This window comes from Stutzerimonas kunmingensis, assembly GCF_014764705.1.
Taxonomy (GTDB): Bacteria; Pseudomonadota; Gammaproteobacteria; order Pseudomonadales; family Pseudomonadaceae; genus Stutzerimonas.
In genome coordinates, this window is sequence record NZ_JACXXG010000018.1 from 1 (window position 1) to 86,036 (window position 86,036).

Here is an 86,036-nt window from a genome sequence, read left to right on the forward strand (position 1 = left end):
CAGGCTGAACCCTTGGGCACGGCTGATTTGAATGGTGGCGCGTTCTTCAACGCTGAGTTCGGAATAAGACATAGGGGCAGCACCGTACCGGAAAGGTCAGGTGTTGCACTCAGTTTTTGCCGCCGCCAGGTTTAAGCAATTACGTGGCAGGCGGCAGATTCGAGCAGTAGTTCAAAAAAACCAGGTTATCTGCGGCATTGACACTACGTTTGCGGCAAGGCGCTACACGGATTTCCGCAAGTATGCGCTTTCAGGTACGCACAGAGCCAGAAATCGAGCAAAGAAAAACCCGCCGAAGCGGGCTTTCCTCTCGTTACTTGGCGAACATTAACGGGCAACTTTGGCTTCGTTGCTCTGTTCGGCGCGGCCGTAAACGTCATCAAAGCGCTCGATGTCGTCTTCACCCAGATAGCTGCCGGACTGGACTTCGATGATCTCCAGCGGAATTTTCCCGGGGTTGGCCAGGCGATGCACTGACGTGATCGGGATATAAGTCGACTGATTTTCGGTGAGCAGGAAAGTCTTGTCGTTGCAGGTGACCTGAGCGGTACCGGAAACAACGATCCAATGCTCGGCGCGATGGTGGTGCATCTGCAGGGAGAGGCTGGCCCCTGGGTTCACGCAGATACGCTTGACCTGGAAGCGGCCACCCATGTCCACCGAGTCATACCAGCCCCAAGGGCGGTACACGGCGCAGTGGTTCTTGGTTTCGCTGCGGTCCTGAGCGTCGAGCTTGCTGACCAGCTTCTTGACGTCCTGCACCTTGTCCTTGTGGGCAACCATCATGGCGTCCTTGGTCTCCACCACCACGATGTTTTCCAGGCCGAGCACGGTGACCAGTTTGCCGTTGCCGTGTACCAGGCAGTTGCGAGAGTCTTCGGCGATCACGTCGCCCTTGAGGACGTTGCCGTTCTCGTCCTTCTCGTGCACATCCCAGATCGAAGACCAGGAGCCGACATCGCTCCAGCCAGCCGACATGGGCACTACGCAAGCCAGTTGAGTCTTTTCCATCACTGCATAGTCGATGGAATTGTCCGGGCAGCAGGCGAAGGTGGCGGGGTCGATCAGCACTTCTTCGCCGTTCTTCACGCTGCGCTCCAGAGCGAGCGAGCAGGTATCGTAGATGTCCGGATCGTGCTTCTTCAGTTCTTCCAAGAACACGCTGGCGCGGAACAGGAACATGCCGCTGTTCCAGAAATAGTCACCTGACTCCAGATAGCTCTGGGCGCGAGCCTCGTCCGGCTTCTCGACGAACTGCGCCACGCGCTTGATGCCATCGGGCAAGCCATGATTGGCGTCCTGGCTGGCCTTGATATAACCGAAACCGGTTTCAGGACGGGTTGGGGGGACACCGAAAAGGACCATCTCGCCGTTTTCCGCGGCATTGGTCGCCAGTGCCAGGGAGCGCTGGAAGGCCTTCTGGTCTTCGATGACGTGGTCGGCCGGCAGGACCAGCAGCAGCTCGTCGCGTCCCTCTTCAACCAGCTTCATCGCCGCGATCCCAATGGCCGGTGCGGTGTTACGACCGAAAGGCTCGAGCAGAAGGCCTTGAACGCCGAGTTTGCGCGCGGCCAGCTGCTCCTTGACGATGAAACGGTGGTCCTTGTTGCAGACCAGCAGCGGTTGCTGCATGCCATCGAATGCCAGGCGTTCGACGGTCTGCTGGAACAACGTCTGCTCGCCGGTCAGGGCAAGAAACTGCTTGGGGAACGACTTGCGGGAAAGGGGCCACAGTCGGGAGCCGCTACCGCCTGAAAGAATAACCGGGATCATATTGCTTCTCCTGAATCGTTTCGAAGGTCGTTCTACTTGTCCGGTGACGCCGGCCTCTTGGCCGCGCCTGGGTTGTTGCTGTTCTTTGTCGGGGGAATCGCCAGTTGGCTGGACGAAATCCGCTGTCCCGAGGCATGCCTCGAGATTGAAATCTGCTGTCTGGTTAATCGCCTGGATGGCGCACCGTGGCCGTTCAGGCCGCATGTGTCTCGGGCGAGATGTCGATCATGGTCATCTGCACCGGGCGCTCGTGGTCGGCGTTTGGCGCACCACTGAGGAGCGCCATCGTCGCGCGCGGTGCGTGGCACCTGCCGGTCGAACGGGAGTGATGCGCTTGCATGGCCGTAACCCTCTGTTCGTGCCTTGCTCGGCGTTTGCCGTGTCAGATGCCGCGTAGGCTCTGCTCGACGCCGCGGCTGTCGGCTGGATAATCAGCCGTATCGCCGTCTGAAGTTGCGTTACCGCCAAGATCGACTGACGATCTCGAACGGAGCGATCTGCGAAATCGATGACCCAATGCACGTTCATGTGCGACTTCCCTTTCCACCTGGAATTGTCGGTACGCGCTTATGATTGCTAGCCACGCTGGATAGTTCCCGCCTCGGCAACCGTTGATCGGCGAGTTTTTGCGAACGGATTCAAGGTGCGCTCACCGGCCCGGCGGAATGCGGAGGGTTGATCGGGCGGTGTTGGTAGAGGCTGTGGGGCGTGCTGGGCGGACCCGCTAATGGGGTCGGTGAGGGCGGCGGCAGCGCCCTTGCAGGGCCCTCCGCCGGCATTGAGTTGTTACTGGTCGGCGGCGTCGCGCAGGAATACCAAGCGGTCGCTGGTCGAATCATCCCGACTGTAGCGGTAGCCCTGGTAGTCGAATTCCGGCAGCTGATCAGGGTTGCCGATACGCTCCTTGATCACCCAGCGTGCCATGAGGCCCCGAGCCTTCTTGGCGTAGAACGAGATGATCTTGTACTGGCCGTTCTTCATGTCCTTGAAGTCGACGTTGATGACCCGTGCGTTCAACGCCTTGGGTTTGACCGCGCTGAAGTACTCGTTGGAGGCCAGATTCAGCAGGACATCGTCACCCTGCTCGACAAGCGCCTCGTTCAGCCAGCCAGTGATGCGCTCGCCCCAGAATGCGTACAGATCCTTGCCTCGCGGATTGGCCAGTTTGGTGCCCATTTCCAGCCGATACGGCTGCATCAGGTCCAGCGGGCGCAACAGGCCGTAGAGCCCCGACAGCATGCGCAGATGCTCCTGTGCGAACAGCAGGTCGCTCTCGGTGAAATCCTCGACGCTCAGACCGGTGTAGACATCGCCCTTGAAGGCGAGCAGTGCCTGCTTGGCATTCTCCGGCGTGAAGTCAGCCGACCAACTGCCGTAGCGCGCGACGTTCAGGGCGGCCAGCTTGTCGGAAAGGTGCATGAGTTCGCTGATCTGCGCTGGCGAGTAATCGCGCAACAGGTCGATCAGCAGTTGCGAGTGCTCCAGGTACTGAGGCTGAGTGAAGCGTTCGGTTATCGGGGGTGTTTCATAGTCGAGCGTCTTGGCGGGGGAAATCACCATCAGCATGTACGGGTCTCCTGTCTGATGGCGCGATTGTAGGGGTACGAGCGGAGCGGCTCCAGCTATGGCGGCCATAGGCAACGGTTGACCTTCCCCGCGTGGCAAGGCACAAGCTGGAAGGCGTCAATCAAGGAGTTCGTATGTCTGGCTGCAATCATGCGCAATGGCAACCACCTCACGACTACCGTCCGCTGGAGCGCAACTCCGAGCGTCAGACCTGGGCGGTGGTCATTCTGACCGGCTTGACCATGTTGGTGGAGATCATCGCCGGTTACTGGTTCAACTCCATGGCGTTGCTGGCGGACGGCTGGCATATGGCCTCGCACATGGTCGCCATCGGCCTGGCGGCGTTGGCGTATCTGCTGGCTCGGCGCTACGCGGCGGACCAGCGTTTCGCGTTCGGAACCTGGAAGATCGAGGTGCTGGCCGGTTTCACCAGCGCCTTGCTGCTGGTCGTCGTGGCGCTGTTCATGATCGGCGAATCGCTGTCGCGGCTCTGGTCGCCGGTCGCGATTGGTTTCGATGCAGCGTTGATGGTCGCCGTGATCGGCTTGCTGGTGAATCTGCTGTCCGCCTGGTTGCTGCGGGATCAGCATGACCACGGTCACGGTCACGGTCACGACGAGCATGCGCATGCGCATGCTCATGAGCATGAACACGCTTCGGGTGGCAAGGACCTGAATCGGCACGCCGCCTTCATCCATGTGCTGACCGATGCGCTGACGTCGGTGGCTGCGATCATCGCGCTGCTGGGCGGCAAGTTCTTCGGCTGGAGCTGGCTGGACCCGGTGATGGGTATCGTCGGCGCGATGGTGATCCTTGTATGGGCGCGCGGCCTGTTGCGCGATACCGCCAAGGCGCTGCTCGATCGGGAGATGGATGATCCGCTGGTGCACAGGGTTCGGGAAGCGCTGCAGGAGGTGCCGGATACCGAGGTCGCCGATCTGCATCTGTGGCGGGTAGGGCGGTCGCAATACAGCTGCATCCTGAGCCTGGTGACGCATCAGGCGCACACCGCCGACCACTACAAGGCTGCGTTGCAGGGCTTCCCACAGCTGGTGCACATCACCGTGGAAGTGAATCGCTGCGACGAAATCGCGCACCTTGATCATCGACAATAGCGCGCCTGAAATACGCGCGCCAAGGCCGTTTGGTCGATTCGTGAAAAAAAGTCGGAGTTCAACGGAAAAGTCTTTTGTCTGTCATAACTTTTACGGTATTACCGAATTCAGACCGCCGAACCCTGCGCCACAGGTGGCGGCTCCTGGGCAGCCCCGAATCCACCGGCTACCCTCGTCCGCTCACCTGAATCGCATGGCGGTTACTGTGCAGCGAAGCGCTTTTGGCTCTTCGTTTCTGGCCCCAGAAGAAGGTGATCGGTATGGATGACTACGGCAGACCTCGCGCGACCCAGCCCACGCTCTACGTCCTCGACACGAATGTACTGATCCACGATCCCAACGCTTTGCTGAACTTCCAGGAACATCAGGTCGCCATCCCGATGACCGTGCTGGAGGAACTCGACCAACTCAAGGCCGGCAAGCACAGCGTCGCAGCCGAGTGTCGTCAGGCAATCCGCTTGATCGACAAGCTGCTCGGTGACGCCACGCCGGAAGAGGTCGAGCTCGGCGTGCCGATCCAGCGCGGCAAGAGCGGGCCTTCCGGCAGTCTTTCGATCCTCATGAGCAAGCGTGGCGAGTCCAACGCGTTGCCGGAGGATCTGAACGACAACAAGATCATCAATCAGGTAGTCGAGCTGAGCCGGCAGCGTCCCGGCTTGCCTGTGGTGCTGGTGACCAAGGACATCAACATGCGCCTGAAGGCGCGTGCCTGTGGCGTAGCGGCGGAGGATTACCATACCGATCAGCTGGTCGATGACGTCGGCCAGCTTTCCCCCGGCTATCACAGCGTCAGCGGCTCGTTCTGGGATCGCGTGAGCAAGGTCGAGACCCATCAGGGGCATGGGCGCACCTGGCACCGCGTACAGCTGACCGACAACCTCCCCGCGGTACACATCAACGAGTTCATCATCGACGAACAGGGCTTTGTCGGCTGGATCAAGGGCATCAAGGCCGATGAGCTGCTGCTCCTCGACCTGCATCAGGAGCCGCTGCTGCATCAGGAGGCCTGGGGCCTGCGCCCGCGGGACATCCATCAGGCATTGGCGCTGTTCGCCTTGCTCGACCCGGATATCCATCTGGTCAACCTGTCCGGCGCCGCCGGTTCGGGCAAGACCATTCTCGCGCTGGCTGCGGCCATCGAGCAGACCGTGGTCAGCAAGCGCTACCGGCGCATCATTGCCACCCGCAGCGTGCAGGGGCTGGACGAGGACATCGGCTTTCTGCCCGGCACCGAGGCCGAGAAGATGGAGCCGTGGCTGGGTGCAATCACCGATAACCTCGAAGCGCTGCACATGGAGGACGAGAACACCCACGGCAGCATCGACTACATCCTGCAAAAGGTGCCGCTGCAGTTCAAATCGCTGAACTACATCCGCGGTCGCAGCTTCCAGCAGAGCCTGATCCTGATCGACGAATGCCAGAACCTCACGCCGCACCAGATGAAGACCATCATCACCCGTGCGGGCAACGGTTCGAAGGTGGTCTGTCTGGGCAATCTGGCACAGATCGACACTCCGTATCTGTCGGCGACCAGTTCGGGGCTTACTTACCTGACCGAGCGCTTCAAGGATTTCTCCCACGGCGTGCACATCACCTTGCAGGGTGTACCGCGTTCGGTGCTGGCCGAATACGCCGAAGCGCACATGTAGCGGAGGCGCGTGCGGCGATGCCCGGTAGTACCTCTTATGGGGGCGGGTTCATCGCCGGCGGCTGCGGTAGACTCGTGATTTTCCGATCAGGAGCGCCGAATGCTCACCCATCTCGATTCCCAAGGCCGGGCCAGCATGGTCGACGTCACCGACAAGGCCGTGACCGCGCGTGAAGCCGTGGCCGAGGCCCGCGTGCGCATGCTGCCGCAGACCCTGCAGATGATCCAGCAGGGCGGTCATCCCAAGGGCGATGTCTTCGCCGTGGCGCGCATCGCCGGCATCCAGGCGGCAAAGAAGACCTACGAACTGATTCCGCTGTGTCATCCGCTGCTGCTCACCAGCATCAAGGTCGAGCTGCAGGCGGATGGTGAAGACTGCGTACTGATTCGTGCTGCCTGCAAGCTGGCCGGGCAGACTGGTGTCGAGATGGAAGCGTTGACCGCTGCCAGCGTCGCTGCGCTGACCATCTACGACATGTGCAAGGCCGTGGATCGCGGCATGGTCATCGAAGGCGTGCGCCTGCTGGAAAAACTCGGCGGCAAGAGCGGTCACTGGCAGGTGCCGGCATGATTACCGTCCAGTTCTTTGCCCGTTATCGCGAAACCCTCGGCACTGATGGCGAGCGCCTGCAGTGGGATGCTTCGCTCGCCAACGTGGATGACGTGCGCCAGCAGCTGCTTGCGCGGGGCGGTGTCTGGGAGGTGCTTGCCGAGCAGAACCTGATGTGTGCCCGAAATCAGGAACTCTGTGGTCTCGATGAGCCGATCACCGATGGCGATGAAGTCGCTTTCTTTCCTACCGTGACCGGAGGCTGAGCATGGCGGTTCGTGTACAGACGGCAGCGTTCGATCCGGGGGCCGAACTCAATGCGCTGCATGCGGCCAACCTGGGGATTGGCGCGGTCGCCGGGTTCGTCGGTTACGTAAGGGATTTCAATGATGGGCAGGATGTCGCCGGAATGTTCCTCGAACATGCGCCGGGGATGACCGAAAAGGCGCTGGAGAAAATCATTATCGAGGCGGAGCAGCGCTGGCCATTATTGCGGCTCGACGTGCTGCATCGCGTCGGGCCCCTGGAGCCAGGTGAGCCCATCGTCTTCGTCGGCGCGGCGAGCGCCCATCGCGACGCTGCCTTCGATGCCTGTCGCTTCGTGATGGATTATCTGAAGACGCGGGCGCCGTTCTGGAAGAAGGAAACCACGCCGTCCGGGCCACGCTGGGTTGAGGGCCGCGCGAGTGATCAGGTCGCGGCTGGGCGTTGGCGCGAGAACGGCTGAGCCGTCAATAGAAGGTGATGTACATCTTGAAGGCCAGCGTCGAGAACATGGTGAGCACGCCCAGGCCAAGAAGGCCCACGCCCCAGTCCCGGTCCCGGTAGTTGAAACCTACGCAGAGCAGGATGAAGCCGATGATGATTAGCGACAGTAGCCAGTGCATGCTGTCCATCGATGTCTCCTCGAGTTCCGATCTAGCTATCACTCTAGCCGCTTGACCTCTGTTGAGGCCTGATTCAGGTCATTGATGGAGGAGGTGATTGACGGTCGCAGGGGCGCGGCGAATACCGCGCCCAATAGGCTCAGCGCGAGTGAGGGACCGGGGCGAGCAGTTCCGCCGGCGGCATTTCGCACTGAATCTTGCGGCCAATCAGCGCTTCGATCGGCGGCAGGGCGAAGGAGTCGTCCTCGCCCGCGAAGCTGATCGACGTGCCGCTGGTGCCGGCACGGCCGGTGCGGCCGATGCGGTGCACGTAGTCATCCGGATCTTCCGGCAGCGTAAAGTTGATCACGTGGCTGATGCCGTCGACATGGATGCCTCGACCGGCGACATCGGTCGCCACCAGTACCCGAATCTTGCCCTCGCGGAAACCTTCCAGCGTGCGGATGCGCTTGTGCTGCGGCACGTCGCCGGACATCTGCGCGGCGCTGATGCCGTCCCGGGTCAGGCGTTCCTCGATGCGCCGCACTTCATCCTTGCGGTTGGCGAAGACCATCACCCGAGTCCAGTCATTCTGGGTGATCAGGTTGTACAGTAGCTTGTACTTGTCGCTGCCAGCCACGGCGAATACGTGTTGCTCGACGGTGTCGCTGGCGACGTTTTCCGGCTCGATCTCGACCACGGCGGGGTTGGTCGTCCACTGCTGCGCCAGGTTCATCACGTCATCGGTGAACGTGGCTGAGAACAGTAGGGTCTGGCGTTCGCTCTTGGGCGGCGTCTGCCGGATGATCTGGCGGACCTGCGGAATGAAGCCCATGTCGAGCATGCGATCGGCTTCATCCAGCACCATCACCTCGACCATGTCCAGATGCACCTCGCCGCGCTGGTTGAAATCCAGCAAGCGCCCGGGCGTGGCAACCAGGATGTCGCAGAATTTCGATTCCAGCAGCTTGAGCTGCTTGTCGAAGTCCATGCCGCCGACGAAGCTCATCACGTTCAGGTTGGTGTACTTGGTCAGGTCCAGCGCGTCATTGGCGATCTGCACCACGAGTTCACGGGTCGGTGCGATGATCAGTGCGCGCGGTTCGCCCATATAGCGGTCCCGCGGCGGTGGAGTGTCGAGCAGCTGTGTGATGGTGGAGATGAGAAACGCAGCCGTCTTGCCGGTGCCGGTCTGGGCGCGGCCAATGGCGTCTCTGCCGGCGAGGGTATAGCCGAGTACCTGGGCCTGGATCGGCGTGCAGTAGGGAAAACCCAGGTCATGAATTGCGTGCATCAGCTCGGGTGCGAGCTTGAAGTCGTGGAAGCGGGTCTTGCCTTCGGCCGCTTCGACCTCGAAGTCCTCCAGCTTCCAGGCCGGAGCGGCGGGTTTTGGCGGCTTGCTGCTGCGTTGACGGCGCGGCTTTTCGGCGGCGCGCTCAGCGGGCTGCGGCTTGGGTTGAGTCTCAGGCGTCGTTGCTTGCTGCGGGGCGCTGTGTTGACCCTCGTGGTCGGCGGCGCGCACGTCATCGGCTGCGCTGGCCCGTACATCCGGGGCATTGCCAAAGATTTTCTTGAGTGCTTTGAGCACGGTCTTCTCGTCATTTATTAGGAAAGTGTCGCGCGCCAGTGTAATGCAAGACGCATGCATGGCGAAGCCTCGCGCACGGGAAGGCTTGACTTCCAGCGGGCGCACTCGCGCCTGGAGTATTGTTGTGCGATACCGCGCGGGCCCGGTCAGGGCCTTGGGGCATGGCCGTGCCTGATGCCAGGTTCAAGCGTGGCAGGATGCTGGCCGCGCTTGAGCCTGCCAGGTGGCGGACGGTCAAGCGCGCCGCCCATCCTTCCTTTGATGAACAGGCAACCGGAGCTGGTGCTCAGGAGGCGGCATCTTCGCCAAGCAAAGGTGCGAGCCAGTTGCCGATGTCGCGGATTTCCTCCGGGAGCACCTCGTGGCTCATCGGGTACTCGCGCCAAGTGACATTGACGCCGGCGTCGTGCAGGCACTGAAAGGCGGCACGGCCCATCGCAGGCGGCACTACATCATCGCGGCTGCCATGCAGGCATAGCGCCGGATAGCGCCGGACATCATCGGAAAGCTCGAGGCGCTCGGCAAATGTCGGGGCATAGGTGGACAGTGCGATGACGCCGCCCAGCGGGCCCTGCCAGCGCAGAAATGCCGTATGCAGCACCACCGCGCCGCCTTGGGAGAAGCCGGCGAGAAAGATGCGTGCCGGATCGATGCCCGCGTCACGCTGTGCTTCGATCAGACCGATGACCTGTTGCGCTGATGCCTCGAGTTGCTCGCGATCGATCGCGCGGGCTGGGCTCATGGCCAGGATGTTGTACCAGCTGGGCATGCTCCAGCCACCGTTGATGGTTACCGGACGCGTCGGTGCCTGCGGCAGAACGAAGCGAGTGCTATGAAGCTTCTGCTGCAGCGCTTCGGCCACAGGTAGGAAGTCATAGCGATCAGCGCCCAGGCCATGCAGCCAGATGATGCACGCATCGGCAATGCCATTGGGTTCGAGGATCAATGGTTCGCTCATAGATCGGCTCCAGTTGGGGGCAAGTTGCCTCGTCTTGGGGCATTACGTGCCACCGGCGAGGGAGTGGCGCGAGGTTACCCGCTCGCGCACTTCGATAGAACCCGCAACCTGGCGTATCCAGCTCATTGCCGGATGAGCTGGTACGCGCCTTGCTAAGTTCAGTTCGACTCAGAAGGGAACGGCTCGCATGAGCGAGTCGAGGTAATGGCACAAAGAACATTGCCGATCATCCACGGACGACTAGACTCAGGTCAGGCTGCGCCGCTTCGCTGCTGCCGGTTATGCATCGAGGGGCAACAGGCCCGAACCCGAGAATAAGAAAGCAAACTGGAGGTTTCGATGATTAGGGTGAAATCCACACTGGCTGCGCTGGGTGCAGCGTCACTGCTGGGAATCAGCGGGCTGGCGCAAGCGGGGGCGACCCTCGATGCAGTGCAGAAGAAAGGATTCGTGCAGTGCGGCATCAGTGATGGCCTTCCGGGCTTTTCCTACGCCGATGCAAAGGGGCAATACCTGGGGATCGACGTGGATGTCTGTCGCGCGGTGGCCGCGGCCGTGTTCGGTGACGCCAGTAAGGTCAAGTACAGTCCGTTGACCGCCAAGGAGCGCTTCACCGCGCTGCAATCCGGTGAAGTGGACATGCTGTCGCGCAACACCACCTGGACCAGCTCGCGTGATGCGGCGATGGGCCTGAATTTCACCGGCGTGACCTATTACGACGGTCAAGGCTTTCTGGTGAACAAGGAGCTGGGTGTCAAGAGTGCCAAGGAGCTGGATGGCGCGACTGTCTGCATTCAGGCAGGCACCACTACCGAACTCAATCTCTCCGACTATTTCCGCGCCAACAACCTGAAGTACACCCCCATCACCTACGACACCTCGGACGAAAGCGCCAAGTCACTGGAGTCGGGCCGTTGCGACGTGCTCACTTCCGACCAGTCGCAGCTCTACGCCCAGCGCATCAAGCTGGCAAAGCCTGATGACTACGTAGTGCTACCCGAAGTGATATCCAAGGAGCCCCTCGGCCCGGCGGTCCGCCAAGGCGATGAGGAATGGTTCGATATCGTGCGTTGGACCTTGTTCGCCATGCTCAACGCCGAGGAATTGGGCATCACTTCGGCAAACGTCGAAGAAAAGGCCAAGAGCACCAAGAACCCTGACGTCGCCCGGCTTTTGGGTGTCGAAGGGGAGTATGGCAAGGACCTGAAGCTGCCGAAGGACTGGGCGGTGCAGATCGTCAAGCAGGTCGGTAACTATGGCGAGATCTTCGATCGAAACGTCGGCGCCGGCAGCGAGCTGAAGATCGAACGTGGCCTCAATGCCCTGTGGAACAACGGCGGCGTGCAGTACGCCCCGCCGGTACGTTGACCAAGCGGGGCCGGCTACACCGGCCCCGTTTTCCAAAGGGAGAAGTGCCGCCGGCGCGCACAACGCGCCGGCGGTGCGGTATGAGGACATTCGATGCGAACCATCGACAATCCTAGGCCGGCTGGCGGGTCGCTATTGACCGACCCACGGGCACGCGCCTGGCTGTTTCAGATTCTGGCTGTAATCACCGTCGTAGCATTCGGCTGGTACCTTTTTCACAATACCCAGACCAACCTTGCCCATCGCGGCATTACCTCCGGCTTCGGTTTCCTTGAGAACGCCGCCGGCTTCGGCATATCCCAACACCTGATCGATTACAGCGAGAGCGACACCTACGGTCGCGTCTTCTGGGTCGGGCTGCTCAATACGCTGTTGGTCAGCGTCATCGGGATATTTCTCGCAACGGTGATGGGGTTCATCCTCGGCGTGGGACGCCTCTCGAGCAACTGGCTGATCCGTCAATTGGCGACGCTCTACATCGAGATATTCCGCAATATCCCGCCGTTGTTGCTGATCTTCTTCGTCTACTTCGCTGTGATCAGCCCGTTGCCTGGGCCGCGCAACAGCCTGAGCCTATGGGATGCGGTGTTCGTCAACAACCGTGGCGTGCAGATGCCGGCACCCAGCGCCGCCGATGGCTTCTGGTCATTCTGGCTGGCGTTGCTCGTGGCGCTGGTCGCGGTAGTCCTGCTCAACCGCTGGGCTCGGGCGCGGCGGCATGCCACCGGGCAGATGTTTCCGGTGTTCTGGACCAGTCTAGGGTTGTTTCTTGCCATCCCCTGGCTGATGACCTTCATTGCAGGCGTACCTTTCACCTGGGAAGTGCCGGAGTTGCAGCGCTTCAACATTCGCGGTGGTTGGGTGGTGATCCCGGAGCTGGTTTCGATCGTGGTGGCGTTGTCGGTGTATACCGCGGCGTTCATCGGCGAAACCGTGCGTTCAGGCATTCAGTCAGTCAGCCATGGCCAGACCGAGGCCGCCGCTTCGCTTGGGTTGCGCCCAGGCCAGGTATTGCGGCTGGTGATCGTGCCGCAAGCGTTGCGGGTGATCGTGCCGCCGCTGACCAGCCAATACCTGAACCTGGCAAAGAACTCGTCGCTCGCTGCTGCTATCGGTTATCCGGACATGGTGTCGCTATTCGCCGGCACGGTGCTCAATCAGACCGGGCAGGCCATCGAAACCATGGCCATCACCATGAGTGTCTATTTGGCCATCAGCATCAGCATCTCGCTGCTGATGAACTGGTACAACAAGCGCATTGCGCTGATCGAGCGGTGAGCGCATGACCATCCATACCTTCAAGCCCGACCTGCCGCCACCGACGATCAGCATCGGTGCGCTCGGCTGGCTACGGGCCAATCTGTTTTCCAGCTGGATCAATACCCTGCTGACGCTGGTAGGGCTATACCTGCTCTGGCTGATTGTGCCGCCGGTACTCGAATGGGCCATCTTCAAGGCCGACTGGACCGGTGAAACCCGCGCCGACTGCAGCCGCGAAGGCGCCTGCTGGGTGTTCATTCAGACCCGGTTCGGCCAGTTCATGTACGGCTTCTATCCGACGGAGCTGCGCTGGCGAGTCGATGCGGCAGCCTGGCTGGCGATCATCGGTGCGGCGCCGCTGTTCCTGCGGCAGATGCCACACAAGTTGCGCTACGGACTGGGCTATCTGCTGGTTTACCCGCTGCTAGCCTACTGGCTGCTGCATGGTGGCTTTCTCGGCCTGCAGACGGTGCCTACCAGTCAGTGGGGCGGGCTCATGCTGACCGTAGTGATCGCTGCCGTGGGCATTGCCGGTGCTTTGCCGCTGGGCATTCTGCTGGCATTGGGACGGCGCTCGGACATGCCGGCTATTCGCGTGCTCTGCGTGACCTTCATCGAGTTCTGGCGCGGCGTGCCGTTGATCACCGTGCTGTTCATGTCCTCGGTGATGCTGCCGCTGTTCCTGCCCGAAGGCATGAGCCTCGACAAGCTGCTGCGGGCAATGCTGATGGTGGTGTTCTTCGAGGCCGCCTACATCGCCGAGGTGGTACGTGGCGGTCTGCAGGCGATCCCCAAGGGGCAGTACGAGGCTGCGGCGGCCATGGGCCTGGGCTACTGGCGCAGCACGCTGCTGGTGATCCTGCCGCAGGCGCTGAAGCTGGTAATCCCAGGCATCGTCAACACCTTCATTGCCCTGTTCAAGGACACCAGCCTGGTGATCATCATCGGCCTGTTCGACTTCCTCAACAGCATCAAGCGCGCCACCGCGGACCCGGCCTGGCTAGGCATGTCCACCGAGGGTTACGTGTTCGCCGCGCTGGTGTACTGGATGTTCTGTTTCGGCATGTCCCGCTATTCGATGCGCCTGGAGCGCAAGCTGGACACCGGCCACAAGCATTAGGAGTGATATATGAGTGATTCAAACGCGCAGGCCGAGCAGAGCAGCGAGCCGGTCATCCGCATGCAGGGCGTGCACAAATGGTTCGGCCAGTTCCATGTACTCAAGGACATCAACCTCTCCGTGCGCCAGGGCGAGCGCATCGTGCTGTGCGGGCCTTCCGGCTCCGGCAAGTCCACCACCATTCGCTGCCTCAATCGCCTGGAGGAACACCAGCAGGGGCGCATCGTCATCAACGGCGTGGAGCTGACCAGCGACCTCAAGCAGATCGAGGCGATCCGCAGCGAAGTCGGCATGGTGTTCCAGCACTTCAACCTGTTCCCGCACCTGACCGTGTTGCAGAACTGCACCCTGGCGCCGATGTGGGTGCGCAAGCTGCCGCGACGGCAGGCCGAGGAAATCGCCATGCATTATCTGGAGCGCGTGCGCATCCCGGAGCAGGCCAACAAGTTTCCCGGCCAGCTCTCCGGCGGTCAGCAGCAGCGCGTGGCGATCGCCCGTGCGCTGTGCATGAAGCCGAAGATCATGCTGTTCGATGAGCCGACTTCGGCCCTCGACCCGGAAATGGTGAAGGAGGTGCTCGACACCATGGTCAGCCTCGCCGAAAGCGGCATGACCATGCTCTGCGTGACCCATGAGATGGGCTTCGCCCGCACCGTGGCGGATCGGGTGATCTTCATGGACAAGGGCGAGATCGTCGAACAGGCCGAGCCAGAGGTGTTCTTCACAAACCCGGTCAACGACAGGACCAAGCTGTTCCTCAGCCAGATCCTGCACTGATCCAAGCCGGGCCTGGCGTGCCGTCGGGAACACGCGGCGCCTGGCTGTGTTCAGCCTTAGCCTCGGCCGCCGTCATGGGCTAGAATACGCGCCCCGACTGCTCCCCCCTCCGAGGCTGTTCCGACGATGTTGATCCTGCGCGGCGCTCCCGCTCTTTCCGCCTTCCGTCATGGCAAGCTCCTGGCACAACTGACCGATAAGGTCCCCGCCGTCAGCGGGCTGTATGCCGAGTTCGCCCATTTCGCCGAAGTTTCCGGCACGCTCGGCGCGGATGAGCAGAACGTACTGACCCGCCTGCTGAAGTACGGCCCCAGTGTGCCGGTGCAGGAACCTGCCGGGCGGCTGTTCCTCGTGGTGCCTCGCTTCGGCACCATTTCGCCGTGGTCGAGCAAGGCCAGCGATATCGCCCACAACTGCGGGCTGGAGAAGGTCCAGCGGCTGGAGCGGGGTATCGCCTATTACGTGCAGGGCGAGTTTTCCGATAGCGATGCACAGCTGATTGCCGCAGCGCTTCACGACCGCATGACGCAAATGGTGCTCGATCGTTTCGAAGCAGCCGCCAACCTGTTCAGCCATGCCGAGCCCAAGTCGCTGACTGCCGTGGACATCCTCGGTGGCGGTCGCGCCGCGCTGGAAAAGGCCAACACCGACCTGGGCCTGGCCCTGGCCGAAGACGAGATCGATTATCTGGTCAGTGCCTTCCAGGGCCTCAAGCGAAACCCGCACGACATCGAACTGATGATGTTCGCGCAGGCCAACTCCGAGCACTGCCGCCACAAGATCTTCAACGCCAGCTGGGACATCGACGGCGAGAGCCAGGACAAGTCGCTGTTCGGCATGATCAAGAACACCTACCAGATGCACAGCGAGAACGTGCTGTCCGCTTACAAAGACAATGCGTCGGTCATCGTCGGCCACACGGCAGGGCGTTTCTTCCCCAATCCTGAAACCCGCCAATACGGCGCGGTGCAGGAGCCGGTGCACATCCTGATGAAGGTGGAAACCCACAACCACCCGACCGCGATCTCGCCGTTCTCGGGTGCTTCCACCGGTTCCGGTGGCGAGATTCGCGACGAGGGCGCCACCGGCCGCGGCGCCAAGCCAAAGGCCGGTCTGACCGGTTTCACCGTCTCCAACCTGAACATCCCCGGCTTCGAGCAGCCGTGGGAACAGGCCTACGGCAAGCCGGAACGCATCGTCACGCCGCTGGACATCATGATTGAAGGCCCTCTGGGCGGCGCCGCGTTCAACAACGAGTTCGGCCGCCCGGCGCTGACCGGTTACTTCCGTACCTTCGAGCAGTCGATCAACACGCCGCGCGGCGACGAGGTGCGTGGTTATCACAAGCCGATCATGCTCGCTGGCGGCATGGGCAATATCCGTGAAGATCACGTGCAGAAGGCCGAGATCACCGTTGGCGCCAAGCTGATCGTGCTCGGCGGGCCGGCCATGCTGATCGGCCTGGGCGGCGGCGCCGCCTCCTCGGTCGCGACCGGTGCCAGCTCGGCCGATCTTGATTTCGCCTCAGTACAGCGCGAGAACCCGGAAATGGAACGCCGCTGCCAGGAGGTCATCGACCGCTGCTGGCAGCTGGGCGACCAGAACCCCATCGCCTTCATCCATGACGTCGGTGCCGGTGGCATTTCCAATGCCTTCCCGGAGCTGGTCAACGACGGTGGCCGCGGTGGCCGCTTCGAACTTCGCAACGTGCCTAACGACGAGCCGGGCATGGCCCCGCACGAGATCTGGAGCAACGAGTCCCAGGAGCGTTACGTGCTGGCCGTCAGTGCCGCCGATTTCGAGCGTTTCCAGGCTATCTGCGAACGTGAACGCTGCCCGTTCGCGGTTGTCGGCGAGGCGATCGAAGAGCCACAACTGACCGTCACCGACAGCCATTTCGGCAACACCCCGGTGGACATGCCGCTCGAAGTGCTACTCGGTAAGCCGCCGCGCATGCACCGCAGCGCCAGCCGCGAAGCGGAGCTGGGCGATGACTTCGATGCGGCTACTGTCGATCTGAATGAGGCGGTCACCCGGGTGCTGCGCCACCCAGCGGTCGCCAGCAAGAGCTTCCTGATCACCATCGGCGACCGCAGCATCACCGGCCAGGTAGCGCGAGATCAGATGGTCGGCCCTTGGCAGGTGCCGGTCGCCGACTGCGCCGTCACGGCTACCAGCTACGACGTTTACACCGGCGAGGCCATGGCGATGGGCGAGCGTACGCCGCTGGCACTGCTGGATGCCCCGGCGTCGGGCCGCATGGCCATCGGCGAAACGCTGACCAACCTGGCAGCGGCACGCATCGAGAAGATCTCCGACATCAAGTTGTCCGCCAACTGGATGGCCGCCGCCGGCCACCCCGGCGAAGACGCGCGGCTGTACGACACCGTGCGAGCCGTCGGCATGGAGCTGTGCCCGCAGCTGGGCCTGACCATTCCGGTGGGCAAGGACTCGATGTCAATGAAGACCCGTTGGTCGGAGGAGGGCGCCGAGAAAAGCGTGACCTCGCCGATGTCGCTGATCGTTTCCGGCTTCGCCCCGGTCACTGATATCCGCCAGACCCTGACCCCGCAGTTGCGCTTGGACAAGGGCGCAACGGACCTGATCCTGATCGATCTGGGATGCGGCCAGAACCGCATGGGTGCTTCGATTCTTGCGCAGGTGTACGGTCAGCTTGGTCGCCAGGCACCCGACGTCGATGATGCCGAAGACCTGCAGGCGTTCTTCGCCGTGGTCCAGGGGCTGAACGCCGACGGTCTGCTACTGGCCTACCACGACCGTTCCGACGGTGGTCTGCTGACCACTGTGCTGGAAATGGCGTTTGCCGGTCACTGTGGCCTGAGTCTGAATCTCGATGGCCTGCTGGAGAGTGCCGCAGATGTCGCACCGATGCTCTTCAACGAGGAGCTTGGTGCGGTGATTCAGGTGCGTCAGGACGACACCGAGATCGTGCTGGCACAGTTCAGCGCAGCCGGTCTGGGTGACTGTGTCGCGGTCATCGGTCAGCCGGTCAACAATGGCCATGTGTCGATCAAGCACGGCGAAAACGAAGTCTTCGCCGGTGAGCGCCGCCTGCTGCAGCGCCAGTGGGCAGAAACCAGCTATCAGATCCAGCGTCTGCGCGATAACGCCGAGTGCGCCGATCAGGAGTTCGACGCGCTGCTCGAAGAGGACAACCTGGGTCTCAGTGCCAAGCTCAGCTTCGACGTGAACGAGGACATCGCTGCGCCCTACATCAAGCGTGGCATTCGTCCGCAGATTGCGGTGCTGCGCGAGCAGGGCGTCAACGGCCAAGTAGAGATGGCGGCGGCGTTCGACCGTGCCGGTTTTGCCGCGGTCGACGTGCACATGAGCGATATCCTTTCCGGTCGTGTCAGCCTTGAGGAGTTCAAGGGCCTGGTCGCCTGCGGTGGCTTCTCCTACGGCGACGTGCTCGGCGCCGGTGAAGGCTGGGCCAAGTCGATCCTGTTCAATGCGCGTGCACGGGATGGCTTCCAGGCCTTCTTCGAGCGCAAGGACAGCTTCGCTCTCGGCGTGTGCAATGGTTGCCAGATGATGAGCAACCTGCACGAGCTGATCCCGGGCACCGAGAACTGGCCTCACTTCGTGCGTAACCGCTCGGAGCAGTTTGAAGCGCGGGTGGCGATGGTTCAGATTCAGGATTCGCCATCGATCTTCCTGCAGGGCATGGCCGGCTCCCGCCTGCCGATCGCCATCGCCCACGGCGAAGGCCATGCGGAGTTCGAGAGCGAAGAGGCCATGCTGCAGGCAGATCTTTCCGGCACCGTGGCGCTGCGCTTCGTGGATAACCACGGCAAGGTCACCGAGCGTTACCCGGCCAACCCGAACGGCTCGCCGCGCGGTATCACCGGTCTCAGCAGTCGCGATGGCCGCGTGACCATCATGATGCCGCACCCGGAGCGGGTGTTCCGCGCTGTGACCAACTCCTGGCGCCCTGACGAGTGGCAGGAAGACGGCGGCTGGATGCGCATGTTCCGCAATGCGCGGGTCTGGGTCGACTGACCGACCGGGTCAATCTGGCCATTCCCGAGGAGCCCGTCGATAGCATATCGGCGGGCTTTTTCATTTGTGACAAAGGTCTATGAACCGGCAGCGCAAAGCGTCGTCTGAGCTATGACGCGCCGCACTATTCGGCGCGCACACGGATGGCATAATGCCAGTTCGCTCGGCCGGTGGAGGTCGGGCTCATCTGCACGGAGAGGTCGATGTACAAGCTGTGTTTCTATGTTCCAGACAGTCATCTGGAAGCGGTCAAGAAAGCAGTGTTCGCCGCCGGCGCTGGCCGCATAGGCGCATATGACAGTTGCTGCTGGCAGGTGCTGGGGCAGGGGCAGTACCGCCCGTTGGAGGGAAGCCAGCCTTTTATCGGGCAAACCGGGCAGGTGCAGCACATTCCCGAGTGGAAGGTCGAATTGGTTGTGGCGGACGAGCTGATTCACGACAGCGTGAAGGCAATGAAGAAGGCCCATCCGTATGAAACGCCTGCGTTCGACGTCTGGCGTTTGTCCGACATGCAGTTCTAGCCTAACGGGTCGGGGCAGTCCTGGCGATTGCGGCGCCCCGGCATTGATTCCTGGCGTTACGGGCGAATCTCGATCAGCGTGCCATCCTTCACCAGCGCCCAGATCTCGCGCATGTCGCTGTTGCTCAGCGCGATGCAGCCCTCGGTCCAGTCCAGGGTGTGGAAGAACCACTCCGGATACTCCTCATCCAGTGGCGTGCCGTGCAGCATGATCATGCTTCCAGGCGCTACGCCTTCCTGCTGTGCGCGGGCCAGGTCACGCGCGTTGGGGTAGGAGATGTGCATCGACAGGTTGTATTTGTCGCTGGTCTTGCGCCAGTCGATCCAGTAGAAGCCTTCCGGCGTGCGCTTGTCGCCTTCGCGCAGCTTTGCACCGTCGGGTTGTTTGCCCAGCGAAACGCGATAGCTCTTGAGTGTCTGGCCAGCGCTGACCAGATGGAGTTTGCGTTCCGACTTGATTACCAGCACTTTGTCGATGGGTGAACCGCCCAGGCTGGGCGTCGCATTGGCGTGGGAGAACGCGGTAAAGGTGAGGCAGAGCAGGGCGAGCAGCCAGCGCATCGAGGCTTTCCTTCGAACTTCATCAGACCTGTATGTGCCAGCCGGTCCGGCAGACACTTCAGTCTGCGCGGGCGTGGCCCTGCTGGCGGTTGCGATAGCTTGTCACGGCCTCGTTGCGCACCGGGAAGGTCTGCTGCACCCGGTCGGCGAAGAAGCATTCTAGGGTACGGCCGATGGTCGGAAAAGCCAGCTCGGACCAAGGGATGTCTTGCTGATGAAAGAGCTTCACTTCCAGGCTTTCGTCTCCGGCACAGAAGTCCAGATCGACGAGCTCAGCGCGGAAGAACATGTAGACCTGATTGATATGTGGCAGGTCGAACAGGGTATACAGCTGCAGGTCACGCACTCTGGCGCAGGCCTCTTCGAGTGTTTCGCGCTCTGCGGCCTGCTGCATGGTTTCGCCGTTCTCCATGAAGCCGGCCGGCAGGGTCCAATAGCCCCGGCGCGGTTCGATCGCACGCCGACAGAGCAGCACGCGATCATCCCAGACGGGTACGCAGCCGGCGACTATTCTCGGGTTCTGATAGTGCACCGTTTGGCAGCTGACGCAGACGAAGCGCGGCCGGTTGTCGCCGTCCGGTACGCGGACCAGCACCGGATCGCCGCACTGGTTGCAGTATTTCATTGGGGCCTTCCTGATTGCTCCGGGAAATATTGGGCTGTTCACACGGATTCGGCAAGGCAGCCTCTGCGCCGTTCGGGGTGGCTCTGACCCGCCTGGTTCGCAGTTGTAACATCGATATCGCTTCGAGGCGTTGGAGCTTCTCGTTTGGCGCTCTCCGGGCCTTGGGCGGCTCCGCCTTTCATGCCATGATGCCGATCAAAGACGAAACGAGAAAATACATGCTGGACACAATACTCCACCGGGTGCGCGCTCATTCCCCGCATCTTCTGGAGCCGGAAGGCCGCCTGCCCGAGGCGGCCGTGTTGATGCCAATCACCCGCAGCGAGTCGCCGGAGCTGGTGCTGACGCTTCGCGCCGCCGGTCTTTCCACCCATGGTGGAGAAGTGGCGTTCCCCGGCGGTCGACGCGATCCGGAAGACCGCGATCTACTGCACACCGCGCTGCGTGAGGCCGAGGAAGAGGTTGGCCTGGCGCCAGGCATGGTCGAGGTCGTCGGCCCGCTCAGCAGCCTGGTGTCGGTGCATGGCATCCACGTCACGCCTTATGTCGGTCTGGTTCCGGACTATGTCGAGTACCGCGCCAACGATGCCGAAATCGCCTCCGTGTTCTCTGTGCCGCTGGAATTCTTCTGCGAAGATCCGCGCGAGGTCACGCACCGCATCGATTACCAGGGACAGAGCTGGTACATCCCGTCCTACCGCTATGGCGAATACCAGATTTGGGGCCTGACCGCGATCATGATCGTCGAGCTGGTCAATGTCATATACGACGCCGGCATCGAAATGCGCCGCGCGCCTGCCGCATTCATCGATCTGTCCGGGCGGCGCGAGCCCTGAGCTGCACCGTCGCAGGGTCGAGCGGCATTCCTGTGGCCTGAGTACAACTGACAAGAAGAGGTGTGTCGTGAAATACCGTCTGGGAGAGTCGCGGGTCGAAGCGCATCCGCAAAGCTGGGTAGCCCCCAATGCCACGCTGGTCGGCAAGATCAGGCTGGATGCGGGTGCAAGCGTCTGGTTTGGCGCCGTTCTGCGTGGTGACAACGAGTTGATCCACATCGGTGAGAACAGCAACGTGCAAGACGGCAGCGTGATGCACACCGATATGGGGCATCCGTTGACCCTGGGTACCGGCGTCACGGTTGGCCACAACGCCATGTTGCACGGTTGCACGGTCGGTGATTACAGCCTGATCGGCATCAATGCGGTGGTGCTCAACGGCGCGAAGATCGGCAAGCACTGCATCATTGGCGCCAACACCCTGATTGCCGAGGGCAAGGAAATTCCCGATGGCTCACTGGTGGTCGGCTCGCCAGGCAAAGTGGTGCGTGAGCTGAGCGATGAGCAGAAGAAGATGCTCGAAGCCAGCGCCGCTCACTACGTGCATAACGCTCAGCGGTACGCGCGTGAGCTGGAGCGCGATGAGTGAACACGCAGGAAAAGCCGGTCGCCTCGCCCTGCGTCAGTCTCTGCGCTCTGGATGAGGATGACCTGTGCGTCGGTTGCCAGCGAAGCGCGGATGAGATCCGGCGCTGGGGGTTGATGAGCAACGAGGAGCGGCGCGAGGTGCTTCAACGCTGCAGCGAGCGACTTCGCCTCAGTGGCCAGCTGATGTAGGCGCGTGCCGGGTTCGTTTGTATTTCCAGAGTCGCGAGGATTCCATGCCAAGAATAGGTACACCATTGTCTTCCAGCGCTACGCGCGTCCTGCTCTGTGGCTGCGGCGAGCTTGGCAAGGAGCTGGTTATTGAGCTGCAGCGGCTTGGCGTGGAAGTCATAGCGGTCGACCGCTACGCCAATGCACCAGCCATGCAGGTTGCGCACCGCAGCCACGTGGTCGACATGCTCGACGGTGCTGCGCTGCGAGCGTTGATCGAGCAGGAGCGACCGCATTACATCGTGCCGGAGATCGAGGCCATCGCCACCGCTACCCTGGTCGAGCTGGAGGGCGAAGGCTACACCGTGATACCCACGGCCCGGGCCGCGCAGCTGACGATGAATCGCGAAGGCATTCGCCGACTGGCCGCAGAGGAGCTGGGCTTGCCGACTTCACCCTATCGCTTCGCGGATTCGCTGGAGGAGTGTCGCTCGGCGGCGATGACGCTGGGCTTTCCCTGTCTGGTCAAGCCGGTGATGAGCTCGTCCGGCAAGGGGCAGTCGGTGCTGCGCAGCGAAGCCGATATCAATGCCGCCTGGGGTTATGCGCAGGCCGGCGGTCGTGCAGGTCGCGGCCGGGTCATCGTCGAGGGCTTCATCGACTTTGATTATGAAATCACCTTGCTGACGGTGCGCCATGCGGGTGGCACGAGCTTCTGTGAGCCGGTCGGCCACCGCCAGGAGAAGGGCGACTATCAAGAGTCATGGCAGCCGCAGCCGATGGCGCCGGCGGCGATGGCCGAGGCGAAGCGCATTGCACTGGCGGTCACCGAGGCGTTGGGTGGGCGGGGCATCTTTGGCGTCGAGTTGTTCGTCAAAGGCGATCAGGTCTGGTTCTGCGAAATCTCCCCGCGTCCTCACGATACCGGCCTTGTGACACTGGTTTCGCAGGACCTTTCCGAGTTCGCGCTGCATGCGCGGGCCATTCTCGGCCTGCCGATTCCGAGCATCCGCCAGATGGGCTCGGCGGCTTCAGCGGTGATTCTGGTAGAAGGTGAATCCACCGAAGTGAGCTTCGGCAATCTCGCTGCTGCGCTTGCAGAACCGGATACCGCGCTGCGTCTGTTCGGCAAGCCCGGTGTAAGCGGCCAACGGCGCATGGGGGTCGCGCTGGCGCGGGACGTATCCATCGATGCGGCGAGAGAAAAGGCGTTGCGTGCAGCTGCCGCGGTGAAAGTGGAGCTGTGAGGCTGGCGGGCCGGCTTGCTGCCGCCCCGATTACTCGGGTTGCTGCTCGTCCGAGGATGTGTCGTCGATGGTCCAGGCGCGTACGCTTTTCACGCGGTTATCGGCCGCTTGCAGGATTTCCAGCCGGTAGTTGCCGATCTGCAAGCAGATGCCGCTATCCGGCATGTGCTCAAGGGCCTCGGTGATGAGGCCGTTGAGCGTCTTGGGGCCGTCGCAAGGCAACTTCCACCCGAGGGCCCGGTTTACCTCGCGAATGTAGGCGGCGCCATCGATCACCAGCGTGCCGTCGTCCTGCGGGTGAATATCCGGGCTGCGCAGTACGTCCTGATTGCTGAACTCGCCGACGATCTCTTCGAGGATGTCCTCAAGCGTGACGATGCCGCGGACGTCGCCGTATTCGTCGACCACGATGCCGATCCGTCGCTTCTGCTTCTGGAAGTTCAGCAGCTGGGTGGAAAGCGGAGTATTTTCCGGTACGAAATAGGGTTCGTTACAGGCTTCGAGCAGGCTTTCCTTGGTTAGCTGGTCATGACTGAGCAGGCGGGCAATCTGTCGCATATGGACGATGCCTTCGATCTGGTTGATGTCGTTGCGAAACACCGGCAGGCGAGTATGTGGCGTGGTGCGCAGCTGACCGATGATCGATTCCAGATCGTCATCGAGATCGATCCCGGTAACCTCGTTGCGCGGGATCATGATGTCGTCGACAGTGACCCGCTCCAGGTCGAGAATGCCGAGCAACATGCTCTGGCGATTCAGCGGCAGGTCGGTGCCGGATTCGCGTACGACGCTGCGTAGCTCCTCGGTGGACAGGCTGTCGTTGCCCTTGTTGGACAGGTCGACGCCAAGCAGCTTGAGCAGCCCGTTGCTTACCCAGCCGAGCATGGCAACCAGGGGATAAAGCACCTTCTGCAACAGCTTCAGCGGCAGGCTGACCGGGTAGGCGACAATCTCCGGGCGTAGTGCGGCCAGGGTTTTCGGCGTGATTTCGCCGAAGATCAGCAAGATGATGGTCAGGCCGATGGTGGCAATCGCGATCCCTGCTTCGCCCCATAGCTGCATCGCGAGCACGGTGGCGATGGATGAGGCCAGGATGTTGACGAAGTTGTTGCCAACCAGAATGGTGCCCAGCAGGCGGTCAGGATGGGCCAGCAGTTCGCTGGCGCGCTGCGCGCCTCGATGCCCTTCCTTGGCCTGATGCCTGAGGCGGTAGCGGTTGAGGCTGAGCATGCCGGTTTCGGAGCTGGAGAAGAATGCCGAGCACAGCAGCAGAAAGACCAGCAGTCCGACCAGAAAGCCGGGGTGTAGATTTTCCACGGGTTAGCCTGTTTGCGTCAGATGTGCAGGATGAATTCGCGGACGAGCTTGCTGCCGAAATACGCCAGCATCAGCAGGCAGAAACCGACCAGTGTCCAGCGGATGGCCTTGTAGCCGCGCCAGCCAAGCTGGTGGCGCCCCCACAGCAGCAGGCCGAAGACGATCCAGGCAACCACCGAAAGGAGTGTCTTGTGGACCAGGTGCTGCGCAAAAAGGTCATCAAGAAACAGCCAGCCGGAAAGCAGTGAGGCGGACAGAAGCAGCCAACCTGCCCAGAGAAAGCCGAACAACAGGCTTTCCATCGTCTGCAGAGGCGGGAAGTTGCGGATCAGGCCCGAGGGATGCTTGTGCTTGAGGTGGTGATCCTGCAGCAGCAGCAACAAGGCCTGGAAGACCGCAATGGTCAGCATGCCGTAGGCCAGGATCGACAGCAGGATATGCGCGAGTATGCCCGGCTCCTCAGCAATCGCAGGTGCAGTGCCGGATGGGGCGAACTGGGCGAAGAGTACCGTCAGGCAGCCCAGTGGAAAGAGCAGCAGCAGCAGGTTTTCCACTGGCATCCGATGCAGCGCCAGTAGTATCAGCAGGATGACAGCAGCGGCAATCAGGCTTGAGGCGGTGAAGAAGTCCAAGTGCAGGCCGCTTGGTGATATCAGCTGGATGAAAAGGCTGATCCCATGGGCAAGCAGAGCGAGCAGTCCGACTGTCAGCAGCAGACGTCTGTCCGGCACGGCGCGTTGTGCCAGACGCAAACTTTGATAACCCGTGGCGCCGGCATACAGAGCCGCGGCGGCAAGGCTGGGTAGCAGAGGGTGCATAAGTTCCGGTAACGGGCTCGAAAGGTCGTGAGTGTGGCACAAAGACCCGAGGCGCAAAAGCGGTGGCCGGGTTACGGATCGTCACGGCGTGCGATGCGCCGCATGCTGCGCCATCCATCCCTGGCTTTGGGTCGCGCGGCGGCTGGCGCGGCCAGGTAAATACGAAAAGCCGTGCAGTCGGGGTACCGGCCGGACGCCCGCACCTTCTATAATCTCGCCCTTCAGCACCACAGCGTGGAATGGCTCATGTTCGAAAACCTAACCGACCGCCTCTCACAAACGCTTCGCCACGTCACCGGCAAGGCGAAGCTGACCGAGGACAACATCAAGGACACGCTGCGTGAAGTGCGGATGGCGCTGCTCGAGGCCGACGTCGCACTGCCGGTGGTCAAGGAGTTCGTCAATCGGGTCAAGGAGCGCGCTGTTGGCACCGAGGTCTCGAAGAGCCTGACTCCGGGTCAGGCGTTCGTGAAGATCGTTCGCGCAGAGCTGGAAGAGTTGATGGGCGCGGCCAACGAGGACCTGGCGCTTCAGGTCACTCCGCCGGCCGTGGTGCTGATGGCCGGCCTGCAGGGGGCGGGCAAGACCACCACCGTGGGGAAGCTGGCGCGCTTCCTCAAGGAGCGCAAGAAGAAGAGCGTGCTGGTGGTTTCGGCTGACGTCTATCGTCCGGCTGCGATCAAGCAGCTCGAAACCCTGGCCGGCGAAGTGGGTGTGACCTTCTTCCCTTCCGATATCAGCCAGAAGCCGGTGGAGATCGCCCAGGCGGCCATCCGTGAAGCCAAGCTCAAGTTCATTGACGTGGTGCTGGTGGATACTGCCGGTCGTCTGGCCGTTGATGCCGAGATGATGGCCGAGATCCAGGCTGTACACGCCGCGATCAATCCTGCCGAAACGCTGTTCGTGGTCGATGCCATGACGGGCCAGGACGCGGCAAACACCGCCAAGGCGTTCGGCGAAGCACTGCCGCTGACCGGTGTGGTGTTGACCAAGGTGGATGGCGATGCGCGTGGTGGTGCCGCGCTTTCGGTGCGGCACGTGACCGGGAAGCCGATCAAGTTCCTCGGCATGGGCGAGAAGAGTGACGCCCTTGAACCTTTCCATCCGGATCGTATCGCCTCTCGCATCCTCGGCATGGGCGATGTGCTCAGCCTTATCGAGCAGGCCGAGCAGACCCTTGATCGCGAGAAGGCCGAGAAGCTCACCAAGAAGCTCAAGAAGGGCAAAGGGTTCGATCTCGAGGACTTCCGCGATCAGCTACAGCAGATGAAGAACATGGGCGGCCTCGGTGGCTTGATGGACAAGCTGCCATCGATCGGTGGCGTCAACCTGTCGCAGATGGGGCATGCTCAGGGCGCAGCGGAGAAGCAGTTCATGCAGATGGAGGCGATCATCAACTCGATGACGCCTGCCGAGCGACGCAATCCTGACATCATCAGTGGATCGCGCAAGCGCCGTATCGCCATGGGGTCAGGTACCCAGGTGCAGGATATCGGCCGGCTGATCAAGCAGCACAAGCAGATGCAGAAGATGATGAAAAAGGTCACCGGCAAGGGTGGCATGACCAAGATGATGCGCGGCATGGGCGGCATGTTCCCAGGCGGCGGCATGCCGAAGTTCTAGAGAGTGTCTTGTCGCGGCGCTGAGCCGCGACGTAATGCGGTCTGCAGCCTGATGCCGGGTATCACCTAGCTCCGGCTGAGACCTTTAGTAAAAGAGTTTGCAAAATCCCCGGCATTCCTTAAAATGTGCGGCCTTTCGGGCCTAGGCCCATTTTAAGTGTGTGCCTTAAGTAAGTTAGCACCGACTACAGGAACGATGTTCACATGGTAACTATTCGTCTCGCCCGTGGCGGCTCCAAGAAGCGCCCTTTCTACCACCTGACCGTGACCAACAGCCGCAACCCGCGTGATGGTCGCTTCGTCGAGCGCATCGGTTTCTTCAACCCGATCGCCACTGGTGCGGAAGTGAAGCTTTCTGTAAACCAGGAGCGCGCTACTTACTGGCTGAGCCAGGGCGCACAGCCGTCTGAGCGCGTTGCTCAGCTGCTGAAGGAAGCTGCTAAGGCCGCTGCCTGAATCTCATGAACGCAACGTCTGCTCCGGTCGATGACCTGGTTGTCATCGGCAAGATCGTTTCGGTGCATGGCGTACGCGGTGACGTAAAGGTCTATTCCTTTACTGATCCGATCGACAACCTGCTGGGCTATCGACGCTGGACGCTGAGGCGAGGCGACGAGGTGAAGCAGGTCGAGTTGGTCAAGGGGCGCCTCCAGGGGAAGATCCTGGTGGCAACGCTGAGTGGGTTGGATGATCGCGAAGTTGCGCGTACCTACGCCGATTTCGAGATATGCATCCCGCGTAGCGAACTGCCCGCCTTGGACGACGGTGAGTACTACTGGTATCAGCTTCAGGGCTTGAAGGTCATCAATCAGGCTGGGCAGTTGCTTGGTCAGATCGATCACCTGCTTGAAACCGGAGCCAACGACGTGATGGTCGTGAAGCCTTGTGCTGAAAGCCTGGACGATCGCGAGCGTCTGCTGCCTTACACCGATCAATGCGTGTTGAAGATCGATCTGGTAGCGGGCGAGATGCAGGTCGATTGGGACGCGGATTTCTGAACGGCATGTCCGCTTTGCGCGTCGAGGTCATCAGCCTTTTCCCGGATATGTTCGCAGCGATATGTGACTACGGGATTACCAGTCGTGCCGTGAAGCAGGGGTTGTTGCAGTTGAGCTGCTGGAACCCCAGAAGCTACACCGAAGACCGCCACCAAACAGTGGACGACCGCCCATTCGGCGGTGGCCCCGGCATGGTGATGAAGATCAAGCCGCTCGAGCTTGCCTTGGCTGACGCCAAACAGGCTGCGGGTGAGACGGCGAAGGTGATCTACCTCTCGCCGCAGGGGCGCCAGCTGAAACAGGCTGATGTCCGCGAGATGGCAAAAGAGGATGCGCTTATCCTGATTGCCGGTCGCTACGAAGGTATTGATGAGCGCTTCATCGAAGCGCATGTCGATGAGGAATGGTCGATTGGTGATTACGTGTTGTCCGGTGGCGAGTTGCCGGCAATGGTGCTGATCGACGCCGTGACGAGGCTGCTTCCGGGCGCCCTGGGTCATGCTGGTTCCGCCGAGGAGGATTCGTTCACCGACGGCCTGCTCGACTGTCCGCACTACACGCGTCCTGAGGTGTATGCGGGTAAATGTGTTCCTGATGTGCTGCTCAGCGGCAACCACGAACACATCCGACGCTGGCGCTTGCAGCAGTCCCTTGGAAGGACCTGGGAGCGACGCGCCGATCTTCTGGATAGCCGCTCGCTTTCTGGAGAAGAACAGAAGCTGCTGGCGGAATACATCCGCCAGCGGGACGATAGTTAACGTATCGATGGCAACCCACAGGGTTGACCTTAGGAGCACAGCATGACCAACAAGATCATTCAGCAGCTCGAAGCCGAGCAGATGAACAAAGAAATCCCGCCGTTCGCACCGGGCGACACCGTTATCGTTCAGGTGAAGGTGAAGGAAGGCGAGCGTCAGCGTCTGCAGGCCTTCGAAGGCGTCGTGATTGGCAAGCGCAACCGCGGTCTGAACAGTGCTTTCACCGTTCGCAAGATCTCCAACGGTGTAGGCGTCGAGCGTACTTTCCAGAGCTACAGCCCGATGGTCGACAGCATCAGCGTCAAGCGTCGCGGTGACGTGCGCAAGGCCAAGCTGTACTACCTCCGCGCGCTGTCCGGCAAGGCCGCCCGCATCAAGGAAAAGCTGGTCTAAGACCGCGGTTCCGCAAAAAAAGCAGCCCTCGGGCTGCTTTTTTCGTTTCTAGGGCCTGCTGATTCCGGCGGAGCGAGACTTGTGCCTGCGATTGGGGCAGCGATCGGATGAAGAGATTCCGATTCGTTTGCGCTCTGGCCGCATCGGGACGCCTGTGGAAAACTGTTGCCCCCCTTCTGATTGAAGCTGTCATGCCTGCACTCGACGACCCCGTCATCGACCGTTACCTCGATGCGCTCTGGCTGGAAAAAGGGCTGGCGGACAATAGCCGCGAGGCCTACCGCAGCGACCTCGCATTGTTCAACGGCTGGCTGGAGGAGCGAGGCGTTCGACTTGCCACCGCCGGGCGCGAGATCATTCTCGATTACCTCGCATGGCGTCTGAACAATGGTTACAAGGCGCGCTCCACGGCGCGCTTTCTGTCAGGCTTACGGGGCTTTTATCGCTACCTGTTACGCGAGGGCGAGATCGCCGTCGATCCGACCTTGCGCGTGGATCTGCCACGGCTTGGACGTCCCTTGCCGAAAGCGCTGTCCGAAGCCGATGTAGAGGCATTGCTGACGGCGCCAGATATTGGAGAGCCGTTAGGTCTGCGTGATCGCGCCATGCTCGAGGTGCTTTATGCCTGCGGGTTGCGGGTTACCGAGTTGATCAGCCTGACGCTCGAGCAGGTAAGCATGCGCCAGGGCGTCGTGCGAACGTTCGGTAAAGGTAATAAAGAGCGTCTTGTGCCGCTTGGCGATGAAGCTTTGCACTGGCTGGAGCGTTATCAGCGCGATGGTCGTGAACTCTTGCTCTCGGGCAAGGCCAGTGATGTGCTGTTTCCCAGTCAGCGCGGTGGCCAGATGACACGCCAGACCTTCTGGCACCGGATCAAGCTGCACGCGAAGGTCGCCGGTGTCGCCGCATCGATTTCACCGCATACCTTGCGCCACGCTTTCGCCACGCACTTGCTCAACCATGGCGCGGATCTGCGCACCGTGCAGATGTTGCTTGGTCACAGCGACCTGTCGACCACTCAGATCTACACCCACATTGCGCGAGCGCGGTTGCAGGAGTTGCATGCGGCGCACCATCCACGCGGCTAGGGCAGAGCGCCGGCGCTGGTAGGCCGTGGTCTCGGCGGCGGCCCAGAGAAGCAGCTAGCAGTTTGTACGGCATGGCTATGATAGGCTTTGCGCCTTTCCCCGATTGTCGCTGCCAGGAGTTTCCATGGGCGTGATTCGTATGTTCGCTGCCGCCGTTGCAGGTCTGGCCAGCGTTGTTGTAATGGCCGCCGATCCGGATCAGGCGATTCGCCAGTCTTTGCAGAAGATCCAGCCGGACATGCCCATCGAGGCTATTGCCGAGAGCCCGATGCCCGGGGTTTATCAGGTTCAGCTGGAGGGCGGGCGGCAGCTGTATGCCAGCGCTGATGGGCAGTTCGTCATCCAGGGCTATCTCTACCAGTTCAAGGATGGTCAGGCCGTCAACCTGACCGAGCAAGCTCAAAGCAAGTCGGTGGCCAAGCAGATCAACTCGATCCCGGCCAGCGAGATGGTGGTGTTCGCGCCCAAGGAACCCAAGACCCATATCACCGTATTTACCGATACTGACTGTGGCTACTGCCAGAAGCTGCACAGCGAGGTTTCGCAGTTGAACCGCCTCGGCGTTGAGGTTCGCTATGTCGCGTTTCCGCGGCAGGGGATGGGTAGCCATGGGGCCAATACCCTGACCAGCGTGTGGTGCGCCAAGGATCGCCAGGACGCCATGAACAAGGCCAAGGCGCGTGAAGATCTGCCCACAGCCAGCTGCGAGACGCCTATCGAAAAGCAGTATCAGCTTGGCCAGATGATCGGCGTACAGGGCACGCCTGCCATCATTCTCGCCAACGGTCAGATGATTCCCGGCTATCAGCCGGCGGCCCAATTAGCAGAAGTTGCGCTCGCTGCCGAGTAATGCGTTGAGGCCATTGGTCCGATTCATTCGGGCTGATTGCCGATAGTGGAACTGGCTGGCCTGATGCGTTCAAAACCCTAAGGGTCTGAATGAGGAGGGCGTGATGAAGCTCGAAGGTTCCTGTCACTGTCAGGCTGTGCGGTTCAGCCTAGAATCCGCGCAGCCGTATCCTTTCATGCGCTGCTACTGCTCGATCTGTCGCAAGACAGCGGGTGGCGGCGGCTACGCGATCAATCTTGGTGGTGACTATCGAAGCCTGCAGGTCGAGGGGCGGGAGCATCTTGGCGTCTACCAGGCGCATATCACCGATGCCGAGACTGGCGAGGTAAAGATCAGTGATGGTCGCCGCCACTTCTGTCGACACTGCGCCAGTGCGTTGTGGTTGTGGGATCCGAGCTGGCCCGAGCTGGTGCATCCCTTTGCATCGGCGATCGACACCGATCTGCCCATCCCGCTGGAGCACACGCATCTGATGCTCGACTCCAAGGCCAGTTGGGTAGAGCCGCAGGTACAGGGACATGATCGCTGTTTTGCCGAATACCCGGATGAGTCGCTCGCGCAATGGCATCAGCGGTTGAAACTTGACGATCGGGCGTGCCCGCAGCAAGGCGAGGCTGATTGACTAAAAGCTGCTCCCTTCGTAATGTGCGACTCTTTTGTCGACCGGCAGGTCCGGTCGTCTCGCTGTGAATGGGGAGTTCAGCTTGAAACCGGTGAAAGTTGGCATCTGTGGGCTGGGAACCGTCGGTGGCGGTACCTTCAATGTGCTCAAACGCAACGCCGAGGAGATTGCCCGCCGTGCCGGGCGCGGAATCGAGGTTGCGCAGATTGCCACCCGGCACCCGAATCCCAAGTGCGATACCGGTACGACAGCCATCACGGCGGACATCTTCGATGTCGTGAACAACCCCGAAATCGACATCGTTGTCGAGCTGATCGGCGGCTATACCCTGGCCAAGGAGCTCGTCCTCAAGGCCATCGAGAATGGCAAGCATGTGGTCACCGCCAACAAGGCGCTGATCGCCGTGCATGGCAACGAAATCTTCGCCAAGGCGTGCGAGAAGGGCGTAATCGTCGCCTTCGAAGCCTCGGTCGCGGGTGGTATTCCGGTCATCAAGGCGATTCGTGAAGGGTTGGCCGGTAACCGCATCAACTGGCTGGCGGGAATCATCAACGGCACCGGCAACTTCATCCTCACCGAGATGCGTGAAAAGGGGCGCACCTTCGAGGACGTTCTCAAGGAAGCCCAGGAGCTCGGCTACGCCGAGGCCGACCCGACCTTCGACGTCGAGGGCATTGATGCCGCGCACAAGCTTACGATCCTGGCGTCCATCGCTTTCGGGATCCCGCTGCAGTTCGACAAGGCTTACACCGAGGGCATCGCGCGCCTGACCACGGCTGATGTGAATTACGCCGAAGCGCTGGGCTATCGCATCAAGCACCTGGGCGTCGCCCGCCGCACCGATGCTGGCATCGAACTGCGCGTTCATCCGACACTGATTCCGGCCGACCGCCTGATCGCCAACGTCAATGGCGTGATGAATGCGGTCATGGTCAATGGCGACGCCGTCGGCAGCACGCTCTACTACGGCGCCGGTGCAGGCATGGAGCCGACCGCTTCGGCAGTCGTGGCCGACCTCGTGGATGTGACCCGGGCCCTGACCACCGATCCGAACAATCGCGTGCCGCATCTGGCGTTCCAGCCCGACTCGCTGTCCGATCATCCAATTCTGCCGATCAGTGCCTGCGAGAGCGCCTACTACCTGCGCATCCAGGCCAAGGACCATCCGGGCGTGCTGGCTCAGGTGGCAACCATTCTCTCCGAGCGTGGCATCAACATCGAGTCGATCATGCAGAAGGAGGCCGAAGTCCAGGACGGTCTGGTTCCTGTGATTCTGGTGACCCATCGAGTGGTCGAGCAGCGTATCGACGATGCTATCGCTGCGTTGGAAGCCCTCGATGATGTGGCGGACAAGGTCGTGCGCATTCGCGTCGAACAGCTCAACTAACCAAGCCGCAGGCCGCAGCTGCAGGCACGGAACAGCCTGATACCTGCAGCGCCAGCCTGCCGCTCGAACCGAAGGTTTGAACAAATGCGCTACATCAGCACTCGCGGCCAGGCGCCGGCCCTGAACTTCGAAGACGTCCTGCTGGCCGGCCTGGCCAGCGATGGCGGCCTGTACGTGCCGGAGAACCTGCCGCGGTTCACCGTGGAAGAAATTGCCTCTTGGGCCGGCCTGCCGTATCACGAGCTGGCCTTTCGGGTCATGCGCCCGTTCGTTGCCGGCAGCATTCCGGACGCCGACTTCAAGCGAATCCTCGAAGAAACCTATGGCGTCTTCGCCCATAGCGCCATCGCCCCGCTGCGTCAGCTGAACGGCAACGAGTGGGTGCTGGAGCTGTTTCACGGCCCAACCCTGGCGTTCAAGGATTTCGCCTTGCAGCTGCTCGGTCGTCTGCTCGATCACGTGCTGGCCAAGCGTGGCGAGCGCGTGGTGATCATGGGCGCCACCTCCGGTGATACCGGTTCGGCGGCCATCGAAGGCTGCAAGGCCTGCGACAACGTCGACATCTTCATCATGCACCCGCACAACCGCGTATCCGAGGTGCAGCGCCGGCAGATGACCACCATCCTCGGCGACAACATTCACAACATCGCCATCGAAGGCAACTTCGACGACTGCCAGGAGATGGTCAAGGCCAGCTTTGCCGACCAGGGTTTCCTCAAGGGCACCCGTCTGGTGGCAGTCAACTCGATCAACTGGGCGCGGATCATGGCCCAGATCGTCTACTACTTCCACGCTGCACTGCAGCTCGGCGGTCCGGCGCGCTCCGTGGCGTTCTCGGTGCCGACCGGCAATTTCGGCGACATCTTTGCCGGCTATCTGGCGCGTAACATGGGCCTGCCGATCAACCAGCTGATCGTTGCTACCAACCGCAACGACATCCTGCATCGCTTCATGTCCGGCAACCGCTACGACAAGGACACGCTGCACGCGTCGCTGTCGCCGTCGATGGACATCATGGTGTCGTCGAACTTCGAGCGTCTGCTGTTCGACCTGCATGGTCGCAATGGCAAGGCCGTGGCCGAATTGCTGGATGGTTTCCGTGCCAGCGGCAAGCTGTCGGTGGAAGAGGAACGCTGGGCCGAAGCGCGCAAGCTGTTCGATTCGCTGGCCGTGGATGACGAGCAGACCTGCGCCACCATCGCTCAGGTCTTCAAGGAAACCGGCGAGGTGCTCGATCCGCATACGGCTATCGGCGTGCATGCCGCACGCGAATGCCGTCGCAGCCTGAGCATCCCGATGGTGACACTGGGCACCGCGCACCCGGTGAAATTCCCGGATGCGGTGGAGAAGGCGGGTATTGGCCAGGCACTTGCCCTGCCGGCGCACCTGGCTGATCTGTTCGAACGCAGCGAGCGTTGCACGGTGCTGCCGAACGACCTGAAGGCCGTTCAGGCCTTCGTTGGCCAGCACGGCAACCGGGGCAAGCAGCTGTAAACGCTGCGGTAATACAAAAAAGGCCAGTCGCATGACTGGCCTTTTTTCGTTTACAGCCTCGATCTCGACTGCTGGCATTGCAAAGCGGGCCTTCGCCCCGATGCGCCGTATCCCGGACGTTACTCGTCGAACTCTTCCCAGCCGCCCATTTCCCGCCAACGATTGACGATGCCGCAGAACAGCTCGGCAGTCTTCTCGGTGTCGTACCGGGCCGAGTGCGCCTCGCGGCCGTCGAAGTCGATCCCGGCGGCCTGGCAGGCCTTGGCCAGCACGGTCTGACCGTAGGCAAGGCCAGCGAGGGTGGCGGTGTCGAAGCTGGAGAAGGGGTGGAACGGGTTGCCCTTGATCTCGCAACGAGCGATCGCTGCGTTGAGAAATCCCAGGTCGAAGCTGCTGTTATGACCGACCAGAATCGCGCGCTTGCAGCCGGCGGATTTCACCGCCTTGCGCACGCTGCGAAAGATATCGGTCAGGGCCTGCGATTCGGGCACGGCCATGCGCAGCGGATGGTCGAGCTTGATGCCGGTGAACTCCAGCGCGGCTGCCTCGATGTTGGCGCCAGCGAAAGGCTCCACGCGGTAGAACAAGGTGTCCTGCGGGTACAGCAGGCCTTGCTCGTCCATGCCGATGGTCACGGCCGCAATTTCCAGCAGCGCATCCGTTGCGCTGTTGAAGCCGCCGCACTCGACATCGATCACCACTGGCAGGAAACCACGGAAACGCCGCGCCATCGGCGAGCGGGGTTTGCCCGGCAGGTGCTCTTCGAGCTCGTCTTCGAAGTGTTCTTCGCTCATGCGTTCGTCTCCAGACGCCAGTGCAGTCGTTCCCCGGCACGCAGCGGCACGACGACCTGCTCACCGAATGGCAGATTGGCCGGCACGTTCCACTCCTCGCGCACCAGGGTGATCTGCGTGGTGTTGCGCGGCAGACCGTAGAAATCCGGACCGAAGTGACTGGCAAAGGGTTCCAGTTTGTCCAGCGCCTGCCGCTGCTCGAAGGCTTCGGCGTACAGCTCGATGGCCGCATGCGCGGTATAGCACCCAGCACAACCGCAGGCAGCTTCCTTGCCGTGCTGTGCGTGGGGGGCCGAGTCGGTGCCGAGGAAGAACTTCGGGTTGCCGCTGGTGGCGGCACCCAGCAGGGCTTCCTGGTGAACGTTGCGCTTGAGCACCGGCAGGCAGAAAAGGTGCGGACGAATGCCGCCGACCAGCATGTGGTTGCGGTTGTACAGCAGGTGGTGCGCGGTGATGGTGGCGCCGACGTTGGTGCCTGCCGCCTGGACGAACTGCACGGCGTCACGGGTGGTGATGTGCTCGAACACCACTTTCAGGGTTGGGAAGCGCGCGGTGACGCGACTCAACTGCTCGTCGATGAAGTGCTTCTCGCGATCGAAGATATCGATCTCGCTGCGCGTGACCTCGCCGTGGACCAGCAAAGGCAGGCCGACCTCGGCCATGGTTTCCAGCACACCGAAGATGTTGTCGATCGCGGTCACGCCGGAAGCGGAGTTGGTGGTCGCGCCTGCCGGATATAGCTTGGCGGCATGCACGAAGCCGCTGGCCTTGGCCTGGCGGATATCGTCAGAACTGGTGCTGTCGGTGAGATAGAGCACCATCAATGGCGTGAAATCACTGCCGGCCGGCCGAGCCGCCAGGATGCGCTGGCGATAGGCTTCGGCCTCGTCGGCATTGCGTACCGGTGGCACCAGGTTCGGCATGATGATGGCGCGGGCGAACTGGCGAGCAGCATCCGCGACGGTGTGAGGCAGGGCGGCGCCGTCGCGCAGGTGGATGTGCCAGTCGTCGGGGCGCAACAGGGTGAGTCGGTCGGACATGCAGGGGTTTCCAGGCGGGTGAAACGTGCGCGAATGCTACCGGAAAAGCCCGGAGACGGCATCTTGCCTTCGTCTGCCAGGCTTGGGCACTGACCGTGACACGCTCAAGTTTGCCGGTCGGGCACCGATACCTAGAAGGAATACGCATCCTCTCGGAGTTCATCGTGCGCCTGCGCCCCCTCGTACTGTTGTGCCTGCTCGCTTCACCGGCCAACGCCCTGACATTCCAGACGCGGCTGGAACGGGTGCAATGGCAGGTGGAGGGCGATCAGTTCGAGTGCCGACTGACCCAGCCCATCGCCGGTTTCGGCAGCGGCGAGTTCGTCAGGCGTGCCGGCGAACAGGCGGTCTTTCGTCTGCACTCGCCGGAGCGCTGGCTTCGCGCCGGCTCGGCGACACTGCTCGCCGCAGCGGCGCCTTGGCAACCGTCGCGCAGTGATATCAATCTCGGCGTGGTCACCGTGAGTGGTGGCGATATTCCGTTCAACAGCACCCAGCTACAGGCCGGGCGCCTGCTCAGCGGCCTGCTCGAAGGGCGTAGCCCGGTGGTTCGGCATCGCACCATGCACGGCGGCGATACCCTGGAGATTCGCCTGTTGCCGGCGCGCTTCGGCAAGGCTTATGAGGACTACCGCGCCTGTACGGCCAAGCTGCTGCCAGTCAATTTCGATCAGGTGCGCCAGTCGCAGATCGGTTTCCCGAGCAGCGATGTGGTGCTGGACGCTCAGGGGCGCGCCAGGCTCGATGTCGTTCTGCAGTACATGCGCGCCGATCCCAGTGTGAATCGCATCGAACTGGATGGCCACTCGGACAACAGCGGCAATCGCCTGCTCAATCGGGATCTGTCGCGCCGTCGCGCACTGGCGGTTCAGGAGTACCTGGTCGCCAGCGGCATAGCGCTGGAGCAGATCACCCTGCGCTTCCATGGCGAGCGCTATCCGCTGGTGGCCAACAGCAGCGAGGCCAATCGCGCGAAGAATCGGCGTGTCACCTTGCGCCTGGCGCGAGAAGCGGCGCCTCCTGCGCCCTCGGCTCCCGCCACCCCGTCGTCTTGATTGCCGCCGCAGCGGCGCGCCCCTGTAAAAGCCAGCCCATGACCGGTAGAATCGCAGGCTTTCCGTACAACCCGTGGAGCTGATGGCATGGCGGACGTTAAGAAGGTAGTTCTGGCCTATTCCGGTGGCCTGGACACCTCGGTGATTCTGAAGTGGCTGCAAGACACCTATAACTGTGAAGTGGTGACCTTCACCGCCGACCTCGGCCAGGGCGAAGAAGTCGAGCCAGCGCGCACCAAGGCGCAGGCTCTGGGCGTCAAGGAAATCTACATCGACGACCTGCGCGAAGAGTTCGTGCGCGACTTCGTCTTCCCCATGTTCCGTGCCAATACCGTTTACGAAGGCGAGTACCTGCTGGGTACCTCCATCGCCCGTCCGCTGATCGCCAAGCGCCTGATCGAGATCGCCAACGAGACTGGTGCCGATGCCATCTCCCACGGTGCCACCGGCAAGGGTAACGACCAGGTGCGCTTCGAGCTGGGCGCCTATGCGCTGAAGCCGGGCGTCAAGGTGATCGCTCCCTGGCGCGAGTGGGATCTGCTGTCGCGCGAGAAGCTGATGGACTACGCCGAGAAGCATGCCATCCCGATCGAGCGCCACGGCAAGAAGAAGTCGCCTTACTCCATGGATGCCAACCTGCTGCACATCTCCTACGAGGGCGGTGTGCTGGAAGACACCTGGACCGAGCACGAAGAAGACATGTGGCGCTGGACCAAGTCGCCGGAAGCGGCGCCGGACACCCCCACCTACATCGAACTGACCTACCGCAAGGGCGACATCGTCGCCATCGATGGCAAGGACATGACTCCAGCTCAGGTCCTGGCCGAGCTGAACCGCATCGGCGGCGAAAACGGCATCGGCCGCCTCGACATCGTCGAGAACCGCTATGTCGGCATGAAGTCCCGCGGCTGCTATGAGACGCCCGGCGGCACCATCATGCTCAAGGCCCACCGCGCCATCGAGTCGATCACCCTCGACCGCGAGGTCGCGCACCTGAAAGACGAGCTGATGCCCAAGTACGCCAGCCTGATCTACAACGGCTACTGGTGGAGTCCCGAGCGCAGCATGCTGCAGCAGATGATCGACGCTTCCCAGGTCAACGTGAACGGCGTCGTGCGCCTGAAGCTGTACAAGGGCAACGTCATCGTCGTCGGCCGCAAGTCCGACGATTCGCTGTTCGACGCCAACATTGCGACCTTCGAAGAGGATGGCGGCGCCTACAACCAGGCGGACGCCGGCGGCTTCATCAAGCTCAACGCCCTGCGCATGCGCATCGCTGCCGGCAAGGGCCGCACCCAGTTCTGATAAGCTGGCGCGCCTGAGCAAACCGACCCCGGCCATGTGCCGGGGTTGTACTTTCTGCACTGCCACAAGCGCTGCCGAACGAGGAGACCTGAATCATGAGACTGCTGCATACCATGCTGCGTGTCGGCGATATGGAAAAGTCCATCGCCTTCTATACCGAAGTGCTGGGCATGACCCTGCTGCGCCGCAAAGACTATCCGGACGGCAAATTCACGCTCGCCTTCGTCGGTTACGGCGACGAGGCGCACAACAGCGTCATCGAGCTGACCCACAACTGGGGTGTCGAGACCTACGAGCTGGGTAATGGCTACGGCCACATCGCCCTGGAAGTGGAAGATGTCTACAAGGCCTGCGAGGACATCCGTGCCCGTGGCGGCAAGATCACCCGGGAGCCGGGGCCGATGATGCACGGTTCGAGCATTCTGGCCTTCGTTGAAGACCCGGATGGCTACAAGATCGAACTCTTGTCGCCGAAGCGCGCTGACTGATCGGTAGATATGAAAAAGCCCCTTTCGGGGCTTTTTCTTTTTTTTATAGATCGAAGTCGAAGTCGTTCAACTGTTTCTGCAGGCGGCGTTCCTCCAGCAGGTTGTCGATGATTCGGCGCTTGGTCAGATTGGTCTTGGCGACCTCGACGGGAGCTTCGCTGCTCTCATCGTCATCTTCGGCGATGAAATCGTCTTCGATCTGAATGTCTTCTTTCTCGGCCACTTGTTCACTCCAAGGCTACGGGGCGCTCTTGGCGCACCTTATAGCCGCAAATCGGGAGCCGGTAAAAAAGTTTTTTTCAATCGCGATGCAAGCTTTTCGCTAGCGCACTCAATCGTCCGAAGTCTTGTGCCTGTATTCGCAGAGATCCTCGATCCGACAGCTGCCGCATAATGGTTTGCGCGCCTTGCAGACATAGCGGCCGTGCAGGATCAGCCAGTGGTGTGCATCGAGCAGATAATCCTTCGGTACGAAACGAATCAGCTTGCGTTCGACCTCCAGAACGTTGTTGCCTGGGGCGATGCCGGTGCGGTTGCTGACCCGGAAGATGTGCGTGTCCACCGCCATGGTGAATTGGCGGAATGCCGTGTTCAGTACCACGTTGGCGGTCTTGCGGCCCACCCCGGGGAGGGCTTCCAGATCCTCGCGATTGTCCGGCACCTGGCCGCCATGCTTCTCGATCAGGATGCGACAGGTCTCGATGACGTTCTTCGCCTTGCTCGGATACAACCCGATGGTGCGGATGTACTCGCACAGGCCGTCGTAGCCGAGGGCGTAAATCGCCTCCGGGGTGTTGGCCACGGGGTAGAGCCTGGCAGTGGCCTTGTTCACGCCGACATCGGTGGCCTGGGCCGAGAGGATCACGGCGATCAGCAGCTCGAAGGGCGTGCTGTAGGCCAGCTCGGTCTTCGGCTCGGGGTTGTCTTCATGCAAGCGCCGGAAGATCTCCCGACGTTTTTCGGCATTCATCGGAACGGGCTCACTCGATCACACCGGTTACGCGTACGCGGCGGCTGGTGGCCGGCGCAGCGGGCTGGGTGGCGCGGGCACGTTCGGCAAGCTGCTGGTCGATCCGGTTCTTCAGCGCAATCAGCAGGCCGAGCACGATGAAGGCGCCAGGCGGCAGAATCGCCAACAGGAAGCCCTTGTAGTCGCTGAACAGAGTGATCTGCCAGTCAGCGGCGATCGGGCCGAACAGCAGGTGCATGTTGGCGAACAGCGCACCGGTGCCGAACAGTTCGCGCAGGCCGCCGAGCACCACCAGAACCAGACAGAAGCCGATGCCCATGACCAGACCGTCGAAGCCTGCGATCAGTGGATTGTGTTTGGCGGCGAACCCGTCGGCGCGTCCAAGGATGACGCAGTTGGTGGTGATCAGCGGGATGAAGATGCCGAGGATCTGGTACAGCTCGTAGGTGAAGGCCTGCATCAGTAGCTCAATGCAGGTGGTCAGCGCGGCGATGATCATCACGAATGCCGGCAGACGCACCGCGGTGTTGACCACGCCGCGCACCAGCGATACGCCGATGTTCGAACAGGTCAGCACCAGCATCGTCGCCAGGCCGAGTCCGAGTGCGTTGACCGCCGAGTTGCTGACGCCGAGCAGCGGGCAGAGCCCGAGCAGCTGGACCAGCGCCGGGTTGTTCTTCCACAGTCCGTTGACGGTCAGTTCGCGATAGCTGGGTGCGCTCATGGCTGATCCCCTTGCGGCTCGGCTTCAGGCTCGTTGGTTTGCAGCTCGTCGCGGGTGGCGGCACTTCCGGCGCGTGAGTGGACGGTGGCTCCGGCGGGCTCGATGCGGCTTTCCAAGGCGTCGCCGACGGCCCCGGTCGTCTCGCCGCCGGTTGCCAGCAGCTCGGCCTTGTGCGCATCGAAGTACTGCAAGGCGCGGTGCACGGCGCCGACCACGGCGCGGGGGGTGATGGTGGCGCCGGCGAACTGGTCGAACTCGCCGCGATCCTTCTTCACCGCCCAGCCGTCGGCCTCGGGGCTGCTCAGCGACTTGCCTTCGAAGCTGCGAATCCAACGACTTTTCGCCAGTTCGATCTTGTCGCCCAGTCCTGGCGTTTCACGATGGCCGATGACGCGGACACCGGCGACCCGGCCGTCGGCGTGGATGCCCACCAGCAGGTGAATCGCGCCGCTGTAGCCATCCGGCGCGATGGCCTGGAGGATCACGGCGCTTGGCCGGCCATCCTTGATTGCGACATAAGCGGGCAGAGGGCTCTTGTTGCCGAGCAAGCGGTCCTGGATCGGCACGCTGTCGTCGAGCAGGTGATTGTCATAACTGCCTGCGGGCAAAATTTCACCCAGTGCGCGAACCTGTGCGGCGCGTTCGGCGGCCTGAATGCGTTCGGCGGTTCCCTGCTGAAGCAGCGTCACCGCGCCTACGGTGACAATTGCGAACAGGCCCAGCACCGCGGCGTTCTTCAGCATGGAACGGCTGATTTCCGGAAGCATCATGTCATTCGCCCAGCTTGAAGCCGCGCTCGGCCTTGCGGTGGCCGTAGGTGCGCGGGCGGGTGTAGTAATCGATAGTGGGTGCCGCCAGGTTCATCAGCAGCACGCCGAAGGCCACGCCATCCGGATAGCCGCCCCAGGCGCGGATGACGTAGACCAGAATGCCGACGCCAACACCGAAGATGAGACGCCCGAGCGGGCTGGTGGCGCTGCTGACCGGATCGGTGACGATGAAGAACGCGCCTAGCATGGTGGCGCCGCTGAGCAGATGGAACAGCGGCGAGCCGTTGCTATCAGAGCCCGAGCCATTCCAGAACACCAGGCTCATCACCACCAGCGCGGCGAGCATGCCCACTGGCGCATGCCAGCTGAACAGCCTTTTGTGCAGTAGGAACAGGCCGCCGGCCAGGAAAGCCAGGTTCACCACCTCCGAACCGATGCCGCCAAAGTGGCCGAACGCCGGATTGCTCCACAGCTCGTCGATGGTCAGGCTTTTGTTCACCTTCAGTACGTCGAGGGCCGTGGCCTGGGTCCAGCCATCGGGCAGCGAGGCGATGCCGAGGATGTGCTGCAGGCCGGCACCTAGCCCGACGCTGTGCGGCACAGGCCAGGTTGTCATTTCGACCGGGAAGGAAATCAGCACCACCACGTAGCCGATCATCGCCGGGTTGAAGGGGTTCTGGCCAAGACCGCCATACAGCTGTTTGCCGAAGACCACCGCGCAACCAGTGGCAATCAGTGTCAGCCACCAGGGTGAGTAGGGCGGCAGCGCGAGGGCCAGCAACACAGCGGTAACCAGCACGCTGCCATCGCGGAGAAAGAAGCCTACCGGACGCTGGCGCAGCTTCAGAATCGCTGCTTCGAAACCAAGAGCGGCCGCGCAGGCCCAGGCCATGTTGATCAACGTACCGGCGCCGTAAAGCCAGGTCAGCACGATCACGCCGGGCAGAGTAGCCGCGAGCACCAGCAGCATGACGCGCTGGGTACGGCTGGGGCCCTTGGCATGGGGCGAAGTGATGCGGGGCAGGGCCATTGGCTCTCCGGTTCTAGCGCGTTGACTGGGTGCAGGCCGGGGAGCCTACGCCTTGTGTCCGTTCTATGTGTTGGTGTTTCACCCAGGCGACGAAGGTTGCTGTTGTCTCGAGCCGTGGGTTCATGAGTCCTGATATTCCGCCATCTGGCGTTCCGCCTCGCTCAACCGTGCGCGGGCAGCGTCTATTGCAGCGGACTCTGCGTTCTCGTCGCGCTCAAGCTTGCGCAGATCGGCTCGGGCAAAGGCGAGCTCGGTCTTGAGCTCCCGCTGGCGATCATCGACTCCCGGCTTGCTGGTCCGCACCAGCTCGGGCGCGGGTTTTTGCGAAGCATCCTCGGCAGCGTGCAGCGCTTGCTCCGCTGCGCTCAGCGCATCACGCAGACGGCTGAGCTCCGGTTCTTCGACGCCGGCTTTCTCGGCTTTCTTGAGTTCGGCGCGCTTCATCGCCAGTTCGATCTTGGCTTTCTTCAGTGCATCGTCAGCAGCTGGCTTCGCATCCGGTGTTGGCGCCGAATTCTGCGCGGCACTGAGGTCCTGCTCTGCTTCATGCAGCTGCTGGCGCAGGCGGGCGAGTTCGGCTTGTTGGTCGTCGTCCGGTGTTTCGATCTTCTCCAGCTTGCGGATCTGCGCCTTGAGCATGGCAGCTTCGATCTTGGCTTTTTTCAGTGCTTCGTCATCGGCCGGCTTGGCGGCGGGAGCGGGCGCTGCACTCTGCGCGGCGGTCAGCGCCTGTTCGGCGTCGTGCAGCTGCTGGCGCAGGCGGGCGAGTTCGGCTTGTTGGTCGTCGTCCGGTGCTTCGACCTTCTCCAGCTTGCGGATCTGCGCCTTGAGCATGGCAGCTTCGATCTTGGCTTTTTTCAGTGCTTCGTCATCGGACGGCTTGGCGGCGGGAGCGGGCGCTGCACTCTGCGCGGCGGTCAGCGCCTGTTCGGCGCCGTTCAGCTGCTGACGTAGACGGGCGAGCTCGGTCTGCTGATCGTCGTCCGGTGCTTCGATCTTCTCCAGCTTGCGAATCTGCGCCTTGAGCATGGCGGCTTCGATCTTCGCCTTCTTCAGTGCTTCGTCATCGGCCGACTTGGCGGCGGGAGCGGGTGCTGCGCCCTGCGCGGTACTAAGGGCCTGCTCTGCTTCGTGCAGTTGCTGGCGCAGGCGGGCGAGTTCGGCTTGCTGATCGTCATCCGGTGCTTCGATCTTCTCCAGCTTGCGAATCTGTGCCTTGAGCATGGCGGCTTCGATCTTGGCTTTTTTCGCAACGGCATCGTCTGGCCCTGGCGCAGTGGCGGGCGGAGCGGAGTCCGCCTGCATGGCGGCATCCAACGCACGCTGCGCGGCCTCGGCGGCGTTGCGCAGATCGGCAACCTGGGCTTCCAGCTCGGCAGTGGCATGGGTGGCCAGCTGCTTCTCGGCTTTCTTCAGGGCGACCTGGGCCATGCTGGCCTCGATCTTAAGTTTCTTCTGCGTTTCGGAAAGGCTGGTCTTCTGTGCCGGGGCCGCCGTCTCGGCTGTGGTCGCGGTCGGGCCGCTCTCGCTTTGCGCCGCCTTGGCGCGTGCCGCACGTCCGGCACGGGCCTTGCGTTCGGCTTCCTTCTGTTCTTCGGCGCGCCGTAGACGTTCCTGGCGAAGCTCGAAGCGCTGTTTGGAGTGCTCGGCCTTCTGCTGCTTCTGCTCCAGCTCGCGGATCTCACCCTTGGCAGCGCGGTAATACTGCACCAGGGGGATGTTGGAGGGGCAGACGTAGGCGCAGGCGCCGCACTCGATGCAGTCGAACAGGTTATGGGCCTTGAGCTGCTCATGCTCCTGGCCGAGGGCAAAGAAGTGCAGCTGCTGCGGCAGCAGGCTGACCGGGCAGGCCTCGGCGCAATCTCCGCAGCGGATGCAGGGCAGTGCGGGCGGCGGTGGCGGCAGTTCTTCGAGCGTGCTCGCCAGCAGGCAGTTGGTGGTCTTGACCACCGGCACTTCGAGGGACGGCAGGCTGAAGCCCATCATCGGACCGCCCATGATCAGCCGATTGAGCCTGTTCGGTTCCAGTCCGGCAAAGGCCAGCAGTTCATCCACCGGGGTGCCGATCAGCACCTCGACGTTCATCGGCTTTGCCAGCGCCTCGCCGGTCAGGGTGGTGATGCGCGAGATCAGAGGTTTGCCGAGGAGCACGGCGTCGTGGATGGCGACGCAGGTTCCGACGTTCTGGCAGAGCATGCCGATATCCGCCGGCAGGCCACCACTGGGCACCTCTTCGCCGGTGAGAATCTGGATCAGCTGCTTTTCACCGCCGGACGGATACTTGGTCGGGAAGACCTTCAAGGTGAAGGGGCGCTCACCGATGGCAGCGCGCACCGCGGCGATCGCTTCGGGCTTGTTGTCCTCGATGCCGATCAGTATTTCCTGAGGTTGGATCAGGTGCGCGAGGATCTCGATTCCCGCGATCAGCTCGGCCGCCTTTTCACGCATCAGCAGGTCGTCGGCGGTGATGTAGGGCTCGCACTCGGTGCCATTGATGATCAGCGTGCGGATCGTCTGGGTCGGCGGGGGGCTGAGCTTCACTGCGGTGGGAAAGCCGGCGCCGCCGAGGCCGCTGATGCCCGCCTGGCGAATCAGTTCGAGCAGGGCGGGGCGCTCGAGTTGACGGTAATCCGGCCGCGGCTGCAGCTCGATCCATTTGTCCTCGCCATCGCTGTCTATGACGATTGCGTTGGCGAGCATGCCTGATACATGGGGGTAGGGCTGCGGACCGATGAAGCTGACCACCCCGGAGGTGGGCGCATGCAGCGGCGCGCTGACGAACCCGCTGGCGACGGCGATCTGCTGGCCTTTGAGGACCTGTTCGCCAAGGGTGACGCAGGGTTCGGCTGGTGCACCGAGATGCTGCGCCAGCGGCAGGACCAGCCGCCTGGGCAACGGCGCCGGCTGGATCGGCGTGCGGTTGGACAGGTCCTTTTGCTCCGGCGGATGGATGCCGCCGTGGATGTCCCAGATCTTCAGTACGGTCATGCGGCCTGCTCCCGATCCGTTGCGATCAGCTGGCCGGGCGCCAGCGGCCGGTTCCATTTCCAGCTCTGCAGGTTGCTTCCGACTTCGATCATGTCGATGCAGTCCACCGGGCAGGGTTCGACGCACAGATCGCAGCCGGTGCACTCGGAAATGATCACGGTGTGCATCTGCCGCGCGGCGCCGACGATGGCGTCCACCGGGCAGGCCTGAATGCACTTGGTGCAGCCGATGCACTCGGCTTCGCGGATGTAGGCGACCATCTGCGGCTTTTCGCCACCTTCGGCGTCCAGCGGCTCCGCCTCGACGTCGAGCAGGTCAGCCAGCGCCTGGATGGTCGCTTCGCCGCCCGGTGGGCACTTGTTGATCTTGTCGCCGCCGGCAATGGCTTCGGCGTAGGGTTTGCAGCCCGGATAGCCGCACTGGCCACATTGGGTCTGGGGTAGCAGGGAATTGATCTGCTCGGCGATCGGATCGCCTTCGACACGAAAACGCACAGCGGCGAAACCGAGGATGGCGCCGCCGAGCAGGCACAGGGCGAACAGGGCGAGGATCGCGATGACGACTGCGCTCATAGCTTGATCAGCCCGGTGAAGCCCATGAATGCCAGCGACATCAGGCCGGCGGTGACCATGCCGATCGCCGCGCCCTGGAACGACTTCGGCACGTCGGCAATGGCGATGCGCTCGCGCATGGCGGCGAACAGTACGAGCACCAGGGAAAAGCCCAGCCCCGCGGCGAAGCCGTTAACGGTGGCGGTGAGAAAGGTGAATTCGGCCTTGTTTGCATTGAGCAGCGCCACGCCGAGCACGATGCAATTGGTGGTGATCAGTGGCAGAAAGATGCCGAGTACGCGGTACAGCAGCGGACTGGTCTTGTTCACCACCATCTCGGTGAACTGAACGGTCACCGCGATCACCAGAATGAAACTGATGGTGCGTAGAAACTCGAGGTCCAGCGGCTTGAGCACATACTGCTGGACGAGGTAGCTGCACATGGCGGCAAGCGTCAGCACGAAGGTGGTGGCCAGCGACAGGCCGATGGCGGTCTCGATCTTCTTCGAGACGCCCATGAACGGGCACAGACCGAGGAACTGCACCAGCACGAAATTGTTGACCAGGATGGCGCTAACCATGATCAGGGCGAGTTCGGTCATCTAGGGTCTATTCCCGTTCCGTCCGCTCTGCGAGAGCCGTGGGTGCTAAAGGGCCGCTATTATCGGGAAGCAGCGGCAGCCATACAAGGTGCGGCGGCCCGTCGCGGTCCTCGCGCGACGCATGACGTCGTGTCAGAGCTGCCGGTTGTCCGCTGTTTCTGCAGCTGTCTCACGGTTGTGGTCTGATGAATCGAAGCCTGTGACGCCATCGGAGGTGGTTTCCATGAGCATTCGTTCTTCACTGCTTATTCTGCTCTGTGTCGGCCTGGGCATGAGCCTGCAGGCCCATGCGGAGCGGCGAGACGGCGTCTGGGTCTTCCAGGCGGAGAGTCCGCGCTACTACAACCCGGGGCCGCGACACTATGACCGGGACTATCGTCAGCACAACCGTCCGCATCAATACGACCCGCGAAGCCCTTATTCCCACTATCCGCAGTACCCGCGCAACCTGCCGCCGCGTTATCAGAGTCAGCTTCCGCCGCAATACTACGACCGCCATCGAGGCTTCGAGCGACGTGGCTACTGGCGTCAGGAACATCGCCAGCAGCGTCCGCCGCTGATCAGGGATGGGCGCGATCATCGGCTACGGCCGCATTACGATAGGGGCGGCCGTCAGCACTACTATCGGTGATGAGAGGGCATTCAGGCCAGGCCGGTCAGTGGATGATCCCCTTCCCAGGTCGGCTCGAAGTGCGCCTCGACCACCGCTGGCGGAACGTGGAGGGCGTCCGGCCAATGCCAGCCTGGCCTATTGTCCTTGTCGATCAGGCGGGCACGGACGCCTTCGGCGAACTCTGGGTGGCGACAGCAATTCAGGCTTAGCGCGTACTCCATCTGCAATGCCTGGCCCAGCGACAGCTTCCGGCCTTTCTCCTGCTGTCGCCAGGCGAGATGGGCGCTCAGTGGGCATCCGTCGCGCAGGCCGCGAGCGGCCTGCGCGATTACCTCGTCAGAATCATCCTGCAACGCGGCCAAGGCCTGCCATGCATGCGCGAGCTCAGCCACGTCCAGCAGTTCATCGATCCGTTCTCGTCGTGGCAGCAACCTGGGTGCGGGCAGCTGTGCAGTGGCGTGCCTGGACAAGGCCCGCAACAGACTGTGCAGCTGGCTGTGCGCCTGGTCCTGCCAGTTGATCTGGACCAGTCCCTCGATGAGTTCGGGCTGTTGCTCGTCCATCAGGCAGCGGTCGGCAAGGCCGATGTCCAGTGCATCGCGGGCATTCACCCGCGTGCCGGTGAGGCCCAGAAACAGACCCAGCTTGCCAGCCAGGCGAGGAAGGAACCAGCTCGCGCCGACATCCGTATGCAGGCCAATGGCGACTTCCGGCATCGCCAGCCAACTATCCGGCGTAACGATGCGGATCGTCGCGCTCTGCAGGAGCCCCATACCGCCGCCCATCACGTAGCCATGGCCCCAGCAGATCAGCGGCTTCGGGTAATGGTGCAGCAGGTGGACGAGGCGGTACTCGTCGGCAAAGAAACGCTCGGCCAAGGCCGGCACCGTTCCGGGGTCGCCTCGGCAGGCCTCTGCAAGGCGGCGTACGTCGCCACCGGCGCAGAACGCCTTGGCACCGTTCCCGCGTAACAGCACGCAGGCGACTGCCGGCTCGTTGGCCCAGCGGCCAAGCTGGTCAAGCAGTGCGTCGATCATCGGCAGGCTCAGGGCGTTGAGTTGCTGCGCGGCGTCCAGGGTGACAATGGCTATTCGCCTGCCATGCAGGGCGGGGCGTTCTTCGAAGGTGACGTGCATGTAATCCTCGGCGCCGGATTGGTGGGCAGATCCTGTACGGCTGCGTTTGGTACGGCGGTCATCGGTTGCGCCAGCGAGGGTCGCGCTTCTCGAGGAACGCATTGACACCCTCCAGGGTGTCGTCGGCCTCGAACAGCTCGACGAAGGCCTCGCGCTCGGCGGCGGCAAGCGTATTGGGCACCCGTTTACGGGCCGCGTCGATCAACGGCTTGATGGCACGCACCGCAACAGGGCTTTGCCGCGCGACCCGGGATGCGAGCATCAATGCGTGGCCACGCGACTGGCCGGGCTCGACCACCTGCTCCACCAGTCCGATGCGCAGCGCAGTTTCTGCCGTGATGCGCTCGCCACAGAGGATCATGCGTTTGGCCCAGCCTTCGCCCACCAGCCAGGCCAGTGCCTGGGTGCCGCCCGCACAGGGCAGCAGGCCCACCGATGCCTCCGGCAAGCCCATTTGCGCCTGCTGCTCGGCGATGCGCAGGTCGCAGGCCAGTGCGCATTCCAGGCCCCCGCCAAGGGCGAATCCGTTGATTGCAGCGATGGAGACACCGCGGAAATCGCGCAGCGCCTCAAAGGCTTCGCCAAAGCGGCGGGCCATTTCCCGGGCTCGGTTGCGATCGCCATCAGCGAAGAGTTTCAGGTCCGCCCCCGCGCTGAAGAACTTCTCGCCCTGACCGCAGATCACCAGTGCGTAGATTTCGTCATCGTGGTTCAGATGGTCGATGATCTGCTTGAGCCCGATGAGTGACTCGCGGTCCCAGGCGTTGGCAGGCGGATGGTTGATCGTGATGAGGGCGGTGTGACCATGCTTTTCCACGGTCAGCTTGTGGGTCAGGTCGAAGACACCGGCTTGGTAGGGCTCTACTGCAGTGCTCATGGTCGAAATCCTCGTGCGTTTCAGGGCTCCGCTGACGAGCGACCGGTAACGTCGCTCCTCTTGAGAGTCCTTCAATGCAGCGAGGTTGCAGCGTTCCGGTCGGTCAGACGACCCGATGGAGCGCCCGGCTACTGTCCCAGTTGCTCCATCGTTCTGTCACTGTAGCCTAGCCGGCTGCCCGCCCGCGCGACGCTCTTCCTGCCATTCGGCCAGCGACGGCGCAGCCTGCTCGCCGGATAAACGGTGGACGATCTCGAAATAGTCCTGCTTGAAGCGATCCTTGAGCACTTCTTCGCGTGGCTTTACCTGAATGGCGTAGACGGTCTGCACGTTCTGGTGGTCGAACTCGCGCCACTGCTGCTGATCCTTGAGCAGGCTGTAGCTGTGGTTTTCCAGGGCCGCGATGACTTGCTCACTGCCGATGCTCTTGGCGCGAGTGGCGGCATCTGCCCACTGATAGACGATGCTGTAGGCCGAGGCCGCGGAGCTTGATGGGTGCGTCTGGTAACGCTCACCGAAGTCGCGCACGAATGCCTTGCCGCGTTCGGAACCTTCGAGTTCGGGTACGCGCCAGGTCCAGGGCTCGGTGCCGAGCACGCCGCGCATGATGTCCGGGCCGGCGAGTTCGACCATGGACTGCGTCAGGTTGGGAACCGCAATCTGCATCTTCTTGTTCAAGTCGAGTTCGTCGGCGATACGCATGGCTCGCACCATGTCTTCGCCAAACAGGACCAGTACCAGGACCTCGGCACCGCTGTTGGCCGCCTTTTCCAGTGCCGCGCGGTAGTCGGACAGGCGCGCGCCGGGGAAGGCCGTCTTGACCCCCTGGTGCTTGTTCTGGTCGCCGGTGCCGGTCGCCTGGCGCAGCGAGCTCTCGCTGGTGTGGCCCCAGGTATAGTCGGAGGTGATGTAGAAGTAGGTCTTGCCGGGCATTTTGTCGTTCAGATACTGCCCCAGCACCCGCGCGCTCATCCATGCGTTATTGCACTCGCGGAACATGTAACGGTGGCCATCCTTGCCAGTTGTGTCGTTGGAGTAGGTCAGGGTGCCGAAGTAGAGCAGCCCCCGCTCCTTGGCGCGCTTGCTCGCGGCAATGGCCACCGCGCTGGATACGCCGCCGAACAGCATGGCGACGCCTTCATCCGCCATCTTGTCGACGTTGGCAACGGCCTTTTCGGGGCGGGATGCGGTATTGCGGCTGATCAGGCGTAGCGGGCGGCCCAGAACACCGCCCGCCTCGTTGATCTCGTCGATTGCCAACAAGGCTCCGCGCATTTGTGCAAGGCCTTCTTCCTTGTAGCTGCCGGTACGGGGGTAATTGAGGCCGAGCGTGATGGGGTCAGCAGCCTGAGCCGTAAGACAGAACCCCAGCCCTAGCGCCAGAAGGGTGATCCGGTTCATAGCATGTTCCTTGTTATAGCTTTTGTTATTGGTTTATTGGCAGTTAGCTTTTTTACCCTGCCGCCGGTGCGTGCGTCACTCTTTATGTGCTGCTCGAAGGCGGCGCCGGCGTCAGTACGTGAGCCAGGTGCGATTATGACTAAAGGAGGGAGGGTGGATCTTGCGGTGACGCCGTGATTTCGCCGGTTTGCGGTTGACAACCATGATGGCGTTTTTTAGGGTTCGGCGGCTACGCCATCCGGAAACAGCTCATGACTCAAGACGATCGCATCAGGCTGGAGGCTGGCTGGAAAGAAGCGCTGCGCGAGGAGTTCGACAAGCCATACATGCTTGAGCTTGGCGCTTTCCTTCGGCGAGAGAAGGCTGCGGGCAAGGTGATATTTCCGCCGGGGCCGATGATCTTCAACGCGCTCAATTCCACGCCGCTCGATCAGGTCAAGGTAGTGATCCTTGGGCAGGACCCCTACCACGGTGCCGGTCAGGCCCATGGGCTTTGCTTTTCGGTACAGCCGGGCGTGGCACCACCGCCGTCACTGCAGAACATCTTCAAGGAACTCAAGCGCGACTTGAATCATGATATCCCTCGGCATGGCTATCTTCAGCACTGGGCAGAACAGGGCGTGCTATTGCTCAATACTTCGCTCACCGTGGAACAGGGTGTCGCCGGTTCGCATGCCAAAGCGGGGTGGCAGCTATTCACCGATCGAATCATTGAGGTGGTCAGCGAGCGGCGTCCGCACCTGGTATTCATGCTTTGGGGCGCCCATGCGCAATCCAAATCGAAACTGATAGATGCCACGCGGCATCTGATGCTGAAGTCGGTGCATCCTTCGCCTCTCTCGGCGCACCGCGGATTCATCGGTAACGGTCACTTCAGTCGCGCCAACCAGTTTCTCAGGCAGCAGGGGATGCAGGTGATCGACTGGCAGCTTCCGGCTGAGGTTTAGCCCGACACCCAGGCGGTATCGGGCTAGGTTTTGGTCAGTCTTTGGCGCCGTGCTTGGCCTGAAGGTCCTTGGCCTGCTTGAGATGCTCTTCCAGCTTCGGCAGCGTTTTTTGAGCGAACTGCTTCAGGTCGGCGTTCTCGCCACCCTCCACGTAGTCCTGATACATCTCGATGGTTTGCTCGTGAGCGACGACCTGATTGTTGGCGTAGGCTTCGTCGAAATTCTCGCCATCACGCAGCTTCAGGATCATGGCTTTGGCCTTGTCCATCAGCGTGGCCTCGTCGGACATTTCCAGGTCTTTGGCCTGGGCCAGTTGCGCAAGCTCCTGATTGGCCTTGGTGTGGTCGTCGATCATCATCTTGGCGAATTGCTTCACATCCTCCGACGTACCCTTGTCCAGGGCCATCTTCGCCGTTTCGATTTCTGCAATACCTTTGGCCGAAGCCTCGTCGACGAAGTTTTCGCCTTCGGCGGCAAGCGCCAGGTTAGCCGCTACTCCGAACAGCAAGGCGAATGCGCCCGAGAAAATTGTTTTGGTTGCTCTGGTCATTGCGTTCTCCTTTCTTCACCTGACTTGTGTTGGCCGGGAGGCAGACACAAGGCGCGATGCGGCGAGATTGCCGTCCCTTTTTGTGACTAGGTGCCATAGGGACGGTTCCTCGCTTTCGGGCGAACGGTGTCCGGTGCTTACTGAAGCATGCTCATGGCTGCGTCCATGGCGGCAGACAGGTCCTCGTCCTCCTGCATCAGTTCGCTCGGATCGAGCCCCAGCTTGGCGAAGGCGGGAACCTCGCTCCAGTCCAGCTGCGCGTAAGGGTGCTGGGTGCCCATATAGCTCTGCAGGGTGGCGACTTGCACCACGTCTACATAATCGACTGCGGCCGAATTGCGCTGGAAATCGGTGTACTGACCAGCCACCGACACGATTGCCTCCGGGAAATCCCAGGTGCGCAGGATTTTCTCACCCACCATCGGGTGAATCTTGTCGATGACGTGATTGAGGCTGAACGAGTCCGATAGCAGGGCGCTGTGCTCTTCTGCGTAGGTCAGGATCGGCAATATGCCGATCTGATGGACCAGTCCGGCGAGGGTCGCCTGATCAGGCATCAGTCGTGTGTAGTGACGGCAGAGCACATGACTGATGGCGGCGACCTCGGTGCTCTTGTTCCAGACCTCGCGCATCTTGCGATCGACGACATCGGTGGTCGCCTGGAACATCTGCTCCATCGCCAGGCCTGTGGCCAGGTTGCAGGTGTAATTGATGCCGAGACGGCTGACCGCCATCTGCAGATCGTCGATCTCGCGACTGGTACGCAGCAGCGGGCTGTTGACCACCTTGATGATGCGTGCGGCGAGGGCTGCGTCGGCGCCTATCACCTTGCTCAGTGCCGGAATGCTGATGTCCGGGTCCTCGGCCGCCTCGCGGACGCGCAATGCCACCTCCGGCAGGGTAGGCAGAACCAATTCATCGTTCTCGATCGCGAGCGTCAGATCGCGCTGGACTTTCTCGGCAAGGGTGCTCATGTCATTCCTTTATGTGTCGGTCAGTGTCGCTAGGGCGCTTCAGGTCAGGGTGCTTTGCCCGTGGTCCATGGTGCGCCTCTCAGGTATTTGCTTTCTGGCTCCGGTTCGCACTAGCGCTGAATTTCCAGGTCCGCATTCAGGCTGTAGGGAAGCTCGAGCAGACTCATCGGCAATCCGTCCGGGGAGCCCAGATACAGGCGGCCGTCAGCGGTGGCGTCCTCCTGCAGTACGGCCAGCAGCTCGATTCGGTCGGTGTCACTGGCGGCTAGCACGACCTCACCGACGCTGGAGCCATGCACCGGCGAGAAAATCTCAACGCCCGGAGCGGGCAGCTCGTCCTGTCTGCCTTCGATCAACAGCCGCTGCAGGCGGCGCTTGAGTTTGCCCAGATACTGCATGCGCGCGACGATTTCCTGGCCGGTATAGCAGCCCTTTTTGAAACTCACGCCGCCCAGTGCCTGCAAATTGATCATCTGCGGGATGAACAGCTCGCGAGTGCTGCCGAATACCTGGCCGATGCCGGCGCGAACCTGGTCCAGCAGCCAGCGATTGACCGGCACTTCCTGAAGCTGCGCGGCCAGGCGCGTGCGAACCTGCTCGGCGTCGGCGCCTGGGGTCCAGAGCTCAACGCGGCCATCCTGCAGACGGATCGCGATCATGCCGTGGCTCCGCACCACACTGTCGGCGCTCAGCGGAAGATCCAGGCCCAGGCTGACCAGCGAGCCGTCTCCGCCCGCAAGACCGAATCGGCACCAGTCGGCGCTCTCGTCGTTCAGGCGGGACTTGGAAAATACGGCGTACTTGTTCAGATCGGCTTGTTGCAGTTGCAGCAGCTCACTGGCCATCGCCAACAGGTAACCGTCGCCATCCAGCACGATGCGGAAACTCGACTGCATGCGCCCCTTGGGCGTGCAGCGTGCGCCCAGACTGGATGTCTCGGCGGTGAGGTAGCTGAGGTTGCAGGTCAGCTGACCCTGGAGAAACCTGCTGGCATCCGGGCCGCGTACGGCAAGGACGCCTTCATGCGACAGAACGCAAAAATAAGCAGTGTCGGTCATGATTGGTCGTCGTCAGAATCCGGGTGGGCATCATAGCAGCCCGGCGGAAACGGTTGCGTGATGAAGGGTTTGCAGCTCGACGAAAAAAGCGACTGATGAGTTCGGTGCAGCCGCTATAATGCGCGCCTTCTCAAAAGGAGCCGATGTATGGCTGAGCAATCCGAACTCAATCGTCTGTTTTGGCAAAGCCGTCGCGGCATGTTGGAGCTAGATGTGTTGCTGGTGCCTTTCGTCAAGGAGGTCTATCCAGGTCTCGATGAGGAAGATCAGCACCGCTATCGCAAGCTGCTGAGTTGCGAGGATCAGGACATGTTCGGCTGGTTCATGCAGCGCGGTGAGCCCGAGGATGAGGACCTGCGGCGCATGGTTCGCATGATCCTCGATCGTGTCCAGCCCAAGTAATCAATCATTCGAGTGTCGCTTGCAGCCGTCCAGCTGGTTGTTGACGCTCTATCTCGGGGCTCAGGCGCTCGCCCTGGCCGCCATCGTGCTGTCGGCTGCGCCGCTCTGGTTGCAGTTGATAGCGCTTCTGTTTTGTCTGGTCCACGCGCTGTGGGTGTTGCCGCGCGGGATTCTACTGTCCAGTCGGGATGCCTGGTCTGGCCTGCGCCACGATGCTGCGGGCTGGCACCTGTGGAGCGACCGGCAAGGTTGGCAGGCAGTTCAGTTGCTGCCTGACAGCTTGGCGCTGCCACTGATAGTCGTGCTGCGTTTTCGCGTGCCGGGCCGGCGGTTAGCTGGCAGCATCTGCGTGCCCCGCGACGCACTACCGCGAGAGCAGCATCGTCGACTGCGGGTGCGGCTCAAGTTCAGTCGACGTAGGTGGGCGGCGCCAGAATAGTGTCGACCGCTTGCGGCAGCAGCTCCGGGTAGTCGAGGGTGTAGTGCAGTCCTCGGCTCTCCTTGCGCAGCATGGCCGAGCGAATCATCAGGTCTGCAACCAGCGCCAGATTGCGTAGTTCGAGCAAGTCACGACTGACCTTGTAGTTGCTGTAGAACTCGTCGATCTCGCTCAGCAGTAGGCGCACTCGGTGCTGCGCGCGCATCAGCCGTTTGTTGGTGCGGACGATGCCGACGTAGTCCCACATGAAACGCCGCAGCTCGTCCCAGTTGTGCGCGATGATCACGTCTTCGTCGGAGTCGGTCACCTGGCTGGCGTCCCATGCAGGTAACGTTGCTGCGTTGGTGACTTGGGGCAGTTCGCGCAGGATGTCCTGAGCGGCCGCCCGGCCGTAGACGAAGCATTCGAGCAGCGAGTTGCTGGCCATGCGGTTCGCGCCGTGCAGGCCTGTGAAACTGGTCTCGCCGATGGCGTAGAGGCCGGGGATGTCGGTGCGTCCAGCCTGATCCACGACTACGCCGCCGCAGGTGTAGTGCGCTGCGGGTACCACCGGAATCGGCTGGCTGGTGATGTCGATGCCGTATTCCAGGCAGCGCTCGTAGACGGTGGGGAAGTGGCTTTTGATGAACTCGGCAGGCTTGTGGCTGATATCGAGGTAGACGCAGTCGATGCCTAGTCGCTTCATTTCGTGGTCGATTGCGCGTGCGACGATATCGCGCGGGGCGAGTTCCTCCCTGGCATCGAAACGCGGCATGAAACGCTCGCCGTTAGGCAGCTTGAGCAAGGCACCTTCCCCGCGCAGGGCTTCGGTCACCAGAAAGCTCTTCGCTTGCGGGTGATAGAGGCAGGTAGGGTGGAACTGGTTGAATTCCAGATTGCCGACGCGGCAGCCCGCTCGCCATGCCATGGCAATGCCGTCGCCGCACGCGCTGTCCGGGTTGCTGGTGTACAGGTAAACCTTGGCCGCGCCGCCGGTAGCCAATACGACGAATCGTGACTGGAAGGTTTCGACCTCGCCGGTGCTGCGATTGAGCACATAGGCGCCCAGGCAGCGTCTGCCCGGCAGCCCGAGTTTGTGTTCGGTGATCAGGTCGACTGCAACGCGCTGCTGTAGAAGCTCGATATTGCTCTGCTTTCTGGCCTGGCCAAGCAGCGTGTTGAAAATGGCTGCGCCAGTGGCGTCGGCTGCGTGAATGATGCGCCGATGGCTATGGCCGCCCTCGCGAGTCAGGTGAAATTCGAAACTGCCGTCTTCGCGATCCGGGGCATTGTCCCGCGTGAAGGGCACCCCTTGCTCGATCAGCCACTGGATGGCCTCGTTGCTGTGCTCGACCGTGAAACGGACGGCGTCTTCGCGGCACAGCCCTCCTCCGGCGATGAGGGTGTCGGCGACATGTGACTCTACGGTGTCGGTCGTATCCAGTACTGCGGCGACGCCACCTTGGGCCCAGTAGGTGGAGCCGTTGGAGAGATCGCCCTTGCTGAGAACGGCGATGCGAAGATCGGTCGGCAGGTTGAGTGCCAAGGTCAAGCCGGCGGCACCGCTGCCGATGACCAGCACGTCGTATCGTAGAACCTGGTTCATGTCCAATTCCGGCGGGAAAAACGAGCCCTAGTATATAGACGGGATGTAGCGCCAAAATAGGCGACTGTGTGTTTGTCTTCTAACGAAGGGAACTTTTCCTTCGCGGGGTGGCTCAATAGGCAGTTATGAATGCAAACCAGCTGGCCATCGTGAATGGGCGGTGCGAGTTTGCTATGGACACCAGGACGGCGTCGTCAGCAATGGCGCAACGCTGTGGTGCAATCGCCGTCAGGTATTGCAGGATAGCTTGCTAGGAGGGGGGAGAACTTTTGCGTAAAGCCCGGGTCTATTCTGGCAGGTCGGTTCGCTGGTGTGAGCGACGCTACTCCGCTACCGAGGAGGAGCGTTCATGTTGACCCAGGAGCAGGACCAGCAGCTGGTTGAACGAGTGCAGCGTGGTGACAAGCGGGCGTTTGATCTGCTGGTAATGAAATACCAGCACAAGATCCTTGGGTTGATCGTGCGGTTCGTGCATGACTCTCATGAAGCTCAGGATGTTGCCCAAGAGGCTTTTATCAAAGCCTACCGCGCACTCGCGAATTTTCGCGGTGACAGCGCTTTCTACACCTGGCTGTACCGCATCGCCATCAATACGGCGAAGAATCATCTGGTGGCGCGCGGCAGACGCCCGCCAGATAGTGATGTGAGTTCCGAGGATGCCGAGTTTTATGAGGGCGATCATGCTCTCAAGGACATCGAGTCACCGGAACGCTCGCTGCTCAGGGATGAGATTGAAGATACCGTTCATCGAACCATTCAACTTTTGCCAGAAGATTTGCGTACGGCTCTAACACTGCGTGAATTTGATGGTCTTAGTTATGAAGACATTGCGAGCGTCATGCAGTGTCCGGTGGGCACAGTGCGTTCCCGGATCTTCCGGGCACGTGAAGCCATAGATAAAGCATTGCAACCCTTGTTGCATGAATCCTGAGACAGCGGCGACAGCCAAGAGAGGAACCGCCATGAGTCGTGAAGCCCTGCATGAATCGCTGTCCGCGGTGATGGATAACGAAGCGGACGAGTTGGAATTACGTCGCATGCTCGCAGGCGACAACCTGGAGCTACGTGCTACCTGGTCGCGTTATCAACTCGCCCGTGCCGCCATGCACAAGGAGTTGATCGAGCCGCGCTTGGATATCGCTTCTGCGGTATCGGCTGCGTTGGCTGATGAGGCCGCGCCGGTCAAGGCGCAACGTAACGGATGGAAAGGCCTCGGCCGGCTGGCAGTGGCTGCTTCGGTTACAGTCGCTGTTCTGGCCGGTGTACGTCTGTACAATCAGAATGAGGTTGCTGGTCCGCAGCTAGCGCAGCAGGCTCCGCAGCCAAGTATTTCGGTTCCGCAGACCAGTCAAGGGCCGGCGGTTCTGGCTGGTTACAGTGAGCAAACCGAAGCGCCTGTACAGGCAGCGGCAGATGGCGCTCCGGTAGAGCGCTGGCACGAAGAGCGTCTGCCTTCATATGTTCGCCAGCATGCCCAGCAAGCTGCCTTTGGTAATGGATCGGAGAGCGCGCTGCCTTACGCTCGCGCGGCCAGCATGGAAGAACGTTAGGGAGAAACATGCGCGTATTACCGCTGTATGTGGTGATGGGGGGCTGGCTATCGATGCCGGCCCTTGCTGCTGATGCCGAGTCCTGGATGGAGCGACTTGCGGCGGCAGAGCAGAAACAGAGTTATACCGGTACGTTCGTCTACGAACGCAATGGCAGCTTTTCCAGTCATGCCGTTTGGCAGCAGGTCGAAGAAGGTCAAGTGCAGGAGCGATTGCTTCAGCTTGACGGAGCTCCGGCTGAAGTTCTGCTGGTAGATGGTCAGATGCAATGCGCTACCGATGACCTCGCGGCGCAAGTGCGTGAAGCGCAAGCTTGGCACGGGCAGCGTCTCGATCCGAAAGCACTCTCCGAGTGGTACGAATTCCGTGAGATCGGAGATTCAAGAGTTGCTGGCCGCCCTGCCGTGGCGCTGGCTGTCGTGCCGAAGGACCAGCACCGTTACGGCTTCGAACTGCATCTCGACCAAGATACCGCATTGCCCCTCAAGTCGCTGATGCTGAACGAGAAAGGGCAGCTGCTCGAGCGTTTCCAATTCACCCAGTTCACGGCTGGCAGTGTATCTGCCGAGCAACTGAAGCCCGGCGCTGATTGCAATCCAGTGACCGTGAACCGGCGCGAGGCGAATCCAACATCACCCTGGCGCTCCGACTGGTTGCCTTCCGGCTTCACGCTTCTGGATGCCAACGAACGACCTAGTCCCGCCTCTTCCGAAACTGTTTCCTGGTTGTCCTACGGTGATGGCCTGGCGAAGTTTTCCGTGTTTCTCGAGCCGCTGCGCGGCGCCTTGGTTGAGGACGCGCGAAGCCAGATGGGGCCTACCGTCGCGGTCTCTAAGCGCATCAGTACTGCGGATGGCGATGTCATGGTGACCGTGGTGGGCGAGATTCCACTTGGTACGGCTGAGCGGGTTGCCCTGTCCATGCGAGCCAATTCGGAACAGGCACAACGATGATCGAAGAGCCTGGGCGGGTAGTCGCGCTGGATGTCGGCGCTGTATGGGTCGAGACTCGGCGCAAAACTACCTGCTCTGGCTGTTCCGCGAAGAGTGGCTGTGGCCAAGGCTTGATGGATACCCTCGGTGTTCGCGAACAGCGTGGCCTCATCAGGGCGCTCTGCGATCTCCACCTGCAAGTCGGTGACGGTGTCGTTGTGGGCATCCGCGAGGACGTGTTGCTGCGCGGTGCCGTCCTTGTCTATCTTCTCCCTCTTATCGTACTGATGGCGGCCGCTTCGCTGGCCGCTCAGCTGTCGACGCGTGAGCCGATCGTTATTCTGGCAGGTCTCGGGGGCTTCTTCATTTCCTGGCTATTCGTGCGTATGCGAAGCCGCCGTACCGCAGCTGACCCGAATCTGCAGCCGGTGGTTTTGCGCGCCATGCTCACGGGGCCTGCGAGTCCCTGAGCTTCCTTGTTTTGTCAGTGGGGAGACTTGTAGTCATGTTCAATCGAAACAGCTGCTTCGCCTTCGTGGCGGGCCTGGCATTACTGGGCCATGCTGTCGTTGCACAGGCGGAATTGCCTGATTTCACGCCGCTGGTCGAAAGTGCCTCGCCAGCGGTAGTCAATATCAGCACCAAGCAGAAGGTGCAGAGCCGCGGTGCGACTGCGCAGATGCCGGAGCTCGAAGGGCTACCGCCGATTTTTCGCGAGTTCTTCGAACACAGCATCCCACAGATGCCTGGCGCCCCGGGTCGCGGCCAGCAGCGTGAGGCGCAGTCGCTCGGTTCGGGTTTCATCATTTCCGAAGACGGTTATGTCCTGACCAACAATCACGTGGTCGCCGATGCCGACGAAATCATCGTTCGTCTGCCAGATCGAAGCGAGCTGGAAGCCAAGCTTATCGGTGCCGATCCGCGCTCCGACGTGGCGGTGCTGAAGGTCGAGGGCAAGGGACTACCGACCGTCAAGATTGGCCGTTCTGATGAGTTGAAAGCAGGGGAGTGGGTGCTCGCCATTGGCTCGCCGTTTGGTTTCGATCATACGGTGACCGCCGGTATTGTCAGTGCGACTGGCCGCAGCTTGCCCAATGAGAGCTACGTGCCGTTCATTCAGACCGACGTGGCAATCAACCCGGGCAATTCCGGTGGTCCGCTGTTTAACCTCGACGGTGAGGTGATTGGCATCAACTCGCAGATATTCACGCGCTCCGGTGGCTTCATGGGGCTGTCCTTCGCCATTCCGATCGATGTGGCAATGGATGTTGCCAATCAGCTGCGAACCGAAGGCAAGGTGAGTCGGGGCTGGCTTGGCGTGGTCATCCAGGAAGTCAACAAGGATCTGGCTGAGTCCTTTGGTCTTGAGCGTCCAGCGGGCGCCCTGGTGGCTCAGGTTATGGATGGCGGTCCGGCAGCGCGCGGTGGTCTGCGTGTCGGTGATGTGATTCTGAGCCTCAACGACAAGCCGATTGTCATGTCTGCTGATCTGCCTCATCTGGTCGGAGCACTCAAGCCTGGCAGCACCGCACGAATGGAAGTGGTGCGCGACGGTGATCGCAAGATGCTCGACGTCAAGATCGGCGCCATGCCGGAAGAGGGCGAAGCCGTGGCAGCCTCTGGTGGCGGCCAGGAACGCAGCGATAACCGCCTGGGTGTTAAAGTCACTGAGCTGACCGATGAGCAGAAGAAGAGCCTGGATTTACCGGGCGGTGTGGTGATCACTGAGATTCTCAACGGGCCGGCTGCGATGATTGGGCTGCGCCCGGGCGATGTCATCACCCATCTGAATAATCAGGCGATCAATTCGGCGGCAACATTTGCCCAAGTGGCTGAGCAATTGCCGAAGAATCGATCCGTTTCGATGCGAGTTCTGCGTCAGGGGCGTGCGAGTTTCATTACTTTCAAGCTCGCTGAATAAGACGCTGGCTGGTGAATGTGGAAGGGCGGTTATTACCGCCCTTTTTCATTTTCAAGACGTAACAGCACGTCCGTTGCGTTGCTCATCAGCTGCGGATGGCTTGTGCGTGGCACTGCAAGGGTTGATCAGTTACACTTCGCGGCTATTTTCGGCGGGCAATCGGCCCGCGACTATTCCGAGTGTTGAGCTGTGAGTGACCTGAGTCATATCCGCAATTTTTCCATCATCGCCCATATCGATCACGGCAAGTCGACCCTGGCAGACCGTTTTATCCAGATGTGTGGTGGTCTGACCGAGCGTGAAATGGAAGCCCAGGTGCTGGATTCGATGGATCTCGAGCGCGAGCGCGGCATCACCATCAAAGCCCACAGCGTCACGCTTTATTACACCGCGCGCGATGGCAAGACCTACCAGCTGAATTTCATCGATACGCCCGGCCACGTCGACTTCACCTATGAAGTCAGTCGCTCGCTGGCCGCGTGCGAGGGTGCGCTGCTGGTAGTCGATGCTGGCCAGGGCGTCGAGGCGCAATCGGTAGCCAACTGCTACACGGCGATCGAACAGGGCCTGGAAGTGATGCCGGTGTTGAACAAGATGGACCTGCCACAGGCCGATCCGGACAAGGTCAAGGAAGAGATCGAGCACATCATCGGCATCGATGCGACCGACGCGGTGGCCTGCAGCGCCAAGAGCGGCATGGGCGTGGACGAGGTGCTCGAGCGCCTGGTCGCCGTGATCCCGCCGCCGACCGGCGATGTCGAGGCGCCGTTGCAGGCGTTGATCATCGACTCATGGTTCGACAACTATCTGGGCGTCGTATCGCTGGTACGGGTTCGCCACGGTCGTATCAAGAAGGGCGACAAGGTGCTGGTGAAATCCACCGGCAAGGTCCACCAGGTGGACAGTGTCGGCGTGTTCAACCCCAAGCACACCGCCACGGCAGACCTCAAGGCTGGCGAGGTGGGCTTCATCATCGCCGGCATCAAGGACATTCTCGGCGCTCCAGTGGGCGACACGCTGACACTGTCGAGCACGCCGGACGTGGAGATGTTGCCCGGTTTCAAACGCGTCAAGCCGCAGGTCTATGCCGGTCTGTTCCCGGTCAGTTCGGACGACTTCGAGGATTTTCGCGAAGCGCTGCAGAAGCTGACCCTCAACGATGCCGCGTTGCAATACGAACCGGAAAGCTCCGACGCGTTGGGCTTCGGCTTCCGTATCGGCTTCCTCGGCATGCTGCATATGGAGATCATTCAGGAGCGCCTCGAGCGCGAGTACGACCTGGATCTGATCACCACCGCGCCGACGGTTGTTTACGAGTTGCTGTTGAAGAACGGCGACACCATCTACGTCGACAGCCCTTCGAAGCTGCCCGACATGTCCTCCGTCGAGGACATGCGCGAGCCGATCGTGCGCGCCAACATCCTCGTGCCCCAGGAACACCTGGGCAACGTCATCACGCTGTGCATCGAGAAGCGCGGCGTGCAGCGCGACCTGCAGTTCCTCGGCAGTCAGGTGCAGGTGCGTTACGACCTGCCGATGAGCGAGGTGGTGCTGGACTTCTTCGATCGCTTGAAATCGTGCAGCCGCGGTTACGCCTCGCTGGACTACAGCTTCGAATGTTTCCAGTCGGCCAACCTGACGCGCCTGGACATCCTCATCAACGGCGACAAGGTGGATGCGTTGGCACTGATTGTCCACCGCGACAATGCCCACTACAAGGGCCGCATCCTAGTCGAGAAGATGAAGGAGCTTATCCCGCGTCAGATGTTCGATGTGGCGATTCAGGCGGCCATCGGCGGCCAGATCGTTGCCCGCAGTACGGTCAAGGCGTTGCGCAAGAACGTTCTGGCCAAATGCTACGGCGGCGATGTGAGCCGTAAGCGCAAGCTGCTGGAAAAGCAGAAAGCCGGTAAGAAGCGCATGAAGCAGGTAGGCAACGTCGAAATCCCGCAGGAGGCGTTCCTCGCCGTGCTGAAGGTGGACAGCTGATATGTCGATCAATTTCCCGTTGTTGCTGGTTATCGCCGTGGCTGTCTGCGGCCTGTTGGCGCTGAGCGACCTGTTGTTCTTCGCCCCCCGCCGCCGGGCTGCGATCGCCAACTACGAAGGGCGCACCGGGGAAATCGATCCATCGACCCTTGAGGCGTTGAACAAGGAGCCGGTGCTGATCGAGTACGGCAAGTCGTTCTTCCCGGTGCTGGCCATCGTGCTGGTGCTGCGCTCGTTCCTGGTCGAGCCGTTCCAGATTCCCTCCGGCTCGATGATCCCCACGTTGGAGGTTGGCGATTTCATTCTGGTGAACAAGTTCGCCTATGGCATCCGCCTGCCGGTAGTGGATACCAAGGTGATCGAAGTCAGCGACCCGAAGCGTGGCGACGTCATGGTGTTCCGCTATCCGAATCAACCGAGCATCAACTACATCAAACGGGTCGTCGGCCTGCCTGGCGACACCGTGCGCTACAGCAGCGATCGTCGGCTGTTCATCAACGATCAGCCGGTTGCCGAGACACTGGTCGGCGAGGAGCCGGGCAGCTTGGGCAGCGCCGTGCTGTATCGGGAAAAGCTGGGCGAGATGGAGCACCTGATTCGCAAGGAAATGGGCCGCTATCGCATCGAGCCGAGCCGCCAGTGGACCGTGCCGGCTGAGCACTATTTCATGATGGGCGATAATCGCGATAACTCGAATGACAGCCGCTATTGGCAGGACGAGTCGATTCCCGCGGAGCTGGCTGGCATGGTCCCGGACCGTAACATCGTCGGCAAGGCGTTCGCCGTCTGGATGAGCTGGCCTGATCCGAAGCTCAGCAATCTGCCGAATTTCTCCCGCGTGGGCCTGATTCACTGAAAGCTGTGAATTGCGGCCGTCGCTGAGCGAACCGGGCTCGCTATATTTGTCCTGCCCCGATCGGTGGGTATCGTAACGACATAGAGGTCGACATGAGTTTTGCGCGTTCGCAAAAAGGGCTGTCCATGCTGAGCTGGATCATGGTCCTGGCAATCGTGGCGTTTGTGGCCAGCACGGGATTTAAAATGTTCCCGCATTACTTCGATTACATGTCCATGGACAAGATCATCCAGTCCGTGGAAACCGACGAAGCGCTTGAGATTCAGAGCGTCGGGGAGTTCTATAGTCATGTCAGCAAGGGGATGCAGGTAAACGGCATCCAGAACATCGACCTGAAGGAAGCGCTGAAGGTCGAGATCCAGAACAACGAATTCAGGGCGCACCTGAAATACGAAAAACGCGAGCCGCTGATCCGCAATCTCGATCTGGTGGCGAACTTCGATAAAGAATATCGCCTAAGGATGCCGTGAGCACTTCGTTAGCCCGTCTCGAGCGCAGGCTCGGTTATCAATTCAAGGATCAGGAGCTGATGCTCCTGGCCCTGACCCATCGTAGCTATGCCGGACGCAACAACGAGCGTCTGGAGTTTCTCGGCGACGCCATTCTCAATTTCGTTGCCGGTGAGGCGCTGTTCAATCATTTTCCGCAAGCTCGTGAGGGGCAGCTGTCGCGTCTGCGCGCGCGTCTGGTCAAGGGCGAGACGCTGGCGGTGCTGGCGCGTGGATTCGAGCTCGGCGAATATTTGCGCCTGGGCTCCGGTGAGCTCAAGAGCGGCGGTTACCGCCGCGAATCTATCCTAGCCGACACCCTCGAAGCGCTGATCGGTGCCATTTATCTGGACGCGGGCATGGACGTTGCTCGCGAGCGGGTCGTCGCCTGGTTGGCTAACGAGCTGCAAGGCCTGACACTGGTCGATACCAACAAGGACCCGAAGACCCGGCTGCAGGAATTTCTGCAATCGCGTGCCTGTGAACTGCCGCGTTACGAGGTGGTGGATATTCAAGGCGAACCGCATTGCCGCACCTTCTTCGTCGAATGTCAGGTCGCTTTGCTGAACGAGAAAACCCACGGGCAGGGCGCTAGCCGCCGAATTGCCGAACAGGTTGCCGCGGCAGCCGCATTGATCGCCTTGGGCGTGGAGAACGGACATGACTGACGAACAGCTGCAATCCGAAGACGTCAGCCGTTGCGGTTACGTGGCGATCGTCGGCCGGCCGAACGTCGGCAAGTCGACGCTGCTCAACCACATCCTTGGCCAGAAGCTGGCGATCACCTCGCGCAAGCCGCAGACGACGCGGCATAACATGCTCGGCATCAAGACCGAGGGCAGCGTTCAGGCCGTCTATGTGGACACGCCGGGGCTGCACAAGAATGGCGAGACGGCGCTCAACCGCTACATGAACCGCACTGCTGCCTCGGCATTGAAGGATGTCGACGTGGTGATCTTCGTCGTCGACCGCACCCGCTGGACCGACGAAGACCAGGCCGTGCTCGAGCGTGTGCAGTACGTTACCGGACCGTTGATCGTTGCGGTCAACAAGACCGACCGTGTCGAGGACAAGGCCGAGCTGTTGCCGCACCTGCGCTGGCTGGTCGAGCAGCTGCCGAACGCGGAGATCGTGCCGATTTCGGCGCAGCACGGACAGAACCTGGAAACGCTGGAAAAACTGGTCGCCGATCGTCTGCCCGAGAGTGAGCACTTCTTCCCGGAGGACCAGATCACCGATCGCAGCAGTCGTTTCCTCGCCGCCGAGCTGGTGCGCGAGAAGATCATGCGACAGCTTGGCGCCGAGGTGCCTTACCAGATCACCGTGGAGATCGAGGATTTCAAGCAGGAAGGCCGCGTGTTGCACATCCATGCGCTGATTCTGGTCGAGCGTGACGGGCAGAAGAAGATCATCATCGGCGACAAGGGCGAGCGCATCAAACGTATCGGCCAGGAAGCGCGCAAGGATATGGAAGTGCTGTTCGATTCCAAGGTCATGCTGCACCTGTGGGTCAAGGTGAAGGGTGGCTGGTCCGACGATGAGCGTGCGCTGCATTCGCTGGGCTACCAGTAAGCGCCGACCCGCAATCAATGGTGCGCATCGCGCACCTTCTGGGCTGCCATGCACCAACCTGCGTTCGTTCTGCACAGTCGCCCGTACAAGGAAAGCAGCGCGCTGGTCGACCTGTTCACCCCGCAGGGCCGGCTGCGTGCTGTCATGCGTGCCGCGCGTGGTAAGGCCGGCAGTCTGATCCGCCCCTTCGTATCGCTGGAGGTCGAGCTGCGCGGCAAGTCCGAGCTGAAGACCGTTGCCCGTCTCGAAAGCGCCGGCCCTGCGCACTGGCTCGATGGCCAGGCGCTGTTCAGCGGCATGTACCTCAACGAATTGCTGATTCGCCTGCTGCCTGCCGAAGACGCGCACCCCGCGCTATTCGATCATTACGTCGCGACACTGCCGGCCCTGGCCGCACATCGGCCGCTGGAGCCGCTGCTGCGTGCCTTCGAATGGCGGCTGCTCAGCGAGTTGGGCTATGGTTTTGCCCTCGATGTGGACATCGCCGGCCAGCCGATTGACCCGCAGCGGCTCTATCACCTACTGCCCGACGCCGGCCTGGAGCCGGTCGCGGGATTTCAGCCGGGGCTGTTCAACGGCGCGGAACTATTGGCCATGGCCGAGGCCGATTGGCAGGTTCCGGGGGCGCTGGCCGCGGCCAAGCGGCTGATGCGCCAGGCCCTGGCTCCCCATCTGGGCGGTCGACCGCTGGTCAGCCGCGAATTGTTCATGAATCTGAAGGAGGCCCCGCGTGACTGAAGCCAATCGAATTCTGCTCGGCGTCAACGTCGACCACGTCGCCACACTGCGTCAGGCCCGCGGCACCCGCTATCCGGACCCGGTCAAGGCTGCTCTGGATGCGGAAGAGGCCGGCGCCGATGGCATCACCGTGCACCTGCGCGAGGATCGCCGGCATATCCAGGAACGCGATGTGCTGATGATGAAGGACGCGCTGCAGACGAGGATGAACTTCGAGATGGGGGTCACCGAGGCGATGCTCGCATTCGCCGAGCAGCTGTGTCCGGAGCACGTGTGCCTGGTCCCGGAAACGCGTCAGGAGCTGACTACCGAGGGTGGGCTGGACGTGCTCGGGCAGGAAGCACGCATTCGTGAGGCCGTCGAGCGTCTACGTGGCTGCGGTGCGGAAGTCTCGCTGTTCATCGATGCCGACCCGCGGCAGATCGAGGCGGCCGCACGTGTCGGCGCACCGGCTATCGAGTTGCACACCGGGCGCTACGCCGACGCCGACGGCGTTGCCGAGCGGGCCTGCGAGCTCGCGCGCATTCGCGACGGTGTCGAGGCCGGTCTGAGCCACGGCCTGATCGTCAACGCCGGCCATGGCCTGCATTACCACAACGCCGAAGCCATCGCGGCGATCCGAGGCGTCAACGAGCTGAATATCGGCCATGCCATCGTTGCCCATGCGCTGTTCGTCGGCTTCAAGCAGGCGGTCAAGGAAATGAAGCATCTGATCCTGAGTGCGGCGGCGCGGGGCTGAAAGAATCGGGAGTGTTTCAGCCGCGATGACACGCGGCGGGCAGACTCCGATTGGTGAGGTAGCGCCGGGTGTCATCTGCTGGCAAGCCCGCTCCCACGCTAGTGCGGGGGGCGCCGTACTCCACCTGCAGAGCCCTCAGCGGCGCAGCAGGTTGATCAGTACGGTCAACACCACGCTGAGGATCACCATCGAGGTGATCGGGATGAACACCTGGCTGCGTTCGGACTCGATGCGGATGTCGCCGGGCAATCGACCGAACCAGTTCAGCAGCCATGGGAAGTAGTGCCAAGCGATGCCGAGCAGTAGCAGCGCAGCGCCCGCCACGATCAACCAGCGTGCCATTTGATCTCCTCGTTTCGCTCCATTCGCTTCGCCGGTCGTGTGCGGTATTCGACAAAGGCGGCGATCACCTGTGCGGCCAGCACCTCAACGGCTTCGCTGCGATTGCTGCCACGGAGCAGCTTGATCTGATACTCGCCCAGTTGTGGCAACCCATACTGCCCATCGAGACGCTGCAGGGGCGGGCGAATCAGGCTTGATGGATAGGGCGCGATGGCGAGATCGGCAATCATCGCGGCCTCCTGTCCCGAAGTCTGTTCGCTGGAGTAGGCCACTCGGTAGCTGCGGCCGATGCGGTCGAGTGCATCCAGTGCCTGTCGCCGCCAGGCGCAATCAGGGCTGGCCAGCGCCAGCGGCAGCGGCGTGCGCAGCGCGGCGACACCACCGGTGCGACCGGCCCAGACCAGCGGTTCGCTATGAATCGGCTCGCCTCGCGAATCGTCCTGGCCAAGATTGCCGACGGTGACCAGGGCGAGGTCCAGTTCGCCTGCGTCAATGCGCTCAATCATATCGATGCTGCGCGCGACCGACACATCCACTTCGACGCCGGGATGGCTGCGGGCGAACAACGCCAGCAGGCCGGGCAGAATGCGCGTCCCGACATCCGCCGGCGTTCCGAAGCGCACGCGACCCTGCAGCGCTGGCTGGAGGAAGTGCGCAATGGCTTCTTCGTTGAGCTTGAGCAGGCGTCGGGCATAGCCGAGCAGCGTCTCGCCGGCCGGTGTCAGGCGCACCTGCCGCGCCTCGCGGATGAACAGGGAGCGCCCGAGGGTCTCTTCCAGCCGCTTGATCTGCATGCTGACCGCCGGGGTGCTGCGATAGATCTGTCCGGCGGCGCGGGTAAAGCTGCCGCTCTCGGCAATGGCGACAAAGGTGCGCAGGACATCGCTTTCCAACAGCGGCGTCGAAGAAAGCGTGGATTGCTCAAGCGGCTCGGACATAAGAAAGCCTTCAGTTTTTCTGAACACAGGCTTTCATATTAGTCGTTTGTTTGAACGACTGATGCCCGCTCATCCTGTTTGCAACCGGTGGCGCCACAAGCCCGTGGCTACCGAGAGCGAAGCGGAGGTGAGCATGACTGGTGAACGGCGCAATACCCCTGTACGGCAACAATCCGAGCCGCAGTTGCCGGACTTCTACATGCCGGCCATGTGGCCGCTGGATCTGCAGCGCAACCTGCATGACTGGTTTCGCGCCTGGCGGCAGCGACGCCTGTATCGGCAATTGTTGAAGCTGGATGATCGGCAGCTGGCGTCGCGCGACCTGGATCGGCGCCGGCTCGGTGAAATGGCCCAGACGCCGTTGCGTCAGTTGGTGGCGCAGCGACGCAAGCGCCACTGCGCTGCCCGGGCCGCCCGTTGAACCTGAGGTCAGGGCTTGCGGGCGAGGAGTACGGCGCGCATGGGGGCCGGCAGGCCCTCGACCGTTCTGCCGTGGTCTTGCGGGTCGAGGAAGTCGGGCAACGACTGGTAGCGCATCCACTCGGTGCTGCGCTGTTCCTCGACGCTGGTTACGCTGACGTCCACGCAGCGCACGTCAACGAAACCGGCGCGGCGCAGCCAGCATTCCAGCGCTTTCACCGAGGGCAGGAACCAGACGTTGCGCATCTGAGCGTAGCGGTCTTCCGGTACCAGTGCGGTGTTCTCGTCGCCCTCGACCACCAGTGTTTCCAGTACCAGCTCGCCGCCGCGTACCAGGCAGTCCTTGAGGTCGAGCAGATGGTCGACCGGCGAGCGGCGATGGTAGAGCACGCCCATGGAAAACACCGTTTCGAAGCCTTCGAGCTTGCTCGGCAGCTCTTCCAGGGCGAACGGCAGATGCCACACCGGCAGCTCCTGCAGGTAGCGCTTCATTGCATGGAATTGGCAGAAGAACAGCCAGTTCGGGTCGACCCCGACCACGCTGTCGGCGCCGGCACCTAGCATGCGCCACATGTAGTAGCCGTTGCCGCAACCGACATCGAGGATGCGTTTGCCGGCCAGATTCAGATGCGGTGCGACCCGGTTCCACTTCCAGTCCGAGCGCCACTCGGTATCGACATGCACGCCGAACACATCGAACGGGCCCTTGCGCCATGGCGAGAGCCCCATCAGCGCATCGTGGGTGGCCTGGCGCGTGGCGTCGTCACAGGTCGCGTCGAGGCGGAAGCCGTCACGCAGTTCGACCTGCACGGGCGCCAGCGCAGGCAGCGCATCGACGGCACGCCGCCAGCGCGGCAGATCACCGTGACCAACCGCGAGTTTGGCGTCCAGCTGCTGCTGAACGCCGTTGGCCCAGGCGGCCAGCGGGGTGCCGGCCAGGCGCCAGGCGAGGGGAGTCAGGTCGAGGTTCATGGCAGGGCGATCAGCGAGGCGAAATTCAGGCACTGGAACCAGGGCACGACTTTAGAGAAGCCGGCATCCAGTAGACGTTGGCGATGGGTTTCCAGGCTGTCGGGCTTCATCACGTTCTCGATGGCGCTGCGTTTCTGGGCGATTTCCAGTTCGCTATAGCCATTGGCGCGCTTGAAGGCGATGTGCAGGTCGGTCAGCAATTGTTGCTCGTCTTCATCTTCGAAGCGCAGCTTTTCCGACAGGATCAGCGCGCCACCGGGTACCAGTGCCTGGCGAATGCGGCTGAGCAGCGCCGGGCGCTGTTCCGGTGCGATGAACTGCAGGGTGAAGTTTAGCGCCACCAGCGAGCTGGGCTGGAACTGCAGAGCCAGGATGTCGCCCTCGATGACGTCGACCGGCAACAGCTCCTGGAACATAGAGTCCTGCCCGTGGAGGTATTCGCGGCAGCGCTCGACCATTGCCGCGGAGTTGTCCACGGCGACGACCTGGCAGTTTTCGGCCGTCACGTGGCGCCGCAATGCCTGGGTCACAGCGCCCAGCGAGCAGCCCAGGTCATACAGATGAGTATGCGGCTGTGCGAACTGAGCGGCGATCACGCCGATGTTCTCGACGATGGTCGGGTAACCGGGCACAGAGCGCTTGATCATGTCGGGAAACACCCGCACCACGTCCTCGTTGAAGACGAAGTCCTGAATGCGGGGTAGGGGTTGGGCGAACAGACGGTCGAGATCGTGGCTCACGGTGTCGGGCGGCGTGTGTGAAAACGGGGCGGCATTGTAGCCGAAACCACGCTCGCCGCGGGCTCCGCCCGACTCAGCGTACCTCGATACGGCAATCGAACATGCCCGCTGGCTCGGCGTCGGCCTCCCACGGACGTTGATAGGTAAGGTACAGCCTGCCGCTGCCGGACTCCTGTGCCTCGAAGCGCCAGGTCGACAGGCCATCCCCGCCGATCATGTCGGCCTTCGGATTGCTGAACACCTCGGGGCCGAGGCTGCGCAATTGCTCCGCGGCTGCTTCGTGCAGAATCCAGCGATAGCCGGTGGTCGGGTTGCTCGGCAGGCTGACGATGAGTTGCTGGCCGCTCTGCAGCGTTTGCGGGCAGCGGTTGTCGTCGCTGAGCACGACGCTGGAGGGCGCCTTGTCGTTGCTTGCGCAGGCGGCGAGCAGGGCGACGCTGGCGGGCAGCAACAGACGAGGGATGTCGAAAGGCATGATCGGCACCGGTCGGAAAATGAGTTGGGAAGGATAGCCCAAAAGAGCCTGGTCGCAGGCGGGTACTCCGTCTGCGCCGGTCCGGGGGTGGAAGTGCAGCGCGACTTCCACCCTTCGACTCAGCTGGTCTGCAGCTCCTCCCGCGTCAGAACAGCACCTTGGCCACATCAGCGAAGCGCTTGGCGAAATGCACGGTCATACCTTCCTTGAGGTAGTCAGGCAACTCTTCGAAGTCGCCGCGGTTGGCTTCCGGCAGGATCAGCTCGAAGATCTTCTGCCGCCGCGCCGCGATCACCTTCTCGCGCACTCCGCCGATCGGCAATACGTGACCGGTCAGCGTCAGCTCGCCGGTCATGGCCACGCCTTTCTTCGGCGGCTGGTTGCGCGCCAGCGAGAGCAGCGCGCTGGCCATGGTGATGCCGGCGCTGGGGCCGTCCTTGGGCGTCGCGCCTTCCGGTACGTGCAGGTGCACGAAGGCCTGGTCGAAGAACTCCGGGTCGCCCTTGAAGGTTTTCAGGTTCGAGCTGATGTAGCTGTAGGCGATCTCCGCCGATTCCTTCATCACGTCACCGAGCTTGCCGGTGAGCTTGAAGCCGCGGTTCAGCGTGTGGATGCGCGTGGCCTCGATCGGCAGGGTGGCGCCGCCCATGCTGGTCCAGGCGAGGCCTGTGATCACGCCGACGCCGGATAGCACCTGTTCGCTGCGAAACACCGGTTTGCCGAGGTAGCTTTCCAGATCCTTCGGCGTGATCTTCAGCACCGCTTGGGGGTCTTCCAGCAACTGCACCACTGCCTTGCGCACCAGCTTGCCCAGCTGCTTCTCCAGCTGACGCACACCAGCTTCACGGGCATAGCCTTCGATCACCGCTTTCATGGCGCTGTCGCTGATGGCGAGGCGCTGCTTGGGCACGCCAGTCTTGTTCAGCAGCTTGGGCCACAGGTGACGTTTGGCGATGGCCAGCTTCTCCTCGGCGATGTAGCCGGACAGGCGGATCACCTCCATGCGGTCGAGCAGCGGGCCGGGAATCGAGTCCAGGGTGTTTGCCGTGCAGACGAACAGCACCTTGGACAGGTCCAGGCGCAGGTCCAGGTAATGATCGAGGAATTCGACGTTCTGTTCCGGGTCCAGCGTCTCCAGCAGCGCGGAGGCCGGATCGCCCTGGTAGCTGCTGCTGAGCTTGTCGATCTCGTCGAGCATGATCACCGGGTTCATCACCTCGACATCCTTGAGCGCCTGCACCAGCTTGCCGGGCAGGGCGCCGATGTAGGTACGACGGTGACCCTTGATCTCCGCTTCGTCGCGCATGCCGCCGACGCTGAAACGATAGAACGGCCGGCCGAGGGATTCGGCGATGGACTTGCCGATGCTGGTCTTGCCCACGCCCGGTGGGCCGACCAGCAGGACGATGGAGCCGGAAATTTCGCCCTTGAAGGCACCGACGGCGAGAAATTCGAGGATGCGGTTCTTGATGTCGTCGAGGCCGGCGTGATGCTTGTCCAGCACCTTGCGCGCGCGTTTGAGGTCGAGCTTGTCCTGGCCGAACACGCCCCAGGGCAGGGCGGTGGCCCAGTCCAGGTAGTTGCGGGTGACGGCATATTCCGGTGAGCCGGTCTCGAGGATCGACAGCTTGTTCAGTTCCTCGTCGATTCGCTTCTGCGCGGCGGGTGGCACCACCTTGCCGTCAAGGCGGGCGCGGAACTCGTCGGCGTCGGCGCTCTTGTCGTCCTTGGTTATACCCAGCTCGCGCTGGATGATCTTCAGCTGTTCCTTGAGGAAGAACTCGCGCTGGCGCTCGCCGATCTTGCGGTTGACCTCGCCGGTCAGTTCCTTCTGCAGCCTGGCGACTTCCACTTCCTTGCGCAGCAGCGGCAACACCTTCTCCATGCGCTTGAGCACTGGCACGGTATCCAGCACTTCCTGCAGCTCCGCGCCAGGCGCGGTGGTCAGCGCGGCGGCGAAGTCCGACAGCGGCGACGGGTCGTTGGGGCTGAAGCGATTAAGGTAGTTCTTCAACTCCTCGCTATACAGCGGGTTGAGCGGCAGCAGTTCCTTGATCGCGTTGATCAGTGCCATGCCGTAGGCCTTCACCTCGTCGCGCGGGTCGTCATCGCTTTTCGGGTAATCGACTTCCACCAGATACGGTGGTTTGCGCCGCAACCAGCCGCGGATGCGCACCCGCGCCAGGCCCTGGGCGACGAACTGCAGCTTGCCGCCCTCCTGCGAGGCGTGATGTACGCGGACCATGGTGCCGTGCTCCGGCAGGCTGTCCGGGTCGAAGGTGGCCATGTCCAGTACCGGCGAGTCAACGAAGAACAGTGCCACGCGCTGGTGCGGCGTCTTGGCCACGCGATCCAGGGTTTCGGCCCACGGGTCTTCGTTGACGATCACCGGCAACACCTGCGCCGGGAAGAACGGCCGGTTGTGCACCGGGATGATGTAGAGCTTGTCCGGCTGCTGTTGATCGGGCAGTACGAGACCGTTGGAGGAGATGATTTCCTGCTCGATATGATCCTGATTGACGTCGTCGTTCATGCGGCACCCGTTGCGAATACGTGCACCTTAGATGGGTGGTGGCGCAGATGATTTCAATCCCGTTGCGTGGGGGTGGGCACTTCATGCCGGCTTCGGTACAGTGCTTGCACGCACAGGTGCCCATCATGCTCAACGCCCGTCTGCTTCGCCTGGATGACCAGACTCACCAGCACGCCCACGACTATCACCAGTTGGTGATGTCGCTTTCTGGGCGCGCGGAATTCGAGGTCAATGGCTCCGGTGGCGAAGTCTGCCGGATGCGCGCCTGTCTGGTGCCGGGTGATGCCGATCATGGTTTCGCCGGCATGGGCGACAACCGCATGCTGATCATCGATCTCGACGAGCAGGATATTGGCACCGAGGACCCGGAGCTGCTCGCCCGGCTGTTCGAGGCGCCGCGCTATCCGGCACTGGATGCCGACTTCCAGAATCTGCTGGCCTACGCCGGCGCCGAGCTGGCGCGCTACGGCAGCGATCCGCTACTGGCCCGGGCGCTGGGCGGCGTGTTGTTGCGGGCGTTGCACTTGCGACTGTTCGGCGAGTCCGTGCAACGCCCGACCGGGCCGCTGGATCTGCAGCGGCTGGACAGCCATATTCAGGACAACCTGGCGCGCCGCATCACCGTCGCCGAGCTGGCGCAGGTCGTCTGCCTCAGCCCCAGTCACTTCCACGCCCAGTTCAAGGATTGCGTCGGCCTCACGCCGCACCAGTACCTGCTCAAGACCCGCCTCGATCGTGCCGCCCGTCTGCTGCGCGAAACGCCGCTGCCACTGGTGCGGATTGCCGAGGAGTGCGGTTTCTCCAGCCAGAGCGCATTGACCACGGCGACCCGCCGCTACCTCGGTCTGACCCCTCGCGGATTGCGCAAGTCGGACTCCTGAGCTTTCTTCTGAGCGCCCTGTTTTCGGGCTCTTCAGCTACCAGGGGTATATTCCTGCGCCATCCTGGTGCGCTTTCATTACGGCCGCGTTTCCGCGTCCAGCTTTCGTAGTTTTTCGTAAAACTTCCGTAGTTTTGCGCAAGAACGGCTCGTCTTGCAGACCCTACATTCCGTCTCCCGACCTGGCTCTTCGTCTTGTGCTGCACCATCAGCCTGGCCGTGGACTAGACCTATAAGCAGACACAATCACAAGAGGAGCGGCGCATGTTCAAGGCCGGTCACGTGCTGGAAGGCGCCTTCGCCAACCAGAAAGCCGCGGAATTCTTTCCCGCCATCAGCGCCAATTACGCCGTTGACGAGGCGCAATATCTCACCGAACTGCTGCAGCTTGCCGATCCCGGCGAGGCGGGCATTGCCGCCATTCGCGAGCGCGCGCGCAGCCTGATCGAGGCGGTGCGCGGGCGTGAGAATGCCGTCGATACCCTCGATGCGCTGCTGCGCCAGTACAGCCTGGACACCCAGGAAGGGCTGATGCTGATGTGCCTGGCCGAAGCGCTGCTGCGGGTGCCGGATGCCGCCACGGCTGACGCGCTGATCCGCGACAAGCTCAACGCCGCCGAATGGGAACGCCACCTCGGCCAGAGCGACAACGTGCTGGTCAACTTCGCCGCCTGGGGGCTGGTGATGACCGGCAAGGTGGTCGATCCGGAAACCGCCGATGGCCGTCCGAAGAACGTCATCGGTCGTCTGCTCAAGCGCTCCGGCGAGCCGGTGATCCGCAGCGCAATGAACCAGGCGATGAAGCTGATGGGCAAGCAGTTCGTGCTTGGCCGCACCATCGCCGAAGCGCTGAAGAACGGCCGTCCCGAGCGCGAGAAGGGCTACACTTATTCCTTCGACATGCTCGGTGAGGCGGCACTGACTGCCGAAGACGCCGCCAAGTACATGGCCGACTACCGTCAGGCCGTGGAGACCGTCGGCGCCGAGCCGCAGGTCGGCAAGGGCCCGCGTCCGTCGGTGTCGATCAAGTTGTCGGCACTGCATCCGCGCTACGAAGTCGCCCAGCGCGAGCGCGTGCTCACCGAGCTGTTCGCCAGTGTGCGCGAACTGGCCGTGCTGGCGCGTCAGCGCAATGTCGGGATCACCATCGATGCCGAGGAGGCCGACCGCCTCGAGCTGTCGCTGGAACTGTACGAAAAGCTCCTGCGCGACCCGGCTATCGCCGGCTGGGGTGAGTTTGGCCTGGTCATCCAGGCTTATTCCAAACGCTGCCTGCCGGTGCTGGTCTGGCTGACGCTGCTCGGTCGTGAGCTTGGCGAACGCATTCCGCTGCGGCTGGTAAAGGGCGCCTACTGGGACAGTGAGATCAAGCAGTGCCAGGTTCAGGGCCTGGACGGCTACCCCGTCTACACGCGCAAGGAAGGCACTGACACCTCCTACCTCGCCTGCGCGCGCTACCTGTTGTCCGAGCACACCCGTGGGGTGATCTACCCGCAGTTCGCCAGCCACAACGCGCACACCGTCAGCTGCATTCTGGCCATGGCCGAGGAAATCTCACAGCCGCGCGAGTTCGAGTTCCAGCGCCTGCACGGCATGGGCGATGCGCTGTACGACACGGTGATCGAAAAGTACGCCCGCAACGTACGGATCTACGCCCCGGTTGGTGCGCACAAGGACCTGCTGCCCTATCTGGTGCGTCGCCTGCTGGAGAACGGTGCCAACTCGTCGTTCGTCCACCAGCTGGTTGACCCGCGCGTGCCGGTCGAATCGCTGATCGATCACCCGGTGAGCCAGCTGCGCAAGTTCGCTGCACCGGGCAACCCGCGCATTCCGCTGCCGCCGGCGCTGTTCGGCAATCGCAAGAACTCCCAAGGGATCAACATGAATATCCAGAACCAATGGAACGACCTGGCCAGCGCCTACCAACCTTTCCTCGAGCGCCAGTGGCAGGCGGCGCCGGTCATCAGCGGGCAGAGGCTCGCCGGAACGCCGTCCGACGTGCGCTGCCCCTATGATTTGAACAAGGTCGTCGGCCAGGCCCAGTTCGCCAGCGCCGAGCAGGCGCGCCAGGCCGTCGATCGCCTGGCGGCTTACTGGCCCACCTGGAATGCCACGCCGGTGGAAGCCCGTGCCGCCGTGCTGGAGCGCCTGGGCGATCTGCTGGAGCAGCACCGCGCCGAGCTGATGGCCCTGTGTACCGTGGAAGCCGGCAAGTCGCTGCAGGATGGTATCGACGAAGTACGCGAGGCGGTGGATTTCTGCCGTTACTACGCTCAGCAGGCGCGGCAGAAGCTCGGTCGCGAAGAGTTGAAAGGCCCCACCGGCGAGCGTAACGAGCTGTTCCATGAAGGCCGCGGCGTGTTTGTCTGCGTCAGTCCGTGGAACTTCCCGCTGGCGATCTATCTCGGCCAGATCACCGCGGCACTGGTGGCCGGCAACACCGTGCTGGCCAAGCCGGCCGAGCAGACCAGCCTCATCGCGGCGCGTGCGCTTGAACTGATGTTCGAAGCCGGCCTGCCGAAAGAGGCAATTGCCTTCCTGCCAGGCGATGGCGCTACCCTGGGCGGCGTGTTTTGTCGCGATCCGCGGGTGGTCGGCGTGTGCTTCACCGGTTCGACCGACACGGCGCGCATCATCAATCGTCAGCTGGCCGAGAAGGAAGGCCCGATCGCCACGCTGATCGCCGAAACCGGCGGGCAAAACGCGATGATCGTCGACTCCACGGCGCTGCCCGAGCAGGTGATCAAGGATGCCGTCGGTTCCGCCTTCACCAGCGCCGGCCAGCGTTGCTCTGCGTTGCGCGTGCTCTATGTGCAGCGTGATATCGCCGATCGTGTGATCGAGTTGCTCAAAGGCGCCATGGCCGAGCTCAGAGTTGGCCCGACCCATCTGCGCGAGAACGACATCGGTCCGGTGATCGACCAAGAAGCCCGCGAAGGCCTGCTGGCGCATATCCAGCAGCTCAAGAGCGAAGGGCGCCTGATCGCCGAGGCGACATTGCCGGCTGGCCTGAACGGTCACTTCGTGGCGCCGGTGGCCTTCGAGATCGACGGCATACACCAGCTGAAGAAGGAACATTTCGGCCCGGTGCTGCACGTGGTGCGCTACGACGCGGCGGACCTGGAAAAGGTCGTCGCGGCGATCAACGGCACCGGCTACGGCCTGACCCTCGGCGTGCACAGCCGCAACGAGGAAACCGCCGAACGCATCGAGCAACTGGCGCGGGTCGGCAACCTCTACGTCAATCGCAACCAGATTGGTGCCGTGGTCGGCGTGCAGCCGTTCGGCGGCTGTGGCCTGTCCGGCACCGGTCCGAAGGCGGGCGGCCCCAGCTATGTGCTGCGCTTCGCCAACGAGCGGACCACCTCCACCAACACCACCGCGGTGGGCGGCAACGCCTCGCTGCTGTCGCTCGGAGACGACTGAACGCATTCACGCTGTACCACCGAGTGAATGGCCTTGGTCATTCACCTGGCGCATCACGCTAAACCTCCCGGCCGCTCAGGCGGCCGGAACACAACAACAATTGGACAGTTGGCGGACGCTCTTCCGCCACTGACGGGCCCGGGTTGGGCCTGTCACAGGTGATGGCCTTTTCGCTATCGCCCTCTGCCAAGGTGCAGCGTGGGTCCGCTCGCGTTGCGCCGAACAACAACTAACGAGGGACACACATGAGCATCAGTACACCCACGCTGATCACCTTTCTGATCTACATCGCGGCGATGATCCTGATCGGTTTCGTCGCTTACCGCGCCACCAAGAACTTCGACGACTACATCCTCGGCGGTCGCAGCCTCGGCAGCTTCGTCACTGCGCTGTCGGCCGGTGCCTCCGACATGAGCGGCTGGCTGCTGATGGGCTTGCCCGGTGCGATCTTCGTCGCCGGTCTGTCGGAAAGCTGGATCGCCATCGGCCTGATCGTTGGCGCCTGGCTGAACTGGCTGTTCGTCGCCGGACGGTTGCGTGTGCATACCGAGCACAACCACAACGCCCTGACGCTGCCGGATTACTTCTCCCATCGCTTCGAGGACGAGAGTCGCATGCTGCGGATCTTCTCCGCGCTGGTGATCCTGGTGTTCTTCACCATCTACTGCGCCTCGGGCGTGGTCGCCGGCGCACGGCTGTTCGAGAGTAGCTTCGGCGTGCCGTACGAGTACGCACTGTGGATCGGCGCCGCGGCGACCATCCTCTATGTGTTTATCGGTGGATTCCTCGCAGTGAGCTGGACCGATACCGTGCAGGCCACGCTGATGATCTTCGCGCTGCTGATCACCCCGGTGTTCGTCATCCTCGCCCTGGGCGACATGGGCACCGCGATGGCCACTATCGAAGCGCAGAACCCGGCCAACTTCGACATGTTCCGCGGGCTGTCCTTCGTCGCCATCATCTCGCTGCTGGCGTGGGGCCTGGGTTACTTTGGCCAGCCGCATATCCTGGTGCGCTTCATGGCGGCCGACTCGATCAAGACCATCCCCAATGCCCGCCGCATCGGCATGACCTGGATGATCCTGACCCTGGCCGGCGCGGTCGCGGTGGGCTTCCTCGGCACCGCCTACTTCGCTGATCATCCGGAGCAGGCCGGTGCGGTCAGCCAGAACGGCGAGCGGGTATTCATGGAGCTGGTGAAGATCCTGTTCAACCCCTGGGTTGCGGGCATCATCCTCTCCGGCGTGCTGGCGGCGGTGATGAGTACCCTCAGTGCCCAGCTGCTGGTCAGCTCCAGCGCGCTGACCCAGGACTTCTACAAGGCGATGCTGCGCAAAAATGCCTCGCAGACCGAACTGGTCTGGGTCGGCCGCGGCATGGTGCTGTTGATCGCACTGATCGCCATCGGCATCGCCTCCAACCCCGACAGCAAGGTGCTGGGCCTCGTGTCCTACGCTTGGGCGGGTTTCGGCGCGGCGTTCGGTCCGGTGGTGTTGATCTCGCTGCTGTGGAAGCGCATGACCCGCAACGGTGCTCTAGCCGGGATGCTGGTCGGTGCCGTCACCGTGGTGGTGTGGAAGGAGTTCATCGGTCTGGGCCTGTACGAAATCATCCCCGGCTTCATCCTCGCCAGCCTCGCCATCTATGTGGTGAGCAAAATGAGCGCCGCGCCGGCCCCGACCATCATCAAGCGCTTCGAGGAAGCTGACGCGGATTACCACGCCGGCTAAGGCTACTGTCGGAGTGTCGCCGCGGCGCGAAGCGGGGGCGCGCTCCCACAGTCGGTTGCTGCAGCGGATCTCGCTTTAAATAACCTGCAAAAAACCCCGGCTAGCCGGGGTTTTGCGTTTCTGTCGCAGATTCAGTCGTCCGCTACCAGATTGGATCGGTCGTCCACTGCACCCGCGGCAATCAGGTGTTCGGCTTCGTCTTCCGGCACGTGGATGCTGGTGCCGTCGATATTCATCACCGACATGCGTGCCTGGGGATCGGTGGTGATGCGCACGTCCATCAGGGCGCTGCGGTGCGTGTTGCCGTTGATGACCACGGCGCAGGTGCCGGTGGTGGTGTCGATGTCTACGGTCATGATCTCTCTCCCGAAGCGGTGCAAAAGCCGCGCGCGGTTCGCCCGGCGTTTCCATATCGACCACGAACAGGGTGCATCGGTTGTACCTGTTACTGGAAAAACAGGGTTAAATGTTACGATATAACATGTTAGATTCTCGCCCCGCGAAGCTGGTTCCGCTACCGGATGCCGGCGCACAGCCGTCTTCGGTTGCCTCGGAAGGCAACCGCCATTGTCTGGAGAGTCACATGAAACTGAAGCGTCATCCCCTGGCCTGGGCGATCAGCCTGACCCTGGTTCCGGCTGCCTGGGCCGCCGAGCCGGTCGAACTGCAATCCGTCGTGGTCAGCGCCAGCGGCCTGGCCAAGCAGAGCCATGAGATGACCACGCCGGCTGCCGTGATGGAGGGAGATGAACTGGTGCTGCGTCGCGAGGCAACGCTGGGTGAAACCCTGGAAAGCCTGCCTGGCGTGCGCTCCAGCAGCTTTGGCGCCGGTGCGGCGCGCCCGGTGATCCGCGGGTTGGATGGCGCTCGGGTCAAGGTGCTGAGCGATGGCGTGGAGTTGCTCGACGCCTCAACCATCAGCCCCGACCACGCGGTGACTAGCGAGCCGTTACTGGCCGAGCGCATCGAGGTGCTCAAGGGGCCGGCGACCCTGCTCTACGGTGGCGGCGCCATCGGCGGGGTAGTCAACGTGATCGACAAGAAGATACCCACCCGCGTGCCAGAGAAGGGCTACGAAGGCGAGCTGGAGCTACGCGCCAACAGCGTCGCCAACGAAGGTGCCGGGGTGTCCGGTATCACTGCTGGCAGCGGCAACTTCGCTGTCCGCGCCGAGGGCACCAAACGCCAGGCCGCCCCTTATGAAATCCCCGGTTCGCCGGACAAGCAGGAAGGTTCCTACAACGACACCGACAGCTTCAATCTCGGCGCCAGCTTCATCGGCGAGCGCGGTTACATCGGCGCCGCCTACGGTGAGCAGAACAATCGCTACGGGCTGCTGGCCCATGAGCACGCCGATTGCCATACCCACGGCAGCGACTGGCACTGCGGTGCCCATGATGATCACGACGATCACGACGATCACGACGATGACGACGATGACGACGACCATGATCATGACGAGCATGGCAGCGTGCCTTATGTCGACATGCGCCAGAAGCGCTGGGATCTGCGTGGCGAGCTGAGCGATCCGCTGCCGGGCTTCGAGCTGGCACGGCTGCGCATCGGCCACAGCGACTATCAGCACAAGGAAATCGAAGGCGGTGAAGTGGGCACCCGCTTCAACAATGACGCCACCGACGCCCGCCTGGAACTGACCCATCAGCCGCTGTTCGGCTGGCGCGGCGTGCTCGGCGCACAGACCCTGCGGCGTGACTTCGAAGCCCTCGGCGAGGAGGCCTACGTGCCGCAGACGCTGACGCGCAATCACGGCCTGTTCCTGCTCGAGGAATATACCGCCGGCGCCTGGCGCTATGAACTCGGCCTGCGTCACGAATGGCAGGACATCGATGCCGATGGCCGCCAGGATACCGATCACAGCGGCACCTCGATGTCCGCCGGTGCGGTCTGGACCTTCGCTCCGCAGTACTCGTTGGGCTTCTCGCTGACGCGCTCGCAACGCCTGCCCAGCGCCGAAGAGCTTTACGCCAACGGCCCGCATGCCGCGACCCGCACCGTCGAGCTGGGTAATGTCGACCTGGAGGAGGAAACCTCGCATAACGCCGAGATCACCCTGCGCAAGTTCGCCGGCCGCACGACCTTCAGCCTGAGCGTCTTCCGCAACGAGGTGGATGACTTCATCTATGCCGCCGACACCGGTAACGACATCGGTGGCGGCTACCGCGAGATCGAATACCGCCAGCAGGACGCCGTGCTCACCGGGGCGGAAGGGGAGGTGCGCTTCCAGGTCACCGACGCCACCGCCTTCACCCTCTTCGGCGACCACGTGCGTGGCAAGCTGCGCGACGGCGGCGGCGACCTGCCGCGTATCCCCGCCGATCGCCTGGGTGTTCGGGTGGACCAGAGCTTCACCCCGGCGCTCAACGGTCAGCTGGAGTTCTATCGCGTGCAGCGTCAGGACGAGCTGGCCGATTACGAAAGCGAAACCGGTGGCTACAACATGCTCGGTGCCAGCCTGGGTTACAGCGGCTCGCTGAACCAGACCGACTACCTGCTCTACCTCAAGGCCAATAACCTGCTGGATGAGAAGGCCCGCCAGCACACGTCCTTCATCAAGGACGACGTGTTGCTGCCCGGACGTAACCTGACCGTAGGCATGCGCCTGGCGTTCTGAGGCGGACAATTGCCTTGCAGCACTGACGAGGGCCGGCAGCTACTGCCGGCCCTCGTTCATTCCGGCAGGCAAAACCTCGCGGTCACGCGCAAGTAGGCGGATGACGCGCTATCCTTGCGCCCCTCGATTGCTCCGTTGCGGGTGCCGGTCGCATCCCGGGCTGTGGCGGAACGTCAGGACCAACAAGGAAAACAAGTCCCATGAACGTCAGCACTCCCACTCTGATCACCTTCGTGATCTACATTGCGGCGATGATCCTGATCGGCTTCATTGCCTACCGCGCTACCAAGAACTTCTCCGACTACATCCTCGGCGGTCGCAGCCTCGGCAGCTTCGTCACGGCGCTGTCGGCCGGTGCCTCAGACATGAGCGGCTGGCTGCTGATGGGCCTTCCCGGCGCGATCTTCGTCGCCGGCCTGTCGGAAAGCTGGATCGCCATTGGCCTGATCGTCGGCGCCTGGCTGAACTGGCTGTTCGTCGCCGGGCGCCTGCGCGTGCACACCGAGCACAACCACAACGCCCTGACCCTGCCGGACTACTTCTCGCACCGCTTCGAAGACGAGAGCCGCATGCTGCGGATCTTCTCCGCGCTGGTGATCCTGGTGTTCTTCACCATCTACTGCGCCTCAGGCGTGGTTGCCGGTGCGCGCCTGTTCGAGTCCACCTTTGGCATGCCGTACGAATACGCACTATGGGTCGGTGCAGCGGCGACCATTCTCTACGTGTTCATCGGCGGCTTCCTCGCGGTGAGCTGGACCGACACCGTACAGGCCACGCTGATGATCTTCGCGCTGCTGGTCACCCCGGTGTTCGTCATTCTCGCCCTCGGCGACATGGGCACCGCGATGGCCACTATCGAAGCGCAGAACCCGGCCAACTTCGACATGTTCCGCGGGCTGTCCTTCGTCGCCATCATTTCGCTGCTGGCGTGGGGCCTGGGTTACTTTGGCCAGCCGCATATCCTGGTGCGCTTCATGGCGGCCGACTCGATCAAGACCATCCCCAATGCCCGCCGCATCGGCATGACCTGGATGATCCTGACCCTGGCCGGCGCGGTCGCGGTGGGCTTCCTCGGCACCGCCTACTTCGCTGATCATCCGGAGCAGGCCGGTGCGGTCAGCCAGAACGGCGAGCGGGTATTCATGGAGCTGGTGAAGATCCTGTTCAACCCCTGGGTTGCGGGCATCATCCTCTCCGGCGTGCTGGCGGCGGTGATGAGTACCCTCAGTGCCCAGCTGCTGGTCAGCTCCAGCGCGCTGACCCAGGACTTCTACAAGGCGATGCTGCGCAAAAATGCCTCGCAGACCGAACTGGTCTGGGTCGGCCGCGGCATGGTGCTGTTGATCGCACTGATCGCCATCGGCATCGCCTCCAACCCCGACAGCAAGGTGCTGGGCCTCGTGTCCTACGCCTGGGCGGGCTTCGGCGCGGCGTTCGGGCCGGTGGTGCTGATCTCGCTGCTGTGGAAGCGCATGACCCGTAACGGTGCCTTGGTTGGCATGCTGGTCGGTGCGGTCACCGTGGTGGTGTGGAAGGAGTTCATCGGTCTGGGCCTGTACGAAATCATCCCGGGCTTCATCTTCGCCAGCATCGCCATCTATGTCGTGAGCAAGATGGGCGCCGAACCCGTCCCAAGTATCGTCAAGCGCTTCGAAGAAGCCGACGCGGACTACCACGCCGGCTGATCTGCACAGCGCAGGTCGAGCATGGCTGCTCGACCTGCGGTTGGATCCGGTATCCCGGTTCTAACCGTTCCGCCCCATATCGATATTTGCCACTGCCCGGCCTCTCCGTCGAGGCTGTCCAGGCTTCAATTCGTCACTTCCGACAAATCGATCCGCCGCCAGCGTGCTTCGGCGAAGCTGTATACAGCGAAGGCCAGCAGGCCGACCCCGATTGCCAACAGCAGCGCGCCACCCGCAGGCATGCCCTGAAGCGCTTCGAGCGCTTCCTTGAGGCCCGGTGGATCGGTGGGCTCGTAGCGGCTACCGCCCATGAACAACAGCCCGGCGATTATCAGAAAGGAACAGCCACGTGCAGCCAGCCCAACACTGGAAACGGGGCGCACCAGATGCATGGTGCGTTCATCGCACTGGAAGTAGCGCTCGAAATGCGCACGCCATGCCTTGATCAGATGCGCAATGGCGACTCCAAGTGGAATCAGCGCAATCGCCCATATCAGCCAGTGAGAGTGCTTCAGGCCAAGAAAACGCATGAGGCTGTCGGTGCTTTCGCCTCCGGAACCGCCGCCGCCTTCGGAGAAGCGGTCCAGCCCGCTCACCAGCATGCTCAGCGTGAACAGTGCAAGCAGCAAGTTGACCACGCCACTGCTCACCAACCCCGTGCGGATCAGCAGACCCTTGGCGTCATGGCCGTGCCGATCGGTATCACCGATGCCCTGCGTCAGCCGCCACGCCACGTGCGCGAGCAGGCCGATTACCACCAGCCAGAGCAGTATTGCCCCGAATGGCTGGCCGAGCAGTTGCTGAACTGCGCCGCGAGTGTCGACCGTTTCGCCGGAACCGAGTGCCGCCATGATCGCAAAAAAGCCGACGATGACGTACACCACGCCCCGCGCCGCGTAGCCGCTGCGTGCCAGCCAGACCACTCCACGTGTCACGTTCATATTCGCTTTCGCTCCGAAATTGAGATCATCCGAGACAGTGTCGTCATAGTTGGGACGCGGTTGCAGCCCGTTCGGTTCGCTCGAACTGGTCGCGTACACCTGCCTTTGGGCGGCGAAAAGAATTAATACCGACGAAGGAACGGGACGAAACGGCGAAGGTCTGATTCCTCGCCCAGTAGCGTTCGGGCGTCCTGGGGCGGGACGGCCTTGCGACTACGGAGGATCAAGGAGTATCTCGATGAATTACTGGAAGGTGGTATTGCTCGGCATGGCGCTCGGCTTGGCCGGATGCAGCATCAATGCCCCAGGTGTACATGCGCGGGTTGGCGATGCCGATGCGGTACGGCTGGACATCGGTGGTCACGGTCATGGTGGCGGGTTCTGTCCGCCGGGACATCGGATGAAAGGAAACTGCTGATGAGCGCTCGTCTTCTTGTAGTCGTACTGGCAGCCCTCCTGATGTCCGGATGCAGCCTGCGTCTACCGGGCATCGGCATCGATATCGGTGATGGCGGCGGCGGGCCTCCGCATTGCCCACCAGGTCAGGCCAAGAAGGGTAACTGCTGAGGCGCCAGGCGCCGGCTGGTCACGCTCAGGCAAGGCCGACTAGCAGGCCGTTGAAAAAAGCCAGAGCCCGCGTGGCTCTGGCAAAATGGCGGCCATCCTCTTCTGCCGAAGCCAGCCCAAGCCGATGCGTGGACTCGACCTCAAACAAAACGAGCTGTTCAGTTATA

The 86,036-nt window shown here is 62.1% G+C and carries 86 protein-coding genes; 52 read left to right on the forward strand and 34 right to left on the reverse strand.

The window, feature by feature from the left end; translation table 11 throughout:
- Positions 1–327: 327 nt before the first annotated feature.
- Together IEG05_RS14160 and yaaA are read right to left on the reverse strand one after the other, a co-directional pair.
- On the reverse strand, positions 328–1,773 hold the full coding sequence (locus IEG05_RS14160) for a mannose-1-phosphate guanylyltransferase/mannose-6-phosphate isomerase (RefSeq protein ID WP_042928557.1): 1,446 nt from the start codon (positions 1,771–1,773) through the stop codon (positions 328–330).
- Positions 1,774–2,559: 786 nt separating this feature from the next.
- Positions 2,560–3,339 (reverse strand): peroxide stress protein YaaA, encoded by a 780-nt coding sequence (gene yaaA / locus IEG05_RS14165; protein WP_046620953.1) that lies wholly within the window; start codon positions 3,337–3,339, stop codon positions 2,560–2,562.
- A 134-nt stretch (positions 3,340–3,473) separates the two neighbouring features.
- Between yaaA and dmeF the strand changes: the two genes are divergently transcribed.
- The 5 genes from dmeF to moaE all read left to right on the forward strand — a co-directional run bounded on the left by dmeF (position 3,474) and on the right by moaE (position 7,379).
- Complete coding sequence (gene dmeF / locus IEG05_RS14170; RefSeq protein WP_191122286.1) at positions 3,474–4,454, forward strand: CDF family Co(II)/Ni(II) efflux transporter DmeF; 981 nt, start codon at positions 3,474–3,476, stop codon at positions 4,452–4,454.
- 260 nt (positions 4,455–4,714) lie between these two features.
- Complete coding sequence (locus tag IEG05_RS14175; protein ID WP_042928554.1) at positions 4,715–6,103, forward strand: PhoH family protein; 1,389 nt, start codon at positions 4,715–4,717, stop codon at positions 6,101–6,103.
- A 99-nt stretch (positions 6,104–6,202) separates the two neighbouring features.
- Positions 6,203–6,673, forward strand: coding sequence for a cyclic pyranopterin monophosphate synthase MoaC (moaC, locus tag IEG05_RS14180; protein WP_014821260.1), 471 nt, complete (start codon positions 6,203–6,205; stop codon positions 6,671–6,673).
- Entirely contained in the window at positions 6,670–6,918 is a 249-nt protein-coding gene (locus IEG05_RS14185) for a MoaD/ThiS family protein (RefSeq protein WP_046620946.1), read from the forward strand. Before moaC ends, IEG05_RS14185 begins: the two co-directional genes overlap by 4 nt.
- 2 nt (positions 6,919–6,920) lie before the next feature.
- A complete protein-coding gene (moaE, locus tag IEG05_RS14190) occupies positions 6,921–7,379 on the forward strand; it encodes a molybdopterin synthase catalytic subunit MoaE (RefSeq protein ID WP_046620945.1) in 459 nt (152 codons plus the stop codon).
- A gap of 4 nt (positions 7,380–7,383) precedes the next feature.
- Here moaE and IEG05_RS14195 read toward each other — a convergent pair whose 3' ends face one another.
- The 3 genes from IEG05_RS14195 to IEG05_RS14205 all read right to left on the reverse strand — a co-directional run bounded on the left by IEG05_RS14195 (position 7,384) and on the right by IEG05_RS14205 (position 10,064).
- Positions 7,384–7,548, reverse strand: coding sequence for a hypothetical protein (locus IEG05_RS14195; RefSeq protein ID WP_014821257.1), 165 nt, complete (start codon positions 7,546–7,548; stop codon positions 7,384–7,386).
- Between the two features lie 130 nt (positions 7,549–7,678).
- Positions 7,679–9,106: an ATP-dependent RNA helicase RhlB gene (gene rhlB, locus IEG05_RS14200; RefSeq protein ID WP_336509760.1), complete on the reverse strand. Its 1,428-nt coding sequence runs from the start codon at positions 9,104–9,106 to the stop codon at positions 7,679–7,681.
- Between the two features lie 286 nt (positions 9,107–9,392).
- The gene (locus IEG05_RS14205) at positions 9,393–10,064 is read right to left on the reverse strand and encodes an alpha/beta hydrolase (RefSeq protein ID WP_191122288.1); all 672 of its coding nucleotides are present in this window, start codon (positions 10,062–10,064) and stop codon (positions 9,393–9,395) included.
- Between the two features lie 339 nt (positions 10,065–10,403).
- Between IEG05_RS14205 and IEG05_RS14210 the strand changes: the two genes are divergently transcribed.
- The 6 genes from IEG05_RS14210 (at position 10,404) to IEG05_RS14235 (ending at position 19,133) form a co-directional block, all read left to right on the forward strand.
- Positions 10,404–11,432, forward strand: a complete 1,029-nt coding sequence (locus tag IEG05_RS14210; RefSeq protein ID WP_045666765.1) for an amino acid ABC transporter substrate-binding protein — start codon at positions 10,404–10,406, stop codon at positions 11,430–11,432.
- A gap of 93 nt (positions 11,433–11,525) precedes the next feature.
- Positions 11,526–12,710, forward strand: a complete 1,185-nt coding sequence (locus IEG05_RS14215; protein WP_191122289.1) for an amino acid ABC transporter permease — start codon at positions 11,526–11,528, stop codon at positions 12,708–12,710.
- A gap of 4 nt (positions 12,711–12,714) precedes the next feature.
- The gene (locus IEG05_RS14220) at positions 12,715–13,812 is read left to right on the forward strand and encodes an amino acid ABC transporter permease (RefSeq protein ID WP_014821252.1); all 1,098 of its coding nucleotides are present in this window, start codon (positions 12,715–12,717) and stop codon (positions 13,810–13,812) included.
- A 9-nt stretch (positions 13,813–13,821) separates the two neighbouring features.
- On the forward strand, positions 13,822–14,589 hold the full coding sequence (locus tag IEG05_RS14225; protein ID WP_003303466.1) for an amino acid ABC transporter ATP-binding protein: 768 nt from the start codon (positions 13,822–13,824) through the stop codon (positions 14,587–14,589).
- Between the two features lie 126 nt (positions 14,590–14,715).
- The gene (gene purL / locus IEG05_RS14230) at positions 14,716–18,612 is read left to right on the forward strand and encodes a phosphoribosylformylglycinamidine synthase (protein WP_191122290.1); all 3,897 of its coding nucleotides are present in this window, start codon (positions 14,716–14,718) and stop codon (positions 18,610–18,612) included.
- Between the two features lie 203 nt (positions 18,613–18,815).
- Complete coding sequence (locus tag IEG05_RS14235) at positions 18,816–19,133, forward strand: YqfO family protein (RefSeq protein WP_191122291.1); 318 nt, start codon at positions 18,816–18,818, stop codon at positions 19,131–19,133.
- A gap of 56 nt (positions 19,134–19,189) precedes the next feature.
- Here IEG05_RS14235 and IEG05_RS14240 read toward each other — a convergent pair whose 3' ends face one another.
- Positions 19,190–19,693, reverse strand: coding sequence for a L,D-transpeptidase family protein (locus IEG05_RS14240; RefSeq protein WP_014821249.1), 504 nt, complete (start codon positions 19,691–19,693; stop codon positions 19,190–19,192).
- Between the two features lie 58 nt (positions 19,694–19,751).
- Positions 19,752–20,318 (reverse strand): NUDIX hydrolase, encoded by a 567-nt coding sequence (locus tag IEG05_RS14245; RefSeq protein WP_046620927.1) that lies wholly within the window; start codon positions 20,316–20,318, stop codon positions 19,752–19,754.
- Positions 20,319–20,536: 218 nt separating this feature from the next.
- Between IEG05_RS14245 and IEG05_RS14250 the strand changes: the two genes are divergently transcribed.
- From IEG05_RS14250 to purT, 4 genes are all read left to right on the forward strand, one after another.
- On the forward strand, positions 20,537–21,154 hold the full coding sequence (locus tag IEG05_RS14250) for a CoA pyrophosphatase (protein WP_014821247.1): 618 nt from the start codon (positions 20,537–20,539) through the stop codon (positions 21,152–21,154).
- 67 nt (positions 21,155–21,221) lie between these two features.
- A complete protein-coding gene (locus tag IEG05_RS14255; protein ID WP_003303456.1) occupies positions 21,222–21,743 on the forward strand; it encodes a gamma carbonic anhydrase family protein in 522 nt (173 codons plus the stop codon).
- A complete protein-coding gene (locus IEG05_RS14260; RefSeq protein WP_023444754.1) occupies positions 21,740–21,931 on the forward strand; it encodes a DUF1289 domain-containing protein in 192 nt (63 codons plus the stop codon). Before IEG05_RS14255 ends, IEG05_RS14260 begins: the two co-directional genes overlap by 4 nt.
- Before the next feature lie 44 nt (positions 21,932–21,975).
- Entirely contained in the window at positions 21,976–23,157 is a 1,182-nt protein-coding gene (purT, locus tag IEG05_RS14265; protein WP_046620926.1) for a formate-dependent phosphoribosylglycinamide formyltransferase, read from the forward strand.
- Positions 23,158–23,187: 30 nt separating this feature from the next.
- Here the strand turns inward: purT and IEG05_RS14270 are convergent, their stop codons facing one another.
- Both IEG05_RS14270 and IEG05_RS14275 read right to left on the reverse strand, forming a co-directional pair.
- A complete protein-coding gene (locus IEG05_RS14270; protein WP_014821243.1) occupies positions 23,188–24,474 on the reverse strand; it encodes an HlyC/CorC family transporter in 1,287 nt (428 codons plus the stop codon).
- Positions 24,475–24,491: 17 nt separating this feature from the next.
- Entirely contained in the window at positions 24,492–25,292 is an 801-nt protein-coding gene (locus IEG05_RS14275; RefSeq protein WP_023444752.1) for a cytochrome C assembly family protein, read from the reverse strand.
- A 246-nt stretch (positions 25,293–25,538) separates the two neighbouring features.
- On the opposite strand from IEG05_RS14275, the gene ffh reads away from it, so the two are divergent.
- The 10 genes from ffh (at position 25,539) to thrC (ending at position 34,504) form a co-directional block, all read left to right on the forward strand.
- Complete coding sequence (gene ffh, locus IEG05_RS14280) at positions 25,539–26,915, forward strand: signal recognition particle protein (protein ID WP_014821241.1); 1,377 nt, start codon at positions 25,539–25,541, stop codon at positions 26,913–26,915.
- Between the two features lie 203 nt (positions 26,916–27,118).
- The gene (rpsP, locus tag IEG05_RS14285) at positions 27,119–27,370 is read left to right on the forward strand and encodes a 30S ribosomal protein S16 (RefSeq protein ID WP_003293628.1); all 252 of its coding nucleotides are present in this window, start codon (positions 27,119–27,121) and stop codon (positions 27,368–27,370) included.
- Positions 27,371–27,375: 5 nt separating this feature from the next.
- Entirely contained in the window at positions 27,376–27,912 is a 537-nt protein-coding gene (gene rimM, locus IEG05_RS14290) for a ribosome maturation factor RimM (RefSeq protein ID WP_014821240.1), read from the forward strand.
- Between the two features lie 5 nt (positions 27,913–27,917).
- A complete protein-coding gene (gene trmD / locus IEG05_RS14295; RefSeq protein WP_044313806.1) occupies positions 27,918–28,670 on the forward strand; it encodes a tRNA (guanosine(37)-N1)-methyltransferase TrmD in 753 nt (250 codons plus the stop codon).
- A gap of 42 nt (positions 28,671–28,712) precedes the next feature.
- Positions 28,713–29,063 (forward strand): 50S ribosomal protein L19, encoded by a 351-nt coding sequence (gene rplS, locus IEG05_RS14300; protein ID WP_003303444.1) that lies wholly within the window; start codon positions 28,713–28,715, stop codon positions 29,061–29,063.
- A gap of 191 nt (positions 29,064–29,254) precedes the next feature.
- The gene (xerD, locus tag IEG05_RS14305; protein WP_191122292.1) at positions 29,255–30,151 is read left to right on the forward strand and encodes a site-specific tyrosine recombinase XerD; all 897 of its coding nucleotides are present in this window, start codon (positions 29,255–29,257) and stop codon (positions 30,149–30,151) included.
- A gap of 124 nt (positions 30,152–30,275) precedes the next feature.
- Positions 30,276–31,001 (forward strand): thioredoxin fold domain-containing protein, encoded by a 726-nt coding sequence (locus IEG05_RS14310; RefSeq protein WP_041014746.1) that lies wholly within the window; start codon positions 30,276–30,278, stop codon positions 30,999–31,001.
- Positions 31,002–31,104: 103 nt separating this feature from the next.
- Entirely contained in the window at positions 31,105–31,623 is a 519-nt protein-coding gene (locus IEG05_RS14315) for a GFA family protein (RefSeq protein ID WP_023444746.1), read from the forward strand.
- 82 nt (positions 31,624–31,705) lie between these two features.
- Positions 31,706–33,010: a homoserine dehydrogenase gene (locus IEG05_RS14320; RefSeq protein WP_003303438.1), complete on the forward strand. Its 1,305-nt coding sequence runs from the start codon at positions 31,706–31,708 to the stop codon at positions 33,008–33,010.
- A gap of 84 nt (positions 33,011–33,094) precedes the next feature.
- Positions 33,095–34,504 (forward strand): threonine synthase, encoded by a 1,410-nt coding sequence (gene thrC / locus IEG05_RS14325; protein WP_046620918.1) that lies wholly within the window; start codon positions 33,095–33,097, stop codon positions 34,502–34,504.
- 119 nt (positions 34,505–34,623) lie between these two features.
- Here the strand turns inward: thrC and rnt are convergent, their stop codons facing one another.
- Positions 34,624–35,298, reverse strand: coding sequence for a ribonuclease T (gene rnt, locus IEG05_RS14330; RefSeq protein ID WP_191122293.1), 675 nt, complete (start codon positions 35,296–35,298; stop codon positions 34,624–34,626).
- On the reverse strand, positions 35,295–36,338 hold the full coding sequence (pyrC, locus tag IEG05_RS14335; protein ID WP_191122294.1) for a dihydroorotase: 1,044 nt from the start codon (positions 36,336–36,338) through the stop codon (positions 35,295–35,297). The genes rnt and pyrC overlap by 4 nt, the downstream gene beginning before the upstream one ends.
- A gap of 164 nt (positions 36,339–36,502) precedes the next feature.
- Between pyrC and IEG05_RS14340 the strand changes: the two genes are divergently transcribed.
- The 3 genes from IEG05_RS14340 (at position 36,503) to gloA (ending at position 39,186) form a co-directional block, all read left to right on the forward strand.
- Complete coding sequence (locus tag IEG05_RS14340; protein ID WP_046620915.1) at positions 36,503–37,393, forward strand: flagellar protein MotY; 891 nt, start codon at positions 36,503–36,505, stop codon at positions 37,391–37,393.
- Positions 37,394–37,480: 87 nt separating this feature from the next.
- Entirely contained in the window at positions 37,481–38,698 is a 1,218-nt protein-coding gene (locus tag IEG05_RS14345; protein ID WP_041014740.1) for an argininosuccinate synthase, read from the forward strand.
- 95 nt (positions 38,699–38,793) lie between these two features.
- Positions 38,794–39,186 carry a lactoylglutathione lyase gene (gene gloA / locus IEG05_RS14350; protein ID WP_003282968.1) on the forward strand — a complete coding sequence of 131 codons (393 nt, stop codon included), beginning with the start codon at positions 38,794–38,796 and terminating at the stop codon, positions 39,184–39,186.
- Positions 39,187–39,229: 43 nt separating this feature from the next.
- Here gloA and IEG05_RS14355 read toward each other — a convergent pair whose 3' ends face one another.
- The 8 genes from IEG05_RS14355 to rsxA form a co-directional block, all read right to left on the reverse strand.
- Positions 39,230–39,409: a PA3496 family putative envelope integrity protein gene (locus IEG05_RS14355; protein ID WP_003282969.1), complete on the reverse strand. Its 180-nt coding sequence runs from the start codon at positions 39,407–39,409 to the stop codon at positions 39,230–39,232.
- A 108-nt stretch (positions 39,410–39,517) separates the two neighbouring features.
- Entirely contained in the window at positions 39,518–40,156 is a 639-nt protein-coding gene (nth, locus tag IEG05_RS14360) for an endonuclease III (RefSeq protein ID WP_046620914.1), read from the reverse strand.
- 10 nt (positions 40,157–40,166) lie between these two features.
- Complete coding sequence (locus IEG05_RS14365) at positions 40,167–40,880, reverse strand: electron transport complex subunit E (RefSeq protein WP_014819503.1); 714 nt, start codon at positions 40,878–40,880, stop codon at positions 40,167–40,169.
- Positions 40,877–41,650 (reverse strand): electron transport complex subunit RsxG, encoded by a 774-nt coding sequence (rsxG, locus tag IEG05_RS14370; RefSeq protein ID WP_046620913.1) that lies wholly within the window; start codon positions 41,648–41,650, stop codon positions 40,877–40,879. Before rsxG ends, IEG05_RS14365 begins: the two co-directional genes overlap by 4 nt.
- A gap of 1 nt (position 41,651) precedes the next feature.
- Positions 41,652–42,680 carry an RnfABCDGE type electron transport complex subunit D gene (locus IEG05_RS14375; protein WP_042926734.1) on the reverse strand — a complete coding sequence of 343 codons (1,029 nt, stop codon included), beginning with the start codon at positions 42,678–42,680 and terminating at the stop codon, positions 41,652–41,654.
- Positions 42,681–42,800: 120 nt separating this feature from the next.
- Positions 42,801–45,668, reverse strand: coding sequence for an electron transport complex subunit RsxC (gene rsxC / locus IEG05_RS14380; RefSeq protein WP_191122295.1), 2,868 nt, complete (start codon positions 45,666–45,668; stop codon positions 42,801–42,803).
- Complete coding sequence (gene rsxB, locus IEG05_RS14385; RefSeq protein ID WP_046620910.1) at positions 45,665–46,240, reverse strand: electron transport complex subunit RsxB; 576 nt, start codon at positions 46,238–46,240, stop codon at positions 45,665–45,667. The genes rsxC and rsxB overlap by 4 nt, the downstream gene beginning before the upstream one ends.
- The gene (gene rsxA, locus IEG05_RS14390; RefSeq protein ID WP_003282096.1) at positions 46,237–46,821 is read right to left on the reverse strand and encodes an electron transport complex subunit RsxA; all 585 of its coding nucleotides are present in this window, start codon (positions 46,819–46,821) and stop codon (positions 46,237–46,239) included. Before rsxA ends, rsxB begins: the two co-directional genes overlap by 4 nt.
- 223 nt (positions 46,822–47,044) lie before the next feature.
- Between rsxA and IEG05_RS14395 the strand changes: the two genes are divergently transcribed.
- A complete protein-coding gene (locus IEG05_RS14395; protein ID WP_041014729.1) occupies positions 47,045–47,452 on the forward strand; it encodes a hypothetical protein in 408 nt (135 codons plus the stop codon).
- An 11-nt stretch (positions 47,453–47,463) separates the two neighbouring features.
- Here the strand turns inward: IEG05_RS14395 and IEG05_RS14400 are convergent, their stop codons facing one another.
- From IEG05_RS14400 to IEG05_RS14410, 3 genes are all read right to left on the reverse strand, one after another.
- On the reverse strand, positions 47,464–48,570 hold the full coding sequence (locus IEG05_RS14400; RefSeq protein WP_191122302.1) for an enoyl-CoA hydratase/isomerase family protein: 1,107 nt from the start codon (positions 48,568–48,570) through the stop codon (positions 47,464–47,466).
- A gap of 58 nt (positions 48,571–48,628) precedes the next feature.
- Positions 48,629–49,447 (reverse strand): enoyl-CoA hydratase, encoded by an 819-nt coding sequence (locus IEG05_RS14405; RefSeq protein ID WP_046620905.1) that lies wholly within the window; start codon positions 49,445–49,447, stop codon positions 48,629–48,631.
- A 156-nt stretch (positions 49,448–49,603) separates the two neighbouring features.
- Positions 49,604–50,848 carry an ABC transporter substrate-binding protein gene (locus IEG05_RS14410; protein WP_046620902.1) on the reverse strand — a complete coding sequence of 415 codons (1,245 nt, stop codon included), beginning with the start codon at positions 50,846–50,848 and terminating at the stop codon, positions 49,604–49,606.
- Between the two features lie 251 nt (positions 50,849–51,099).
- Between IEG05_RS14410 and ung the strand changes: the two genes are divergently transcribed.
- Positions 51,100–51,795 carry a uracil-DNA glycosylase gene (ung, locus tag IEG05_RS14415; protein WP_046620900.1) on the forward strand — a complete coding sequence of 232 codons (696 nt, stop codon included), beginning with the start codon at positions 51,100–51,102 and terminating at the stop codon, positions 51,793–51,795.
- Positions 51,796–51,829: 34 nt separating this feature from the next.
- Here the strand turns inward: ung and IEG05_RS14420 are convergent, their stop codons facing one another.
- From IEG05_RS14420 to ygfZ, 3 genes are all read right to left on the reverse strand, one after another.
- Entirely contained in the window at positions 51,830–52,345 is a 516-nt protein-coding gene (locus tag IEG05_RS14420; RefSeq protein WP_046620898.1) for a DUF4142 domain-containing protein, read from the reverse strand.
- A 137-nt stretch (positions 52,346–52,482) separates the two neighbouring features.
- On the reverse strand, positions 52,483–53,319 hold the full coding sequence (locus tag IEG05_RS14425; RefSeq protein WP_014819513.1) for an HDOD domain-containing protein: 837 nt from the start codon (positions 53,317–53,319) through the stop codon (positions 52,483–52,485).
- Between the two features lie 110 nt (positions 53,320–53,429).
- Positions 53,430–54,377, reverse strand: coding sequence for a CAF17-like 4Fe-4S cluster assembly/insertion protein YgfZ (ygfZ, locus tag IEG05_RS14430; protein ID WP_191122296.1), 948 nt, complete (start codon positions 54,375–54,377; stop codon positions 53,430–53,432).
- 147 nt (positions 54,378–54,524) lie between these two features.
- Between ygfZ and IEG05_RS14435 the strand changes: the two genes are divergently transcribed.
- Both IEG05_RS14435 and IEG05_RS14440 read left to right on the forward strand, forming a co-directional pair.
- Positions 54,525–54,779, forward strand: coding sequence for an FAD assembly factor SdhE (locus tag IEG05_RS14435; protein ID WP_014819515.1), 255 nt, complete (start codon positions 54,525–54,527; stop codon positions 54,777–54,779).
- Positions 54,763–55,218 carry a protein YgfX gene (locus tag IEG05_RS14440; protein ID WP_080950596.1) on the forward strand — a complete coding sequence of 152 codons (456 nt, stop codon included), beginning with the start codon at positions 54,763–54,765 and terminating at the stop codon, positions 55,216–55,218. Before IEG05_RS14435 ends, IEG05_RS14440 begins: the two co-directional genes overlap by 17 nt.
- Here IEG05_RS14440 and nadB read toward each other — a convergent pair.
- Positions 55,187–56,803: an L-aspartate oxidase gene (gene nadB, locus IEG05_RS14445; protein ID WP_042926723.1), complete on the reverse strand. Its 1,617-nt coding sequence runs from the start codon at positions 56,801–56,803 to the stop codon at positions 55,187–55,189. The genes IEG05_RS14440 and nadB overlap by 32 nt on opposite strands.
- A 349-nt stretch (positions 56,804–57,152) precedes the next feature.
- Between nadB and rpoE the strand changes: the two genes are divergently transcribed.
- The 12 genes from rpoE to pdxJ all read left to right on the forward strand — a co-directional run bounded on the left by rpoE (position 57,153) and on the right by pdxJ (position 67,588).
- Positions 57,153–57,734, forward strand: a complete 582-nt coding sequence (gene rpoE / locus IEG05_RS14450; RefSeq protein ID WP_003282114.1) for an RNA polymerase sigma factor RpoE/AlgU — start codon at positions 57,153–57,155, stop codon at positions 57,732–57,734.
- A 31-nt stretch (positions 57,735–57,765) separates the two neighbouring features.
- Positions 57,766–58,353, forward strand: a complete 588-nt coding sequence (locus IEG05_RS14455; protein WP_046620881.1) for a sigma-E factor negative regulatory protein — start codon at positions 57,766–57,768, stop codon at positions 58,351–58,353.
- Positions 58,354–58,361: 8 nt separating this feature from the next.
- Positions 58,362–59,306: a MucB/RseB C-terminal domain-containing protein gene (locus tag IEG05_RS14460; protein WP_046620877.1), complete on the forward strand. Its 945-nt coding sequence runs from the start codon at positions 58,362–58,364 to the stop codon at positions 59,304–59,306.
- Positions 59,303–59,755, forward strand: a complete 453-nt coding sequence (locus IEG05_RS14465) for a SoxR reducing system RseC family protein (protein WP_046620874.1) — start codon at positions 59,303–59,305, stop codon at positions 59,753–59,755. The genes IEG05_RS14460 and IEG05_RS14465 overlap by 4 nt, the downstream gene beginning before the upstream one ends.
- Before the next feature lie 35 nt (positions 59,756–59,790).
- On the forward strand, positions 59,791–61,206 hold the full coding sequence (locus IEG05_RS14470) for a DegQ family serine endoprotease (RefSeq protein ID WP_041014722.1): 1,416 nt from the start codon (positions 59,791–59,793) through the stop codon (positions 61,204–61,206).
- A 189-nt stretch (positions 61,207–61,395) separates the two neighbouring features.
- Positions 61,396–63,195, forward strand: a complete 1,800-nt coding sequence (gene lepA / locus IEG05_RS14475) for a translation elongation factor 4 (protein ID WP_003293585.1) — start codon at positions 61,396–61,398, stop codon at positions 63,193–63,195.
- A 1-nt stretch (position 63,196) separates the two neighbouring features.
- Complete coding sequence (lepB, locus tag IEG05_RS14480) at positions 63,197–64,051, forward strand: signal peptidase I (RefSeq protein ID WP_003293584.1); 855 nt, start codon at positions 63,197–63,199, stop codon at positions 64,049–64,051.
- A gap of 92 nt (positions 64,052–64,143) precedes the next feature.
- On the forward strand, positions 64,144–64,521 hold the full coding sequence (locus tag IEG05_RS14485; protein ID WP_041014721.1) for a DUF4845 domain-containing protein: 378 nt from the start codon (positions 64,144–64,146) through the stop codon (positions 64,519–64,521).
- Complete coding sequence (gene rnc / locus IEG05_RS14490; RefSeq protein WP_003302298.1) at positions 64,518–65,207, forward strand: ribonuclease III; 690 nt, start codon at positions 64,518–64,520, stop codon at positions 65,205–65,207. The genes IEG05_RS14485 and rnc overlap by 4 nt, the downstream gene beginning before the upstream one ends.
- A complete protein-coding gene (gene era, locus IEG05_RS14495) occupies positions 65,200–66,111 on the forward strand; it encodes a GTPase Era (protein WP_044315219.1) in 912 nt (303 codons plus the stop codon). The genes rnc and era overlap by 8 nt, the downstream gene beginning before the upstream one ends.
- A gap of 48 nt (positions 66,112–66,159) precedes the next feature.
- Positions 66,160–66,849 carry a DNA repair protein RecO gene (recO, locus tag IEG05_RS14500; RefSeq protein ID WP_014819524.1) on the forward strand — a complete coding sequence of 230 codons (690 nt, stop codon included), beginning with the start codon at positions 66,160–66,162 and terminating at the stop codon, positions 66,847–66,849.
- Complete coding sequence (pdxJ, locus tag IEG05_RS14505) at positions 66,842–67,588, forward strand: pyridoxine 5'-phosphate synthase (RefSeq protein WP_044315218.1); 747 nt, start codon at positions 66,842–66,844, stop codon at positions 67,586–67,588. Before recO ends, pdxJ begins: the two co-directional genes overlap by 8 nt.
- A 135-nt stretch (positions 67,589–67,723) precedes the next feature.
- Here pdxJ and IEG05_RS14510 read toward each other — a convergent pair whose 3' ends face one another.
- The gene (locus IEG05_RS14510) at positions 67,724–67,930 is read right to left on the reverse strand and encodes a DUF2905 domain-containing protein (RefSeq protein ID WP_044315217.1); all 207 of its coding nucleotides are present in this window, start codon (positions 67,928–67,930) and stop codon (positions 67,724–67,726) included.
- A complete protein-coding gene (locus IEG05_RS14515; RefSeq protein ID WP_046620870.1) occupies positions 67,915–68,868 on the reverse strand; it encodes a LysR substrate-binding domain-containing protein in 954 nt (317 codons plus the stop codon). The genes IEG05_RS14510 and IEG05_RS14515 overlap by 16 nt, the downstream gene beginning before the upstream one ends.
- A gap of 133 nt (positions 68,869–69,001) precedes the next feature.
- Between IEG05_RS14515 and IEG05_RS14520 the strand changes: the two genes are divergently transcribed.
- Positions 69,002–69,289: a hypothetical protein gene (locus tag IEG05_RS14520; RefSeq protein ID WP_191122297.1), complete on the forward strand. Its 288-nt coding sequence runs from the start codon at positions 69,002–69,004 to the stop codon at positions 69,287–69,289.
- An 8-nt stretch (positions 69,290–69,297) separates the two neighbouring features.
- Here IEG05_RS14520 and cmoB read toward each other — a convergent pair whose 3' ends face one another.
- The 4 genes from cmoB to lon form a co-directional block, all read right to left on the reverse strand.
- Complete coding sequence (gene cmoB / locus IEG05_RS14525) at positions 69,298–70,260, reverse strand: tRNA 5-methoxyuridine(34)/uridine 5-oxyacetic acid(34) synthase CmoB (protein ID WP_046620868.1); 963 nt, start codon at positions 70,258–70,260, stop codon at positions 69,298–69,300.
- Positions 70,257–71,000, reverse strand: coding sequence for a carboxy-S-adenosyl-L-methionine synthase CmoA (gene cmoA, locus IEG05_RS14530; RefSeq protein WP_014819530.1), 744 nt, complete (start codon positions 70,998–71,000; stop codon positions 70,257–70,259). The genes cmoB and cmoA overlap by 4 nt, the downstream gene beginning before the upstream one ends.
- Positions 71,001–71,073: 73 nt before the next feature.
- A complete protein-coding gene (locus tag IEG05_RS14535) occupies positions 71,074–71,475 on the reverse strand; it encodes a protease inhibitor I42 family protein (RefSeq protein ID WP_023443953.1) in 402 nt (133 codons plus the stop codon).
- 145 nt (positions 71,476–71,620) lie between these two features.
- Entirely contained in the window at positions 71,621–74,008 is a 2,388-nt protein-coding gene (gene lon, locus IEG05_RS14540) for an endopeptidase La (protein WP_046620865.1), read from the reverse strand.
- 125 nt (positions 74,009–74,133) lie between these two features.
- Between lon and IEG05_RS14545 the strand changes: the two genes are divergently transcribed.
- From IEG05_RS14545 to putP (IEG05_RS14555), 3 genes are all read left to right on the forward strand, one after another.
- A complete protein-coding gene (locus tag IEG05_RS14545) occupies positions 74,134–74,889 on the forward strand; it encodes an AraC family transcriptional regulator (protein WP_046620958.1) in 756 nt (251 codons plus the stop codon).
- Between the two features lie 263 nt (positions 74,890–75,152).
- The gene (putA, locus tag IEG05_RS14550; RefSeq protein WP_046620863.1) at positions 75,153–78,314 is read left to right on the forward strand and encodes a bifunctional proline dehydrogenase/L-glutamate gamma-semialdehyde dehydrogenase PutA; all 3,162 of its coding nucleotides are present in this window, start codon (positions 75,153–75,155) and stop codon (positions 78,312–78,314) included.
- Between the two features lie 245 nt (positions 78,315–78,559).
- Positions 78,560–80,044, forward strand: a complete 1,485-nt coding sequence (putP, locus tag IEG05_RS14555) for a sodium/proline symporter PutP (protein ID WP_191122298.1) — start codon at positions 78,560–78,562, stop codon at positions 80,042–80,044.
- Between the two features lie 131 nt (positions 80,045–80,175).
- Here putP (IEG05_RS14555) and IEG05_RS14560 read toward each other — a convergent pair whose 3' ends face one another.
- Positions 80,176–80,400, reverse strand: a complete 225-nt coding sequence (locus IEG05_RS14560; RefSeq protein ID WP_014819536.1) for a DUF3203 family protein — start codon at positions 80,398–80,400, stop codon at positions 80,176–80,178.
- A 227-nt stretch (positions 80,401–80,627) separates the two neighbouring features.
- Between IEG05_RS14560 and IEG05_RS14565 the strand changes: the two genes are divergently transcribed.
- Positions 80,628–82,676, forward strand: coding sequence for a TonB-dependent receptor (locus IEG05_RS14565; RefSeq protein ID WP_191122299.1), 2,049 nt, complete (start codon positions 80,628–80,630; stop codon positions 82,674–82,676).
- Between the two features lie 200 nt (positions 82,677–82,876).
- On the forward strand, positions 82,877–84,361 hold the full coding sequence (gene putP / locus IEG05_RS14570) for a sodium/proline symporter PutP (protein WP_191122300.1): 1,485 nt from the start codon (positions 82,877–82,879) through the stop codon (positions 84,359–84,361).
- A gap of 125 nt (positions 84,362–84,486) precedes the next feature.
- Here the strand turns inward: putP (IEG05_RS14570) and IEG05_RS14575 are convergent, their stop codons facing one another.
- The gene (locus IEG05_RS14575; RefSeq protein ID WP_046620019.1) at positions 84,487–85,302 is read right to left on the reverse strand and encodes a DUF1206 domain-containing protein; all 816 of its coding nucleotides are present in this window, start codon (positions 85,300–85,302) and stop codon (positions 84,487–84,489) included.
- A gap of 238 nt (positions 85,303–85,540) precedes the next feature.
- On the opposite strand from IEG05_RS14575, the gene IEG05_RS14580 reads away from it, so the two are divergent.
- Positions 85,541–85,720: a hypothetical protein gene (locus tag IEG05_RS14580; protein ID WP_044315206.1), complete on the forward strand. Its 180-nt coding sequence runs from the start codon at positions 85,541–85,543 to the stop codon at positions 85,718–85,720.
- Positions 85,720–85,869, forward strand: coding sequence for a hypothetical protein (locus IEG05_RS14585; RefSeq protein WP_167362145.1), 150 nt, complete (start codon positions 85,720–85,722; stop codon positions 85,867–85,869). Before IEG05_RS14580 ends, IEG05_RS14585 begins: the two co-directional genes overlap by 1 nt.
- Positions 85,870–86,036 lie beyond the last annotated feature (167 nt).

What these genes read in the sequence shown, in the direction of transcription:
- IEG05_RS14160 (WP_042928557.1), bottom strand. Translation starts at nt 1,773, where the DNA reads ATGATCCCGGTTATTCTTTCAGGCGGTAGCGGCTCCCGACTGTGGCCC.
- yaaA (WP_046620953.1), bottom strand. Translation starts at nt 3,339, where the DNA reads ATGCTGATGGTGATTTCCCCCGCCAAGACGCTCGACTATGAAACACCC.
- dmeF (WP_191122286.1), top strand. Translation starts at nt 3,474, where the DNA reads ATGTCTGGCTGCAATCATGCGCAATGGCAACCACCTCACGACTACCGT.
- IEG05_RS14175 (WP_042928554.1), top strand. Translation starts at nt 4,715, where the DNA reads ATGGATGACTACGGCAGACCTCGCGCGACCCAGCCCACGCTCTACGTC.
- moaC (WP_014821260.1), top strand. Translation starts at nt 6,203, where the DNA reads ATGCTCACCCATCTCGATTCCCAAGGCCGGGCCAGCATGGTCGACGTC.
- IEG05_RS14185 (WP_046620946.1), top strand. Translation starts at nt 6,670, where the DNA reads ATGATTACCGTCCAGTTCTTTGCCCGTTATCGCGAAACCCTCGGCACT.
- moaE (WP_046620945.1), top strand. Translation starts at nt 6,921, where the DNA reads ATGGCGGTTCGTGTACAGACGGCAGCGTTCGATCCGGGGGCCGAACTC.
- IEG05_RS14195 (WP_014821257.1), bottom strand. Translation starts at nt 7,548, where the DNA reads ATGGACAGCATGCACTGGCTACTGTCGCTAATCATCATCGGCTTCATC.
- IEG05_RS14205 (WP_191122288.1), bottom strand. Translation starts at nt 10,064, where the DNA reads ATGAGCGAACCATTGATCCTCGAACCCAATGGCATTGCCGATGCGTGC.
- IEG05_RS14210 (WP_045666765.1), top strand. Translation starts at nt 10,404, where the DNA reads ATGATTAGGGTGAAATCCACACTGGCTGCGCTGGGTGCAGCGTCACTG.
- IEG05_RS14215 (WP_191122289.1), top strand. Translation starts at nt 11,526, where the DNA reads ATGCGAACCATCGACAATCCTAGGCCGGCTGGCGGGTCGCTATTGACC.
- IEG05_RS14220 (WP_014821252.1), top strand. Translation starts at nt 12,715, where the DNA reads ATGACCATCCATACCTTCAAGCCCGACCTGCCGCCACCGACGATCAGC.
- IEG05_RS14225 (WP_003303466.1), top strand. Translation starts at nt 13,822, where the DNA reads ATGAGTGATTCAAACGCGCAGGCCGAGCAGAGCAGCGAGCCGGTCATC.
- purL (WP_191122290.1), top strand. Translation starts at nt 14,716, where the DNA reads ATGTTGATCCTGCGCGGCGCTCCCGCTCTTTCCGCCTTCCGTCATGGC.
- IEG05_RS14235 (WP_191122291.1), top strand. Translation starts at nt 18,816, where the DNA reads ATGTACAAGCTGTGTTTCTATGTTCCAGACAGTCATCTGGAAGCGGTC.
- IEG05_RS14240 (WP_014821249.1), bottom strand. Translation starts at nt 19,693, where the DNA reads ATGCGCTGGCTGCTCGCCCTGCTCTGCCTCACCTTTACCGCGTTCTCC.
- IEG05_RS14245 (WP_046620927.1), bottom strand. Translation starts at nt 20,318, where the DNA reads ATGAAATACTGCAACCAGTGCGGCGATCCGGTGCTGGTCCGCGTACCG.
- IEG05_RS14250 (WP_014821247.1), top strand. Translation starts at nt 20,537, where the DNA reads ATGCTGGACACAATACTCCACCGGGTGCGCGCTCATTCCCCGCATCTT.
- purT (WP_046620926.1), top strand. Translation starts at nt 21,976, where the DNA reads ATGCCAAGAATAGGTACACCATTGTCTTCCAGCGCTACGCGCGTCCTG.
- IEG05_RS14275 (WP_023444752.1), bottom strand. Translation starts at nt 25,292, where the DNA reads ATGCACCCTCTGCTACCCAGCCTTGCCGCCGCGGCTCTGTATGCCGGC.
- ffh (WP_014821241.1), top strand. Translation starts at nt 25,539, where the DNA reads ATGTTCGAAAACCTAACCGACCGCCTCTCACAAACGCTTCGCCACGTC.
- rpsP (WP_003293628.1), top strand. Translation starts at nt 27,119, where the DNA reads ATGGTAACTATTCGTCTCGCCCGTGGCGGCTCCAAGAAGCGCCCTTTC.
- rimM (WP_014821240.1), top strand. Translation starts at nt 27,376, where the DNA reads ATGAACGCAACGTCTGCTCCGGTCGATGACCTGGTTGTCATCGGCAAG.
- trmD (WP_044313806.1), top strand. Translation starts at nt 27,918, where the DNA reads ATGTCCGCTTTGCGCGTCGAGGTCATCAGCCTTTTCCCGGATATGTTC.
- rplS (WP_003303444.1), top strand. Translation starts at nt 28,713, where the DNA reads ATGACCAACAAGATCATTCAGCAGCTCGAAGCCGAGCAGATGAACAAA.
- xerD (WP_191122292.1), top strand. Translation starts at nt 29,255, where the DNA reads ATGCCTGCACTCGACGACCCCGTCATCGACCGTTACCTCGATGCGCTC.
- IEG05_RS14310 (WP_041014746.1), top strand. Translation starts at nt 30,276, where the DNA reads ATGGGCGTGATTCGTATGTTCGCTGCCGCCGTTGCAGGTCTGGCCAGC.
- IEG05_RS14315 (WP_023444746.1), top strand. Translation starts at nt 31,105, where the DNA reads ATGAAGCTCGAAGGTTCCTGTCACTGTCAGGCTGTGCGGTTCAGCCTA.
- thrC (WP_046620918.1), top strand. Translation starts at nt 33,095, where the DNA reads ATGCGCTACATCAGCACTCGCGGCCAGGCGCCGGCCCTGAACTTCGAA.
- rnt (WP_191122293.1), bottom strand. Translation starts at nt 35,298, where the DNA reads ATGAGCGAAGAACACTTCGAAGACGAGCTCGAAGAGCACCTGCCGGGC.
- pyrC (WP_191122294.1), bottom strand. Translation starts at nt 36,338, where the DNA reads ATGTCCGACCGACTCACCCTGTTGCGCCCCGACGACTGGCACATCCAC.
- IEG05_RS14345 (WP_041014740.1), top strand. Translation starts at nt 37,481, where the DNA reads ATGGCGGACGTTAAGAAGGTAGTTCTGGCCTATTCCGGTGGCCTGGAC.
- gloA (WP_003282968.1), top strand. Translation starts at nt 38,794, where the DNA reads ATGAGACTGCTGCATACCATGCTGCGTGTCGGCGATATGGAAAAGTCC.
- nth (WP_046620914.1), bottom strand. Translation starts at nt 40,156, where the DNA reads ATGAATGCCGAAAAACGTCGGGAGATCTTCCGGCGCTTGCATGAAGAC.
- IEG05_RS14365 (WP_014819503.1), bottom strand. Translation starts at nt 40,880, where the DNA reads ATGAGCGCACCCAGCTATCGCGAACTGACCGTCAACGGACTGTGGAAG.
- rsxG (WP_046620913.1), bottom strand. Translation starts at nt 41,650, where the DNA reads ATGATGCTTCCGGAAATCAGCCGTTCCATGCTGAAGAACGCCGCGGTG.
- IEG05_RS14375 (WP_042926734.1), bottom strand. Translation starts at nt 42,680, where the DNA reads ATGGCCCTGCCCCGCATCACTTCGCCCCATGCCAAGGGCCCCAGCCGT.
- rsxC (WP_191122295.1), bottom strand. Translation starts at nt 45,668, where the DNA reads ATGACCGTACTGAAGATCTGGGACATCCACGGCGGCATCCATCCGCCG.
- rsxB (WP_046620910.1), bottom strand. Translation starts at nt 46,240, where the DNA reads ATGAGCGCAGTCGTCATCGCGATCCTCGCCCTGTTCGCCCTGTGCCTG.
- rsxA (WP_003282096.1), bottom strand. Translation starts at nt 46,821, where the DNA reads ATGACCGAACTCGCCCTGATCATGGTTAGCGCCATCCTGGTCAACAAT.
- IEG05_RS14395 (WP_041014729.1), top strand. Translation starts at nt 47,045, where the DNA reads ATGAGCATTCGTTCTTCACTGCTTATTCTGCTCTGTGTCGGCCTGGGC.
- IEG05_RS14400 (WP_191122302.1), bottom strand. Translation starts at nt 48,570, where the DNA reads ATGCACGTCACCTTCGAAGAACGCCCCGCCCTGCATGGCAGGCGAATA.
- IEG05_RS14405 (WP_046620905.1), bottom strand. Translation starts at nt 49,447, where the DNA reads ATGAGCACTGCAGTAGAGCCCTACCAAGCCGGTGTCTTCGACCTGACC.
- IEG05_RS14410 (WP_046620902.1), bottom strand. Translation starts at nt 50,848, where the DNA reads ATGAACCGGATCACCCTTCTGGCGCTAGGGCTGGGGTTCTGTCTTACG.
- ung (WP_046620900.1), top strand. Translation starts at nt 51,100, where the DNA reads ATGACTCAAGACGATCGCATCAGGCTGGAGGCTGGCTGGAAAGAAGCG.
- IEG05_RS14420 (WP_046620898.1), bottom strand. Translation starts at nt 52,345, where the DNA reads ATGACCAGAGCAACCAAAACAATTTTCTCGGGCGCATTCGCCTTGCTG.
- IEG05_RS14425 (WP_014819513.1), bottom strand. Translation starts at nt 53,319, where the DNA reads ATGAGCACCCTTGCCGAGAAAGTCCAGCGCGATCTGACGCTCGCGATC.
- ygfZ (WP_191122296.1), bottom strand. Translation starts at nt 54,377, where the DNA reads ATGACCGACACTGCTTATTTTTGCGTTCTGTCGCATGAAGGCGTCCTT.
- IEG05_RS14435 (WP_014819515.1), top strand. Translation starts at nt 54,525, where the DNA reads ATGGCTGAGCAATCCGAACTCAATCGTCTGTTTTGGCAAAGCCGTCGC.
- nadB (WP_042926723.1), bottom strand. Translation starts at nt 56,803, where the DNA reads ATGAACCAGGTTCTACGATACGACGTGCTGGTCATCGGCAGCGGTGCC.
- rpoE (WP_003282114.1), top strand. Translation starts at nt 57,153, where the DNA reads ATGTTGACCCAGGAGCAGGACCAGCAGCTGGTTGAACGAGTGCAGCGT.
- IEG05_RS14455 (WP_046620881.1), top strand. Translation starts at nt 57,766, where the DNA reads ATGAGTCGTGAAGCCCTGCATGAATCGCTGTCCGCGGTGATGGATAAC.
- IEG05_RS14460 (WP_046620877.1), top strand. Translation starts at nt 58,362, where the DNA reads ATGCGCGTATTACCGCTGTATGTGGTGATGGGGGGCTGGCTATCGATG.
- IEG05_RS14465 (WP_046620874.1), top strand. Translation starts at nt 59,303, where the DNA reads ATGATCGAAGAGCCTGGGCGGGTAGTCGCGCTGGATGTCGGCGCTGTA.
- IEG05_RS14470 (WP_041014722.1), top strand. Translation starts at nt 59,791, where the DNA reads ATGTTCAATCGAAACAGCTGCTTCGCCTTCGTGGCGGGCCTGGCATTA.
- lepB (WP_003293584.1), top strand. Translation starts at nt 63,197, where the DNA reads ATGTCGATCAATTTCCCGTTGTTGCTGGTTATCGCCGTGGCTGTCTGC.
- IEG05_RS14485 (WP_041014721.1), top strand. Translation starts at nt 64,144, where the DNA reads ATGAGTTTTGCGCGTTCGCAAAAAGGGCTGTCCATGCTGAGCTGGATC.
- era (WP_044315219.1), top strand. Translation starts at nt 65,200, where the DNA reads ATGACTGACGAACAGCTGCAATCCGAAGACGTCAGCCGTTGCGGTTAC.
- recO (WP_014819524.1), top strand. Translation starts at nt 66,160, where the DNA reads ATGCACCAACCTGCGTTCGTTCTGCACAGTCGCCCGTACAAGGAAAGC.
- IEG05_RS14510 (WP_044315217.1), bottom strand. Translation starts at nt 67,930, where the DNA reads ATGGCACGCTGGTTGATCGTGGCGGGCGCTGCGCTGCTACTGCTCGGC.
- IEG05_RS14515 (WP_046620870.1), bottom strand. Translation starts at nt 68,868, where the DNA reads ATGTCCGAGCCGCTTGAGCAATCCACGCTTTCTTCGACGCCGCTGTTG.
- IEG05_RS14520 (WP_191122297.1), top strand. Translation starts at nt 69,002, where the DNA reads ATGACTGGTGAACGGCGCAATACCCCTGTACGGCAACAATCCGAGCCG.
- cmoB (WP_046620868.1), bottom strand. Translation starts at nt 70,260, where the DNA reads ATGAACCTCGACCTGACTCCCCTCGCCTGGCGCCTGGCCGGCACCCCG.
- IEG05_RS14535 (WP_023443953.1), bottom strand. Translation starts at nt 71,475, where the DNA reads ATGCCTTTCGACATCCCTCGTCTGTTGCTGCCCGCCAGCGTCGCCCTG.
- lon (WP_046620865.1), bottom strand. Translation starts at nt 74,008, where the DNA reads ATGAACGACGACGTCAATCAGGATCATATCGAGCAGGAAATCATCTCC.
- IEG05_RS14545 (WP_046620958.1), top strand. Translation starts at nt 74,134, where the DNA reads ATGCTCAACGCCCGTCTGCTTCGCCTGGATGACCAGACTCACCAGCAC.
- putA (WP_046620863.1), top strand. Translation starts at nt 75,153, where the DNA reads ATGTTCAAGGCCGGTCACGTGCTGGAAGGCGCCTTCGCCAACCAGAAA.
- putP (WP_191122298.1), top strand. Translation starts at nt 78,560, where the DNA reads ATGAGCATCAGTACACCCACGCTGATCACCTTTCTGATCTACATCGCG.
- IEG05_RS14560 (WP_014819536.1), bottom strand. Translation starts at nt 80,400, where the DNA reads ATGACCGTAGACATCGACACCACCACCGGCACCTGCGCCGTGGTCATC.
- IEG05_RS14565 (WP_191122299.1), top strand. Translation starts at nt 80,628, where the DNA reads ATGAAACTGAAGCGTCATCCCCTGGCCTGGGCGATCAGCCTGACCCTG.
- putP (WP_191122300.1), top strand. Translation starts at nt 82,877, where the DNA reads ATGAACGTCAGCACTCCCACTCTGATCACCTTCGTGATCTACATTGCG.
- IEG05_RS14575 (WP_046620019.1), bottom strand. Translation starts at nt 85,302, where the DNA reads ATGAACGTGACACGTGGAGTGGTCTGGCTGGCACGCAGCGGCTACGCG.
- IEG05_RS14580 (WP_044315206.1), top strand. Translation starts at nt 85,541, where the DNA reads ATGAATTACTGGAAGGTGGTATTGCTCGGCATGGCGCTCGGCTTGGCC.
- IEG05_RS14585 (WP_167362145.1), top strand. Translation starts at nt 85,720, where the DNA reads ATGAGCGCTCGTCTTCTTGTAGTCGTACTGGCAGCCCTCCTGATGTCC.